Origin of the sequence: Leuconostoc gasicomitatum LMG 18811 (genome assembly GCF_000196855.1) — a bacterium.
Lineage (GTDB): Bacteria > Bacillota > Bacilli > Lactobacillales > Lactobacillaceae > Leuconostoc > Leuconostoc gasicomitatum.
Genome location: NC_014319.1, coordinates 1843418 through 1954080 on the forward strand (window position 1 = coordinate 1843418; position 110663 = coordinate 1954080).

At 36.1% G+C, this 110663-nt stretch carries 97 protein-coding genes, 17 tRNA genes, 3 rRNA genes and 2 pseudogenes (1 of these 119 cut by a window edge); 33 read left to right on the top strand and 86 right to left on the bottom strand.

Annotation, left to right across the window (positions count from 1 at the left end):
- The 3 genes in view from trpX to LEGAS_RS09155 are tightly spaced (each overlapping or abutting the next) and all read left to right on the top strand, a layout consistent with a single transcriptional unit that may run on beyond the window.
- Positions 1 to 916: the 3' portion of a tryptophan ABC transporter substrate-binding protein gene (gene trpX, locus LEGAS_RS09145; RefSeq protein ID WP_013232035.1), read on the top strand. The gene continues 89 nt to the left of window position 1, outside the view; 916 of the gene's 1005 nt are visible here — the last part of the coding sequence; its start codon lies beyond the left edge, outside the window; it ends in the stop codon at positions 914 to 916.
- Positions 913 to 1812 carry an ABC transporter permease gene (locus tag LEGAS_RS09150; RefSeq protein ID WP_010384376.1) on the top strand — a complete coding sequence of 300 codons (900 nt, stop codon included), beginning with the start codon at positions 913 to 915 and terminating at the stop codon, positions 1810 to 1812. The genes trpX and LEGAS_RS09150 overlap by 4 nt, the downstream gene beginning before the upstream one ends.
- Positions 1805 to 2560, top strand: coding sequence for an ABC transporter ATP-binding protein (locus LEGAS_RS09155; RefSeq protein WP_010384373.1), 756 nt, complete (start codon positions 1805 to 1807; stop codon positions 2558 to 2560). Before LEGAS_RS09150 ends, LEGAS_RS09155 begins: the two co-directional genes overlap by 8 nt.
- Before the next feature lie 124 nt (positions 2561 to 2684).
- Here LEGAS_RS09155 and LEGAS_RS09160 read toward each other — a convergent pair whose 3' ends face one another.
- The gene (locus LEGAS_RS09160; protein ID WP_013232036.1) at positions 2685 to 4724 is read right to left on the bottom strand and encodes a KUP/HAK/KT family potassium transporter; all 2040 of its coding nucleotides are present in this window, start codon (positions 4722 to 4724) and stop codon (positions 2685 to 2687) included.
- Positions 4725 to 5059: 335 nt separating this feature from the next.
- Between LEGAS_RS09160 and LEGAS_RS09165 the strand changes: the two genes are divergently transcribed.
- From LEGAS_RS09165 to LEGAS_RS09180, 5 genes are all read left to right on the top strand, one after another.
- Entirely contained in the window at positions 5060 to 5974 is a 915-nt protein-coding gene (locus tag LEGAS_RS09165; RefSeq protein WP_010384371.1) for an L-lactate dehydrogenase, read from the top strand.
- 424 nt (positions 5975 to 6398) lie between these two features.
- The gene (locus tag LEGAS_RS10225) at positions 6399 to 6524 is read left to right on the top strand and encodes a restriction endonuclease (RefSeq protein ID WP_242821471.1); all 126 of its coding nucleotides are present in this window, start codon (positions 6399 to 6401) and stop codon (positions 6522 to 6524) included.
- Positions 6525 to 7116: 592 nt separating this feature from the next.
- Positions 7117 to 7302 (top strand): hypothetical protein, encoded by a 186-nt coding sequence (locus LEGAS_RS09170; RefSeq protein WP_010381893.1) that lies wholly within the window; start codon positions 7117 to 7119, stop codon positions 7300 to 7302.
- Between the two features lie 319 nt (positions 7303 to 7621).
- On the top strand, positions 7622 to 8080 hold the full coding sequence (locus LEGAS_RS09800) for a helix-turn-helix domain-containing protein (protein WP_010381895.1): 459 nt from the start codon (positions 7622 to 7624) through the stop codon (positions 8078 to 8080).
- Complete coding sequence (locus tag LEGAS_RS09180) at positions 8061 to 8993, top strand: IS3 family transposase (RefSeq protein WP_013232037.1); 933 nt, start codon at positions 8061 to 8063, stop codon at positions 8991 to 8993. The genes LEGAS_RS09800 and LEGAS_RS09180 overlap by 20 nt, the downstream gene beginning before the upstream one ends.
- Positions 8994 to 9252: 259 nt before the next feature.
- Here the strand turns inward: LEGAS_RS09180 and LEGAS_RS09185 are convergent, their stop codons facing one another.
- The 15 genes and pseudogenes from LEGAS_RS09185 to LEGAS_RS10125 form a co-directional block, all read right to left on the bottom strand.
- Entirely contained in the window at positions 9253 to 10389 is a 1137-nt protein-coding gene (locus tag LEGAS_RS09185) for an AAA family ATPase (RefSeq protein WP_013232038.1), read from the bottom strand.
- Positions 10374 to 11960, bottom strand: a complete 1587-nt coding sequence (locus LEGAS_RS09190) for an ATP-dependent nuclease (protein ID WP_013232039.1) — start codon at positions 11958 to 11960, stop codon at positions 10374 to 10376. Before LEGAS_RS09190 ends, LEGAS_RS09185 begins: the two co-directional genes overlap by 16 nt.
- Before the next feature lie 699 nt (positions 11961 to 12659).
- Positions 12660 to 14414: a retron Ec67 family RNA-directed DNA polymerase/endonuclease gene (locus LEGAS_RS09195; RefSeq protein WP_013232041.1), complete on the bottom strand. Its 1755-nt coding sequence runs from the start codon at positions 14412 to 14414 to the stop codon at positions 12660 to 12662.
- Between the two features lie 976 nt (positions 14415 to 15390).
- Positions 15391 to 15960, bottom strand: a complete 570-nt coding sequence (locus LEGAS_RS09200; RefSeq protein ID WP_010381906.1) for an NAD(P)H-dependent oxidoreductase — start codon at positions 15958 to 15960, stop codon at positions 15391 to 15393.
- Between the two features lie 27 nt (positions 15961 to 15987).
- Positions 15988 to 16599 (bottom strand): TetR/AcrR family transcriptional regulator, encoded by a 612-nt coding sequence (locus tag LEGAS_RS09205; protein WP_013232042.1) that lies wholly within the window; start codon positions 16597 to 16599, stop codon positions 15988 to 15990.
- Positions 16596 to 17453, bottom strand: coding sequence for an ABC transporter permease (locus tag LEGAS_RS09210; protein WP_013232043.1), 858 nt, complete (start codon positions 17451 to 17453; stop codon positions 16596 to 16598). The genes LEGAS_RS09205 and LEGAS_RS09210 overlap by 4 nt, the downstream gene beginning before the upstream one ends.
- Positions 17450 to 18379: an ABC transporter ATP-binding protein gene (locus tag LEGAS_RS09215; protein WP_242821463.1), complete on the bottom strand. Its 930-nt coding sequence runs from the start codon at positions 18377 to 18379 to the stop codon at positions 17450 to 17452. The genes LEGAS_RS09210 and LEGAS_RS09215 overlap by 4 nt, the downstream gene beginning before the upstream one ends.
- Positions 18376 to 19101 (bottom strand): 4'-phosphopantetheinyl transferase family protein, encoded by a 726-nt coding sequence (locus LEGAS_RS09220; protein WP_041771796.1) that lies wholly within the window; start codon positions 19099 to 19101, stop codon positions 18376 to 18378. Before LEGAS_RS09220 ends, LEGAS_RS09215 begins: the two co-directional genes overlap by 4 nt.
- Positions 19085 to 23857 carry an SDR family NAD(P)-dependent oxidoreductase gene (locus LEGAS_RS09225; RefSeq protein WP_013232046.1) on the bottom strand — a complete coding sequence of 1591 codons (4773 nt, stop codon included), beginning with the start codon at positions 23855 to 23857 and terminating at the stop codon, positions 19085 to 19087. The genes LEGAS_RS09220 and LEGAS_RS09225 overlap by 17 nt, the downstream gene beginning before the upstream one ends.
- Before the next feature lie 11 nt (positions 23858 to 23868).
- Positions 23869 to 25080, bottom strand: coding sequence for an aminotransferase class I/II-fold pyridoxal phosphate-dependent enzyme (locus LEGAS_RS09230; RefSeq protein WP_013232047.1), 1212 nt, complete (start codon positions 25078 to 25080; stop codon positions 23869 to 23871).
- Entirely contained in the window at positions 25080 to 27560 is a 2481-nt protein-coding gene (locus tag LEGAS_RS09235; protein WP_013232048.1) for a beta-ketoacyl synthase N-terminal-like domain-containing protein, read from the bottom strand. The genes LEGAS_RS09230 and LEGAS_RS09235 overlap by 1 nt, the downstream gene beginning before the upstream one ends.
- A 493-nt stretch (positions 27561 to 28053) precedes the next feature.
- A pseudogene (locus tag LEGAS_RS09240) lies at positions 28054 to 28668 on the bottom strand (IS30 family transposase); the annotation flags it as partial.
- Positions 28669 to 29092: 424 nt separating this feature from the next.
- The gene (locus LEGAS_RS09245) at positions 29093 to 29563 is read right to left on the bottom strand and encodes a helix-turn-helix domain-containing protein (protein WP_010381955.1); all 471 of its coding nucleotides are present in this window, start codon (positions 29561 to 29563) and stop codon (positions 29093 to 29095) included.
- An 82-nt stretch (positions 29564 to 29645) separates the two neighbouring features.
- A pseudogene (locus LEGAS_RS09250) lies at positions 29646 to 30202 on the bottom strand (site-specific integrase).
- 159 nt (positions 30203 to 30361) lie between these two features.
- Entirely contained in the window at positions 30362 to 30532 is a 171-nt protein-coding gene (locus LEGAS_RS10125; protein ID WP_010381964.1) for a hypothetical protein, read from the bottom strand.
- 185 nt (positions 30533 to 30717) lie between these two features.
- Here LEGAS_RS10125 and LEGAS_RS09255 point away from each other — a divergent pair, with 185 nt between their 5' ends.
- From LEGAS_RS09255 to LEGAS_RS09265, 3 genes are all read left to right on the top strand, one after another.
- Positions 30718 to 31290, top strand: coding sequence for a TetR/AcrR family transcriptional regulator (locus tag LEGAS_RS09255; protein ID WP_010381967.1), 573 nt, complete (start codon positions 30718 to 30720; stop codon positions 31288 to 31290).
- A 35-nt stretch (positions 31291 to 31325) separates the two neighbouring features.
- Complete coding sequence (locus tag LEGAS_RS10130; protein ID WP_039777435.1) at positions 31326 to 31697, top strand: ABC-2 transporter permease; 372 nt, start codon at positions 31326 to 31328, stop codon at positions 31695 to 31697.
- 428 nt (positions 31698 to 32125) lie between these two features.
- The gene (locus LEGAS_RS09265) at positions 32126 to 32527 is read left to right on the top strand and encodes a hypothetical protein (RefSeq protein ID WP_010381972.1); all 402 of its coding nucleotides are present in this window, start codon (positions 32126 to 32128) and stop codon (positions 32525 to 32527) included.
- A gap of 491 nt (positions 32528 to 33018) precedes the next feature.
- Here the strand turns inward: LEGAS_RS09265 and LEGAS_RS09270 are convergent, their stop codons facing one another.
- The 9 genes from LEGAS_RS09270 to LEGAS_RS09315 form a co-directional block, all read right to left on the bottom strand.
- Positions 33019 to 33498 carry a hypothetical protein gene (locus tag LEGAS_RS09270; protein ID WP_013232051.1) on the bottom strand — a complete coding sequence of 160 codons (480 nt, stop codon included), beginning with the start codon at positions 33496 to 33498 and terminating at the stop codon, positions 33019 to 33021.
- Positions 33495 to 34151 carry an ATP-binding cassette domain-containing protein gene (locus LEGAS_RS09275; protein WP_010385272.1) on the bottom strand — a complete coding sequence of 219 codons (657 nt, stop codon included), beginning with the start codon at positions 34149 to 34151 and terminating at the stop codon, positions 33495 to 33497. Before LEGAS_RS09275 ends, LEGAS_RS09270 begins: the two co-directional genes overlap by 4 nt.
- A 2-nt stretch (positions 34152 to 34153) precedes the next feature.
- Entirely contained in the window at positions 34154 to 34774 is a 621-nt protein-coding gene (locus LEGAS_RS09280; RefSeq protein WP_013232052.1) for a hypothetical protein, read from the bottom strand.
- A gap of 735 nt (positions 34775 to 35509) precedes the next feature.
- The gene (locus LEGAS_RS09290; RefSeq protein WP_013232054.1) at positions 35510 to 36307 is read right to left on the bottom strand and encodes a hypothetical protein; all 798 of its coding nucleotides are present in this window, start codon (positions 36305 to 36307) and stop codon (positions 35510 to 35512) included.
- A 537-nt stretch (positions 36308 to 36844) separates the two neighbouring features.
- A complete protein-coding gene (locus tag LEGAS_RS09295; protein WP_010385283.1) occupies positions 36845 to 37801 on the bottom strand; it encodes an ABC transporter permease in 957 nt (318 codons plus the stop codon).
- A gap of 2 nt (positions 37802 to 37803) precedes the next feature.
- Positions 37804 to 38940, bottom strand: coding sequence for an ABC transporter permease (locus tag LEGAS_RS09300; protein WP_010385285.1), 1137 nt, complete (start codon positions 38938 to 38940; stop codon positions 37804 to 37806).
- Complete coding sequence (locus tag LEGAS_RS09305; RefSeq protein ID WP_010385287.1) at positions 38940 to 40496, bottom strand: ABC transporter ATP-binding protein; 1557 nt, start codon at positions 40494 to 40496, stop codon at positions 38940 to 38942. The genes LEGAS_RS09300 and LEGAS_RS09305 overlap by 1 nt, the downstream gene beginning before the upstream one ends.
- 236 nt (positions 40497 to 40732) lie before the next feature.
- A complete protein-coding gene (locus LEGAS_RS09310; protein ID WP_010385289.1) occupies positions 40733 to 41311 on the bottom strand; it encodes a pentapeptide repeat-containing protein in 579 nt (192 codons plus the stop codon).
- 73 nt (positions 41312 to 41384) lie between these two features.
- Positions 41385 to 41939, bottom strand: coding sequence for a TetR/AcrR family transcriptional regulator (locus LEGAS_RS09315; RefSeq protein ID WP_010385291.1), 555 nt, complete (start codon positions 41937 to 41939; stop codon positions 41385 to 41387).
- Between the two features lie 205 nt (positions 41940 to 42144).
- Between LEGAS_RS09315 and LEGAS_RS09320 the strand changes: the two genes are divergently transcribed.
- The 3 genes from LEGAS_RS09320 to LEGAS_RS09330 all read left to right on the top strand — a co-directional run bounded on the left by LEGAS_RS09320 (position 42145) and on the right by LEGAS_RS09330 (position 45682).
- A complete protein-coding gene (locus LEGAS_RS09320; RefSeq protein ID WP_013232056.1) occupies positions 42145 to 43965 on the top strand; it encodes a DHA2 family efflux MFS transporter permease subunit in 1821 nt (606 codons plus the stop codon).
- Positions 43966 to 44323: 358 nt separating this feature from the next.
- Positions 44324 to 45178, top strand: a complete 855-nt coding sequence (locus LEGAS_RS09325) for an NAD(P)H-binding protein (protein WP_013232057.1) — start codon at positions 44324 to 44326, stop codon at positions 45176 to 45178.
- Between the two features lie 90 nt (positions 45179 to 45268).
- Positions 45269 to 45682, top strand: coding sequence for an RrF2 family transcriptional regulator (locus LEGAS_RS09330; RefSeq protein ID WP_013232058.1), 414 nt, complete (start codon positions 45269 to 45271; stop codon positions 45680 to 45682).
- 96 nt (positions 45683 to 45778) lie between these two features.
- Here LEGAS_RS09330 and LEGAS_RS09335 read toward each other — a convergent pair whose 3' ends face one another.
- On the bottom strand, positions 45779 to 46273 hold the full coding sequence (locus LEGAS_RS09335; RefSeq protein ID WP_010390135.1) for a folate family ECF transporter S component: 495 nt from the start codon (positions 46271 to 46273) through the stop codon (positions 45779 to 45781).
- Between the two features lie 105 nt (positions 46274 to 46378).
- On the opposite strand from LEGAS_RS09335, the gene LEGAS_RS09340 reads away from it, so the two are divergent.
- The 3 genes from LEGAS_RS09340 (at position 46379) to LEGAS_RS09350 (ending at position 49296) form a co-directional block, all read left to right on the top strand.
- Entirely contained in the window at positions 46379 to 46978 is a 600-nt protein-coding gene (locus tag LEGAS_RS09340; protein WP_013232059.1) for a TetR/AcrR family transcriptional regulator, read from the top strand.
- Positions 46979 to 47190: 212 nt separating this feature from the next.
- The gene (locus LEGAS_RS09345) at positions 47191 to 48594 is read left to right on the top strand and encodes a TrkH family potassium uptake protein (RefSeq protein WP_041771798.1); all 1404 of its coding nucleotides are present in this window, start codon (positions 47191 to 47193) and stop codon (positions 48592 to 48594) included.
- A gap of 39 nt (positions 48595 to 48633) precedes the next feature.
- Entirely contained in the window at positions 48634 to 49296 is a 663-nt protein-coding gene (locus LEGAS_RS09350) for a potassium channel family protein (protein ID WP_013232061.1), read from the top strand.
- Positions 49297 to 49350: 54 nt separating this feature from the next.
- Here the strand turns inward: LEGAS_RS09350 and dld are convergent, their stop codons facing one another.
- The 9 genes from dld to LEGAS_RS09395 all read right to left on the bottom strand — a co-directional run bounded on the left by dld (position 49351) and on the right by LEGAS_RS09395 (position 59082).
- The gene (gene dld / locus LEGAS_RS09355; protein WP_010387029.1) at positions 49351 to 51036 is read right to left on the bottom strand and encodes a D-lactate dehydrogenase; all 1686 of its coding nucleotides are present in this window, start codon (positions 51034 to 51036) and stop codon (positions 49351 to 49353) included.
- A 426-nt stretch (positions 51037 to 51462) separates the two neighbouring features.
- Entirely contained in the window at positions 51463 to 51891 is a 429-nt protein-coding gene (locus LEGAS_RS09360; protein WP_010387027.1) for an OsmC family protein, read from the bottom strand.
- Between the two features lie 58 nt (positions 51892 to 51949).
- Entirely contained in the window at positions 51950 to 52474 is a 525-nt protein-coding gene (locus LEGAS_RS09365) for a PadR family transcriptional regulator (protein WP_010387025.1), read from the bottom strand.
- 45 nt (positions 52475 to 52519) lie between these two features.
- Positions 52520 to 54058, bottom strand: coding sequence for a DHA2 family efflux MFS transporter permease subunit (locus LEGAS_RS09370; RefSeq protein ID WP_013232062.1), 1539 nt, complete (start codon positions 54056 to 54058; stop codon positions 52520 to 52522).
- A 129-nt stretch (positions 54059 to 54187) separates the two neighbouring features.
- A complete protein-coding gene (locus LEGAS_RS09375) occupies positions 54188 to 55519 on the bottom strand; it encodes a dihydrolipoyl dehydrogenase family protein (protein ID WP_010387021.1) in 1332 nt (443 codons plus the stop codon).
- Positions 55520 to 55732: 213 nt separating this feature from the next.
- Complete coding sequence (locus LEGAS_RS09380) at positions 55733 to 56047, bottom strand: PTS lactose/cellobiose transporter subunit IIA (RefSeq protein ID WP_013232063.1); 315 nt, start codon at positions 56045 to 56047, stop codon at positions 55733 to 55735.
- 1 nt (position 56048) lies between these two features.
- Positions 56049 to 56372 carry a PTS sugar transporter subunit IIB gene (locus LEGAS_RS09385; protein ID WP_010387018.1) on the bottom strand — a complete coding sequence of 108 codons (324 nt, stop codon included), beginning with the start codon at positions 56370 to 56372 and terminating at the stop codon, positions 56049 to 56051.
- 18 nt (positions 56373 to 56390) lie between these two features.
- A complete protein-coding gene (locus LEGAS_RS09390; RefSeq protein WP_013232064.1) occupies positions 56391 to 57698 on the bottom strand; it encodes a PTS sugar transporter subunit IIC in 1308 nt (435 codons plus the stop codon).
- A 1-nt stretch (position 57699) separates the two neighbouring features.
- Positions 57700 to 59082, bottom strand: coding sequence for a glycoside hydrolase family 1 protein (locus LEGAS_RS09395; RefSeq protein WP_013232065.1), 1383 nt, complete (start codon positions 59080 to 59082; stop codon positions 57700 to 57702).
- Positions 59083 to 59262: 180 nt separating this feature from the next.
- Between LEGAS_RS09395 and LEGAS_RS09400 the strand changes: the two genes are divergently transcribed.
- The gene (locus tag LEGAS_RS09400) at positions 59263 to 59979 is read left to right on the top strand and encodes a GntR family transcriptional regulator (RefSeq protein WP_010387136.1); all 717 of its coding nucleotides are present in this window, start codon (positions 59263 to 59265) and stop codon (positions 59977 to 59979) included.
- A gap of 154 nt (positions 59980 to 60133) precedes the next feature.
- Here the strand turns inward: LEGAS_RS09400 and LEGAS_RS09405 are convergent, their stop codons facing one another.
- Entirely contained in the window at positions 60134 to 60433 is a 300-nt protein-coding gene (locus tag LEGAS_RS09405; RefSeq protein ID WP_010015736.1) for a hypothetical protein, read from the bottom strand.
- Positions 60434 to 60530: 97 nt separating this feature from the next.
- On the opposite strand from LEGAS_RS09405, the gene LEGAS_RS09410 reads away from it, so the two are divergent.
- A complete protein-coding gene (locus tag LEGAS_RS09410) occupies positions 60531 to 60932 on the top strand; it encodes a hypothetical protein (RefSeq protein ID WP_010387133.1) in 402 nt (133 codons plus the stop codon).
- Positions 60922 to 61428, top strand: a complete 507-nt coding sequence (locus LEGAS_RS09415) for a YbhB/YbcL family Raf kinase inhibitor-like protein (protein WP_010387131.1) — start codon at positions 60922 to 60924, stop codon at positions 61426 to 61428. Before LEGAS_RS09410 ends, LEGAS_RS09415 begins: the two co-directional genes overlap by 11 nt.
- 28 nt (positions 61429 to 61456) lie before the next feature.
- On the opposite strand, the gene LEGAS_RS09420 is transcribed toward LEGAS_RS09415, so the two are convergent.
- Both LEGAS_RS09420 and LEGAS_RS09425 read right to left on the bottom strand, forming a co-directional pair.
- Entirely contained in the window at positions 61457 to 62020 is a 564-nt protein-coding gene (locus tag LEGAS_RS09420) for a DUF1129 domain-containing protein (RefSeq protein ID WP_010387129.1), read from the bottom strand.
- Positions 61989 to 62336, bottom strand: coding sequence for a PadR family transcriptional regulator (locus LEGAS_RS09425; RefSeq protein WP_010387127.1), 348 nt, complete (start codon positions 62334 to 62336; stop codon positions 61989 to 61991). Before LEGAS_RS09425 ends, LEGAS_RS09420 begins: the two co-directional genes overlap by 32 nt.
- Positions 62337 to 62531: 195 nt before the next feature.
- Between LEGAS_RS09425 and argC the strand changes: the two genes are divergently transcribed.
- The 5 genes from argC (at position 62532) to LEGAS_RS09450 (ending at position 66848) form a co-directional block, all read left to right on the top strand.
- On the top strand, positions 62532 to 63572 hold the full coding sequence (gene argC / locus LEGAS_RS09430) for an N-acetyl-gamma-glutamyl-phosphate reductase (protein WP_013232066.1): 1041 nt from the start codon (positions 62532 to 62534) through the stop codon (positions 63570 to 63572).
- Between the two features lie 28 nt (positions 63573 to 63600).
- A complete protein-coding gene (gene argJ, locus LEGAS_RS09435) occupies positions 63601 to 64815 on the top strand; it encodes a bifunctional glutamate N-acetyltransferase/amino-acid acetyltransferase ArgJ (protein WP_013232067.1) in 1215 nt (404 codons plus the stop codon).
- A gap of 22 nt (positions 64816 to 64837) precedes the next feature.
- Complete coding sequence (gene argB, locus LEGAS_RS09440; protein WP_010388970.1) at positions 64838 to 65575, top strand: acetylglutamate kinase; 738 nt, start codon at positions 64838 to 64840, stop codon at positions 65573 to 65575.
- 23 nt (positions 65576 to 65598) lie between these two features.
- The gene (locus LEGAS_RS09445; protein ID WP_013232068.1) at positions 65599 to 66720 is read left to right on the top strand and encodes an aspartate aminotransferase family protein; all 1122 of its coding nucleotides are present in this window, start codon (positions 65599 to 65601) and stop codon (positions 66718 to 66720) included.
- A 56-nt stretch (positions 66721 to 66776) separates the two neighbouring features.
- A tRNA-Asn gene (locus tag LEGAS_RS09450) sits at positions 66777 to 66848 on the top strand.
- Between the two features lie 278 nt (positions 66849 to 67126).
- Here the strand turns inward: LEGAS_RS09450 and LEGAS_RS09455 are convergent.
- Positions 67127 to 67720, bottom strand: a complete 594-nt coding sequence (locus LEGAS_RS09455) for a TetR/AcrR family transcriptional regulator (RefSeq protein WP_013232069.1) — start codon at positions 67718 to 67720, stop codon at positions 67127 to 67129.
- Between the two features lie 122 nt (positions 67721 to 67842).
- On the opposite strand from LEGAS_RS09455, the gene LEGAS_RS09460 reads away from it, so the two are divergent.
- Positions 67843 to 69273, top strand: coding sequence for an MDR family MFS transporter (locus LEGAS_RS09460; protein WP_010389505.1), 1431 nt, complete (start codon positions 67843 to 67845; stop codon positions 69271 to 69273).
- A gap of 336 nt (positions 69274 to 69609) precedes the next feature.
- Here LEGAS_RS09460 and ubiE read toward each other — a convergent pair whose 3' ends face one another.
- Both ubiE and LEGAS_RS09470 read right to left on the bottom strand, forming a co-directional pair.
- Positions 69610 to 70320, bottom strand: coding sequence for a bifunctional demethylmenaquinone methyltransferase/2-methoxy-6-polyprenyl-1,4-benzoquinol methylase UbiE (ubiE, locus tag LEGAS_RS09465; protein ID WP_010389502.1), 711 nt, complete (start codon positions 70318 to 70320; stop codon positions 69610 to 69612).
- A 49-nt stretch (positions 70321 to 70369) separates the two neighbouring features.
- Positions 70370 to 71809 carry an o-succinylbenzoate--CoA ligase gene (locus LEGAS_RS09470; protein WP_013232070.1) on the bottom strand — a complete coding sequence of 480 codons (1440 nt, stop codon included), beginning with the start codon at positions 71807 to 71809 and terminating at the stop codon, positions 70370 to 70372.
- 87 nt (positions 71810 to 71896) lie between these two features.
- Between LEGAS_RS09470 and LEGAS_RS09475 the strand changes: the two genes are divergently transcribed.
- The 3 genes from LEGAS_RS09475 to LEGAS_RS09485 all read left to right on the top strand — a co-directional run bounded on the left by LEGAS_RS09475 (position 71897) and on the right by LEGAS_RS09485 (position 75354).
- Positions 71897 to 72331, top strand: coding sequence for a CopY/TcrY family copper transport repressor (locus LEGAS_RS09475; protein ID WP_010389500.1), 435 nt, complete (start codon positions 71897 to 71899; stop codon positions 72329 to 72331).
- A complete protein-coding gene (locus LEGAS_RS09480; protein WP_013232071.1) occupies positions 72328 to 74382 on the top strand; it encodes a copper-translocating P-type ATPase in 2055 nt (684 codons plus the stop codon). Before LEGAS_RS09475 ends, LEGAS_RS09480 begins: the two co-directional genes overlap by 4 nt.
- A 252-nt stretch (positions 74383 to 74634) precedes the next feature.
- Complete coding sequence (locus LEGAS_RS09485; RefSeq protein WP_010383286.1) at positions 74635 to 75354, top strand: MIP/aquaporin family protein; 720 nt, start codon at positions 74635 to 74637, stop codon at positions 75352 to 75354.
- 44 nt (positions 75355 to 75398) lie between these two features.
- Here the strand turns inward: LEGAS_RS09485 and LEGAS_RS09490 are convergent, their stop codons facing one another.
- The 4 genes from LEGAS_RS09490 to LEGAS_RS09505 form a co-directional block, all read right to left on the bottom strand.
- The gene (locus tag LEGAS_RS09490; RefSeq protein ID WP_013232072.1) at positions 75399 to 76319 is read right to left on the bottom strand and encodes an RluA family pseudouridine synthase; all 921 of its coding nucleotides are present in this window, start codon (positions 76317 to 76319) and stop codon (positions 75399 to 75401) included.
- 30 nt (positions 76320 to 76349) lie between these two features.
- Entirely contained in the window at positions 76350 to 76826 is a 477-nt protein-coding gene (locus tag LEGAS_RS09495; RefSeq protein WP_010388617.1) for a MerR family transcriptional regulator, read from the bottom strand.
- Between the two features lie 53 nt (positions 76827 to 76879).
- Positions 76880 to 77932 (bottom strand): glycosyltransferase, encoded by a 1053-nt coding sequence (locus LEGAS_RS09500; RefSeq protein ID WP_010388619.1) that lies wholly within the window; start codon positions 77930 to 77932, stop codon positions 76880 to 76882.
- A 97-nt stretch (positions 77933 to 78029) separates the two neighbouring features.
- Positions 78030 to 80240 (bottom strand): LTA synthase family protein, encoded by a 2211-nt coding sequence (locus LEGAS_RS09505; protein WP_013232073.1) that lies wholly within the window; start codon positions 80238 to 80240, stop codon positions 78030 to 78032.
- Positions 80241 to 80290: 50 nt separating this feature from the next.
- Between LEGAS_RS09505 and LEGAS_RS09510 the strand changes: the two genes are divergently transcribed.
- Positions 80291 to 80734, top strand: a complete 444-nt coding sequence (locus LEGAS_RS09510; RefSeq protein ID WP_010388620.1) for a GNAT family N-acetyltransferase — start codon at positions 80291 to 80293, stop codon at positions 80732 to 80734.
- Between the two features lies 1 nt (position 80735).
- Here LEGAS_RS09510 and LEGAS_RS09515 read toward each other — a convergent pair whose 3' ends face one another.
- Together LEGAS_RS09515 and LEGAS_RS09520 are read right to left on the bottom strand one after the other, a co-directional pair.
- On the bottom strand, positions 80736 to 81527 hold the full coding sequence (locus LEGAS_RS09515) for a DUF6681 family protein (protein WP_013232074.1): 792 nt from the start codon (positions 81525 to 81527) through the stop codon (positions 80736 to 80738).
- Positions 81527 to 81955 (bottom strand): hypothetical protein, encoded by a 429-nt coding sequence (locus LEGAS_RS09520; RefSeq protein ID WP_010387608.1) that lies wholly within the window; start codon positions 81953 to 81955, stop codon positions 81527 to 81529. The genes LEGAS_RS09515 and LEGAS_RS09520 overlap by 1 nt, the downstream gene beginning before the upstream one ends.
- A 271-nt stretch (positions 81956 to 82226) precedes the next feature.
- Here LEGAS_RS09520 and LEGAS_RS09525 point away from each other — a divergent pair, with 271 nt between their 5' ends.
- Entirely contained in the window at positions 82227 to 83000 is a 774-nt protein-coding gene (locus LEGAS_RS09525) for a TIGR01457 family HAD-type hydrolase (RefSeq protein WP_010387609.1), read from the top strand.
- A gap of 39 nt (positions 83001 to 83039) precedes the next feature.
- Here LEGAS_RS09525 and LEGAS_RS09530 read toward each other — a convergent pair whose 3' ends face one another.
- From LEGAS_RS09530 to menB, 23 genes are all read right to left on the bottom strand, one after another.
- Complete coding sequence (locus tag LEGAS_RS09530; protein WP_010387612.1) at positions 83040 to 84233, bottom strand: MFS transporter; 1194 nt, start codon at positions 84231 to 84233, stop codon at positions 83040 to 83042.
- A 403-nt stretch (positions 84234 to 84636) separates the two neighbouring features.
- A tRNA-Ile gene (locus tag LEGAS_RS09535) sits at positions 84637 to 84710 on the bottom strand.
- A gap of 30 nt (positions 84711 to 84740) precedes the next feature.
- Positions 84741 to 84811 (bottom strand) — tRNA-Gly (locus LEGAS_RS09540).
- A gap of 35 nt (positions 84812 to 84846) precedes the next feature.
- Positions 84847 to 84919 (bottom strand) — tRNA-Phe (locus LEGAS_RS09545).
- 25 nt (positions 84920 to 84944) lie between these two features.
- A tRNA-Asp gene (locus LEGAS_RS09550) sits at positions 84945 to 85018 on the bottom strand.
- A 2-nt stretch (positions 85019 to 85020) separates the two neighbouring features.
- Positions 85021 to 85094, bottom strand: a tRNA-Met gene (locus tag LEGAS_RS09555).
- Positions 85095 to 85121: 27 nt separating this feature from the next.
- Positions 85122 to 85211 (bottom strand) — tRNA-Ser (locus LEGAS_RS09560).
- 33 nt (positions 85212 to 85244) lie between these two features.
- Positions 85245 to 85318, bottom strand: a tRNA-Ile gene (locus LEGAS_RS09565).
- Between the two features lie 13 nt (positions 85319 to 85331).
- Positions 85332 to 85405, bottom strand: a tRNA-Met gene (locus LEGAS_RS09570).
- A 25-nt stretch (positions 85406 to 85430) separates the two neighbouring features.
- Positions 85431 to 85504: transfer RNA gene (locus LEGAS_RS09575), tRNA-Pro, on the bottom strand.
- Positions 85505 to 85569: 65 nt separating this feature from the next.
- Positions 85570 to 85643 (bottom strand) — tRNA-Arg (locus LEGAS_RS09580).
- A 5-nt stretch (positions 85644 to 85648) separates the two neighbouring features.
- A tRNA-Leu gene (locus LEGAS_RS09585) sits at positions 85649 to 85732 on the bottom strand.
- A gap of 5 nt (positions 85733 to 85737) precedes the next feature.
- Positions 85738 to 85809: transfer RNA gene (locus LEGAS_RS09590), tRNA-Gly, on the bottom strand.
- Between the two features lie 8 nt (positions 85810 to 85817).
- Positions 85818 to 85890, bottom strand: a tRNA-Thr gene (locus LEGAS_RS09595).
- A gap of 49 nt (positions 85891 to 85939) precedes the next feature.
- Positions 85940 to 86012, bottom strand: a tRNA-Val gene (locus LEGAS_RS09600).
- A gap of 3 nt (positions 86013 to 86015) precedes the next feature.
- Positions 86016 to 86104, bottom strand: a tRNA-Ser gene (locus LEGAS_RS09605).
- A 74-nt stretch (positions 86105 to 86178) separates the two neighbouring features.
- Positions 86179 to 86295 (bottom strand): 5S ribosomal RNA (gene rrf / locus LEGAS_RS09610).
- A gap of 88 nt (positions 86296 to 86383) precedes the next feature.
- A 23S ribosomal RNA gene (locus LEGAS_RS09615) occupies positions 86384 to 89297 on the bottom strand.
- Positions 89298 to 89490: 193 nt separating this feature from the next.
- A tRNA-Ala gene (locus tag LEGAS_RS09620) sits at positions 89491 to 89563 on the bottom strand.
- A gap of 116 nt (positions 89564 to 89679) precedes the next feature.
- Positions 89680 to 91229, bottom strand: a 16S ribosomal RNA gene (locus tag LEGAS_RS09625).
- Together the 16S, 23S and 5S rRNA genes with 16 tRNA genes alongside form the textbook arrangement of a ribosomal RNA operon.
- 436 nt (positions 91230 to 91665) lie before the next feature.
- Positions 91666 to 92850 (bottom strand): pyridoxal phosphate-dependent aminotransferase, encoded by a 1185-nt coding sequence (locus LEGAS_RS09630; RefSeq protein WP_010386792.1) that lies wholly within the window; start codon positions 92848 to 92850, stop codon positions 91666 to 91668.
- A gap of 8 nt (positions 92851 to 92858) precedes the next feature.
- Positions 92859 to 93650 (bottom strand): carbon-nitrogen family hydrolase, encoded by a 792-nt coding sequence (locus tag LEGAS_RS09635; protein WP_013232075.1) that lies wholly within the window; start codon positions 93648 to 93650, stop codon positions 92859 to 92861.
- Positions 93651 to 93754: 104 nt separating this feature from the next.
- A complete protein-coding gene (menB, locus tag LEGAS_RS09640) occupies positions 93755 to 94588 on the bottom strand; it encodes a 1,4-dihydroxy-2-naphthoyl-CoA synthase (protein ID WP_013232076.1) in 834 nt (277 codons plus the stop codon).
- Between the two features lie 36 nt (positions 94589 to 94624).
- Between menB and LEGAS_RS09645 the strand changes: the two genes are divergently transcribed.
- On the top strand, positions 94625 to 94999 hold the full coding sequence (locus LEGAS_RS09645; RefSeq protein WP_010390222.1) for a PaaI family thioesterase: 375 nt from the start codon (positions 94625 to 94627) through the stop codon (positions 94997 to 94999).
- A gap of 4 nt (positions 95000 to 95003) precedes the next feature.
- On the opposite strand, the gene asp3 is transcribed toward LEGAS_RS09645, so the two are convergent.
- The 4 genes from asp3 to LEGAS_RS09665 form a co-directional block, all read right to left on the bottom strand.
- On the bottom strand, positions 95004 to 96047 hold the full coding sequence (asp3, locus tag LEGAS_RS09650; protein WP_013232077.1) for an accessory Sec system protein Asp3: 1044 nt from the start codon (positions 96045 to 96047) through the stop codon (positions 95004 to 95006).
- A 5-nt stretch (positions 96048 to 96052) separates the two neighbouring features.
- Positions 96053 to 97579, bottom strand: coding sequence for an accessory Sec system protein Asp2 (gene asp2, locus LEGAS_RS09655; protein WP_010387486.1), 1527 nt, complete (start codon positions 97577 to 97579; stop codon positions 96053 to 96055).
- On the bottom strand, positions 97580 to 99058 hold the full coding sequence (gene asp1 / locus LEGAS_RS09660; RefSeq protein WP_010387487.1) for an accessory Sec system protein Asp1: 1479 nt from the start codon (positions 99056 to 99058) through the stop codon (positions 97580 to 97582).
- Positions 99059 to 99215: 157 nt separating this feature from the next.
- Positions 99216 to 99851: a GNAT family N-acetyltransferase gene (locus tag LEGAS_RS09665; protein WP_013232078.1), complete on the bottom strand. Its 636-nt coding sequence runs from the start codon at positions 99849 to 99851 to the stop codon at positions 99216 to 99218.
- A 163-nt stretch (positions 99852 to 100014) separates the two neighbouring features.
- Between LEGAS_RS09665 and LEGAS_RS09670 the strand changes: the two genes are divergently transcribed.
- Entirely contained in the window at positions 100015 to 100302 is a 288-nt protein-coding gene (locus LEGAS_RS09670; RefSeq protein WP_224133195.1) for a TetR-like C-terminal domain-containing protein, read from the top strand.
- A gap of 91 nt (positions 100303 to 100393) precedes the next feature.
- Here LEGAS_RS09670 and LEGAS_RS09675 read toward each other — a convergent pair whose 3' ends face one another.
- From LEGAS_RS09675 to LEGAS_RS09730, 12 genes are all read right to left on the bottom strand, one after another.
- Entirely contained in the window at positions 100394 to 100966 is a 573-nt protein-coding gene (locus LEGAS_RS09675; RefSeq protein ID WP_010387491.1) for a xanthine phosphoribosyltransferase, read from the bottom strand.
- 19 nt (positions 100967 to 100985) lie between these two features.
- Positions 100986 to 101909 carry a magnesium transporter CorA family protein gene (locus tag LEGAS_RS09680; protein ID WP_013232080.1) on the bottom strand — a complete coding sequence of 308 codons (924 nt, stop codon included), beginning with the start codon at positions 101907 to 101909 and terminating at the stop codon, positions 100986 to 100988.
- Complete coding sequence (locus tag LEGAS_RS09685) at positions 101893 to 102351, bottom strand: GNAT family N-acetyltransferase (RefSeq protein ID WP_013232081.1); 459 nt, start codon at positions 102349 to 102351, stop codon at positions 101893 to 101895. Before LEGAS_RS09685 ends, LEGAS_RS09680 begins: the two co-directional genes overlap by 17 nt.
- A gap of 133 nt (positions 102352 to 102484) precedes the next feature.
- Positions 102485 to 104161, bottom strand: coding sequence for a glycerophosphodiester phosphodiesterase family protein (locus LEGAS_RS09690; protein ID WP_013232082.1), 1677 nt, complete (start codon positions 104159 to 104161; stop codon positions 102485 to 102487).
- 132 nt (positions 104162 to 104293) lie between these two features.
- The gene (locus LEGAS_RS09695; protein WP_013232083.1) at positions 104294 to 105133 is read right to left on the bottom strand and encodes a YidC/Oxa1 family membrane protein insertase; all 840 of its coding nucleotides are present in this window, start codon (positions 105131 to 105133) and stop codon (positions 104294 to 104296) included.
- Positions 105130 to 105480 (bottom strand): ribonuclease P protein component, encoded by a 351-nt coding sequence (gene rnpA / locus LEGAS_RS09700; RefSeq protein WP_010015461.1) that lies wholly within the window; start codon positions 105478 to 105480, stop codon positions 105130 to 105132. The genes LEGAS_RS09695 and rnpA overlap by 4 nt, the downstream gene beginning before the upstream one ends.
- Positions 105481 to 105623: 143 nt before the next feature.
- The gene (rpmH, locus tag LEGAS_RS09705) at positions 105624 to 105758 is read right to left on the bottom strand and encodes a 50S ribosomal protein L34 (protein WP_002816117.1); all 135 of its coding nucleotides are present in this window, start codon (positions 105756 to 105758) and stop codon (positions 105624 to 105626) included.
- A 201-nt stretch (positions 105759 to 105959) separates the two neighbouring features.
- Positions 105960 to 106142, bottom strand: a complete 183-nt coding sequence (locus tag LEGAS_RS09710; RefSeq protein ID WP_224130989.1) for a hypothetical protein — start codon at positions 106140 to 106142, stop codon at positions 105960 to 105962.
- Between the two features lie 11 nt (positions 106143 to 106153).
- Entirely contained in the window at positions 106154 to 106777 is a 624-nt protein-coding gene (locus LEGAS_RS09715; RefSeq protein WP_010387595.1) for an ATP-binding cassette domain-containing protein, read from the bottom strand.
- 1 nt (position 106778) lies between these two features.
- On the bottom strand, positions 106779 to 108797 hold the full coding sequence (locus LEGAS_RS09720) for a DUF1430 domain-containing protein (protein ID WP_013232084.1): 2019 nt from the start codon (positions 108795 to 108797) through the stop codon (positions 106779 to 106781).
- A gap of 94 nt (positions 108798 to 108891) precedes the next feature.
- Positions 108892 to 109608, bottom strand: a complete 717-nt coding sequence (locus tag LEGAS_RS09725; RefSeq protein WP_010387584.1) for a YebC/PmpR family DNA-binding transcriptional regulator — start codon at positions 109606 to 109608, stop codon at positions 108892 to 108894.
- Positions 109609 to 109683: 75 nt separating this feature from the next.
- Complete coding sequence (locus tag LEGAS_RS09730) at positions 109684 to 110217, bottom strand: rRNA large subunit pseudouridine synthase E (protein ID WP_013232085.1); 534 nt, start codon at positions 110215 to 110217, stop codon at positions 109684 to 109686.
- Between the last annotated feature and the right edge of the window lie 446 nt (positions 110218 to 110663).

A 110663-nucleotide genomic window follows, 5' to 3' on the forward strand; every position in this document is an offset into this window, starting at 1 on the left:
CAAAAAACAAAACTATATTCCAACAGTTGGGATACTCCAACTGGTAACACACCCTGCCCTTGATGAAATACATCGTGGTATCGTGGCTGGTTTAAAAAAACAAGGTTACACTGGCAACAAAATTAAGATCGATTATCAAAATGCCCAAGCTAATCAAGCCAATCTCAAAACAATGTCTCAAAAATTTGCTAACGAGAATGCTGATTTGACACTAGGTATTGCAACCCCGGCTGCCCTATCTTTAGCTAAAACAGCTGATGGCAACAGCCCTGTCATTTTAGCTGGCATTACCGATCCAGTCGGATCGGGGTTGGTTAAAACTGGACAACGTCCTGGTGCCAACGTCACTGGTACATCTGGTGATTCACCATTAGAACAACATCTCAACGTCATTAAACAAGTGGTGCCTAAAGCTAAGAAATTAGGTATCATCTACACCACATCTGATCATGGTGGCGAGTACAATGCTAAAAGAATGGCACAATTGGCCAAATCTGCTGGCTACGATGTACATATGTACACAATTTCTACAACCAATGATATGCAACAGGTTGCCGAAACAATGGCCAGCCAAGTTGATGTCGTTTACGCGCCACAAGATAATGGTGTTGCCAGCGCAATGAAAACACTCATTAACATCACAAATAAAAACAATGTTCCTGTCATTCCAGCTGTTAATACCATGGTAAAAGATGGTGGTGTCGCTACAATTTCAGTCAGCCAATATGACATTGGCTATCAAGCAGGCATTATGGCAGGTCAAGTGTTAAAAGGCAAAGATACGGCAACTTATCCCGTTAAAACAATTACTAAAGGCGACATAGTTATTAACTTAAAACAAGCTAAATTACTTGGTTTGCACTTACCAGAAGACATGATAAAAACAGCAGAGGCTAAAGGCGAGGTATTCAAATGAGTATAATTGTATCTAGTATTGGACAAGGGCTCCTATGGGCCGTACTTGGTGTGGCCTTGTTCCTCACATTTAGAATTTTAAATTTTCCTGACATGACTGTTGAAGGTTCTTTCCCTTTAGGTGCCGCCACGGCAGTTACCATGATTTCTCATGGTATTAATCCCTATTTAGCAACACTAACTGCCCTTATCATCGGTTCGATTGCTGGACTAGTTACTGGGCTGCTCTACACCAAAGGCAAAATTCCAATTTTATTAGCTGGAATTCTTGTTATGACAGCCTCTCTTTCAATTAATCTCCGTATTATGGGCTCAGCTAACATCTCACTATTAAATCAAAAGTCGATTTTTTCTTCTCCAATTCTACAGCACTTACCAAAAAACTTTGATTCTGTTTTTGTTGGCTTTATCATTATTACGATTATCACCTTATCACTCATGTTTTTCTTACAAACTGAAATTGGTCAAGCCTTTATTGCTACCGGTGATAATGCTAATATGGCGCAATCAATTGGGATTAAAACTGATCGTATGACAATCATGGGATTAATGTTATCTAACGGTTTAATTGCATTAGGTGGTGCTGTAATTGCCCAGAATAATGGCTACGCTGACATCAACATGGGTATTGGCATTATTGTCATTGCCTTGGCATCCATTATTATTGGTGAAGTCGCTTTTGGAGATTTATCACTCAATGGCCGTCTGGTTGCGGTGATTGTTGGTTCAATTTTATACCGTCTTGTCTTGTTAGCCGTGCTTAGCCTTGGCTTTTCAACAAATGATTTAAATTTGATTTCGGCAATTGTACTAGCTGTTGCTATGATGCTACCTCAATTACGAAAAGCACTGAAGTTCGATACAGTAATCAAGAAAGGTGTAACTAGACATGACTGAACCTGTTTTCTCACTCAAAGATATTATTGTAACTGTTGGTGACAATGTGCAAATCTTAAAATCACTTAGTCTTGATATTTATGATGGTGATTTTATTACTGTATTGGGTACGAACGGTGCTGGTAAATCAACTTTGTTTAATACGATTGCTGGTAATTTAGCGATTAATTCCGGACAGCTGCTGCATCACGGTCACAATATCGCGCATGAATCAGCTGTGGCACGTACAAATTACATCGCACGTGTTTTCCAAGATCCAAAAATGGGCACCGCACCACGTATGACCGTTGCTGAAAATTTACTGCTTGCTGAAAATCGCGGTCGAAAACGCACCTTAAGAAGTCGTGGCTTAACTAAGGAAAAACTGACCGAATATGCTCAAATCACTCAAGTGATGGGAAATAATTTAGATACTCGTCTAAATACAGCAACTGGTAATTTATCAGGTGGTCAACGTCAAGCACTTAGCTTCTTAATGGCAACCCGTGTAAAACCTGAGCTGCTTCTTTTAGATGAACATACTGCCGCATTAGATCCAAAGACATCTGAACAACTCATGTTAGCTACTAATCAACAAGTGACACAAAATAAATTAACCGCGCTGATGATTACGCATAATTTAACAGACGCATTAAAATATGGTAATCGCCTTCTCATTCTCAATGCCGGTAACATTGTACTTGATGTTCGTGGTGATGACAAAGTTGCATTAGATGAAGCACAAATTCTAAAATATTTTATTGTCTAGTCTAAAAATAAAGCAAGTATCGCGTTCCACGTGGAACGCGATACTTGCTTTATTTTATTTTTAAGATCTGATAGATTATAAAATCAAACCGCACATCAGATATAGTCTTTACTTGCCTTATAATCTAACTTTTCTCTTCAGGTTTAACAATATTCTTAATCTCTATTTGTGTGAGCTTAATTCTACTGCCCTTTCCGCGACTAATAAATAGTGGTACAGTCTCTTCCAACACATCACTGAAATCTAAACCATAAAAACTACTTGGCTTTACTGTATGTGTTTGCAGCCATAATCGGCCCCCAATAATAAACCGATCCCAAGGATGTACATCTGGTAAATTAAGTAAATCTTCATAATTTTGATTTACCATGACATATTTAAAATCACCTATGTTTCCATGCTTTTCAATTGTATATCGTGGAAACTGTGGATTAATAATCCCCTGTTTAACCAAATTATTTAATATTTGTTTCAAATAAAGATGAATTTGTGGTTCAACTTTAAAACCAATATTGAATATAACATGAACAATATTTTTGGTACCAAGCATGTCAATAGAATAACTTTTTTCGTATGGATTAACTGCTTCACGCACTGTTACAAACCAATAAATTTCTGCTTTTTTGGGTTTGGAACCAAACAAGGAATAAATAATTGATCTTTTTAGCTTATAATTTTGATGAATATTAGCAATATAAACTAAATTAGTTGCAAAAACAGGCTCTTCTTTGTCGTTTGATAAATTAATTAGCTGTTTGCGATAATCTCTTAAAGACAGGTAATCATTTTGTTTAGAGATTTTCTCACGACGTTTATTGCCGTAATACCATATCATCATCACGCTTAAGATAACAACCATAATGATTAAAGTTGCATAACCACCATGTATAAATTTACCTAGACTGGCGATCAAAAATACGATTTCAATGGCACCGAAAACGACAGCAAAAACAATAGCTAGTACTTTCTGTTGATTTTGTTTAATAAACTGATATAACAATACTGTTGTCATTAACATTGTAATTGTTATTGAGAGGCCGTAAGCCGCTTCCATATTGTGTGATGTCTGAAATGACCAAACTATAAGCAATCCAATTATGCAAAGAATCCAGTTAACCGTTCCGATGTACATTTGTCCCCTTGCTTCACTAGGATAAAAAGTGTGTAATCTTGGAATCACCTTTAAATGAATTGCTTCACTCACTAACGTATACGCGCCAGAAATTAATGCCTGCGAAGCAATAATAGCAGCTAAAGTAGCTAAAATGACCCCAAACAAACGCCAACTACTAGGCAAAATTTCAAAGAAAGGATTCGATATTTGTTTTAATAAGTTAGATTGCTGTGTATGGGACATAATCCAAGCACCCTGACCCATATAATTCAAAATTAGCATACTATATACAAATGGCCAACTAATATAAATATTTTGCTTTCCCACATGCCCCATATCAGAATATAACGCTTCAGCACCAGTCGTAGCCAAAAAGACACTCCCTAAAATGAAAATACCTGTTTTGTTTTCTGGGCTTACCAAAACTGCGATAGCATAAGTTGGTGACAATGCTTTTAAAATAGACATATCATTAAATATATTGATGAATCCAAAAAAACCAATAAATACAAACCAAACTAACATTATCGGTCCGAAAATGTTCCCAATTTTTTTCGTGCCAACCTTTTGAAACGTAAATATAATCAACAATAGAACTGATACAACAATAATGACCAAGGGTTGATTGTTTGGAAACAATATTGGACCAATCTTTTGATTTTTTAAGCCTTCAATTGCAGTGGTAACAGTAATTGCTGGGGTTAATGTCCCATCAGCTAGCAATGCTGATCCGCCAATCAAAGCAGGAATGAGCAACCATTTTTTATTGGCATTTTTAACACGACTATATAAGGCAAAAATGCCACCTTCACCATGATTATCAGCTCTTAGTGCGACCAATACGTATTTAATCGTCGTGATTAACATCAACGTCCAAAACACAAGTGATACTGAACCAATAACAAAATCATTTAAGTGTTGTGTACTTCGGGCACTGTTTAAAATAGAATTCATTGTATACAGTGGTGACGTACCAATATCACCATAAACAATTCCTAGCGTAATTAAAGCGCCTGCCGAAGACCATTTTTTTTGCTTTTCAATAGTCATGTCAACATTCCCCCATTTTTGATTATCATTTATGAAGTATTATCCCACACTTGAATTAATAAAGCATTACATTCTATCTGTATCAAGTCGATTGCAATTTTAGTGGAGTTTGTCAGTTATTTACGTTGTTAATTTGATATTTCTAATGCCTTTGCAGTAAGCAATAGTAAGAATAGTGAAGTTTAGGTAATATCTCAATGATAGCACGTTCGTGAGATGATAAACTAGAAGACATACACGGCAGAAATTCTCTTTTTTATGTTATGCGTTCGATTTAATTTTATAATATGTGTATAATCTAATTAACAACACATTTTATATTAATGGAGTAAAGTATGCGAAAAATTGGTATTGTAGGTATTGGACACGTTGGGTCTACAGTCGCCCATATTATTATTGCGCAAGGTTTGGCTGACGAATTAATTTTGGTAGATAAAAACACTGCCAAGCTCGCAGCAGATGAATTGGATTTTCGTGATGCTGCGAGTCTATTGCGCAATCATGTCACTGTTTATGCGGGCACTGCTAATGATTTAGCGGATGCAGATCTTGTCATTTCAGCACTTGGACATATTGACTTAATTAAACCGGGTGGTGATCGATTCACTGAATTAAAAGCGAACACACCTGAAGTACAACAAGTTGGCAATGATTTGAAAAAAGTAGGCTTCAATGGCGTGTTAATTGTTATTTCAAACCCCGTTGATGTCATTACAGGTATGTATCAAAAATTTACCGGCTTACCTACAAATCAAGTATTCGGCACAGGTACTTATCTTGATACGGCACGTCTCAAGCGTGTACTTGGTGAAGCTTTAGACGTTGATCCCCGTAGTGTTAAAGGCTATATGCTGGGAGAACACGGTGACTCCCAATTTGCTGCTTGGTCAACTGTACAAATTCTAGGCCAAGATATTCAAACTTTAGTTTCACGGTACAACCTGGACCTTGATAAAATTGCTAATGACGCCAGAGTTGGTGGTTTTACCGTTTTTAATGGCAAAAAATATACAAATTTTGCCATTGCTCATGCTGCCGTATCCTTAGCACAACTCGTTCTATCTGATGCACGAAGTGAAGCGATTGTCTCCCACTACGATGACAAATTTAAGAGTTATATTTCAACACCCGCCATTATTGGTCGTGGTGGTGTTGTTCAAACATTTAATTTACCACTCACGTCAGATGAAGAAACTGCGCTACAACACTCAGCAGATGCCATCTCTGAAAAAACGATAGATTATTTGTAAAGAGCACTTTCATACATTTTGAAAATAAAGAGATTTTCTTATCAATTCCTGATCGTTCGTAGAAAAAAAGTCAAAATAGTACTACCAAACATCCTTAAAACATATGATCTAATTTGTATTCTCTAGATGTATAAACATTGGCAACAGGTTGCACTGTTTCTGAATATTAATTCTCATCGATTGCCCACCCGATTTTGGATGTAGCCAAGTATATTAATTGGTTCAACAACGAAAGAATCAGTCTTGCCAAGCGAAAAATGAAAGTGGCCTAATCAGTTCAGCCCTAGATAAAAAGCAGTCCGAATGATTGACTTATGAGCAATCTAAGAACCCCTGAGTTGATGACATATAAAATTGTGTTGCAAACTAAGCGATTACAAAAGGTCCTGTTACAGAACCAGATATCAGTAATTTTGCCGGTACCATTAGTGGTCATAATGCGGACAGAGGAATATTTGTAACGACTTCTACCTATACAAATGATGCTGTCAGTAGATCACGTCAAGGCGCTAATTTAATTATTTTGGTTGATGGTGGATTTATTATTTGAACATAGAATAGGCATTAGCGAAAAAACAGTCGTTGTTATCAATGCAAAAATGTTTCCAAAAGATTAATATACAATCTTGAAAACACGACTGGGTTACGACTAAAAATAAATATATCAGGTGATAAAGGTAGTTGAATTCCTATGGGTTATACAATTATGACAAACAAAAAGACCCCCTAAGTAAGGAGGATATTTTAACGATCATTAAGATCATCAAAATAACGTTTAATTGCGAACGTCACAACAGTACCACATATCGCGTTGAACAATTGTGTTAGTTCTTGGAAGAAATATATCATGGAGTTTCACCTCCTTGCCATTGCGTATAGTAGGAAACAACAGCTTTTTAAGTATATCATGTTTTGAAATAATACTAATATAATGCTATAATATAGGCAGGAAGAAATACATGGAGATTAACCTCTCTAGTAAAAAGGGCTAGTGCGTAGGAACACCAGCTCTTTTTTATTATTCCTAATGAACTGTTCCTGAATTAACAGTCCGTATTCAACTCATTTCAATCGTTTTGCTGACGAATTATTTTGCTTAATTAGTATAAGGAGCAATTTAAATACAACAAGAGGCTTAAATTATGACTAATAAAAATATTTTTGAACAATTGTTTTTGAAAGCTGAACAAACGAACTTACAAGTATTAATGGATAATGCTTTAAACGAAAAAGGTCCCTATAAGAAAAAAGTCTTACATGCAATTTACACGTATGCGCTGGATAAGAAACAAGACGAACTACTTAAAAATAAAGAATTTGTAATTTAAAAAGAAAGACAGTTTATGTTTTCAATAATAGTTGAAATAGTCCTGTTTATATTAGATCTATTGGCAAACTACTTGTGGAACAGCGCTGCACGCAAAAAAGAGCAATCAAAGAACAAGTAAGTTATTGTTTAGACTCAATTTAATCTAGCTATTTTATACTTAGTCCATAGTCAATCAAATGACTATTCTTTTCTCTCCCTAAATTTTTTCATACCCACATATTCTCTCTCAAATCAAAAAGACACCCTCTCTCCCATGAAGTGAACCCAATAACTTGGACAGAATAAAAAATCTGTTCAGAAAGTTATTGGGTTTTTCTATGTCAAAATATTCAAATGAATTTAAATTAATGGTCGTCAAGGAATGGCTCTCGGGTGCCAAGGGTTCAACTGAATTAGTCCAAAAATATGGCATCGGTAGTGATTATATGATTCGCGAATGGCGAGACGAGTATTTTCTGACGGGTTCAATTGGTTCTACAAACCACAAAACCTATACGCCTGAATTCAAAATGCAGGTCATTAATTATTATCTTTCAGGACACTCATGTTCTGAGACGTCACGTCATTTTGCCGTCTTTCCTGGCACAACGATTGCTAATTGGTTGAGCGCCTACCGCATTTTCGGTTACAATGGGTTAAAACCTAAACCGAAAGGCAGACAACCAACTATGGGACGCAAACGCATTCGTCCACTCACACCAGAACAACAAGAACTCGCTGACTTGAAGCAAGAGAATTATCAGTTAAGCATGGAAAATGCTGTGTTACTGTGGTAGGCAACGCGTACAAAAAATTAAAAGCCTTAGTGGATCAACGAACCGAGAAAAACAAACGGTAGTAACGTCACTAAGGCGGACTAAATCCTTTAAATTAGCTGACTTATTGACGCTGATTGGTTTGAAACGCAGTACCTATTATTATCTAGAAGCTCATCCACTCAATATGTCATCAGACAACAAAATAGCGGACGTAATCCGTCAAATTAAGTCACCACAATTCCAAACCGAATATGGGTATCGTCGCGTGACAACGTTGTTGCACGATCAAGGTTATTTAGTGAACCATAAGCGCGTTCTGCGGATTATGCGCCAAAACGTACTCCTCAGCACCACATATAACACACGTAAACGCCGCTATAATTCCTATCGCAGCACAGTAGGTCGGATTGCCGAACGTGTCATTAAACGCGACTTTCAAGCTGACGCACCTTACCAAAAGATCGTCACAGACGTCACTGAAATGCAATTAAACGATCATAATAAAGCTTATTTGACGGCGTTTGTCGATTTATATGCAGGCGAAGTCCTGTCGTATCATTTAGCCAAAACACCAACCATGACGCTTGTCATGCGGCCATTAAAAGCATTGTCAAAGCATCGTGGGGCTATTATTCATAGTGATCAGGGATTCCATTATCAGACACCGCTGTTTATTAACACGTTAAAGGATTTTGGCATGACGCAAAGCATGAGCCGTAAATCAACACCAGTCGACAATGCACCAATTGAGAATTTTTTCCATATTTTGAAAGCTAATATCGTGCATCATAAACAGTATCAATCGTTTCACGATTTCAAAGTGGTCGTGGATGACTTTATCAATTATTACAACAATCACCGTATCAAACAAAAACTCAATGGTTTGTCGCCGGTTCAATATCGGCAACTCACCACTGAGTCTGTTAGTTAATTAATTCTATTTTGTCCAACTATTGGGGTTCACTTCAAAGAGACATTCTCTGCAATAATATTTAAATCCACACATTTTCGTGTGGATTTGTTAATCTACGTGAAGTAAAATTTATTGATACTGGGCGATTGTCATCGTACTTTTTAAATGTAATAACCTTAACACCTGAGAATAGTAACTACTTGCTTTTTTCCTCAGATGATATCAGATATACCGTTTCAGTTAATTACAAACTTATAATAAAAATTGATTGCATTATTTAGCTAATATTATGATAAATATTCCAAATTTTTTTTGGCACAATGTAAACATTTCCAGAACTTCTCGTAAGCGCCACATAAAGTTGATTTCGTATTTTATCACCCAATATACTTGCACTCCAATCATCATTGCAGATATCTTTTAAATTATCCGTTAATACCACAATAGTTTGTTTGTATGTGTCACCTTTTGAATACGACCAATTAACGATCTGATAATTTTCTATGTTAATCGCCTTTAATGTACTACTTGGATAATAAAGTATTTTTGTATTTGTCAATAAATCATTATTCAGTTGCGCAGGATCTTGAATTATTTTTAAAGTATTACGCTTTTTGGCATTAGGTGATTCCAGATTAGTATTAAAATCAATATCAAATTTTTTTCGTATGAATCTAGAAACGTCAGGAGTCACACGCCAAGATGCCTTTAAAGTAACTGTATCCAATTCAATAGTCTTACCAAATATTGTTTTTAATAAGCCTCTCAGATCTTCTATATTGTGTAAGCTACTTAATTTACTTGTAGATTTCTGAGTTGATTGACTTACACCAGATTGAAGGAAATCCCCGACTAAAACAAAGTGAATATTTTTTTTGGTTAGTTTCATCAAATTAACCAATATATCGAATTCTGGTCCAGTTAAATCTTGGTATTCGTCTACAATGATTATATCAACAAATGTTTTCAGCTGCCTTAATACCAAGTCTTTAAATTCTTTATTTTCTTTCAAATTAATTTTGACTAAAGTTGACATACGACTTAGATACATACGATTATATTTATCAAGATAGTGCCTATAATTATCTTGTTTAAAATATTTTGGATTGTACTTTTTATTAATAAACACTTTTGGTGGCAATGCTGTTGTGAATTCGCCTTTGTATCTAGATATTCCGCTTGGTACCATTTTGGATATAAAAGGTTTTAAACACCAGTCAATCAAAAATTTAGAAAACGTTGATACTGAGCATTTTTCCAATGTTTGTTTTGAATCAATGAGTCCTTTACGAATATTTTCAACATTTCCATTAGTATATGTCAAAAAAAGATATCTTTTCATTGAGTCAAGATCATTGGTAATATGGTATGTTTTTCCAGCTCCAGCCACCGCTTGAATTATTTTATGAACCATTTTAAATCCTCGTGTAAGTACTCTGGAACTGAAATGTTTTTTTCTTCAATTGACTTATCATATTCTAGTGCTGAGTCAACTTTATTATTCAGTAAATATACTAATTCTTTAGGAAGATTTTTGTGCTTGCCCCATTCGGTTTTAGAACTACGATGATTCCAAGATTTTGATTCAAACCATTCTTGGTTAGCATAAAATAATGTCGCCTCAAATGTAAAGTGTTCTTTATTTTCGGGAATTGATACTCTAACATTTTCCGAAGTATTGACCATGCTTGTTAAACTTTCTTGTCGATTGTCATTTCCGTCATTATCAGTTATAATAAGCACTTTGTTGCCCAATTTTTTTGCCACTTCAATAAATCTTTTTGCATGATCTCCGCCCATCGAAAGCAGATGAATCCCTTCCTCCGCAAGTGATTTTCCAGTTGTTACCCTAAACATTGTATCCATTAACACATATTCTGTAGGTCCTTCGACTAAAATAACTTTTTTTGCTAACATAAATTGCAGAATATTTAAATTATCTAATCGTGAGAAATAAAATGCAGTATTTGAATCCAATGAATTTAAAGATAGAAACCTATTTTCTGTTAATAAAAGTACATTTTTCAAGTTCAATCTATTCACAATCAAAGGATTATGTGTTGTCAAAATAACTTGTCTGTTTGCTTTTTCTAAATCTAGTATGAATTGAATTTGTTGTGTAGCAAGATCAAATGTCAGATGATTTTCAGGTTCCTCTAACAAAACTAGCTTAGATTCAGATTTTAATGCAATTTTTGTTTTGATAATATTTTCTACACCACTTCCTTCTTGTCGAAGTGGAATTGGACTATCTTTTGAAAATATTTCTAATGTGTCTCTGACCAAAATACGTGCTGGATCGGCTTGCAAATGTAAATCATCTCCAATTAGATTAGTAATATCATCTTTATAAAAACTCAACTGCTTTTTTAATTTTGTTGCTAACTGGCTTTGCGTTTTAATAGATAAAGAATTATATATCTGATTCTTGTAGCTAGAAAAAGAATCACCATCAGCTTTATCAGTATCAATAACAATTGATTTCAAAGGATTCTTGCGATAGTGATAAGAGCCTATAGCTGTTTCCCAACTTGGTTTATAAAACTCATAAGGAACTAATGAGGTATTATCCTCTGCTATTAAACTTTGAAGTTCTGTATTAAAGTTTTCATCAAATGAGTATTCAAATTTTATGAATAATGACATTTGCCCATCGGGGCCAATACCTGAAAAAATATGATTTGGTGTGTCATTACTCAAATTAAGATACACAATCATTTCCATTTTTGGAAGAGTAGATATTTTCGGATTTTCAATGAAAGCCCTTTCTGCATTTTTGTTCATCAACATACCATACTCATTTCGAAACCGTCTATCGTCAATTCCCTTTTGATTTAGTACAATATCTATTGCTTGAAGAATAGATGACTTACCGGCTGCATTTTCACCTATAATTACATTTAAGTTTGGATTGAATTCAAACTCACTTTCTTTGAATTTTTTAAAATTTTTAAGTGATATTTTACTGATATAATCGTTAGACACAGCGAACCTCCCCAAGGCTTTCAATAGAAGTCTGAAATTAGCATACTTATGAACAAAATATTAATTTGTAAGATATCTTTTGTTTCACATTAAACAGTGATATTTCAAATGATTTGGCACAAAATTTTACCAAATTAAGACATGGTGTGCATAGTGATAATTCAACAAAATTTGATACTATTAAAAATTTTATCACTGAAAACATTTTTTTAATTTCTTATTACGCTATTTAACAAAAAAGTTGTTAAAATTTCTTTATGTGCTTAATTTTTTACGACTGCAGATGGTTTGATGTAGCATAATATGTCACTCTATGCACAACATAATATTAGTAATAGGATTCTTTCTAACATCGAAAAAACTTACTTTGGTTATAGAAGGTGTTTTAAACTATTTTTTAAACTCTTATAAAGATGCCGAGGCAGTTTGTTGAAATAAAAGATTTCTTAATTTAAATAAAAAGCAAAAATATATTTTCCTATTTTTGCTCATATACATATTATTTGTAAAACATACAAACTACTAAAGATTTTTAATTGATAACTCTGGCCACATGGTTATAAGTGTCAATGCAATTTTATAGAAAAAGTGCGTTACTTCTTGTCACGGAATGACAAAAGGAACTTTTTTAAATGTTTAATAATGTAGTGGAAAAAATAGTTGAATCTATTTAATTTTGAAAAAAATTTATTGTATTACTTATTGCTGTCCACTTCTCTTTTCGTAATCAACACAAACCAAATGGATAATATCCAGCATTTTATCAAATCCTTCAAAGATACTATCTTTTTGATGTTTTCTGATTATTAATGAAAAGTCATTTTTTGTTATCTTACGTCCAGAGCCCTTATATTTTTTTTCAAACGTTCCGAGCCCGAAAACTTTATCAAGCACGTAATCAGAAAATAAATTTTCTATTTCAAAAATATTGTCCTTTGTTGTCCCCTTTTTTGAAACTACTGCAATATACAAATTGGATGTTAGATGTATAAATCCATGTTGATGTAGTTCATCATAAAAATTTTGAATTATTGGAAATTTAGAAACATCTTTCCAATAATTCGCCAGAGGCATCAGTGGTGAATCTTTTTGTACTTTTTTATACATTTCGTGATCTAGTAGTAAAATTACAGGTTGATCTGGCTTAATACCATATTTGTACATTTTATTTGATATATTCATTAATGAAGAGTTGTGGTAAAGATTGGAAATATTTTTTAAAGAATCCCCACCCTTTATAAATCCAAAGAAATACTTAGTACTTTTCGATCTTTTTAAAAAATCGACATTTAAATCATTTCTCTGTAAATTTTTAATTGCACTTTTTAAATAAACAATGTCTGTATGGCCTTCTGTAACGATAAGTGGTTTCTTATTTTTAAAAAAGTATTTATAAAATAGAAAATTCCGATAGGCCTTTTCTCTTGATGAAAATGCTTCTGGATATAAATACGGAGTACTTATTTTGCCGTTAAGCAAATGAGATTTATTATTAGGTCTCATAGCTTGGTACTCAAAACTATACCTTTCATAAAGTAAATTATTTTTCCAATCAATGTCATTTATATGTGAAAATCGTCCTTCCAACTTATATAATTTATCTCTATCATATTCCTGACCATCGATCGTAAAATGTCCAGTAGTATAAAGTGATAAAGCCATAGATCTTGTATTTTTGTAGAATTGATATGGGACATTTACTTTCTTGTTCACGCTTAATCCAGTTACAGTTTGACGAACATCTGGTCCACTAAATCGCATTTTGGACCAATTAATATCAAAGCCGTCTCTTTTAATCTGTGTTTCAAGAAGTTTTACAAATTGTTCAAGTCGATTTATAAAATTAAAATCGTTTGTAGAAAAAGTCATATCATCCGCATAACGTGTGTATGTCAATTTATATTCTTTTGATATTTTAAGAATGTGCTGATCAATTGACTGACAAATTAAGTTAGATATAACTGGAGAAAGTGAGGATCCTTGAGCTAACATGCCGTCATGACATGTCAATTGAGCAATAGCAACTGAAACCTCATTAGTTAAAGAAAATTTTTTATTTTTCATAAAAAATCCAACAACTCTACCAAAATGTAAAGAAGGGAAAAAATTTAACAAATCTATATTTAAAACAAGATTTTTATTTCGGTGTATTAAACCATTTGTGTAAATACCATGTTTTTTTTGATAAGCTTGGGATAATGGAGTAAAGGGTGCTTCCCCTTTTTCTTCATGTAGCAAATCATTAATCTTGGTTGCTAATTTTTTTTGTACAAGTTTCAATGACTTTTCAGGGGCATTAATTTTTCTCGTACCACCCGACTTTTTAGTAATTTCGAACTGAAAATATTTATTATTAGCTCCACCATGGGAATATAGAACTTTTTTAAGTTGCCAAGTCTTTATTTCTAAGCACTCTGCTAAGTCGTCAATAGTTTTAGCTTCATTAAGATACATCTATTCATCTTCGCTTCTAAATTTATTATAAAAAAAAAGCCAAGGCAGCTCATTGTTCACAAAGTGTAAACAACATCGGCAACATTACCCTTCGGCAATGAACCCGTAATGAATGTTACTACCATTGTTGTAAAACCCCTCGATTCAAAGGGTGAAAATCCAACCTTGACTATAGATATTGTATCATATCAGTCTAAAACAACCATGATTTCTTTAGTAGACTTTTATTTAGATGACTTTACAACTTTCATCTTATTTGGCACACCCAATCGATTAATAAAATTAATTCACTGTTAATATCTCACTTCTTCGATTTTGATGACATAAGCTTTAGGCGCAACTTATATGCCACTATAAGTGCTCATCTCATCGGTCTTATGATTTTCTTCAACACAGTACCAGACTTTTCTCTCTGTACCTGCGCTTGATTGATAGCTGATAATCATATAAAATTAGGTTATTGAAAATACTTTAAATTCTGATTCTCATTACTAACGTTGTCGAAGGCATTATTTTATCAATCAAGAGTATATTTAGTTTCCAATGTACTGAAACACAGCTAGTAAATTCTAGTTGTGTTTTTTTGTGCTGATTTTTAATGTTAATACTTTCTTAATAAATACTCGTATTTGACAAAAAGAATAGGCACAAGGAATGTTACAGAAGTATTTCAACTCCTGTTTCACACTTTATGCTTATAAGTTTATACTTTAAGTGCAAGTTATTTACCAGATGTTTAATCAATTGGTAAAATTCCGGAAATGTTTTTGTAATTTTACTGGTTGATTTTTTCTTTGTAAGACACTTCTTGTTTTATTGTACCAATAATGTCATACACAAATGTTAAATCACTGTCCACGGTTTCTAAAGCTTATTTTAAGGCTGTTTAACATCTTGATTCCTCAACTAAATGGCTAAAAAAATACAGATACTCAGTTGATTTGCTGCGTATCTGTATTTTTTCTGAAAAGTTTTGTCAGTTATTTAATGACTGCAAAAACTTTTTACGTTTTTCGTTTGTTGAATTATTAATATTTCCTAGGTGTTTCCAGGAAAATTTTTTTACTCCAATTTGTTTTAAAGTAGACCTAACCGATCCGTTAATACAGTTTCCAGAAAAATATTTAATATAAAATTTGGGGGAAGTTGACGTTGTAATAACTTCTGCTGAATAAATATTTGTTAAAAGCCCTTTTACACCTGTTCTTCCAGAAACATAAGCAAAATTCATTTTTAACACTTTATCAAAGAATCCTTTTAAAATAGCTGGTATATCATTCCACCAAATTGGTGTAATGATAATTAATCTTTTAGTTTCTTTCAATTGCCTTTGATATTCTTTTACTAACGGATCCAATGTTTCGCCAGTTTTAAAAAGAGATAATTCTTCAGTAGAATATACTGGATTAAACCCATCTTTGTAAATATTGATGAGGTTGTAATTAATTTTCTTCTGTTTTTTATCTGATATTATAGTATCTAAAACTGCATGATTATAGCTCTTATCATATGGATGTACATAAATAATTGTGGTTTTATTGTTCATAAGTAATTCACTTTCTCTATTATTTATTTAACTTTTAAGGCTTAACGTGTAAATTTTTATCATATCTTGTATATAAGCTTCTAAAATTTTGTTTTTATTGTTGCTGTTTATTCCTTCAGCAACAACAGCTAAACCACTTATATAGGACCATAAATTTATTATATGTTTGTTATAGTTGTTAGTGACTCCGTAATAATTCAGATATTGAATCACTGATTTTTTAAAAAGATTAAAACTATTTTGCTCATCAAAATTATCAATGTGTACACTAGAATCTAATTCAACATGGCGTTCGAATTCGCTATAAAAAAGAAATTCAAAGTAGTATCTGTAGTTTTGGGAATATAGTAAAAAACGGACGCCCATTTGTGTTAATTTTTCTTCTGGATTTGCAATCGATTGTTTAGATTCTGCATTTAAAAAACAGTAAAAGTCATATGAGACCTTTACTAGTAAGGCTCCCATTAAATCATTTTTTCCTTTAAAGTGTCTATATATAGATGGTGAACTAACATTGCAAAGTTTTGCTATTTCCTTCAATTCAACTTCTTGAAAGCCTCTATCATTAATTATTTTTAAACCTTGTTTGATAATTTCATTTTTCAAATTCCCATGATGAAAAAAATTTTTTTCACTCATTTTGACGTCTCCTTTAATTGAATAACAGATAATAGTGTGAACAGTATTGTAGTTCCCAATAATATAATTGTTATATCAATATTTGTCAATAAGTGTCCAAATACTTCAACTTTTATTCCCATATACAATTTTAATTGATTAATTGTGGATATGCTATCTTTTTGAGTAATATTTTTTAAAGGAGAATCTGCCAAAGCACTTCTTATTTGTGCCACTCCATAAGTTGGTGGAAAAAATTTCATTAAAAATTGAACATATTTAGGTAAAGCACCAATTGGTAAATAAATACCTGCAAGAAATCCTGTTAATGTTCCGACAATGGTTGATATTGAGCTAAAAGCAGTAACAGATTTGACAAAATTTACTATAAAAAAAGTCAGACTAGTTGAAGATAGTATATTTATAATTACATACAACAGTAATAATGGTAAAGAAGAAAAACTAATTATTGTATATCCCAATATTTTCATTACTATAGTCCAAAGTATAAATGCAATTAAAGTAATAATAAAACTCATTATCCAAGCAGCAATAATATAGCTAAGAACGATAGATAATTTTGATACGGGACTAACCGCAAAGCTTTTAAATATTTCTGTTTCATCATCCTTGACTTTAACCCCAAATATACCTAATGATACTGTTACTGAACTAACAATAATAATACCTGATAAAACCCACGTATTAACAAAAAGAAAATTCCCAGTATTGACTCCTATTGTATTGTTGATTGTTGACTCCAAATAATTTCCTAAAAACAGTACATATAATGCTATTGTCACCAATATTGCTATTAAAGATGAAATAATTGTTCCCTTATCTCTAAAATAGATTTTTAAATGTCTACTAATCAATGTAACTCCTCCTCAGAACGTTTCAAAATGTTTAAAAAGGCATCATCTAAACTGCCTTTTTGAAACTCAAATGAATCTATTAAATCGCTATTTTTTTTCAGTTCTTTACTAACTTCATCTATACTGGGGTTTTGAATAATTACATGATCCTCAAATTCTTCAAATTTTATATTTGATTTTACCAATGAATTAATGAGATTATCTTTTACATTATTTTGTGGATATATTAAAAATTTATCACAAGAATATTGATTTTTTAGCTCTAAAGAGGACCCCTTCGCAATTATTTTACCATTATTTAATACCATAATTAAGTCAGAATTTTTGGCTTCTTCAAGATAGTGTGTGGTTAAAAAAATGGTCATTCCAAGATTCTTTTTTAGTTCCCATATAATTTCCCAAACTCTCTTTCTTGATTTGGGATCCAATCCAGTAGTTGGCTCATCAAGTAATAATATTTTAGGATTATGGAAAATTGCTCGAGCAATTTCAACTCTTCTTTTCTGCCCTCCTGATAAAGTTATAAAATTTTGATTCAAATACTTTTTAAAATTTAATTTATTTGCAAGTTCATTTAATCTTTTATCAAACTTCCTACCCTTTATTCCATATAAACTGGCTCTAAACTTTAAATTTTCTGATACAGTCAATAAATCATCTAAAACATTTTGTTGATAAACAATACCTATTTCCCTTCTAATTTTATTTTTTTCAGTTTTAACATTTAATCCATCAACATAGGTCTCTCCACTTGAAGCATTTAAAACTGTACAAATAATGTTAATTGTAGTTGATTTTCCAGCGCCATTGGTCCCTAAAAAAGAAAATAGGGCTCCTTTTTCTACATCAAAGCTTATGTTATCTACAACAATAGTATCATTATATTTTTTTGTTAAATTATTTACTGATATAATTGAGTTCATCATTTCTCCTTTTGAGAAAATACTTTTGTATAACAAATACAAAATGTATCGACATACCGAATACTTAGAAATAATTTTTTATTTTTAAAAAATAATTTTGTTTTAAAACTATCATCTCTGAATGATACAGATACTTCCTTTTCACTTATTAAAAAAACTTCAAGTCCTTTAGGATTTCCACTTAATCCTATTCCTAGTAATTTTCCTACTGCCTCTTTTATGCACCATAAAGTCGTATAACCTCTATCTAAAAACTGTTGTGGATAAATTTGAGAAAGATATTCGATTTCTTTAGTAGAAAAACTAAAATGCAAAAATAAATCAGAAGAATTAGAAAAAATATTTTCTATATCAATTCCCACTTTTACGTTGGAATCTGAGAATATAACACCAACCAATGGATAGCAATAAGAAATGCTAACATCTAAGTTAGTAGATACTCCCTGATTGAGGACAAAAGGTTTACCTGTAATATTTTCTTTATTAAGAATTTCAATATCATCACTATTCGTTTTTAAAACATTACTAATTGAATTTTTTAGCAAGTGTCTTGATAATATTATTGAATTTTTTCGTGTTGTAGTATTTTGCCTATCAATTTTTTCTTTTTCACGTTTTGTTAAACTACCTCTCATACCTTTCAACTCTTCAGCAGTATAGTCAGAAACATCTTTCAAAATGTATTCTTTATTGTTGAGAGATACAATATTAAAGTGCAATATCATAATCTGAGACCTGTCCAACTTTCGTTAAATGCATTTTTTTAATGGAAAGGAGTAGCTCTTTATCTCTATAAATATAACCATCATAAATTACTTCATTATTTTCTTCACCTATTTTTTTAACATATACCTTTAGTTGTTCACCGATTTTAAAGTTACCGTATTTGACTGTTTCAGAAATATGTGTGGGCACAACAGTAGAACCATTTTGATGAAACTCATTTAATAACATCAGTCTGCCAAAATTATCAATGAGAATTGGATTTATTTGTGAATTAATGTTCTTCAAGAATGTGAAGACACCACTTTCATCTGTTACAATAATGTTTGCTCCCGTAATATTTTTATTAGAGTCAGTTCTTACATTGTTGATATTCTGAAATTCTGGCCCAAAAAAAATATTTTCTTTTCCTTTATCATAATATTTGTAAATATCTAAACTTTTCTCCATATCAATGTTATTAATTTCAATTAAATCTGTTTCAAAATTAGCTGGAGTTATTGGTATACTATTCTTCTCCATCTCTATAATTCCTGATGAGTTTACAATGTCGTTTTGTAAAACGACACCGTCTATATTTTTAAAATCGGAAGTAATTATCATTTTAATAATTAGTTTATCTTCATTTTGAAATATAATATTCCCAGTAATTTTTAAATCAACCGTTCTGGTTGGATAGACTTTTATAAATCTCATAAAATTAAAATCACGAATTTTTGTAATCCGAAAACCATTTTGTTCATTTAAATTTAGATATAAATCTGCTAATTCTGCAGCAGCTTCAATATGAAATACTCCCGCTAAAACGTTCGTCCCATTAACAATATGTTCTTGTAAATGTCTGTCAGTAGTTATAGACAACTTTCTTGTCGCTGTGATTTTATTTTTATCAAAATATTCAACCTTTTCAATCATTGAGTATTTTTCTCTATCAATAACGATGTTATCATCATTGATTATGTTTTTTTTGGACTGATCTGGCTGTACATCATCAAGTTGACCTAACGGCATATTCTTTTCTCCAAGATGATTAAAAATAAGAACCTCATTTAGATTTTGATATAAGAAAATTTCTTCTAAAAATCTTTGTGTTCCCTCAGATACGGAAATAAAGGATAGTCCTCGTTCATATTTTTGAACTTTTTCAACGTCATCATTCATCGCCATACCAACTTCGTCCCAAGCTGGCCAACCGATTACTATACTTTTAGTATTTGTAAGACTATTAATGTTATTAGAAATCTTCACTAATAGGTCTGCTGCTGCCGAATAATCTACCTGTCCATCCATTCCAAAACGACCACTAATTGAACCCATATGAATAATGAATTTGATTTGGCTTTGTGTAATAAAATACTTAAATAACATAAATATTGAATTTGATTTTACTTTTACGACATTTTGTGCTAAAAGTTCATTCTTAGCATTAATTTTTCCAAATGATGGTAGTCCAGCTCCATTAATTATGCCACTGATACGAATATTTTTATCATCTAAATGTTGCTTTAGTTCTACAACATACTTTTCTTTTGAAAAATCGCACTTGATATAATCAAATTGAATTTTTAAATCTGTTAAAATTTTAAGATTATTAAATAAGACTCTGGCATTTTTAAGCTTTTCATATTCAAATACAATTTCTATAACAGAAAGATTTGGGTCTATTCTCTTTCTCTCAACCATAAATTCTTTCTTGTATTTTTCAAACTCAATTTCTGACATTTGAATATACGGGTTATTTTTTGATGGTAACTCAGTTCTCCCAGTTAAAATAAGTTTTGTACCTGTAGAAATAGCTAATTTTTTAGCGCATTCGTATGTAATACCTCTACCACCACCTGTAACCAGAATTACTTCTTCATTAGATAATTTAAAACTTGTAGTAGAGACGTCATCTTGAACTTTTGAAGTAATAACTCCTTTTCTGACATTATTTTTAATACCTATTTCGATTAATTTTCCATAAGTTGAAAATTCTTTCAATAAAATATTAGCAACTTGCTCATCTGTAAGATTATCTGATTCATTAATATCTACTACCTTCGAAATAAATGGTCTTAATTCTTTTTCCAACGCTTTAATGAAACCAGTAACTAGTCCTCCTAGTGGATTTATTGTTTCATGATTTTTATTTTCTAACCCAAAATAGTCACCAATATTTGTTGCCCCAAAATAAGCTGTATTGCTATTATTACTTAAAAAATCATAGGAAATTTTACTTGTATAAAATAGACCATTATAAATATTTAATGTTCTATTCTCCCATTCATGCATATTTTCAAAGTCATTAATTGATGAAAATTCTGTTATTCCTTGTAAATTGATAATACAATCTACTTTTCCCAGAAGAGTAATGTTATATTCAATAATACGCTTTAGTTCTTTGGTATTTTCAAAATCAACTTCTAGTGGTGAAATTGTCGTAACTTTATTTTTTTCAGAAAGCTTTTCAGAGAGCAGTTTACCAATTACACCTTTCTTGGATTCACTAATGATTAGAATGCTTTTGTCTTCTAATAAATATTGCATCTCATGCTTTTGACTAAAATTAATTGTTTTTGAAGTGTAACGATTCATATCATAGAACTCATCAGGCTGTATTATTACATTCTCATCAGCCTGTATTTCAGTATTAGTAATACTCTTTTTAGCCACTAATGCAACAATTTGCGAAATTGTTCGAGGATTTTCACTATTATCAAATTCTGAGTCACTAATTGTGAATTCATCTTTTACTTTGGCCAAAATTTCTGCTTGTTTTACTGAGTCAATTCCTAAATCTGCTTCAAGATCTGCGTCGTCTTCTAATAATTCTAATGGATATCCTGTCTTTTCACTGATATATCCTTTTACTTTATCACTAATCTGTTCTGCATTTTCTTCTTTAACTGATGTTGCATTTTCTACGTCCGCTAGTGAATCAGCAGTTTTTATGAGTGCAACAATTTGCGAAATTGTTCGAGGATTTTCACTATTATCAAATTCTGAGTCACTAATTGTGAATTCATCTTTTACTTTGGCCAAAATTTCTGCTTGTTTTACTGAGTCAATTCCTAAGTCTGCTTCAAGATCTGCGTCGTCTTCTAATAATTCTAATGGATATCCTGTCTTTTCACTGATATATCCTTTTACTTTATCACTAATCTGTTCTGCATTTTCTTCTTTAACTGATGTTGCATTTTCTACGTCCGCTAGTGAATCAGCAGTTTTTATGAGTGCAACAATTTGCGAAATTGTTCGAGGATTTTCACTATTATCAAATTCTGAGTCACTAATTGTGAATTCATCTTTTACTTTGGCCAAAATTTCTGCTTGTTTTACTGAGTCAATTCCTAAATCTGCTTCAAGATCTGCGTCGTCTTCTAATAATTCTAATGGATATCCTGTCTTTTCACTGATATATCCTTTTACTTTATCACTAATCTGTTCTGCATTTCCTAACTTAATTAGCAATTCATCATTTTTTTTGGAACTGGAGTTTTCATACTCAGGTACTTTATTTAAAATTAGTGCATCAAAACTAGTGTATTGCGACTGACTTTTTCTATTGTATTTTTCAATAATTTGTTCCTGAGTCTCACTAGATAATGCTAGTTGTAAACCATAATTAGATTGAAAATCATTTGTTTCAATTGATTTTTTAATAATGTCAATTGGATAACCTGTGACACTATTAATAATTGCGTATAAACTATGATTACTATCTTGATTGTCAATCATTGATAACTTTACCTCTGCTTTTTTCAATGTTACAAAATCATTTTCTTTTTTTGAATTTAAGTTGATGCATGTATATTCTTTTCCTTTTAATATTTCGTCCACAATATTAGTCATAATTCTATTGGAGCCACATTCAAAAAATTTTTTTACATTATAGTTATTATATAAATCTTCTATTATACTTTTAAAATTAAATGGCTCAATTAATTGATTTCCCAAAATTTCAACAATATTAACAAAATCTTTTTTTAAATACAGACGTGATAAAATAGTTGAATAGATATTAATTGAGGGTATTGTAAAACTAATCTTTTTAATTTCTTGTTGATATTTTCCTTTGATTGACTCTAAAAGCGCGGAATGAAATGGATAAGGAACAGGTAAAATATATGAAACTATTTCAATACTTTCACAATATTTTTCAAGTTGTTTTATGTCTTCCTTTGTTCCGGATATTATTTTTTGAGTTTGTGAATTTACAATAGCTAATTCTAAGTTATCATGTAGAAACAAATAATTATTTATTGCTTTTTCTTCTTCGTTACTTGATAACTTTAATGAAATCATTCGACCCTTAGATTTTTCATCCAAGAATTCTAGACATTTTGCTCTCTGATAAGCAATTTTTATAGCATCTTTAAAACTAATCACACTTGCTGCACATAATGCTGAAATTTCTCCTAAACTATGTCCTAATAAAACGTTTGGACATACTCCATATTTCTTCTTTAAAATTCTAAAGTAGACTTCATTTGCAATTATAATTGCAGGTTGCATTAGAGTTGGAATAGTATTTATTTCATCTGTCTTTAAGCGTTCCCAGAAAGGCATTCCAGCAATTTCTTTATAGTAATCTTCCGACTCTTTAAGAACTTCGTCAACAATTTTATGCTTTCCTTTCAAATCAGAAAGCATGTTAACATACTGAGAGCCATGGCCAGGGAATATTACAGCTTTTTTACCGGATATATTTCTTTTCAAATAAATTCCATTATCTTCTAACAGTTGTATTCTTTCGAGAGCAATTTCTTTTTCCATATTAATTCTCCCTAATTTATTAATTCATGTTTTCTAAAGATTACTTCGATTTTTTGCAAAGCAAAATCAATTTCTTTTCCACTGAGAGAAGCTGTAATTGTTGCACGTAATCTGCTTTCATTTTTTGGAACTGAAGGAAAGACTGCGGTAGCAATATACACTCCTTCTGATAGTAATTCCTTAGTAATTTTCATATTAATATCATCGTTTCCGACATAGATAGGAACAACGGGGGAAGTGCTGCCCATGGTATTCAAACCGATCTTTTGAATTCCACGTCTAAATTGTAGAGTATTCTCCCATAACTTCTCTCTTCTCCAGCGTTCTTCTTTCATAACTTTTAACGCTTGCAAAGTCCCTGCAACGGCTGAGGGTGGCATACTTGCGTTGAAAATGTATTGATGTGCATTATGTTTAATATATAAGGCTGTTTTTTTATCTGTAGCTATACAACCACCGACGTTTGCAAGAGATTTACTAAAAGTAGTCATCCTCATGTGAATTCTGTCTCCAACTCCTTTAAGTTCAGATACCCCTTGTCCTTTCTCACCAATAAATCCAAAGGAGTGGGCTTCATCTACTAGAATGCTTGCGTCATATTTTTCAGCCAATTCAACCACTTTTTCTAAAGGTGCAATATCTCCCTCCATTGAATAAACGCCTTCAACGATAATCAATTTCTTTTTAAATTCTTTATTGTTTTTTAAAATATATTCAAGCTTATTCATATCGTTATGCTTAAATATTCTCACTTGCGCATTAGACATATTGATTCCATCTACTATACTCATATGGTTAAACTGGTCTGTTATTATCACAGTCTCTTCATCTGCTACAGAAGAAATTGCCGCTAGATTTGCAAGGTATCCAGCACTTAAAATAACAGCAGCCTCGGTTCCAAAAAAATTAGCACATGCTTCTTCTAATTCTGTATGTAGATTAGTAGTTCCATTGTGAAGCCTAGCACCACAGGTCCCAGTACCATATTTAGTTATTGCTTTTTTAGAACAATCAACTACATCAGGATGAGTTGCAAGACCAAGATAATTGTTTGAGGTCAGCATAACAACTTTTTGTTTTCCAACAATTGATGTTCCACACTGTGCCGATGAAAAATTAGGCTCGAAAACATACATCCCAGATTCCTTACCTTGAATGACATATTTGACCATATCTTCAATCTTTTGTTCAATTTTTTTACTCTTTATCACTTTATTATCCATTAAAATATTACCTTCTTAGTTAACTTAATCTTTCTTTTCAAATCTTCTATATCTTTATAAACGATAGAAAGTTCGGATTTATCATTTGATAAATATTTTATTTTTTCTTTAGTCAATGTGTCTTCAACAATTGAATATAATGTATTTTTTGTAAGTCGTAATACTGATATTCTTGAACCCTCATCGTTAATAATTTCTTGTAATAAATTATTGGGGTTACATTTTATTCTACTTAGCATCTCAAAAGCTCCGCTAGCACCAAGGTAATTATTTTTCTTTATACTCAATGTAATTGGTTTACTCTTTTTTTTAGTGAACCTTCCTAAAATTTCATCACTTGGGACTACATCGTTGTCTCTCTTTATAACAAAAAAGCATGCTCCATCTTTTATTTTATCTTCTTTCATCGTATCGTGATTCTGCTTTATAAATACTTGTTTATATTCGGGCATTGTATTTCCATTAACGCCCCCAACAACTATGAAATCATTTTCACCATTAATTAAACTTAATACCCCTTGATTTAATGCAGTTGAGAAAGAATTTACCCCAGCATCATAAACCGCGTTACATCCTTGTATATTGTGATAATTTGAAATTCTACTTGCAATGATGTTGTCCATAAATCCAGGTAAACTGTCTTCTTCAATACTTTCAAATTTATTTTTAAAATTTAACTCAGCATTATTTAGAATATTATTTGAAAGGTTACGGCTATTCTTCTTTAAGGCTTCCTTTAAGGCATTAGTATATTCAACACTTCTTATTCTAATATCGGAGTAATAGGCATTTTCAAGTCCCATAGATGCACCAATGTAAACTCCTACTTTATTTTTGTCTATTTCAGCTAAATTATCACCAATTGCTTTTGTTGCTGCAATTAAAGCTATCTGTTGAGAATAATCAATTTTATTCAGTATTTTAGGTGGAATCTTAAATTTAATAAAAGGAAATATAAAGTTTTCATTTGAAATATTATCATGTTTACATTCATCGAAGTTTTTCTGATTTTCGTCGACAATGCCAATACCAACAATAGAAAAATTTGTGTCTCCATCAACTAAAAGATTTGGTTTACAAGTGTGGTAATCAGTAATGTACTCTTCTACTAAGATATTTCCATTAATGCCACCAAAACCAAACGCATTAATTAGAGCTCTTCGTGGCGCTTCATCTCTTGCTTTCCAAGGTAGAAAGTCAACATTTACGGTTAGATAATTTTCAACTATTTTTGAAGACTTTTCAGATAATTGATTGAAATTATATGTAGGTGGATATTGTTTGGATTCCATGCTTTTTAAAACTTTTATAAGATTAGCCATACCAGCAGCGGAAAAAGAATGTCCAATCTGAGATTTAAGCGATCCAACTTTAATTTTATGAGATAAATCAGCCTCCTTGCAAAGTTTCACGATGGATTCTAACTCGACATCATCTCCTACAGGAGTACCCGTAGCATGCATTTCAATATAATCAATATCAGTGATGTCTAAATTAGCTCTTTTGAGAGATTTTTTCATAGCTAAATACTGTCCCGTAGTACTTGGCGCGTAAATTGATTGTCCACTACCATCACTAGCAACACCACTACCACTAATAACCCCTAAAATTGTATCGTTATCTTTAACTGCCTCTTTAAGCAACTTAATAATAATAGTACCTGATCCCTCACCAGGAGTTAATCCATCATTATCCACATCTAATGGTTTTGATTTACTATGTGACAGTCCTCCAATTTTAGAAAATGCTATATTCCCTGTTACACCCATGTTACCTAGGACGCCGGTGACTATACACATATTTGTTTCATTATTTTGTAATAGTTTAATTGCCTCATCGATTGCGATTAAGCTACCTGAGCATGCACCATCAACAATAAAAGAAGTGTTATTTATTCCTAATATTTTTGTAATGTCAGATATTAATGAACTAGGAAACATTCCATCTAAATTCTCAATATCAAGTTTTTTACGCAATTCATCTTCAAATTCACTTTTTAAAGTAGAGAGTTCGTCGCAATTTTCAAAATATTCAGATTTTATTTCATCAAAATATTTTTCTCCATATTTGAATAAAATATAATCACAAATATCTAAGTCTCCTAACATATTACCAATAATCAAAGAAGAGTCTTGTATATCTGTTAACTTAATTTTTGCTTCTACCATAGCCTGTAAGATAGTATACAAAACCATCTTTTTTGTTCTATTTAGACTAGATATTTTGATACTATCTAAATTAAAGATTGAGAAATAGTCACTTAAGTTTCCAGTATTGTCAATATAACCACTATTTTTGCAATAGGTCTTGTCTGAAACTTTTTTATTACTATCATAGTAGTATTTTTTGTCCCATACTTCGTCTGAAACCTCTCTAATGCCTTCAGTCCCAGATTTAATATTTTCCCAGAATTTATCTACGGTGTCTGAGTTTGGTGGATACAGAACCCCATACCCAATAATCGCAATTGGTTCGTACATAGCGAACGTCCTCCTCTAGTATGTTAATCCGATTAACATTATATCACAAAAGGTTTGTTAAATATCAAAACTGTTTTCATAAGAAATATTTTTATGTCTAAAAATCAGAATCGATTGTTTCAAAATTACGGGTTAAACACTGAAATTCAATACAGCCAAACAGTTCTATGACATTTTGATTTTAAATGTAAATGATTGACAGTTATCAAATATTATAAAATGTTGAAAATTAAATATCACAAATTTCCCTCTCTATCACTCTAAAAATTTAAACGACGATGGTTTAGCATTAACAATAAAATCTGGTGAAAATAAATATGCAAGATGAAATAATAAGAATATTCGATCAATTTTCACATATTTTTTAGAGACATTGGCTTTTGGTAATCAATTGAAAACACAATATGATGGTCTAAAAAAATAGATAACTGTGGCATTAATGATAAATGACAGCAATGATAACAATACTTTGTTCATTTGATTTTACAAAGTACTATTTATGATTATGACTTCTTTTTATCATTTTGCGTTTTTCATACGCGCGGCGATACCTTTGCATCGTTTTATATTCTTTATCAAATAGCTCAATTGGACTCTTACCTTGTAACACTATGCGCATCGACATCGCATTCATTTTATCAACCACTGCATCGAGCTGTTGTTGTCTTACTGGTTTAAAACTAATGCCTTTGGGAAACCAATCACGCAGTTTACCATTACGGTTTTCACTGGAGCCACGTTGCTGTGGTGATGACGGTGTGCGATAATACAATTTAATTTTGAGTTCTTTTTGAACATACTCCAAGAAATCCCAGGAAATAAATTCAGATCCATTATCAGCTGTAATTGTCCGGACTGCTTTGCCATAGCGTTCATAAAACAACTTGAATGCTTCAATCATATCTTTAGATTGCTTACTTTTAACTTTGACTAGCGCATAAAATCTAGTTTTGTGTTCAACGACCGTCATAATAGCCGAGTGGTCTTGATATTGGCCATTATTGTGTTTCATCGGTAACACTAAATCAATCTCCCTATGTCCAAATTGTTTACGCTTAGCTAACACTGGTGAACGATCATAGATAGAATGACGAACTAACTCACCACTGAGTCTGTTAGTTAATTAATTCTATTTTGTCCAACTATTGGGGTTCACATCACTCCCAGAGTGGTCTTTTTAATATCTATGAGAGTGAATTATGTATTTATCACAGTTAATGATAAAATAGTGGTAGAGGGAGTCTATTGATGAAAAAATTAAACGCACAGAAACTAATTTTCTTGATCCTGATGATTATGAGCCTTAACGTCTTGTTGACGCCTACTGATCCATTTGTAAATAAAACGTTAGCGCTTTTCGGTATCGTGCTCACCAGTTTGGCTTTTATAAAAACTAAAAAGCACACAAAAGTTTGATTGCGCTCAAAAATTCACAAAGTTACAATGTTAATGTTAATGTTAACAAATAAAGCGCTATCCCTAATTACTGTAGGGATAGCGCTTTTTACTTTTCATAACCCGCATTATGGTGACTACATATGTAAGAGTGCTTTTAATTTTTTTTGCCAAGTGTATTTAAATCCCATAGTGTTAGACACATCAAATTTGCTTAACATTTCAAATGTACGTATACTCAGCACAAATACAACCCAAATTGTCCAGCCAAGCCATCCTACTAATTTAATGACACCAAACACATCTAGCAATTCTATTGCTAATAAGATAACAGAAATTAATAGTACACTACGATAGACTGGCTTTAAATCATGTTTAACATCTTTCTTGTCCAAAAATAAGCGCATTTTTTTGTCCTCCCGTAATATTTCATCTATCGAAAATCCAAAATAATCACTTAGTTTAAGTAATGTCATAATATCTGGATAACTATTGCCGTTCTCCCAGCTGGATACTGTTTGCCTAGTAATAAAGAAATCATCAGCGATTTTTTGTTGCGTTAAGTTCATATTCATACGTGCAGTTTGTAATTTTTGTCCAAAGTTCATAGTTTTCTCCTAAACACATTATTGCAATTGTGCTTAAATAAATAAAGCAAATAATATTTGCCACTGTTTAAAGTCCATTATTTTAGCCAAAATTAATTTGGTCTAATATAGTTTCACGGCTCGCTTGATCTAAATCTAAATAAGCTAAAGTCATCGCTTCACTAGAGTGGTTTAATAATTGCATGACCAATCAAATATTATAGTTGGACTGCATATAGACCCGCTAAGCACCAGTTTTGCGCATTGTATGGGTACCAAGATAGTTAATCCCTAGAGATCTCCCACCTTCGCCATAACCTTATAAAATTGTTTCTCGGTAATATGGCCTTCTGGGTGCTGAATTGAGTGGAAAAGCCAGTCATAATAAGCTAGTAAATCAGCGTGAACTGGTTTGAGGTAGCGGGTGTTAGCTTTCCCTGTTTTTTGATCATGGATAAACGTATTTTGCTTAATCGTGCCATCTGCGTTAAACACATCAGCTTTTTTAAGCTGCATCAGATCACTGACCCGCAATAGGGTCGCTTTACCAAGTTTGAAAATGGTGTAATTACGCCGACCAGCCCGAAAACTATCCAAAAGCGTCTCCTGGACACTTTTTAAAACGTTGGAATCTTTAATCGGTAAAACAAGTTGTTGCACCATAACCTAGTCACCTCTTTTTTTAAGCGTTAAAATCAAGCCATATAGGCGTTATTTGAAGTATAAACTATAAAACAGCCCCTAACAAACCAAGTTGATTTGTTGAGGGCTGTTTTGATAGGTTTTCATAGGGGCTATTTGTTAATTATAGACCCTATCTTATTCTTCAAATTCAAATTTTGGTAATTCGTCAACTAATTCGAGCGTCCGCATACTTACGGTAATAATTGATAGCAACAAGTTAAAAATATACTTAGGATTATCACTAAAGTCGTTAGGATCATCTATAATTTTGGTTTTATCGGAAGGTTTTATTCTGTACTGATCCATATGGCAGATTTACCATTTACAATACAACTATAAGATTTTTCAAGTATATTAGATACAGCTATTTCGTCTACGAGCATATATTCATGTCTTTTTTTGCAGTATCTTTATACTGTACATCACAATTGTTATAATTAAGACAAATCAGGTGAAAAAACTAATATGTCACTAACAAGGAAATCAAATTGATGGCAGGAAATATAAAAGTACAAAAAACAGAGAAAGCTATTCAAATGGCATTTATCGAAATTGCCAGCAAAAAGGGTTTTAATAAAATGTCCGTGAAAGATATAACCGAAGTTGCACATATTAGTAGAGGAACATTTTATCTACACTATTTGGACAAATTTGACTTACTAGATCACTATGAAAATGATTTGTTAAACGGCATTGTTGAACTATTTGGCAAATATTCAAAACCATCATTGAAGAAAGCATTACCCAATAAGGATTATACTAACAATGCATTCTTTCAAATGTTCTCATACTTATACAAACACAAACAATTGACTTCTGTACTTCTTCGAAACCCAGATTCAATAATTAAAACTCGGATGAAAGAAATAATTGACATGGATATAAAATTTGATTTAACAAATCACACAAAAATATCAATCGAACTAACTATTCCGAATGATTATGCTGAAGAAATCATCCTACAAAATGTTCTGTCAATCATTACCTTTTGGTTACAAAAATCTCATCCAGAGAAACCGGACATAGTATATCAAATCTTTTTAAACTGTTTATTTCAATTCTAATTGGATCTATTACTTTCCTCTCTATTATTTTTTGCTTGAGAATTATTTTAGGTGGTTTTGGAACATGGCTAACTACTATTATTCTTGTATTGCAAATTTCAGCTTCATCTGGACTCTATCCTGTAGAACTAACAAGCGGTTTTGCACGTGCTATTAGCCCATATTTACCAATGACATACCTAATCGATGCTCTACGCCATGCTATCTCTTTGGGTGGTGGTATAACAACTGATATGATAATTATATTAATTACCACATTTTTCATGAATATTTTCATTATTTTTAAATTTCATCGTGACAAATGGCTAAAACTTGCCGTGGTAAATTTGATAGGCAGTACACTGATAAATTTGAGTTATTACGTCACTATGCAAATGAAACATTATCGATTATTAGGAAATTTTTAATAATAAAATGGTGAATTGTAAAAGCAACAACGAGGATAGTAACTATATATTTTAGGTGAAAACATTCACGAATGTTCTCTTCATTCATTCTAATGAACAATTTTTTTGACGATTTGATATTAATTTAATCTAGAAGAATTACTATTTTTACATAGTCAATTGATTGACTACTCTCTTCTCTCCCCCGCTTTTTATAATAGAAATCTCCTTAAAGAAGGAAGATCACATCAGCCAATCAATAAATTAGTCTTTATCAGAATGCTATTATGCCACAAAGTTTCACAAGCAATTAAACGCGCGGTTACAACTTTTTAATAGATTTCCCCCTTGTTTTTTAAAAAAATTCACAAAATAAAGTCACATAAAATCTAACACTAGTGGCAAAATTAGCGTTATAATTTTCATAGACTACGAGGAGGATATCACAAATGCAATTAACAAATTTTAAATTAAACCAAGACCCAGAAAAATTGGTTCAATCTCATGATTACAACCTAGACCCAAAAGTGAAATACTTAATTAATATGAGTGATGAAATGCTTGAGCAAAACATGATTATGCAGGCTGTCCCAACTATGGGACTCCCAGCACTGAATGATTACCATGAATGGCTCACTAAAAATGGCTTTGATGTAAACATGCCGAATCCAACAAATAAAGCTGTAGCACCTTATTATGGCGTTAAGCCTCTTTGGAAAACTAGTCTCTCACAAGGAGTTGTTATGAAAAGTTATGATAAGGATGATTTCTTTATTGTTATGGAATGCAGTCCTGAGAATGTAGGCTTCAAATTTACACAGGTAGTTGTTAATCCTGGGGGTTGTCTTTGATTACAAAAGTAGCCTGAAATAAAAATGAATCAGACAAGTTTTATACGAATGCAATCACGATGACTAATATTGTAAACATGAACACAGAAATCAAATGAATTTGTTTTCTGTGTCATAATTTATTTTTTATTCATTCAATACAAAAATTTTCCTAAAATAAAAAATCACGTCATTTGAAGTGAATGACGTGATTTTTTATTTTTGTAGTTTAATCGTATCTGAATTAGCGTTAGCCACCTATTCCTTCCCCTATTGCGATAGTGAGCATAACTAATAGCCACTTAATTAGTGCTTGTTCTAAGTCACCTTGTTTGTTGTCATTCCTGTTTTGCAATCTGCCAACAGTATAAAAACGGCAGTGATCCACAACAAACTAGATTGTTGTGGATCACTCCCATTATGACAAAATAAAAAAACCAAAAACAGATTGTTCTTGGCTTAATGATTACAAACGAACGCAATTAAATTTCAACACAATCTCAAAATATGCATTAATTAACATTAATTAAATCAAATTTTTTCTGACTATGCTGCACAAAAACTAGATAATATTTAGTTGCTTTGTTTAAAATTGGTGTCGTCATTTCGATTTTATTTGTACCTACAATCAATTTTTTACTATCGTCTATACCATTAGTTTTAAACTTAAGAAAACTATTTGGTGCGTATGGTTGCCCATCTTTTTCAGAATATAGACGAAACGACTCAACTGGGAAGGTCATTTCCGGTTTTGTTACATTGACGGTTAAATTAGCCATATATAAGTCAGCATTTTCGTCAACGCCATGCTTAACTATTTTCTGATGATGTTTTAATAAGATAATATTTTTATTTAATGATAAATCTGAATTTGCTAAATTAATACTGGACTGATTAACTTCGAAATCAGAATATTTTTTTTGCATAGGCAACTTAACTGTAAACAACAACACTAATAAAAAAAATATAACTAGTACTAGATATTTTTTCATAGTATTTGCTCACCTACAATAGTGCCCTCGTTAAATTTAAATATGTGGTCAGACACTTGATTCAAAAAATATTTATCGTGGCTGGATATCAAAATAGTCTTACCTTTTAGCTTTAAATCGTTAATCATCGCGACAAGAAAATCTTGTCCTGAATCATCTAACGCATTAGTAGGTTCATCAAAAATAAGAATCTTATTATCATTTAAAAGCGCAACTGCTAATGATAATCTTTGTTTCATACCAAGTGAATAGTGCTTAACCTTATCTTTATTATTAGGATCCAACCCGACATATGATAATAGTTGTTGTATATTCATGTCAGCTGTTTCAACCTGATTATTTAATATGTTGAGTAAGGATAAATTTTCTGTAGCTGTTTTATCTCCTAATACACCATATTCTTGAATTGAAAAACCAATATTTTCAGCAAACATCACTTCTTTTCTGATAAATTTTCCTTCAACTATCACGTCACCATTGTTAGGCTTTATAAAGCCTAATATTGTTTTAAATGTCAGCGTTTTTCCAGCACCATTGGGACCACTAAAACCATAAACATGATTCTCATAAATTTTTAAATTGACATTGTTCAGTATATTTTTTCTCTTAAATTTTTTATTAACATGACGTAACTCAACAACAATTTGTGACATTTTTATTTCCTTATCTGTGTAAATTCTATGTACCGAATGCAACTAAATAATATGATCACAATTAAAATCAAAATAATTGTGTTAAACAGGTTAATTATTAAATTTGAATCAAAACGACTAAGCATAAATTGAGATAGTATTGGTAATTTATTGTTAGCAATTGTCCCCATTGCTAACAATATAGCTATAAAATATGCAATAACTGGCGATAAAAACAAGCTGATCAATGAGAAAATAAATATACTCAGACTACTATTTAAAAATAAAATAACACTAAATAAATAAGATTGATTATTTCCAGGTATTAAAATCCATAAAAGCCAAAACAGAAATAACATTTCAGACATGATTTGAAATATACTGAGAATATAAGTACCTAATCCAACACGATTCAACAATGGATACTCTATCTTAACTAATTGGTTGAAACTGTCGCCAATGACAGCAACGGGCAATAGCATGGTGAAAAACCATTGGATTGGCATGACAAAATCATTTGGTGCTTGTAGCACACCATAGAAGACACCGTAGAATTGTTGCTGCTGTCTTGCTTGTAGCAGAAGCATCACATAAACTAGCGTGACAATTATAAACTTGATTCGTATTTGTTCCCAATACAACATGCGATTCCTTTTTAATAACAAATTATAGTGCTGCTGTGTCATAAATTTATACCAATTTTTAAAAGCAACTTATTTGAGTTGTAGATACAATATAAATATACTGGGAAGATAAGAAGATTGAAAATCAATAAACTATTATAACTTTTGGGGTCAATCCACAACCCACGGGAGAAAAATAACGTTTCATGTAAATTTGTAAATAAAAAATTTTCAAAAAAAAGTAGTATGAATCCGAACATTAATCCAACTAATTTATTGAATATGACGGTCAAGAAATTCAACAATAATATTAAAGTAAACATACTCAGAAAATACAATAATAAAAGTATTAAACTAAAAATCACTGTATTCTGCTTTACAACATAGTGATTGTCTTGAATCAACGCATAAAAAATAAGTAAAGATGTCACTGAACCCCATAAAAAAAATAAAGCAATTTTAAAAGAACAAAGCCACACAAATTTTCCCAAAGACTTATTATTAATTAAAATATAGATCTCATGCGCAGTAGGTTTAATGAAAATTATTAAAGCCATCACAATCATTAGAGGAATGCCATAATGGACTTGATTTCTAAGATTCTGAATTGCAGTAAAAAAAAGTTCGAATAAATTTTGTTCCGATTTTAGGTGATTAGTTGCACCCACAATACCAAAAAGACACAAAACAGTCCATGTCATAAAAATTAGCAATTCTGCTATTCGTTGTATACTCGTTTTTTTTCTTGTAAGATATTTACTGATTAACATAACGTTTAACTCCTAATGTAATTGATATACAAATAAATGACATTATGATCATACAGCTAGAAACAACGCGCAGAAAATTTGGTAAGTAAACTGGACTAGAAGCTATGGAGATTAAGTTTGGCGCATAAAATATATTGGGCAAAATTCCTGATATAACAGATAATACAGATACAAAGAGAAAACTGGCCGTTACACTCAAAAATTTTTTTCTTGTAAAGCAAGCAATCATAGTCGAAAATAAAGCGTATATTCCACCAAAAAAAGACGGTAGTAGCATGTAAAAAACTATAAACAATAATGGATTGGTGTAATATGTATTAGCAAAAAAAGACGTTGTGTTTAACACTGTTAAATTTTCGTTAATAATTAAATTTGGCAATAGGTACGGTAAAAAAAACCACAAAATAGCATAGTTTATTAATAATGGTATAAAAACAGTTACAAATCCACTAAAAAAAGAAATCATCTCAATATTTAATATATATTTTCTTAATGATTTTTTTTGAACAACATGCCAAATAAAACCAGATTCAACATCATCAATATATATTTGACTCCCTGATAAACAACACAATAGTGGCAAACTCAAAAATAAGAGCAGTGTTAATGGCCCGGAATCAATTGAAATCCATTTTGTAAATGGTGTAAATAAAAAAGGTGACTGATCTAAAAATGACCAGTTATTTAAAATTGTTGAACCAGCGTGAAACATAACAATAGCCATGGCAATCATGATACCAATAAAATACTGTTTTAATTTGAATCGATGTACCCAAAAGCTCATCTTATTTCCCCCTTATGTCTTATTATTAGCCATAAAAAGGATCCATGAATAGAATTCACAGATCCTTTTGAATTAATCCGCGTACCAACTGCCATCGGCACTGCCGTTGTTTTGAGACTATACATTAATAACAGTTCCCTTTTCCACTAAAAATATAATATTACAGGTTAATATAAAACCTGTCAATAAAAACTTAATTTTTAATTAAAGCAAAGTATATTATAAAATATGCTATGTAATTTGCAGTCACGTGATCAGTCAAGATTTAATTGTTGTCACACGCAGCAATATTTTAATCCTTCACAATGCAGCATCATAGATGATAAATTTTGATCTTCATATGCATCGACAGCTAATATTCATACTTGCTGTGTATTATCCTTCGGGTATAAAAAATAAGACATGATAGTTTTGACCAATAAATCAAAACTATCATGTCTTATTAAAATTGTTTTTGTAAAAGTATGTTAGACGGCATATAGAAAAATTCACCGTCCCCAAAATCTAACTTTTTTGGTTTGTGTCACACACTACCAGCTAAGCTGCTTTAATATAATTCACACCATCAGCCTTAGGGGCACGTGTCTTACCAAAGAAGAACACAAGCACAACAATTGTTAAGATGTAAGGTGCAATTTGTAACCATATTGATGGTATATTGTTCAATCCTGGTAATTGTGCACCAATCACTGCTAATGATTGTGACAACCCGAAGAAAAGTGATGCAAATAACGCACCAATGGGGTTCCATCGGCCAAAAATCATTGCCGCCATAGCCATAAATCCTTGACCAACAATTGTACTAGCGGAATAATTCAATGAAATAGATTGTGCTACAACCGCACCACCAACACCACCAAGCAGCCCGGAAATCATAACCCCTGAATAACGTAAACGTGCCACATTCAATCCCAGCGTATCAGCTGCTTGTGGATTTTCACCGACCGAACGTAAACGTAGACCGAATTTTGTTTTGAAGATAATATACCATGAAACGATTGCGACAAGTATTGCCAACCATGCTGGTCCAGACGTCTTTTCAAAAAATAATTGTCCCAATAAAGGAATTTTTGACAAACCTGGTACAGACGCATAACCAAAATCTTGTGCAATAGGTGCTGTTTGACCTTTTCCATAGAGTACTTTAATTAAGAACACCCCTAATGCTGGTGCCATCAAATTAATCACTGTCCCTGAAATAATGTGATCTGCACGTAATGTGACTGTCGCAACTGCATGTAACAGGGAAAATAGTAGCCCAACAATAGCCCCAGCTAATAACCCTAACCAAGGTGTTGCAGCACCTAAAGTATCTGCAAATGTGAGATTAAAGACTACTGATGCAAACGCCCCCATCCCCATGATACCTTCCAAACCAACGTTAACAACACCAGCGCGTTCGGAAAATGTACCACCAATTGAAGTAAAAATTAACGGAGCAGAATAAACTAATGTACTAGAAATAATAAGTGCTAACATCGCCATTAATGACATATTTATTCACCACCCTTCTGATTGCTATCGCTGGCCGAATCAACATTTGAAAGCTTTTTCGCTTCAGTTGTTTGGGCGGCTTTGTCATCCATGGCTTTGATGCGTGCCTGCATGAGTTTAATTAAGTAACTGGCTCCCACGAAGAAAATAATCGAAGCAGTCACAATATCAACTAATTCAAATGGGACACCAGAAGACATTGGCATACCCAAACCACCAATTTTTAATACAGATAGGATGGCCGCAGCACCAAGAATCCCGATATATGAACCACCACCTAATAAGGCAACAGCCATACCATCAAATCCAATTGCTGGTGACCCGTTTTGTGTAAAGAAATTTAAATAATTACCGAGCCCTTCAATTGTGCCGGCCAAGCCAGCCAAACCACCAGAAATAGCCATAGCCACAACTGCATTCCGTTTAGCTGACATCCCTGCATATTTTGCTGCATCAGTATTTAAGCCGACTGCACGAATTTCAAAACCAAGTGTCGTCTTTGTCATGATAAACCACACAACAACAATCATAATTAATGAAATGAAGATACCCGCTGAAATACTAGAGCCCTGAGTTAAATCAGTTAACCATTTCATTTGCAAAGAAGCATTTGCGCCAACTTGTTTTGTCGTCTCTGCAGATTCTTTAATGCCTTTAGACATCGTATTTTGTAAAATATTATTACCTAAAAATAATAAAATATAATTCATCATGATAGTAACAATCACTTCGCTGGCACCAAATTGTGCCCGTAACCAACCTGGAATAGCACCTGCTAATGCACCCAATCCAGCGCCTATAATCAATGCGCTAGGAATCATCAGATAGATTGGCATATTTGGAAAACTGAGACTATACCAAACAGCCCCCACCCAGCCTGCTAATGCTTGACCAGATAATCCAATATTGAAGAAGCCAGCTGTTTGGGCCACTGTGAAACCTAACGCTGTTAAAATTAACGGCGTCATTTGGGTCAAAACACCACCAATATCTTGCATTGATCCAAAGGCTGAACCAAGTAATGCCATATAACCAGAAATAGGATTATAACCAAATACCAACATAATGATGGCACCAATAATGAGGCCAAAAAGAACCGAAAATAGGGCAACTGAAAGTGAATTTTTTTGTGTTGTCATTAGGCGTTCACCGTTTCTTTGAGTGCTGCGCGTGCATCTGTTAAACTCATCCCCGTCATCAACAACCCTAATTCTTGTTTATTCGTATCTTTTGCATTAACAATACCTACGATTTGACCGGCATTAATAACAGCAATACGATCTGACAAGTTAAGTATTTCATCTAACTCAAAACTCACAACCAATACCGCTTTACCTGCATGCCGCTGGGCAATCAAACGTTGATGTATATATTCAACGGCACCAACATCTAATCCTCGTGTCGGTTGTGCGGCAATAATAAGGTCATTATCACGATTTAGTTCACGTGCAATGACCGCTTTTTGCTGATTACCACCAGACATTGAGCCCGCAGTCACTTGAATACCGGCTGAACGTACATCGAATTCTTTGACTAATTTATTAGCTAATTCATCCATTGCAACTGGTTGTAGTACGCCAGCTTTTGAAAGAGGCGATTTGTAGTACGTTTGTAGTGCCAAGTTTTCTGATAAAGTCATTTCGACTTCCATACCAAAACGCAATCGATCTTCTGGAATATGCCCGACACCTGTCTCAGTGATTTGACGTGGTGTTTTGTTCGTCATATCTTTACCTTGCAACCACACAGTACCAGATTGCACTTTGGCTAAACCAGTGATTCCTTGAATTAATTCTGTTTGACCGTTGCCATCAATTCCTGCAATGCCGACAATTTCACCAGCTTTAACATCCAACGAAAAATCTTTAACAGCAGCAATGCCACGCGCATTTTGGACTTCAATCTTGTCAATTTTAAGGATTGTTTCCCCGACTTCAACTGTATCCTTGAGCGTCTTGAAATGCACCTCACGACCGACCATGAGATCAGCTAACTCCTGAGATGATACACCCGCAACTGGAAATGTCTCAATAGATTTTCCGGCACGAATCACCGTCACAGTGTCCGCAGCAGCGCGAATTTCGTCAAGTTTATGTGTGATTAGAATGATTGATTTGCCTTCTTTGGCCAAGTTATGGAAAATTGCAATTAACTCATCAATTTCTTGTGGTGTTAGCACAGCAGTAGGTTCATCAAAGATCAAAATATCAGCACCACGATAGAGTGTTTTTAATATTTCAACACGCTGTTGTTGCCCAACCGAAATATCTGATATTTTAGCATAGGGATCAACTTGCAAACCATATTGTTCAGATAATTGTTTGATTTTTTGGGCTGCTGTTTTGGTATCTAACGTCAACCCCTTTGTAATTTCTGAACCTAACATAATATTTTCTGTTACTGTAAAAGCATCAATTAACATAAAATGTTGATGCACCATACCAATACCCAGTGCATCAGACTTTGATGGTGAATCAACCGTAACTTGTTTGCCATTAATCAGGATTTCTCCTGACGTTGGTTGTAACAAGCCTGTTAAAATGTTCATTAATGTTGATTTTCCTGCACCGTTCTCACCAAGTAACGCGTGAATTTCACCTTGTTGGACTTGTAGGTTAATGTCATCATTGGCCGCAAAATTACCAAACTTTTTGATAATATGTCGCATCTCAATGACTGGTGTTAATTCGGTCATTATATTTTACCAAAGCGTCAGTCGTGATCCGACTCACGCAATTCCACTTTCTAAAATATTTTTAAAAAAGCCACGAACACACATTGTTCGTGGCTTTTTCGTTAAAGAATATTATATCATGTTTATTACTGTCCAATTGTTTCAATTAATTTACTGAATAATTGATCGAATAGACAACTATCATCAATATAATAACGACACAGTTCTAATTTTAAAAACACACGGTGCAGCTCATTTTAACGAATAATGACACCAAAATTACTTAAAAGAATATGCGCTTGAAATTGATTGATTATCAAGCCTTTGATGTTCTCTGGCGTAAAAATAATGTCATCAAAATCACTTGATGATAAATCTACAGTTGTTAGCTTAGATTCCAAAAAGTCTGCATGATTGAATGTGCTTTCTTTTGCTACAAAGCCTTTTTGGAAGGCTACTTCTCTAAAATAGGTTTCATTAAAATTAGAATTTCTAATGTGTGTATTTGTCAGTTTAGACGAATTAAATGTTGCGTAATCAGCTCTGGAATTCTCTATTGTGTTATCTTTCCAAGTATTACCGCTAAAATCTGTTCCTAATAAATTACAGTTTTTAAATTCTGTTCTGTACAATACACTATTTTCAAAGTTAAAGTTAGAAAAATTAATCCCTGAAAATGTGCAATCTAGCCATTCGCTATTTTTGAAATTATTTTGATCAAATGTACAGTTTACAAAAGTAACATCTGATACCCGGATTTTATCCCTCATACTTGAAAAATTGATATTTTCATATGTGTTTTCTTCTTCAATGTCATCAAACTCTTTATTTATCACATGATCTCCCTTACTTATCTATCGTATTAAAAAATTAATGGTAGTAAAAATTGAACTATTAATCACGATACCATTATCTACCCTGTGCCGATGTCATTGCGTTCAAAAGAATATGAGATAATTCTGACACACTAATATTTTCTCTATCAACTGCCAACCATTGACTCAATACATTCCAGAAACCGCCAATACCATATCTCGTAGCATACACAATGTCCCGCTGATTTTTTGATGAAATCTGCCAAGGAGCTTCAACAGTAGGATATAAAGCAGGTATCATTTTATTACTGGTCTCGACAATAAGTGAAAATAAGCCTGCCTTTTGTAGAATTGATAATTCGTCAGCATATTGCGTCCAAAAATTGAAGAAAAAAGAGACCAAATCCTCAAATTTTTGTAAACGACTTTGCCTTAATTCCGCAATATAATCATTAATCAAATTGGCTATGTACGTTGTTAAAATCTCTTCCTTAGATGCATAATAGCGATAAAAAGTTCTTCTGGAAATACCTGCTTCATCACTCAATGCTGCTATTGTTATCTTCCCCAAACTCTGTTCTTCTTTTAATAATATCAACATTGCATTCCTAATTCTACCACTAGTTTGTCCCGCTATTCTGTTTTTCATATTATCTTCCTTTGGGTGATAATTTCATGATTCACACATTTTTGAAAATGAGTCACTAGTTAAAATAGTATTCATATCACGTTTCTTTCACTATGTTTAGCGTACACTATACATTGATGTCACACAAGTGACAAAAATTAGGACTACACATTAAGTAGTGCAAAAGGAGGAAATTAACAATGTTATTCAAAGCGGGGGTCCTTTCATGAGTAGAACAGGAAAATTATTTGGTTTTAGCGGTCTGATCATTGCCATGTTTATGGGAACACTAGATAGTACAATCGTTAACATTGCCCTACCTAAACTCATGACAGAATTCAACACTAATTTATCTGGTGCCAGTTGGGTGGCAACGATTTACGCATTGGCACTTGCTGTATTTATGATTTCTGCGACTAAATTAGCTGATAAATTTGGCCGAAAAAAAATCATGTTACTGGGGTTAGCTTGCTTCACCTTATTTTCTGCAGCTTGTATGTATGCTAATTCACTGTCCATGTTACTCGTGTTTAGATTTTTCCAAGGTATTGGCGGTGCGATTATCACACCACTCGTCTTACCAATAGGTACTCATCTTTTAGGGAAACAAAACATATCTAAGATCGCTGCTGTTGTCGGTGCGTTTACGGCCCTTGCCGCGGCTAGTGGTCCTGCAGCCGGTGGTATTATTTTAGAATATACTTCGTGGCATTGGATTTTTGGCTTAAATGTGCCAATTGGCATCATCGCTTTCCTACTTGTACTCATTTTTACAAGTGAATCCTATGACGACACCTTGACTGGTAACTTCGATATACTGGGCATGCTAATGTTAACACTAATGTTAGGTGGTGTAACATTTGGTCTACTGGAAGGCAGAGAATACGGTTGGACCTCAACCTTAATCTTATCAAGTTTTGGTGCTGGTATTATTGGCATAATACTATTTATCTTCGTGGAATTCAAAGCGTCATCTCCTATCGTTGAATTCAACCTTTTCCGTGAAAAAACATTCACAGCTTCAAGCATTGTTTATTTAATCACTGGTTTTGCTTTGGTGGTCCCAAGTGTTATTTTTAATTACTATTTACAAAATGTTTTAAACTACACTGCCTTGCATTCAGCATTAACCATTATTCCAGTTTCTCTAGCAATCGTTGTCGGTATGCCACTAGGCACCAAATTAGCCGACAAAATTGGTACTAACCCTGTTAATTTTATTGGTATATTACTCATATCAGCGAGCTTTTTAACGCTATCATTAATAACCACAGATACTTCTCGAGCAGTAATGATTGTATTCTTAATTATTAGCGGTGCCGGATTTGGATTTTCCACTGTATCCTATGTATCCTCAGTTAAACATTTGCCGCAAGCTAAAACAGGTACCGGATCTGGCATTGCTAATTCTGCTCGTCAAATTGGTATGTGCTTAGGAATTGCTGTTTTAGTAACAATACTCAATGCAAATGTTGCTACTGCTAAAAACAATATCAGAGACACTGCAATTGCAGCTGTTAACAGCAAAAATATATCGGATACTGTTAGAAACGTAGCAACAACAGAAATTAAATCACTATTTTCAAATAATGACAGCAAAAATACTGACTACGCGGCTAAGCAAGCTCAACTGACGAATAAACTTAAAGCAGCTGCCTCAGATAAAAGTAATTTACCTATTCCAGAACCAGGTACAGACTATAGAACGCTCTATGATGCTGCACAAAAACTAAGCACTGGCAATCGTCAATTGACCGAATCACTCAGAAAAACAAGTCATTTAACTGTTTCCAATACCCAACTAACTGCTATCATTGATGCGCTACTAAGTGGCAGCACAACACTTGAAAATGGTCAAAACAAGGTGTCAACAGCTATTCAACTGTTAGCGCAAAAAATTGAACTGCAAAATGTGCTACATCAAATTAAACAACAGAAAAACATACAATTGAGTCAGGCATTTAGTAAAACTTACCTTATTTGTGCTATCATGCTAGTTCTGTGTTCACCTATTGCTTTGTTTTCAGATAGACGTGTGACTGATTAATCTGTTATACAATTTAGTATTTTTAAGTGTTATTAACTTGAAACCTTTTAGATAATCAGATAGTAAACAATCCAAAAGATGGGCATTGACAAGCAGCTAGTATCCAAACTGATTGTCATAGACCCTATACCCATCCAATACGCATTCTAAAATTAATAGTCACATATTTGACAAAAACTCACCCAATTAATGCTTCAATTGCTAAATTGAGTGTCGGACATGACCTGCACTTTATAGAATATATTTTTGATTTGACTTAATTATACAAGCACACTTAATTGTTTTAACAACTTGTTGTTTTATAAACAACAAGTTGTGCTATAATACTTGTATAGATAATAGAAAAGGAAAAAATACCATGAAATACGCAATTACCGCTGCAACAGGTCACTTTGGCCAATTAGCTTACCACTACCTACAAGAATTAGTCGCGGTCAAAGATATTGTTGTCATTGCTAGAAACATTGAAAAAGCGCGCGAATTATTTGCCGGTGCTGATGTACGTGAAGCAGATTATGATGATAAATCTTCAATGACACGTGCATTCTCTGGTGTCGATCGTGTGTTGTTTATTTCGTCTCAACCCGGTGGCCCGGTTCCACGTGAAACACAGCATCAAAATGTTGTTGCTGCTTTAGTAGCTAACAATGTCTCATTTGTAGCTTATACAAGTTTTGCTCAAGCAGACAAGTCAATTAGCGCGCTGGCTAGCGATCATCTTGTAACTGAACACGCATTGGTTGCATCCGGTCTGCCATACTCATTATTGAGAAATAACTGGTATCTTGAAAACGAAATGGGATTTATCACCGCGGGTGCCAGCCAACATGCCACCTCCTACTGGGCATCTGGCCGTGCTGGATGGGCTTTAGAACGCGAATATGCTGAAGCTGCTATTAAAGTACTTGTCAGCGATTCACCAAAGGCAATTTATGAATTTTCCGGACCTGCCAATGATTATGAATCACTTGGTTTAGCCTTAGCGCAAGCAACACAAGAAAAAATTACAGTGACAAAAGAAACACTGGCAGACTATGTTACAACATTGGAAAAAGGCGGTTTGCCACACGATTTGGCAACGATGTTTGCTTCATTTCAATCACCAATTGATGAAGGTTCATTGGCTATAATTTCAACGGATTTAGCCGACATTTTGGGACGCGACTTAACACCACTACCAACAGCACTCAAAGAAATTCTGGCTCGAAACTAAAATCATCAAAAGGCATCGTTAATCAGATGTCTTTTTTGCGCCTCATAACTGTGCTATAATGCTTGAATAACTAACTGATAGGATGAGAATATGCGCGTTTCATATAAATTAAGCGATGCAATACACATTTTAGCTTATATTGAGATATTTAAACAACATGATTTATCTAGCAAAGCCATTGCAGCAAGTATTGGTTCAAATGCCAGCGTTGTGCGTAATTTAATGCTTGACTTACGGGCAGCAAACTTGTTAACAACACATCAAGGTATAGCAGCGCCAGAGCTAGCAAAATCACCAAATGATATAAGTATTTATGCTGTTTATTGCGCTATCAATATGACGCATAAGTTACTACATATTGACCCTAAAACAAACCCCAACTGTTTAGTCGGCGGGCATATTCAAGATACATTAAATCAATTTTATGATGGTATTGAAACTGCTGCTTATGACCATATGAAAACCATTTCACTAGCTCATGTGATTCAAGATATTTTAAAATAGACAAAAGCTGCAGATCCTTTATGATTGTTTTAGACAATGACCATTAAAAGATTTATAGCTTTTTTAACTGGTGCATTGTCTATTATAAAATTTCGATCATCGCTGCTTTTTTAAATTAATCATAGCAGTGTGATTCAATAACATATAAGTTACTATAACTTGCACAATGAGACTCGTAATCATCTTGAATATTCTTGTCGTCAACAATGCCTCATAATTTAAATGGTAAACATAGGCAATTAAACGCGTATTAAATAAAAAACTGACCCCTACAACAACAACTATATTAACGATGAAGATACGAAATAAAGATGGTTTATGTAATAGTCCGTACGTTGCACCTGCAATGGCAGCCGGTATGACAAACCAAAACGAAAACGCCCCACTACCCATAATCGTAAAAGCCAGCAGATTAGCTAAAACAGCAGCTAACATCGTTAATTTAACACCGTATAAGTAACCCGCTAAAACCAATGATATAAAGCCAAAATTGACCGCAGCAAATGCAGGCCCAACACTGATTTTACCCAATATAATGTTAATTGCAATCAGCATCGCAACTCCTGTTACCTTCTGGATAGATAAGTTCATAAATACAAGTCCCCTTTTCTTATAATGACACTTGTGTCATTTTATAAAATGAATTATACTACGTAATGACACTCATGTCATATTAAATTTAGAAAGCGTGTTTTTATGAATGAAATAATGCCAAACAAGCGACGTGAATCTAAAAAAGCAATAATTATTGCTGGTGCTCAAAAAGTTTTTTCGACAAAAGGTTTTTTAAATGTCACCATGCAAGATATTATTGATGCATGTGGTATTAGTCGTGGTGGTATTTATTTATATTTTCGTGCCACTGATGACATTTTTTTTGAAACAATCACACAACGTTCTGTACGCCAATTTGATGATATTCGTGAAGCTGTCAAAAATGAACCATCTTTCGACCAATTAATACGTGTCTATCTTGGCGAACACAAAAATAGATTGATCAACCATATAAACGGTGCACCTTCGCTACTTCGCGCAATGTATGAATATTCATTCACCCATCATGCTGATTGTGATAAAAGGTTAAAACAAAAACAAACAAACGCAACTAAAGCAACTGTGCGCGCCATTTTAGATCTTGGTGTCAAACAAAATAAAGTAACTTGTCATGATACAAAAATAATTGCTGACAATTTTATGTTACTCATTGAGGGAATGAGTATAGTAGCATTAACTGGCACATTAACAGCGCAACAAATTGACGATCAATTTCACATGTTTATGCAACAACTTTCTTAAAAATTGACATTTATTAGACCTTTAATGTGTACTTTCAATTGTATCCTGAAAGCAGCACTATCACCGCCCCAATCATCATCCAAAATCATAAATCGTACAGACTATTTTACTTGGCATCAATCCATAACTTTATAACGTGTATAATGAAATAAAGCATGTTAAAATAGTTAAATCCTCACTTTTAATACAAAGGAAGTTGAATTAAGTAAAATATGTCACGAAAAATAGAGCTCCCAACTGCAGCAGAAATGAAGAAATTTCATAACCAATCCCAACGACGCACATTTCTGTCGCGGCTCTCTATGCCACAACGTTTAACGTTAGGATTTTTATCAGTCATCACTGTCGGTGCTTTGCTACTCATGCTACCTTTTAGCTATAATGGCGACATGGGTCATTCGTTTATGGATGCCTTATTTACCGCAACTTCAGCTGCCTCTGTCACAGGTTTAACTGTCGTTAATACAGCAACACATTGGACAGTTTTTGGGCAAATTGTGATCATGTGTTTAATTGAAATTGGTGCTCTAGGCTTCATGTCTTTTTCGGTTTTACTTTTTACGGCAACTCGCCGAAAAATGAATTTACGTGATAAAATGATGGTTCAAGAAGTTTATAGCTTAGAGAGCCTTTACGATACAAGAGCCGTCTTTGGTTACGTCATTAAGTTATCAGTTATTATTCAAATTGTTGGCGCCATCCTGTTAACCCCTTTTTTCGTCCATGACTTTGGTCTCAAGCGTGGCTTATTCTATGCTGTTTTTCACGCTATTTCAGCCTTTGGTAACGCTGGATTTTCAATTTTACCAGCTGGTGATATGGCCTATGCTAACCAACCTTGGATTCTACTTATTATTGCTGCTCTGATTGTCGCCGGATCCTTAGGGTTCTTAGTCTGGCGTGATGTCCTACTTTATCGCCATTCACACAAACTAACCTTACATTCAAAACTCGCGCTTATGATGACTGGTGCGCTGATTATTGGTTGCTGGCTATTATTTGAATTAACTGAAAGTAATTTAGCTATTGCACCACATTTATCTGAATTTAATCGGGTTACAAATACCCTTTTTATGTCAATTTCTTATCGTACAGCTGGCTTTTCACAATTTAGTTTCAGTCAAATGGCACCTGCTACAATTTTGTTAACAATTATGATGATGTATATCGGTGGTACACCTGGTTCAACGGCTGGTGGTATCAAAACAACAACATTGGGTGTCTTACTACTTAAAACACATGCTGCTTTACGCGGCAAAAAAGATGTTACGTTTGCACATCGTCGGTTGACAAACGAAAATATTTCACGATCGCTCTTACTGATATTTGTATCACTGCTTTTCTTAGGTGTTTTATCATTTTTACTCATGTTAACACAAGGTACTGATTCCAAATACGGGTTAGAATATATCATTTTTGAAGTTGTCAGTGCCTTTGCAACAGCTGGATTAACACTTGGTCTCACACCACACTTAAATATTTTTGGACAATGTGTTATTATGCTAACTATGTTTGTTGGCCGTGTAGGAGTCTACACGGTCATGTTCTCAATTCTAAACGTACATTCAGATCACGCACCATACCAATACCCAGAAGAATCAGTCATTATCGGTTAGTTTAATCGCTATGTTATAGAAATTTAGGAGATGCTCATTATGCGCCAAACTTATGCTATCATTGGACTCGGCCGCTTTGGCGGTGCGTTACTTGAAACCCTTATCGCCAATGGACAAGACGTACTTGGTATTGATATCAGTGAAGAACACGTTAATGAATATCGTGATATTGCGACTCAAGTTGTTATCGCTGACGCACAAGAAGATGACGTTTTACGAAAATTAGATATTGCGAGCTTTGATCATGTGGTCATTGCCATTGGTCATAATATGCAAGCAAGCATTTTAGCTACCATCAATGCAAAAGATCTCGGTGCTAAAAATGTCATCGCAAAAGCCGAAAACCGCACCCATTTACGCGTCTTAACAAAAATCGGTGCTGACTTGGTTGTCCAGCCCGAACGAGAAATGGGTGAACGTATTGGTCGTAAACTCCTAGCGCCAAATATGTTAAATTTTATTGAATTATCTGATGATTATTCAATGGCAGAGGTTCAGATTGTCAATCCAACCTTTACTGGAAAAACCATCTCCGAACTAAATATTCACAAAAAATTCGGTTTGAATGTCATTGCCGTGCGTCATGAAGGCGAAGTGATTGTTGCGCCCGATTCAAAATATAAAATACATCATAAAGATATTTTATCTGTTGTGGGACCAAAAGACATGGTTGATGATTTTGATCAAATGACTAATAATTAAATAAACAATAAAAATACCAAAAATGTTAAAAAACATTTTTGGTATTTTTATTAATTAGTAATTACCCCAGTATTTTTCCATGGTCGTCAAACCAACACCTGGATTGAAACTATTAGTCGGATCATTACGCTTATAATGACTCACTAATGTTGAAGCGGCATGATACAAATGACCAACATTATGTTCGGCAGGATAAATAGCCCCACGCTTATCAAGCAATTTCAACATTTCTAATTTCAATTCATGTGGATCAACACCTGGCTTTAAAATGTAATCCTGATGCATCACATGATCTAGAAAATGGCCATAATACAACTTATGTTCAATTTTATCTTCAATTTCCTTTGGCAAATGTTCAAACCAATCAAACTCATTACGAGGTAAAGCAATATCTAATGGTAAAATATCCAATTTTTTATTTTGGAAGACTTCTTGATATCTAATAGCGACACCAGCTGTGACATAACGATGCGTTGCAGCTCGATCTGCCTCCGAAGGCGTGCATTCCAAATAGTCCCCTGACTCAGTTTTGAAAAATTCTTTCAAATATTGACGTGCTTCATCAATGCCATCACCAACCATTTTTAATTGCAAATAGTGTTCATACTTGTCGCTATAGGCTTCAATTCTTTTTGGCAACTGATTTGGAAATACTTGACCTACATGTTGCAATAAACGATCAGGAAAGTAGGGTTTAAAGGTCGGAATATGACCTAATATACGTTCAGCTGTTGACTTCAAACTAAACAAATACGGCAACATATTCGTCCCTATTGTATCAATCACAAGCAGTGAATCTTTGCCATATTTTTTAGCTAAATCATATGCTTCTTTATGCATATATTCCCCAGATACAGGTAAATTCTTAAATTCAGATAAAATATGGCGCCGCAATTTTTCCAACACTGCAGGCTCATTCGTGCCAATGTAAAACACCTGTGAAGCCCCTTCTTTAGGAAATGTATCCAAGCGAACAGCAAAAGCTGCTAATTTACCAGAGGCACCGGAAACTTCATATAATTCGTTAGGATCAGCATTATAACGCGTTGGTGTATGTGATCCAATATTGCGTACACGGGCTTCATAGTCGCGATTGTGTCCCACACGCTTTTCGTCTTTTTTAACTTTATCAATATCAAAATTACGATTTTCGAGATTATTAATCATTTCCTCAGGCGTCTCTCCTAAGTCAATGCCTAAATGATTCACGAGATGCAATTCGTCATTTGCGTCAATTTGAGCATACAATGATAATTCTGTATACGCTGGCCCACGTTGAATCAATGCACCACCAGAATTATTATTGATACCACCAATGACAGATGCCCCTAAATTGGATGACCCAATAACTGAATGTGGTTCTCGATTAATCGCTTTTAATGCGTTTTCGAGTTTAAATAGCGTTGTACCTGGAAAAGCAAGTGCTTCTTCACCATGGTTAATCAATTGCACACCTTTAATTCGTGTCCCATTAACCACAACACATTCACGATCGTAGCCTGGTGCCGGAATTGATCCTTCAGTTAAGCTGGTATTAGATGCTTGCATAATAATAATTGTATTATGGGCATGTAGTACTTTCAATACTTGCCATAACTCCATCATATTACCAGGCAGTACAACCGCCAACGCATCACCTTGCCCACTACGGTATCCACTTCGATAGCGCAATGATTTTGAAGCTGAAGTGATGATGTGATTGTTACCAACAATTTCTGTCAATTCTTGAACAGTTGTCATAATAAACCCCCATAAAAATTTATGTTTTGAATAACTTTCAAAACATAGTATATTTACACTATACCACTTTGGTTTTAAAAAAGTCGATTTTAAAAGACTTTGGGCACTTTTATGACATTAATTGCAATTTTAAATATACATTTTATCATTTTGTGAATGACAGCACAATTTTTTAATATGTTCAGCGCACACGTATGGTATGTATAATTGGAATAACATTTATTATAATTACTAAGCAAATTAAAACAAGGACACCTCAAACAACGCTTTAGGTTTAGGTTCCCTTGTTTTTAATTATATTTCGACATATGTCATTATTTTTTATTCATCAATGAATTTTACGCCTATGCAACGCTTGCTAGTTACCTATCACTACAGTTAGAAATTTTCACGTCATATTCTCTGCTAATTTAAGCTTTGATCAGTTTATGACATAACATTAAAATCATCAACCAACACAATCTGAACATTCGAACTGCCAGATAACAATTTAGATACAGGACAACGCTGCGCGACAATTGCCAACATGTCTTCCGCCTCTTGACGACTGACATGTGGTAATTTTACTTGTGCTGTAACAAAAAACTGAAATCCTTGTGTATCACGTGCCATGTCTACACCGACACGAACAACACTCTTATGTTCTAGTTGTCTCCGCTTTTCTTCCGCCTCAATTGTTGCGTTCAAGCAAGTGGCTAACGCCGCCCCTAATAGTTGTTCCGGATTAGTACCGGGTTCATCACTCAAAGGGCCACTAGTCTGAACACTGAGATCCTTAGTTATAATCGTTTTGACGCGACCAACTAAGCCAGCTGTATTTTCAATTTCAGTATGATATAAGCTTTTATTTGTCATAATATCTCCTTGCTAACGATGTACTCTTACAAGATTATTGTAGCAGGTTCACATTCTATTAGCTGGCTATTGATTTTGCTGCTTTCTTTAAAACTTCTAGTGTTGCTGTATAATATGCAATACCATAATCAAACGTTATCTGCTGTCGATCTGTCATGCCATTTTCTAACCACGTTGCCAATTGTGCTTGCAGTGTTGCCAATTTAGCTTCTTTACGTGAAATCTCTTCTTTAAAAAATAAAGCCACCTGTTCTGTTGGTAAATCTTGGCTAAAATAAAGATGCATCAAAAAATCAGATTTGAAAATTTCATCCGAAGTCGGTTCGCTAATGGCTTTTGAAAATGCTGCTTGCCCTGCTTTTGTAATCGTATAAATGTTCTTATTTGGTCGATCAGTTTGTGATATTTGTTGTTTAGTCACTAATTTTTCGGCTTCTAACTTTTTTAAAGTCGGATAAATCATGCCAAAAGTCGCATCAAAAAAATGACTTAATCGTGTCTGTAAAATATCATTAATTTCATAACCAGTATGTGATCCCCCCTGCAAAATGCCTAAAATGACTTCTCTGCCCTTCATTGACATAATTTTACCTGCCTTCTGTTCGTTATTAAATATTATACACGACATTTATAACGGTTGTTTTTCTTTCAAAAATAAACTTAACACCGCACACATTAATAAAAACGGCACAGAAATCGCATAAAGCTTCTCAAAAGATGACCGTAACAGTACAGTAGTGTGTATTTCAATGTCCTTAATACTATCCGATATCTCTCGTGGTAACGCAGTAGTATCTGTTTGAATAAAGTGATCATCATGTGATTTATGTGCTATTTTGCCGATCATAGTTATTTTTTGTTCACTCGGTATTGCCAATTTGTTGACACTGCTTTCTGCATAAGATTGTGACTGTTTTTTTGATAGCGCCAAATTGCCATACAAACTCGTTATAAATATAGCAACCGCCAGCATAGCACCAACTTGACGTAAAACACTTGTGACACTTTGTGAAGCCGTTAATAATTTACCATGCAAGCTACCGGCGGCTATCACTAATATTGGTCCAGCTATTAAGCCGTAGCCCATGCCCACCATTGTGCCAGATAGAATGGTTTGTGTTTGATTAACTAGCGCACCGTTTGCCAGCCACAGATAACCGCAAGTCATGATTAAAAATCCCAAAGTGAGCAACCATTTTGGTTGAATAATGGCTTGGGCAAATCCCGAAATTGGTGAAAATATAAAAATAGCCAACGATATTGGTGCGACTAATAAAGATGCATGTAGTGCATCAAACCCAGCAATACTTGTGAAATAAGTTGGTAAAATTACCGTCGTGGCTACTAAAAATAAATTGCTTAAAATAATAATGATAGCCGAAATTGAAAATACGCGATTCTTGAATAATTGCAGTGGTACCATTGGATTAACACTGCGTTGTTCTACAATTAAAAATAATATAAAGCTCATGCTACTCAAACCAAAACATGTGATAGTTAACCAAGCATGCCATCCCCAGACTCGCCCTTGAATGAGACCAATCGATAAGCTGGACAAAAAAATAATACTGAGTATTGCGCCCCAAACGTCTAAACGTTGTTTATGTTGCACTTCATGTTTCAGTGTGAGATAGATCATGCCCAATACAAGCATAATAATAACTAATGGCACATTGATTAAAAAAATCCAACGCCAACCCAAAAATTGTGTCACAATACCGCCAATGGTCGGTCCAAGTGCGCCAACAATTCCTTGTGTAATCCCTAAGATTCCTATCATCCCCGTTCGATGGTCATCATTCACTAAGCTAATAGCCAGTGTCATAGCTAACGGAAATACTATTGCTGCCCCAATGCTTTGAATTGCTCTGCCAATTAATAAGATATTAAGAGCTGGTGCGGCGGCCGACACTATCGATCCCATCCCAAACAAAATGACGCCCAGTAAAAAGCCTTTTTGGATACCGTATACTTCTGCCAAACGTGTCAATGGTATCGTCAACGCTGCAAACAAAATGAGATAAACATTTAATGCCCACGATATGTCGTCCAATCCAACATGCAAAGCGTTACTAATAGTAGGTAAACTGACATTCATAATCGTCGTGTCCAACATGCATATGAATAAACCAAGTACAAATAGAACTGTTAAAAACTTTGTTTTCATCTTTCAATTCCTCGTTTATATTAATATAGTTAATATAAACAACATTAATAAAGATGTCAAGTTTTTTTGAAAATTACATCATAAAAAAAACAGCTCCCGCTGTTCAAAAATGATATAACTACTCTATTTTTATAATTGTCCCCATGTTGCCATACCAATCGAAGGAAATAAATGAATTAATCTGCCAATTTCATCCGGTCCAAATTTAAATTCAATAGCTGGCAATAACGTATTAATCACGTTTTCAGCCTGCTCACTGACTTCAGTAACACCAACTAAATTGTGTTGTTGATCAAAAATCAATGTATTATCAGCAAGTGTTTCGTTGTCAACTTGGCGATACCAATCTGTTGTGAGATCAGTTTGTTGTACCACATAATCTCCTTTTTCAGCATCTTGTACCAACATACCTGCTTGCGCAATTCTTGGTGACGTAAAGACAACTGATGGCACAACAGGATAATGAATTGGTGCCTTTGTTTGACCAGAAAATTGTTTGAAAAGATACGTTGATTCAAAAATGGCTGTTGGTGTCAATTTAGGTTGTGTTTTATCAATCACATCACCCGATGCATAAATATTATCAATATTTGTTTGCAAATAGTCATTTACAGGAATACCTGACTTAGTGTGGGTCAACCCAAGTGTTTCTAAACCAATGTTATCCACATTTGGTACACGACCCGAAGCATCTAATACCCAATCAACTGACAAAGACTTGTTGTCACCATATATCACCTGCATTTGATCACCATTTTGTTCAAATGCAGTAACGGCCGCATTTGAAATAAATGTTACACCACGTTGCTTTAAATCAGTGACAACTTTGTCAACGTAGGGAGCATGAAACTGTCGCAAGGCATGTTCGCCATGCATAAGCACAGTAATGTCAGCGCCAGCTGCATTTGCAATTGTCGCAAATTCCATGCTAATATAGCCCGATCCAATAATGGCTATTTTCTGTGGCAGAGTCTTTAACGACATAAACTCACGACTATCATGCGCTAGTTCAGAACCAGAAATATCAAGACGATGAGGCCTTAAACCAGTTGAAATGACAATTTTATCAGCAGTGACTGATTTACCAGCAACAACAATCGTGTGATTATCTTCAAACACACCACGGCCGTGAATCACATCGATTCCAGAATCAGTTAGCAAACCACCAATCATATCTGGCAAGCCATTAATAACAGTTTCTTTATGCGCCTCATTTTGCGCCCAATCAATGTTCAGGTTGCCCTGAACAATGCCAGACAATCGTTCTGCTGCTCGCGTTAACACTACCGGTGCATCAAGCGTTATTTTAGCGTTACAACCATAATTAGGGCACGTACCACCAATCATATCAGCTTCAATGACGCCAACTTTAACACCTGATTGCGCTAACGGAATCGCACCATCAAATGTGCCATGTCCACTACCAAGATACAAAACATCATAATCATATTGATTTGTCATTCACTAACCTCCTAATGGCATTCTAAGGATCAGCGTTAAACCACTAATTGTTTAACATCCACATTATCTATAGTATAAACCGCATTGAATAAAGTTACATGAATTTGCTTTCAGATAGATTATCGTTGATCGAGTTGATTGGTCAGTTCTTTTAATAACACACTACCTCACCTGACAAAATAAAATGTCATGGCACAACTAGTTAGCGTAGTTCTATTGTGCATTCTTTTTGTATAATGTTATTAATTCTTTTACCAGATCTTGATAGGTTATAGCCGTCATTAAATGATCTTGTGCATGAACCATATATAAATTCATCTCGGTATGCTCACCTTGTGCTTCTTTTGTTAACATCTCGCTTTGAACATTATGAGCCTCTGCCAATGACTGGTTAGATTCTGCCATCAGTTGATTCGCTTTTTCAAAATCGTTTTGTTTTGCAGATTCAAGAGCTTCATGTGCTAATCCCTTTGCATTGCCAGCATTCATGATGATACCCATGATGACGTTGAGATACTGGTCATCCATATTACTCCCCTCCCATCAATTCATATGCCTGCAATAAAACCTTTTCGCCATTCATCATGCCGTAGTCCTGCATATTAATCACACTTAGTGGCGTATTTTTGTCCTTGAGTTTTTCTTTAAAATCTTTTTCCATATAGCTGACTTGGGGTCCTAACATGACACAGTCAACCTCTCGACTAGCCAATTCTTGATCAAACCCAGAAACTGATGTGGCAAATATAACGACATCTTTTTCTAATTCAGTCGCTGCTTTCTTCATTTTATTCACTAGTAAACTAGTGCTCATTCCTGCCACACAACATAACATAATATTTTTTGTAGACATCAGAAGTATTCTCCTTTTTTATGCTTGATTCTGTTTTAACAAAACCTGTTCACTGATTTTCATAAATGGTATGTAGAACAGCACACCAATAATGAAACTTAATAATTGCACAAGAACAGCTCGCCAATCACCGCCAGTTGCTAGGAAGCCATTAATCAATGGTGGTGTGGTCCAAGGTACTAACACAACGGTCTTGTTCATTAACCCCAACACAGTCGCATAGTAAGCAATTAGCAATGATATGATTGGCGTTAATACAAATGGTATAAGTAGCGGAATATTGAATACAATAGGATAGCCATAGATGACGGGTTCATTAATGTTAAAAATTCCGGGAACAATTGACAGTTTTGTCACCTCACGACTAGCCTTTACTCTAGAGAATAAAAACGTTGCGACTAGCAAACAAATGGTACTACCTGTCCCCCCCATCATACCAAACGTGTCTCGAAAAACACTGGTAATAATATAAGGCACATGATCTCCAGCAGCAAAAGCTTGCATATTTTTATTTGTGTTAATAAGCAACACAGGATCTAACAAAGTACCGTTAATAACCGCTTGATGAATACCAAATCCAAACAGGAGATTTCCCACTGAATATATTAATAAAAATCCCGGTAAACTAGTATTTACGCGACGCAATGGTTCTTGGATCAGCGTAGTAATTAGTTTAATTAAATCAGTGTGGAATCCAACAAACAATATTGCAGAAATGATGGCCAAAAGGGAGATGACAGCTATGGTAGGAATTAAGGTTAAAAATGATTCACTAACGGCTGGTGGCACATTTTCCCCTAAGTTAATTTTTATTTTTTCAATTTTAGATAATTTAATAAATAATTCAGCAGCAATTAATCCAATAATAATGCCGGCGAACATGCCAGTAACACCAATATTACTATAAGATAAAAAACCAGAAATATCGACGGCTTTCTTACCATTGATTGGTAATGCTTGCAGTGTTACAGGCATTACCACAATCAATCCTGCTAAGGACACGATGGCTGCGCCAAGCGCATTTTTATAGTTACGATTTCGTGCCAAACAATAACCAACTACTGGGGCAATGATCAAACCTGCAATGTTTAAGGTTCCGTTAACAATCAGATTACCAAATGTTTGAAAATTTGCCAGCGAAGTGCCTTTTAAGAAGAGTGGGAAGAAAACATTATTAATTAATACACCCAAACCTGCAAGAATAAATAGTGGCATAATCATTGCAAAAGCATCCCTTAGAGATCTCAAGTGTATTTGATTGCCTATTTTTATAGAAATACGTGTAAATCTATCTATGAATTTTTGCCAAAGACTTTTATTTGTCATTTCAGTACGCCTTTCTCAATACTGTGTTTTTTTCTTGTATAAATTCTTTAAACCAAAAGTAGCTTTTTTTGGGAATTCTTTTCAGATCTTTAATGTCATGATTACTACGATTAACATACACAAATCCATATCTTTTTTCAACATTCCCTTTGGAACTAGGGATATCTATTAACCCCCAACCTAAGTAGCCCATAACATTAGCACCATCTATTTGTATCGCCTTCATCATTTCATTAATATGGTCCTTATGATACGCAATGCGGTAGTCATCTTCTATTCTGCCGGTACCATGCCATGTCTCAAAAGCGCCGATCCCGTTTTCGGCGGGAAACACCGGTAACATAAATCGATTATGCATTTTTATAATCGTGTTTCTAAAACCAACGGCATCAATCTGCCAACCAAAATCTGATGTTTCTAAATGATGATTCGTAATCTTTCCTTGTGTCATAAAATGATTTGGTTCAGTTTTGTCAATAATTAACTGACTGTCAATAACTAAGCTATAATAATAACTAAAAGCTAGAAAATCGCTAGTCATATTAGGATAATCTAACAAGCATTGGTTGATATCATCATTAAGTGATGACAAATTATTGCGTTTCATGTAATTGATTACTTCCGGAGAACGTTGGCCAGTAGCAAAGAAACTTAAAAAATCTTCATTAACAAACTCCATTGCTTTACGCGTGTACATCACATCCTCTGGCGATTGAGAAGCAGGGTACATTTCTTGGTAAGCAACCATACCGCCAACTTTCATATTAGGGAAACTATGGACAAAATCAGCAATCTTAGCATAAGCAATTAATGAATTGGCAGAAATTTTGTATAAATCTTGGATACTTTTTGATCCAGATAGATAACCAGAGTTTTGAAATCCTTCTTCAAAAGTCATACAATTTTGTTCATTAAAGGGTATCCAATACTGAATTTTTTCAGAAAATCGCTCAATAACAATCTTGGAAAACCGAACAAATGCTTCTCTGACATGATCACTAATTAAACCATTAAATTTTTTTGCCAAGGTCAACGGCATGTCGAAATGATATAGACAAACAACAGGAACAATATCATGTTTGATTAGACTATCGATAAAGCGTTCATAGTACTGCAATCCCGCTTCATTTATTTCACCATCGCCATCAGGGATTACACGTGACCACGAAATTTGAAAGCGGTAACAATTCATTCCAGCATTTGCCATCAATTCAAAATCTTCATCATATCTGTGATACTCATCAATCGCCACCTTCCAATCACTAGATTTCTCATCGGCTGCTTTTACATCATAAACAGACGGGCCCTTTCCGTCTACATTCCAAGCACCCTCAGTTTGCATGCTTGAAACAGAATTACCCCACAAAAAATTTTTTTCACTCATAAACTATCTCACCTCTCTGTAATTAATTTATAATTGGCTTTATACAGGTATTATCTCTCAATTAAATAATTTGTCAATACAAATTATTTAATTATATTTACATATTTAAAATACATGTATATATCCAAAAAATATGTTAATATAGTGTTGATTAATTACTTTTAAAAGGATATCCTAGCAATGAGTTTATACCAAGAAATAGCAAAACATTTACGACAAAAAATAGAAGATGGCAATTATCAACCTGGCGAAGCATTGCCTAGGCAAACTGATCTTGCTAGTGAGTACAACACTTCTCGTGTAACTATCCAAAAAGCTTTAGACATGCTTTTTAACGATAATTTAATTATTAGAAAACAAGGTAGTGGTACCTTTGTATCCCCTACCTATTCTTCTGCATTAGACATCATTTCATCACAATATGGTGGCACAACGCAACTTTTTTCCGGAAAAGCCGACGTGTCCACTCAAGTTTTACATTTTGAAATTCGGCTGCCAACTAATGAAGAAAGCAAACAACTAAACATTTCAACAACAGTGCCTGTTTACGACATTTATCGTTTAAGAAAATTAGATCAAGAGCCATATGAGCTCACTAAATCAATTATGCCGCTATCTGTTATTTCAAACTTAACTCAAGAAGTAGCTGAACACTCAATCTTTTCATTCATTCAAAACGACTTAAAAATGGCGATAGGAAGTGCTGTTCGGCGTATAAGTGCAGATAAAGCAACTGATGATGATATAAAATACCTTGATTGCTTGAAAGAAGATCCTATTCTACAAATTACTCAAACAGTGAGCTTAAAGGACGGGCGTATATTCGAATATTCTCATACACGCCATCGATATGATAAAGGTAGTATTGTTGTTTTCAATAAAGTGCCTTTATCATAAAAATAATTAATTTAGTACATACTTTATATTTCTCATCATTAAAATCAACGCGCTCTTTTTTGGGGTGATTCTACAACAATTATCGAAAATAAAAAACGACCACGTATATGCCATACGTGGTCGTTTCCGATGATTTAAACAACGTGGCAAATAGTCAACGTTCATCCTCATCGATCTGATTAATTTTATCAAAAACACGGAAAAGATTTTCCATCTCGGTTAATTTATATTTTTTCAAATTACGGTCATATACAATTTCTGATTGAACTGACTCACCAACTTGCAAGTCATGCAAAAAAGCACGGATTTCAGAAATATCACGTTGTACGGTTTTTCGACCAATAAAAAACATATCTTCGATTTCTTCAATAGATAAGGCTCGTCGACTAATCAATGCTGAGTAGAGTCTCAGAATGCGTTGTTTGTCATTAAATACCGTTTTACGTGCTGACATAATTTTCCCCAGATTTAAATGTTAAATTTATTGTACCAAATAAAACAAATGTTCGGTACAATAAAGTTATAAATATTTTATATGAAAGGTTTAAACTATGTCATTCTTTAACTTATTTAAAAAGAAAAATTCAGATACAACTACCACTGAACCAGAGTATGCACCAAATGAACCCATTACTTGGGAAAATACAACGGTGGCAGATGATTTTTTCACAGGCTATCTTGATGCCATTTCTCAATTGGAAAGTGATAAACAAACTGCTGCAGCAGAAACGCTTCGCGCTGATGAACCAACACTACAAATGGCTTTTATTGATCGTTTTGCAAAACATGTACAATCTGAAACAGCTACCATTAAAGACGCTGACGAGCGAACTGCAGCAATTATCACAGCCATAAATACCATACGCGTGCATAATAAACAGATGAATATAACAGTTCGGGCACATTTAGCACAAACAAAGAAAAACTTAATTGGAGAACAACATGAAAATTAACGTCACTTTAGAAAATGGTTTGATTCCCGATAAATATGCCAAGCATGCACCGATGCTTTACCGAACAAATGATATGCCAACGGTAAACTTTCCCGTGATCATTCATGATATCCCTGAGGGCACACAATCTCTATCTATTAGCCTGATTGATTATGATGCCGTACCAGTTACTGGATTTCCATGGATTCACTGGCTAGCAGCTAATTTGCCTGTCGATGACATTCCTGAAAATCTCCGTGCTACACACAAAGGCATTTCTGGTACGAATTCAACATGGCATATGGTAAAAAAAGCCAACGAACCAGCTAATCCAGTAATTAATCAAGCTTACATCGGCCCTATGCCACCAGATAAAACACATAACTATACCCTCAGTGTGTTTGCGCTTGACACAACACTTGATATTGAAGACGGCTTTTTCCTCAATGAACTGCGTACAAAAAGCAATGGTCATGTTTTAGCCAGAGCAATTTTAGAATTACCTGCACGTGCCTAACACTTCTTCGGAAGTGTTTTTTTCTGATTTAGAAATGAATTACCCAAAGATTTTGTACTAGGTTTGTTGTCCACGTCATAATAAACATATGGGCAATAAAACCAGCTAACCCAAAATAAACAATGCGTCGATCAACATGTATAACTGCTGTGGCAATGGACTCACGGTAACGATATAATATCGCTAATATAATAGCTGATATCATGAAACTTATAACCATCTTCCCACCATAAAAAACCTGGTCTCTTAATATATTAAAAATAGGTTCACTCAAACTTAATAACATAAAAGCCACTACTGCTAACCAATATTGTTTTAATAAGATGAACAAATTCATATCAGGTATTTCTAATAAGGTATTAACAACCAAATCATGTGCATCCCCAAAAATAGCTTGCGCATCATGGCCATCACGTTGTGCATCCAATATATCTCGTAAAATATCTAATAACATGGCTTCTACCAATTGATCTGACTTTAACGCGCCCTGCATACGTCCATAAATGACAACTTGTTCATAATACGCAGTATTCATCATGTTCAACTGTTTTTGTAACTCATTATTTTCCCCAATAACGTCGTTGATTCTCATCAATTAATCCCTCCATATTTTGTTTTAATTGCGACCATGTTTCAATAAACAACTGCAAATGTGTTCTCCCATCAGCTGTTATTTTAAAATATTTCCGTGCTGGTCCTTCGGGTGATTTTCTCATTTCACCGACAATATATCCTTCGCGTTGTAATTTTTGTAACGCGGGATAGATTGTGCCGTCAGATACTGTGTCAAATCCTGATTCCTGTAGCCTTTGATTTAGAACATACCCATATAACTCCTCACGAGAAATGATGAGCAACATCGCACCTTCTAGTGTGCCTTTTAATAGTTGTGTATTAAGTTTTGACACGTGTCTCTCCTCTAACTTGTAAAACAATGTAGCTGTTTGACATAGTTTAACATTGCCTACCTCGTTTTGCAAGATAGCATTTTAATGGTTTTTTATGCATTAATTCATTTATATCCATGTAAATGTTGCATACTAATTGTATTTAAATACATATAGGTTTATATTTATAACATTAACTACTCAAGGAGGCACAACATGAATAAAAAAATAATCAATGTCGCAATTGTCGGTGTTACCGGTTACGGCGGTCTTGAATTGCTGCGCTTATTACATAATCATCCTACCGTTCATGTTGTGTCAATCCATAATACCTCAAACGATTCAGAAGATATTAGCGTCAGTTACCCACATCTGCAATCTATGTATAAAATAGCGCCAACCCCTTTTGATCCTTTGCATATTATGCAGTCTACTGATTTAGTTTTTTTTGCCACTTCTAGTGGTGTGTCAAAGGATTTGGTACAACAATTTATTGAAGCTAATTTTCCGGTAATTGATTTGTCCGGTGATTTTCGACTTAACGCCCCTGACTATGAAGTTTGGTACAAGAAGACACCTGCGCCGCAATCTTTATTAGATCAAGCTAATTATAGCCTCGCTGATTTTTACCAAAATGATAGTCACTATATTGCAAACCCTGGTTGTTACGCTACAGCAACATTATTAGCCTTAGCACCCCTTGCTCAGCAGCAATTATTAGATCAAGAAAACATCGTTATTGACGCTAAAAGCGGCCTCTCAGGTGCTGGTAAATCGCTCAATTTATCAAGTCACTTTGTCAACGTCAATGAAAATTTCAGCATGTACAAGCCAAACCACCATCAGCACATCCCAGAAATTACACAACAATTAAAACACTGGCAATCAAACATTGATCATATCCAATTCACAACATCATTACTCCCCATCAATCGTGGCATTTTTGTTAGTGCTTATGTTAAATTAACCAAGCAATTATCAGCTGATACCCTACAAAAAATTTTTGAAGACACTTATAAAAATAAACCATTTGTGCGTGTCATGCCTAAAGATCAACTACCAGATATTAAACAGGTCGTTGGTACCAATTTTGCAGATATTGGATTAACCTATAACCCTAATACAAAATATCTCACAATTGTCAGTGTCATTGATAATATGATCAAAGGTGCCGCTGGTCAAGCAATTCAGAATATGAATCATCTTTTTAACCTAGATGAGACAACTGGTTTACAATTAATAGCTCAGTACGCTTAACAGAAACTTTCATGAACAGGAAAACATTATGACAGAATTACTGCAAAAAATCCATCAACTTAATACTGCTGACATTGCTGCACCATTAGGATTTCACGGTGATGGTCAACATGTCGGTTTAAAACACAAATCAAAAGATCTTGGTTGGATTTACAGTGAGACACCTGCTGCTGTGGCGGGTGTCTTTACAACAAATCAAGTACAAGCAGCACCAGTTCAACTCAACAAAGTCACCATTAAAAATGGCGAATTACAAGCTATTATCGTGAACTCCGGCAATGCTAATGCTGTCACTGGCAACATTGGACTCGAACACGCAAAAATCATGCAAGAAACAACTGCAAAAGTTTTGAATATTGACGCTAGTTTAGTTGGTGTTGCTTCCACAGGCATTATCGGCCAAATTTTGCCTATTGATAAAGTTGTTGCCGGTATTCATCAACTCAACATTGATGGCGACACGAACGGCTTTGCTCACGCTATTATGACAACTGACACGCAGGAAAAGTCAATTACTATCCAAAGCAATATTGGTGGTCATCTTGTCACAATGAGTGGCGTTGCCAAAGGTTCTGGTATGATTCATCCAAATATGGCAACTATGCTTGGCTTTATAACAACAGATGTTAGTGTGACATCTGATTTACTACAACAGGCTTTATCTGACGACGTTGAAACCAGCTTTAATCAAATTACGATTGATGGTGACACAAGCACTAATGATATGGTGCTCGTTATGGCAAATGGACTGGCTGGGAATGCAACAATTACAACCGCCTCTGAGGACTACGATCACTTTAAAACCATGTTGCACACTGTAACAACAGCACTTGCCATTGACATTGCTAGTGACGGTGAAGGCGCCACAAAATTATTATCCGTGACAGTTAATAACGGCCACTCCGAATTAGATGCACGTATGGTAGCAAAAAAAGTCGTTGGTTCATCTCTTGTTAAGACAGCGATGTTTGGCAAAGATCCAAACTGGGGTCGTATTATCGCAGCCATTGGTGCCAGTGATGTGACTATTAATCCAAATATAATCGACATTGCGCTTAACGATATACCCGTTATGACAGCCGGCGCACCGGTTGAATTTAATCAGGAAGTGATGTCTCAATCACTAGAACAAAAAAATATTGCTATTGCTATTAATTTACACAATGGTGCAGCTCATGGTCAAGCATGGGGATCTGATTTAACTTATGAATACGTTAAAATCAATGCACTTTACACAACATGATTACCATGTAGGAGGATGACACATGACCAAAAAAATAGTTATTAAAATTGGCGGTACTGCTGCCGCTCAACTCACACCCGCCTTTTTTGAAACAATCAAAAACTGGCAAAAACAGCATGCCAAAATTGTCATAGTTCATGGTGGTGGTAACCATATCTCATCTTTGATGGCACAACTCAACGAACCAATTCAAAAAATTAATGGCATTCGTTTCACCACACAAAATGGTATTAATATCACTAAAATGGCTTTGTTGGGACAAGTGCAACCTGCACTTATTGAAGCGTTTCGTCAAAATGCGGTGTCAGCTATTGGTCTAAACGCCGGTAGCAACCAATTATTAACTGGTCATGTTTTGGATCAAGATGTTTATGGCTACGTTGGCGCTATTCATCAAGTCAATACACAACTCATTCATAATATGTGGCAACAACATCTAGTCCCTATTATTGCGCCATTAGCTATCTCAAATGATGGTCAGTGGCTCAATGTTAACGCTGATCATGCGGCTACTGCTATTGCCAAATACCTACAAGCTGACGAACTTTATTTATTAACTGATGTTTCCGGCGTTAAAGTCAGTGGCAACATTCTACAAGAATTAACACCAGAAAAAGCACTTGAGCTACAAACATCAAATATTATCACTGGTGGTATGATTCCTAAAATAAATAGTGCCCTTGATGCCGTTCAACGTGGTGTGCATAATGTTCATATCACAAATACCGTGACTCATCCCGGCACAATTGTCACACTGTAACGAAATTTTTAAGGAGAATAAAAATGCCTCTATTTCCAAACTATCATCGTGCACCAGTCACATTTGTATCAGCAAAAAACGCTACTTGGTTTGATGACCAAAATCAAGCCTATAGCGACTTATCAAGCGGTATTGGCGTCTATAATGTCGGCGCTAATAATCCTAAAGTTGTCGCTGCACTAACAAAACAAGCAGAAAAAATATGGCACGTACCTAATTTGTACCTGAATCCTTTACAAGAACAAGTTGCAGAAAAGCTTGGCGGTGACAGCTACACTGCTTACTTTGCCAATTCTGGCGCTGAATCCAACGAAGCTGCTATCAAGTTAGCACGCTTAGCAACTGGAAAATCGACCATCATTTCATTTTCAAATTCATTCCATGGCCGTACTTACGCCGCAATGGCTGCTACTGGACAAGATAGTATTCACGCCGGACTACCAATGCTTGCTGGTTTTGAATACGCAGTATTTAATGATATTAATAGTGTCAAAACACTCCTAACAGATGATATTGCTGCTATTATGCTGGAATTAGTTCAAGGTGAGGGTGGTGTCATTCCTGCCGAACCTGAATTTGTTAAAGCACTTGTCAAATTAGCCCATGATAATAATATTCTCATTCTAATTGATGAAGTTCAGACTGGTATGGGTCGTACAGGCACAAAATTCGCTTTTGAACATTACAATTTTGAACCGGATATTTTCACAAGTGCTAAAGGGTTAGCTAACGGTATCCCAGTAGGTGCAATGCTTGCCAAAAATGTATTAGCCCCCGCATTGGCCTATGGTACACATGGATCAACATTTGGTGGCAATCCCTTAGTTATGGCGTCAGCCAACGTGACCCTTGACGTCTTGGACAACCTATTACCTGAATTGCAGACAAAAATCACTATATTATGGCAAAAATTAGCTGAATTCAATCATTTAAATGTCGTAACCGATGTTCGTGGTCTTGGTATGATGGCTGGTATAGCTTTAACTATTCCTGTAAATGAAGTCGTTTCCGATTTATTAAATGAACAAATCATTGTCTTATCAGCTGGTCAGAACACCTTACGCTTATTGCCTCCGCTGACCATTCCAACGGAACAATTGTTAGAATCACTTGATAAAATTAAAAAATATCTTTCTGAAAAATAAGTGTTGACATTTATTTTTAATCTTGATATACTTTAGTAGTTGTTTAAACAACTCATTGCTCCATAGTTCAGCGGTAGAATAGCACACTGTTAATGTGATGGTCCCTGGTTCGATCCCAGGTGGAGCAGTCTCAAAAAGAAACATCATCAAATTGAAGAAAACCCGATAACTTGGACAGCATAAAAATCTGTTCAGAAAGTTATCGGGTTTTCTTATGTCAAAATATTCAAATGAATTTAAACTCATGGTTGTCTAGTCAAAATAAATATGAAATTACTGGTTCTGCTAAATATTTTTGAGATAAACCGTTATACATTTCAGAACTAAATGGTACTTTGATAGCACCAAAAGTTAGAGGTGTTGTTGCATTAACCATAACTCATTTGCCATCACAATCATTACGTACTCACTTAACATCACGACCACCTGCAAAAAATGCTGGTAAAATAATTTCATCAACAATAGCAACAACATCTTGTGAAACTAATTCGTGAATTAAAATGCCATGATAACGTAAAATTTCAAATAACAACAACCTCACACGTTCACTTGGCGTATGCTGTAATTCATCTCGTTGAATAGCATGACTCACAAACCCGTTTACTAAGGCTAAATCCGACCGATAAGCTTGCATCATAATGCGTCGCGCAGTTGGTGAACCTAAGCTGAATTCCGTGGCAGCGGCGTGAATAAATTCGTCATTCATATGTGAACCATGAGACTGAAAAAATTCACCTATAGCAATTAAATCTCCACGTAAACTCCCCGTATCAATCACAACTGTGTCCCAATTATGTTGCATGTTTTGTTGTGCAATGGCATCATGCACTAATTCAAATACTGTATCCCAACGACGATATAAAACACTACGACTTGTTTTAGCTTCGCGCGCGATTTGCGCAAAAGTCGTTTTATCGTAGCCATCACGCTCTAAAATATTAAGTGTCACGTTATAAATTGTTGTCTCGAGGTTGTCCCCGCGTCTTCTAGTTTCTGTCATAACTCTAGTTTAACATATTTAAGATACGCATTGCACCTTGTGGTCCTTAAAAAAGTTGACCAGTTTAGATACACAACGTATCATAATTTAAGTACACGATGTACTTAAAAAAGGAGTTATCTATGTTAGATAAAAAACAAAACAAAGTCCCACAAGATCTTATGACAATGGCATGGATTCTTGTGTTAGGCTCCCTTGCACCTATGCTTGATGGCACAATGGTAAACATTGCTATTCCACACTTCGTCACAACATTTCATAGCACTTTAGCCCACGTTCAGTGGATTGCAAGTGCATATTTACTCACAATGGGTATTGCGATTCCTTTTTCTGGTTGGTTATTAAATCGGTTTGATGGCCGTTTAGCTTATTTTTGGGCCCAAGTCATTTTTCTGGTCGGTTCAATCATTGCATCACTATCACCAAATTTAAATTGGTTAATTGTTGCACGTATTATACAAGGATTCGGTGCAGGATTATTAATTCCAATGCTGACGACTTTGCTAGTACAACAGGCTGGTCCTTATTTTCGGAAACTCATGATTGTTGTTGGGTTACCTATGATGTTAGGTCCAATTTTCGGTCCAATTATTGGTGGCCTTATTATGAACTCTGCTTCTTGGGAATGGATTTTCTTGGTCAACGTACCAGTCAGCCTGTTAGCTATTATTGACATTTTTTGGAAGTTACCACACATGCCAGCTCAAAACACCAGCAAACCATTTGATTTAGTTGGTACCTTATTGATGGGCGGTTTTGTGACAGCTTTAATTTATGCTGTTGTTAAGGCAGATAAGACACTTTGGAATGGCGAAACTAAACCTTTTATTATATTGGGTATTGCTTTGCTCATTTTATATCTGATTTGGGCCTATATTCGTAAAGAAACCGCCGTTTTACCTTTACATTTGTTTAAATTCCATTCATATGTCGGTGCCACAGTTGGCTTGATTTTAGCATCCATCATCATGAACGGTACATCTCTATTGTTGACGACCTACTTTCAATCAGCACGTGGATTTAGTGCCCTAAATGCCTCATATGCATTGATTCCACAGGGTATTGGTATGTTCTTGGCACGTCCTTTAACGGGTAAATTAATGGATAAATTGGGCGTACGCAATTTGGTATTCGGTAGTCTTATCTTAGTTGTTGCAGGATTAGTTGCTTTGACACAAGTTGATGAAACAACCAGCATGTGGCTGATTAGTGTTATTCTCTTTATTAGTGGTGTTGGCATCAACACGGTTTTTGTACCATTGATGACTGACGCCTACACGGGGATGCCTAAACAAGATGTCCCAGAAGCTACCATTGGTACTCGTATTTTCCAAAATGTTGGTGGCGCATATGGCACATCGTTAGTTTCTATGGTTGTTTCTAACAAGTTTACCCAGTTGTTGACACAACAACAAACTGCATTAACTTCGCACCCAAATTTGGCACAACATTTATATTCTACGGCTTTGTCAAACGGTTTTACCTGGTTAGCATGGCTTGCCTTCGCAATTGTGTTACCTTGTTTATTATTAAGTGGTAAGGAAGCTAAGTAACAGGACAGGTCTACTTATAGAAATCTATCGCTAACCACGATTTGACATGGCCTAGTATATCAACAATACTAAGATATTAAACTGTAATAAAAAAGGCCGCAGTATATTTGAAGTGAACCCAATAACTTGGACAGAATAAAATATCCAGAAAATGCAACCCATTTGACCAGAAACCTATCTGCCTAGAATTTAAGACCGGCCATTTACCATTGTTTGTTAATTACTATGCCAAATTGCAGAATTATCGGCGACATATTGATGAGGTTTTCTTTTTTATATTTACTACCAACAAAAAAGTCGATTAAAGTATATCTTAATCGACTTTTTACAACTGACCTACTTGATTGCATAATGTACTGCTGCTGCACCTAGATTAAAACGTGAAATAGTCACTTTTTGAAATCCTATTTTCAGCAATGTTTGCCCTAAAGTCAAGTAATCCATAAAGTTTTCAGTTGTTTCATCCAAGTATTTATACTCTATATATTTTCCTTTAGCAAAGACTTTGCCAAATATTGGCATCACTTTACCAAAATAGAGTTGCCAAAATGGTTTCACAAGTGGATTATCGGGTTGAGAGGTTTCCAAAATAACAAGCTGTCCACCCGATTTTAGTACACGATACATTTCCTGCAATCCGCGCACTGGATCAGGCAAATTACGTAGTCCAAAGCCAATTGTCACAATATCAAACGTATCATCTTCAAATGGTAATGCCATCGCATCCCCTTGAATCAAGGTAATTTTATTAGAGAAATCACTGACATCAACTTTTTTCTGCCCAATTGCAAGCATTTCCTCACTAAAATCAAGCCCTGTAACATCTGCCGTAGTATCACTTTTTTCTGCCAATGCGATTGCCCAATCGGCTGTCCCCGTTGCCAAATCAATGATATGCGCCCCTACAGGAAAAGTCATTTTAGTCATCACCCTTTGGCGCCATAGTTTATGGGTCCCAAAAGAGATAATGTTATTCATTTTGTCATACTCAGGGGCAATTTTATTAAAAAGCGCCTGAACATCAGTATTTTTTGGTGATTGTGTCATAATTTTAGTACGTGAAACGTTAACTCACGTATTTCTCCTATTATTAATATTATTTCAATTCTTTTAATTCAGATAACACAGCTACAAAACGATGACGCTGAGTTTTACCACTCGCTGTATGGTACCATGTTTCAGCGATGTAAAAGTGTTTTGGTACTTTATAATGCGCTAAGTTATCACGTCCATATTGACGTAACTTATCCATCGACAAATTCACACCGGTAACAACAGCAACAGGAATCGATCCCCACAGTTGATCTGGTACCCCAACAACAACCATGTTATCTAATCCAGGCATTTTAGCGTAGGTGGCTTCAATTTCATCCGGAAAAATATTTTCACCACCAGAGCTAATCATATCGCCGGCACGACCTTGAACATATAAAAAACCATCGGCATCAAAATAACCAAAATCTTCGGTGTTAAACCAACCAGATTGCATATTTTTAGTTAACTTAGCTGGCTGATTAAGATACCCAACTGTCAAAGTTGGTGATTTAATCCAAATGTTGCCTTTTTGAGCCGATTTCCCAAATTGATCCCTTATTTCAATAGAAACTGGAAATAATGGTTTCCCAACTGAACCCAACTTATCATGAATATCAGTTGGATCAAGTGCCACTATCTGAGAAGCAGTTTCTGTCATGCCGTAGGATTGAATAATTGGCAAATGATGTGCCTGTGCTTGCTGCAAAGTCAGTTTATCCGTTGGGCCACCGCCTAACAACATTGCCCGAAATTTATCATTATAGTTCACATTTTTTGGCAGTTCCGCTAACAATTGTTTCAACATGACTGGTACAACAGACATTGTCGTAATTGAATCTTGAATTAATAACTTATTAATTTTCGACGCATCAAATTTTTCTACAAGCATGACTCGCATACCGTATATCAGACTGCGCATTAGAATAGAAAAACCACTGATATGAAAAATAGGCACCACAGCCAGCCATGTATCTTCTGCCGTCAAGCCAAGATTTAAAGCATTGCCCACCGCCGACATAAAATGATTATGATAGGTTTGCATGACACCTTTTGGGTTATTTGTAGTACCCGAAGTGTACATGACACTTGTCACAAAATCTTCTGGGTACTCAGCGACCGGTATTGCCGCGCTACTTTCCGGTAACTCAGAAAACTTAATTTGCTGCGTAACCGTCAACTTTTTATCGTAGTTATCATCTGTCAACACTACCGTAACTGATGCATCAGCCAACTGATAATTCACTTCCCTAGCTGATAGTCGTCGATTAATAAATACAATTGTTTTCCCGAGCTGTTGCAATGCCATAATAACAAGGTAACCCTGTATACTATTCCTCATAATCAGTGCCACACGCTCATTTTTATCTCGCAACGCAGCAATTTTCCCAGCAATATTTGCTGCTTCACTTGCTACTTGGTCAAATGTCATTTGCTTTTTGCCGTCGGCAACTGCCACACGGTTTGGCGTTAATCGCGCACGCTTTGTCAACCAATTTTCCATGTCAAAACCTCTTAATAACTATATTACCATATCATTTACAACGAGATAGCGCTTGCTTTTATAAGTCTACAAATGTAAACTATAGATATGATAAAAACAAATAAAAACATGACCACCAGTGAGTGGGAAATTATGCGTGTTATTTGGACACTTGGAGAGGCAACAAGTCGACAAATTATACGTGTTATGCGCCTTAAAACAGACTGGTCACCATCAACGATCAAAACGCTCATCACTCGGTTGACAAATAAAAGTTATTTAATTGATAATGGCGCTGTTCGTGATCGGCTTTATAAACCAACCATCACTGAGCAAGATGCTATGACAAACACCCTTCATCAGACCATTAACTCGATGTGCGCGATGTGTGTGGGAGATGCTATAACAAATGCCATTGCTTCAACACCTTTATCGCGATATGATATTTTGCGCTTACAAGATACTTTATCGCAAAAACTGAGTACTGCACCTGAAACTGTGGCGTGTAATTGCATGCCTAATAACTGGGAGGATGAACAATGAAAATGACTGAACATAGCCATCACAATATGGCCAACATGCCTATGACTGAAAATATGGCTGATCATGATATGTCACAGCACCACATGCATATGGCTGCTGACCCTGGTATGTCTAATATGGATATGACTGACATGAAACGCCGCTTTTGGTGGTCTTTTGGTTTAATGATCCCAATCATTCTCATCACACCTTTCATGGGTTTATCTTTACCATTCACACTAATTTTTCCTGGCAGTAATTGGGTCACAGCTATACTCTCTGTGCTCCTTTATTTTATTGGTTCAAAGCCATTTTTTGATGGTGCCAAAAGTGAAATTAAAGCCAAAAAACCAGCAATGATGAGCCTTGTTAGCATGGGACTACTAGTTACGTTTTGGTATTCAATCTATGCTTTACTAGCCAATCAATTCGTTCATGGTACTCATATCATGGATTTTTTCTGGGAATTTGCTACCTTAACGGTCATTATGCTATTAGGTCATCGTATTGAAATGGCAGCAACCATGAAAGCTGGTGATGCCACAGATAAATTACGAGCATTAATGCCAAATAGTGCCCATGTCAGGCATGGCGATATGATAATGGATATGCCGCTTCATACATTGAAACCTGGCATGATTGTCCAAGTATTAGCAGGAGAAGCATTTCCAGCAGATGGTGTCGTAATCACAGGTCACAGTCAAGTTGATGAATCTCTTATGACTGGTGAAAGTCAACTCATTGATAAGTCTGAAAATAGTCCTGTTGTCGGTGGCACAATTAATGGCAATGGCTCGTTAGATTTGAGATTAACTCAAGTTGGTAACAATTCTTTTGTAGGTCAATTGCAGGGTGTCCTAGCAACATCACAAGATCAAAAATCACGTGTTGAAACACTGGCCGATCGTGTCGCCAGCTACCTTTTCTGGTTAGCTTTAATTTTTGCTTTAGTTGCCTTAATTGTTTGGACCAGTCTACGTGGCTTGAGCGCTGCTATTAATATTGCCGTCACTGTCCTCGTGATTGCCTGTCCACACGCACTTGGCTTAGCTGTGCCATTAGTTATTCAACGTACAAAATCAGTAGCCGCCGCACAGGGCATTTTAATTAAAAATCGTAAGGCATTAACCACCGCAAATCATTTACAATTTGCTTTGATGGACAAAACAGGGACGTTGACAACCGGAAAATTTAGCGTCAATCGTATTATCACTTATGGTTTAGATGAAACACAAGCCGTTGCTATTATGTCAGCGCTAGATTCGCAGTCAACTCATCCACTCGCACAATCAATTACAGCATATAGTCATCAAATTCAGGCCCCTCAGTTACAAGCCGAAGATGTCATAAACCTTGCTGGTTATGGTGTTTCTGGTATGGTCAATAATACACATTATTTGTTAGTATCTGAACGTTTTTTATCTGAAAAGCATATATTATTCACACCATTACATGACGAGGGTTCAATTTCATATTTATTAAAACATGATCAAGTTGTTGCAGCCATTTCACAAGGTGATACTGTTAGAGACACAGCATCTGAATTCGTAAAGCATCTTGTTCAACTAGGTATCACGCCTGTTCTTGTCACTGGTGATAACATAAAAGCGGCACAAGATGTTGCTGCACAATTAGATATCGACGCTATTCACGCCCAAGTCTCGCCTCAAGAGAAAATTGCCCTAGTCATTAAATACCAACAACTAGGTGATGTTATGATGATTGGTGATGGCATAAATGACGCCCCTGCACTTGCGCAAGCAAACTTGTCGATAGCTATCGGAGCTGGCACGCAAGTCGCACAAGCTGCAGCTGATGCTGTACTGATTGCTAATCAGTTACCAAAAATTATTGATTTTCTACAACTCATTAAACGCGCTCATACAAAACAAATTCAAAACTTATGGTGGGGGGCCGGATATAATATTATCGCTATTCCTTTAGCTGCGGGTGTTTTAGCTGCCATGGGTGTAATGCTCAATCCAATGATTGGTGCCATTGTGATGTCACTTTCAACGATTATTGTGACACTTAATGCGATGACGCTTAAAGCGTCACAAAACCAAAAATAATACCTCCCGTAAGTATAACAAAAGAAACCATATAATTAGTTTCCATTTAAAGGCATTCAAATCAACAATGTAAGCGTTTTCTCTAATAATTTTATCATTTTTAATGATAGGAAGTTACTAGCTAAACTCACACTTAATAATATAAAGTATTTAACTTCGCTTAAGTTTCTGTCACAATTTAACTGTTGTTTAATGTAAAAGTGTATAATAGAATGTATTGGTAATTTTACATAACTTAAGGAGAACATACTCATGCGTAAGTATATCGCAGAATTCCTCGGCACTTTCATATTGGTGTTCGTCGGAACTGGTAGCGTTGTTTATTCAGCTGCTACAGCATCTTCACCATTAACAATTGCATTGGCCTTTGGATTAGCCCTCGCAGTTGCAATCTATGCCTTTGGCAATATTTCAGGCGGACACTTCAACCCAGCTGTCTCATTGTCAATGGCTATACAAAAGCGTTTAACATGGATTGAATTCATTGGTTATGTTATCGCCCAGTTACTTGGTGCCATTGTAGCCTCAGCTGCCGTTTACGGCGGTATATCAGCCTACCTAAAATCACCAACAGTCGTACAAGCTTTGTCTGGTCAAAAAATGTCAGTGTCACAATTTGTGAACCTTGCCGGCTTAGGTCAAACAAACTTTGCTGATGGCCAAACGTTAACAGCTTTTGTATTTGAATTAGTTTTGACATTCCTATTCATTTTAGTTATTTCAATTGTTACAAAATTGGCTAACGTACCAGCCCCAATCATTATTGGACTGTGGTTATCAGCTTTGCTTATCGTCGCATTACCAATCACTGGTGGTGCCTTTAACCCTGCTCGTGCCCTATCACCAGCTATCTTTGTTCAAGGAAAAGCCTTAGGTCATGTTTGGGTATATATCGTCGCTAACTTACTTGGTGGCGTTTTGGCAGCATATGCCGCTAACTTTTTCAACAAAGAAGTTAAAGAAGTTGCCTAATTTAATATAATAAAAAATCATCTCATCATATGTGAGATGATTTTTTATTGTATTGAAAGTTGCCGTGGAAAATCTGGTGGTACTGGTACACTAACCATTTTTGTGTCCCCACTAAATGGTATCGTGAGTTCAATTGATGTTGCATGCAACATCATACGTACGGTTCCCATTGCACTGCCATATAATGAATCACCAATGATTGGATGTCCAATAGCTGCAAGATGAACACGAATTTGATGCATACGACCCGTTTCTAATTGTACACGTAACAGCGTTTTTTGAAATACCATATGTATCTGCGTCCAATGTGTTATTGCTAGTTGTTCATCAATGCCATTGACCATACGTTTTCGATCATCATCCAAATCGACACCAATCGGCGCATTAATTGTCCCGGAATTACCAGTCATTTTACCATTAACCCATGCCAAGTAAGTACGTTTAATGTCTTTGTCAGCCAACATTCGGTTTAATATTGGGACAACAACAGGGTTTTTAGCTACAATGACGGCTCCGGATGTCTCCCGGTCAAGACGATGAACCATATACGGCCTTGCCACAACGCCAGCACTGACGAGATGTCTCTCACTGAAATCAGCAGCCAAGTAATTTAATAAGGTATCATTTTCTGTTAGTGTATGTGGATGCATTTTCATACCCGCAGGTTTATTTACAACAACAAAATCTTCTGATTCAAAAACGATTCCAACACGTTGCATACCATTTGGCGGATAATGTGATTCACTCGTTCGAAAATCTTCCTGATCAAACCGTAAAGTTAATTTATCGTTGACTTGCAGTTCATAACTAGTGGGTACTTCGTTACCATTGACTAAATAGTTTTTTTTAATTCGTAACGCACCGCGGATCCGTTGTGGTAACAACCACATTTTCAATGTTTGTTTAACAGACTGCCCCGCGTTTTGGTTAGTTATTGTAAATTGATGGACCCAAGTCGTTGCCATAACTGATGCTCCTTAAATGACATACCATTTTCACTTTTTTGACTGTGCATTTTTATCAGACACACTCACAAGTTTATACTTGACTTTCCCCCCGTCAATAGAAGCATAAAGTAATTGCGTCTCATCCTCGTCAAAAAAACCAAGATTAACAACAAACTCATCTTCATACTTTTCGAAGCCTTGAAAGGCTTTTTTTATAATATGCTGCATAACTGATACAGTTTCAAGTTGATCATTAGCCGATAAAACAGCTTCATGTAATGATTCACCATCGTCAAGATGTTGTTTGATGATTGACACCTTAATGTAAGCTCGAAACCCATATAAGCGTGTTTCTTGACAATCATCCCGTTCAATTGACGTAACATAACCCTGCTTTTCCCAATAACGTAATTGCCGGGTAGACACATTTGTCATACGGGCTAATTCGCCAATTCGAAATTGAAGATTATCAAATGACGGTTTTTTAAATTTTCTAAAGTGTGTAGGGATCGATTCTGAACTCATGCGTACGCGCCTCTATGCATTATTATATTCTTGTTAACTTAGTTGTCAAATTTTTAGTTAAATAATGTTTCCCATTGTGATAATATAGGCGTAATTTTAAAACTTTCTACACGCTGTAGACTCTTCTCAGAATACGCCTGACGTACTTCTTCGTCAAGAAGAACAGGTTCAATTGCTGTATACAAAGCTGCCACATCAGCAGTAGGTGTCAAAATACCGTAATCTCCTTCGCGCAACACTTCAGCTGACCCTGTGTTTCTCATGGCAGCAACTGGTAATCCAAAACTCATAGCTTCAACTAAGACTAATGGTAGCCCTTCCCAGCGCGAAGTTTGTACAAATAGGCTCGCATTTTGATAATGTGCCCTTAAATCATCATCTTTCAACGCTCCGCGGTAAATAATTTTATCTGTCGCTTGGTAGGTTGCCACCAATTGTTTAAATGCTAACATATCTTCAGGTGATCCACTGCCAGCAATTGCTAATTGCCAGTCTTCAGGTAATTTTGAAGCTAGTTGAACGGCAAAATCAATCCCTTTATGTTGAATAGCTATTCGAGCTGTAAAAGCAATAGTATGCTTTGCTAAATTAGCATGTCCATTGGGCGTAATAGTCAATGGATTCCAAATTTTAACTGTTTTATTATATACTGAAAATCCTGCCAAATCAGATTCCGTTAGTGCAACAATCACATCTAACGCACGTAAACCCGCATCAAACTCCTGCCGCATGGCTGCATAATACTGCGTTTGATACGTATGAACATTATTATGCATCCAACCGATTAGCTTTGTATTTGGTAAACTTAACTGTGCCGCAAAGCTGGATAACAATCCGCCAGCTAAAATAACAACATCAAAATGACTAGCAACTGCTTCAAACTCTTTAATTTGTCGATCAAAACGTTGAAATGGCTGCGCATCATTATCAAATATCCGAGGCGTTTTCCCGACGATAAGTGGTGCTTCTAAATCATAAAAAGGTTCAGTATCTGAAAAGCTATAATATGTGACCGAGTGTCGTGTGCTCAATGCATTCCCAACTACTGTTGTGGCGCGTTTCATGCCACCTAATCCAATATTTTCTAACGCAATCAAAATTTCCATCCTAATATACCTCCAAATGACATTTAATCTATTGTAACAAAAAATGCCAACTTGCGGGCAGCTCTGTTAGCAGCAACCCTAAGTTGGCAAATCATCACTATTCTATCTGACTCCAGTCATCTGCATTGCGTGGTAACAAGCGTGTCGAATCAGTTTTTTCGTCATTTGCTTCCGGTGCATCTGTTACATATTTGCTTAATGTTGATTGATTCCCGTTTTTAGCAAATAAACTAGTTGATGCTTTCCCTAAAACAACGTTTTGTTTCTTTAGACGGCTAATTGTTGCACGTTTACTGTAATCAAATTGACTCACTTCAACTTCTTTAAACCCTTTTGGTTTATAAAAACGTAATAAGTTTTTCTGATTAAGGTTATCTGACATTGCTAATTTTTCATTGACACCCGATTGAATACGATCGAATGTTTTCTGTAATTTGGGACTAGGATTTGTAATGATTTCATTTGTCTTCACGTCCCAATAACGATCAGATAAGCTCGCATAATCGCTTGTTATCCAATCTTTATTACGAAATGCAACAACATCTGAGTGCTGTTTACTCAACAAATCTTGCCCAAACTGTATATAACGTTGTGTGCTAACACCTAACAAATGTTCAACTGTTGGCGCAACATCGATTTCACCACCATATTGATGGTCAATATATCCTTTTTTCATACCCGGTATATGCACCATAAAGGGCACACGCTGTAAGTTGGCATTATCTAAGTCATTCCATTCATTCTCGTTTTTTCCTAAAATTGGCGCCAAATACTTGGCATCTGTATTAGAAATACCATAATGATCCCCATATAAAACAACCATCGTCTTATCGTACAAGCCAGAAGCTTTAAGATAATTAAAGAATTCTTTCACCGATTGATCTAAATAATGGTTAGTCACAAAATAATTATCCACTATTTTCGAGCCACTATTAGTCGTAACAAAATTTGGATCACGATCTTCCCTGTCTAACGTATATGGTGTATGGTTAGTCACAGTCAGGTATTTTACGTAAAATGGCTGCTGCAAATTTTCTAAATAGGGCACTGATTCCTTAAATAATAATTTGTCTTTCAGTCCCCACGTTGTTGCCTTTTGACCAGTCACATCAAAATAATCACCAGAAACCCAGTTTTGATAGCCCATATGTTTATAGACATTATTACGATTCCAAAAAGTCCCCAAATTACCATGAAATACCGCACTGGAGTAACCATCTCGTTGGCCTAGAATTGCCGGCATTGCTTGGAATGTTTGATCATTGCCTAGTTTGGAGAATAACGATCCTTGTGGTAACCCAAAAGTAGAGGTTTCCAACATATTTTCAGCATCCGACGTTTTCCCTTGGCCAACCTCATGAAAAAAATTATCAAACGCAATAGTACTATTACTATGATAAATACTATTTAAAAATGGTGTCACCTCTTGACCATTAATCTTACGGTCAATTGACATTTGCTGGAAACTTTCCAGATGGATGACAATCACATTTTTCCCTTTTGCTTTGCCATAAAATTCTGGATTGATATTAGCATAATGTTTCTGAATATAATTCTTAACTTGCGTAAATTCTTCTGGTGTGGCGCTTTTACGTACTTGTCCTGTTTGATACGTGTTAATGCCATCATAAATCATAAATGGCCCAAGTCCGAGATATTTAACCATGTATTCTCGATCAAATTGTCTCGTTAAAAGCTGTGGTCGATCAATGTCTGCCACCAAAAGATTAGTCGTTAAAACAAAAAATCCAATTGTCAAAATTTTAAATGGTTTAAAACGAGGTAATACTTCATTATCAAAACGTATTTTACGTGCTAAAAATAAAGCAATTAGTATGACAATGTCAATCCAAAACAAAAAATCATGCATCCCAAAAGCTATAGCTCCCGCAGCTTTTCCACCCTGATTAACTGTATTATAGCCAAGCATTGTATTAACTGACATGAAATCTGAAAACTCTCTAAAGTAAATAACATTGAGATATAGTAACAATGTCATCACTGCGTCAAGTACAATGAGTGCACCATAATACAATTGCTTAGGTTTGATAAAAAGCGTCAGACTAAACAGCAAAATGGTAAATCCTACCGGATTTAGCAACATGAGTACGACTTGAATTGGATCTTGCACATGTAACCACTCAAAATCAGCACCATAAGCTAAAATTGTCTTCAATGTTAAGGTTACAATGACCCATGTAAAGATTCCCAGCCGTGTGTTTAATTGACGTATCCAATTTTTTGGTGAAAGAACGTTACTGTAGAAACGCTTCAAAGTTTTTTTTACTCGGTTTTCCATAAATTCCATTATACCAATATCCTATACACCTTGTGTTAAATCTTGTTATAATATTTAATATGACAATAGAAATTAAACATCAATTAGGGCTTGGCGTAATCCATGATGATGCCCTCAATATAAGAACCACTGTTTTCGTTGGTGAACAGGGTGTATCACTCGCTGATGAGATGAACAACCCACTAACAGAGAAAAAAGCCCTACATATCGTTGCTTACGTTAATGACCAACCCGCAGCCACTGCACGTGTCATAGAAGAAAACACAGGCGTTTGGCATGTCCAACGTGTCGCAACATTATATGACATGCGTGGTCAAGGATTGGGTTCACAACTATTTGATTACATTGAAAGTCTTGCCCCTATTTACCATATTCATACGCTAGACCTTGGTGCTCAAATACAAGCTAGAAAATTTTACGATCAATTAAATTTCCACACATATGGTTCTGAATTTTTTGAAGCAGGCATAGCTCATATCGGTATGAAAAAAGAATTGAAGTAATTCAATTCTTTTTTTCGTAAGCTACTTCTACTTGAATTTTGTATGCTCTTTCAGTATTAGTTAATTCTGAACGTGTTGCAGTATGACCAACACCGCCAGCAACTAGCACTGCAGATAGCGCCAAACGATAATTATTCAGTGCCTGTTTCGTTGGTGTCATACCTACCATGACTAACGTTCCGAGGTCATGAGCTTGCAGTTGATTGACACCACCTACAATCTTAGTTGCGTCATCTCCAACCACCATATCAAAATATGGTAATAGTGTGCCTGGATGGTTAGCAAACACAACATCTCGTTGCGCAATAATTTGTCGCTGTGCCTGCTCTCCAAGATGGCCATAATCATGACTCATTAGACCTAACTGATCTAACTCTATTGCTAATAATGTGATATTTTCTTGTTGCACTATGTCGCTTTCAACCACACCAGTCATAATATTTTGACGTTGATATATACCATTGGCTGGTACCATCGTGGACTGTTTAGATGTTTCCTCATCCACATGTGGTCCACCAAGTATTTTTTCAATATGTGGTGAAACATCCCATTTAAAAGTAGATTTTGTAAAATAATATATTATATTTAGCACCACAAAATAAAACAAAAAAACAAAAAAAGCAGCTATCAATGATCCCCGTAACCAACGACCGTTTGCAAAAAAGCGATAGGCTAAATAAACTAAGTACCAGACACCGACAGCACTGACTGCGGTATAAATGCGCCCTTTTATCTTGGAGCTGGTTGTAAAATAACCTAAATAATGATTAATTAGATCAAGAATTGTAAACATTATTGGCCTCCCCCCGGAACATTATTTGCACGCGAGCTTGCTTCAGACGTTGATACTGATGGCGTACTAGACTCTGATACCGAACTTGAAGAACTGGCAGGTACGTCACTACTTGTTGCCCTTGGTGCTGTGCTGCTACTATTGGCAGAGGTATTCGCTGTACTACTTGTCGGCTGCTTAGCAGATTCATCTTCTTTTCCAGAAGGTTCATCATTACTACTAGATGTTGTTTTACTAGTGGTCAAATCTGAATTACTACTTGACGTAGACGATGACGGGCTTATACTACTTTGACGTGGTGCAGTTTGTCCACCTTCACTTGTTCCCGTTGCAACATTGACAGCTATATTCCCCGCACTGATAGCAACTATAAGTGATACAATAGCCGATGGTGTTAAAAAAGGTGGCGTTCTATATTTTTTAGACATTGTTTTCCCCAAATGATGTTAGATCTAGTAAAGTTGATACAACTTTCATCACTCTATTCTACCTTTTTCAGTAATGAGTTGCACCAATTTATCCCTATATGCAACGAAAACCCGCAACTGCTTGCGGGCGGACATGTTTTATAAAATATTTTAGGGAGATTTTATGTTTTGGGAGATTGAGATTGGAGAGAAGTCCGTTGATTCGTTGTTTGATATCAACACGAGTTGATGTATATAATATAATTGACTCAAATTAAATGGAGATTAAACGATGACACACTACAAAACTTATTTCATTGACCTCGATGGCACCATATACCAAGGTAAAACTAAGTATCCTTCAGGTAGGCGTTTTATTGAACGTTTACGCGACGCCCAAATCCCTTATCTATTTGTCACAAACAACTCAACCAAGAATCCAATTGATGTGGCGAACAATTTAACAATCAACCATGATATTCCCACATCACCCGATCAAGTGTACACAAGTGCTATGGCAACTGCTGATTATTTGTCACTACACATGCCCTTAAGCACTAAAATTTATGTTATTGGTGAAATTGGCTTAATCGAGGCATTGACTGCTGCGGGCTTCACAATTGTGACCGATACGTCTGCAAACGCTGTAGTCGTTGGTTTAGACCACCATGTCACTTATCAAAAATTAGCAATAGCAACCGAAGCAATTCAATCTGGTGCTAAATTCATTGCGACCAACGTTGATACAAATTTACCAACAGAACATGGTTTAATGCCTGGTGCTGGTGCAATAATAGCTGCTGTCCAAACAGCTACACAGACAGATCCGTTAGTTATTGCAAAGCCCGAATCCCCAATTATGACTGGCGCGCTACAACGTATGTCAGTCAAAAAAGCAGATGTTATTATGGTTGGTGATAATTACAACACGGATATTTTAGCAGGTATCAACAATAATATTGACACATTGCTAGTTTATTCTGGCGTGTCAACACCTGACCAGATTACACAAGTACTTAAAAAACCAACTCACGAAGTCCAGTCTCTAGACGATTGGATAATATAAAAAAATGGCTTGTTTCACGTGAAACAAGCCATTTTTATATTAAGCTAATTGATTAATTTCTTCTATTTTATTCTTATTAGGTCTGTAAAATAACAAATATAAGATAGCAGATACAACTGGAATAACAGCTGCAATATAATACAAATCACGGAATGGTAATTGCCCATGAAGCGCACCAAAGATGTATGGACCAACACCTAATCCTAAATCTAAACCGATAAAATAGGTTGACAAGGCAATACCAATACGATGGCTCGTTACTAACTTCAATGTAACAGCCTGTCCGTTTGACATAAATGTGCCATATCCCAAGCCAATAAATGCACCTGACAATAACAACATCCAAGCACTATTTGTCATACCAAGTATTATCAAACCAATTGTCAAACATATATAACTTGGATACATCACGTAATTCTCACCAAATCGATCAAATATGCGCCCAGACATTGGCCGTGTTAATGTCACTATGCCTGCATACACGACGAAGAAAAACGAGCTAATTGAAACAAGATTCAAAGTTTCTGCATACGATGCCAAAAATGACAATACACTTGAATAAGACAAGCCCATCAAAAATCCAATGAATGCAATCAGCAAAACCTTGTATTCAATAAAACTAGATATTTTCCATGATTTTAATTCATTTTTGTGTTCATCTGTTAACTTAACATTATTAATTTGAATTGCGAACAATGCAAACATAGAAATAGCAATCAAAACAACCGACATAATCACAATGAAATGGAATCCTGTCGCATGAAACAATAACAAACCAATGAACGGTCCAATAGCTGCTGCTAAACTCGTACTCAAGCCGTAGTAATTAATTCCTTCACCTTTACGTCGATCTGGAATAAACTCGGTTACAATGGCATTCAATGCTGTTGAAGTCATGCCATATGCAAATCCGTTTAATAAACGCACAATATCCAGCGCACCGATTGATGGAACGGCTAGATAAGCAATAGTCGTAATAAGGTAAAATATAACACCCCAACGCGCTACACGTTTACGCCCAATTAATTCGAGTTCCTTACCCATAATTAACCTTGCAACCAACGTACCAATAATATAAATACCTGATGCTAATCCTGCTTGACCAAACGACGCATGTAGCTCATTGTGGGCCATGACAGCTATGATTACCATCATCAAATAATAGACAAGATACACAATAAAATTAATAATTGTGATTATAATAAAACCTTTGTTAAATAATTTTTCTTCCATGAGTCATCCTTCGATATTCACCAACACAACAGTTATTGTTGTAAAGCTATGTTGGTGAAGGTGATAATCGAAAAACAGTTTTCGTGCTATCCATTTTCAGAAACCTTCGTTCAATTTTACACCGTACGCTTGCATGAAAACATTGTAAACGGAAATCAGTTATTTTTAGAATACCACTTTTTCACAATCTTCGCAAAATTTTTTTAATCTTCTTAGAAACTTGTCAATTAACTTGACAATATAACCTTTTGTTCAATAATATAAATTGCCTTACTTAGTGAAATGTGATTTTTTCATGAAAGCAATAAGAAATATTTCATTGCTTTAGAAAAATTAAGCTCAGTGACATCAAGTAAAAAAAGCAAAAAAAGTGAATGACTGCTGCCAGTCACTCACTTATCTATGGGCCATCCAGGACTCGAACCTGGGACCTCTGCGTTATCAACACAGCGCTCTAACCAACTGAGCTAATAGCCCTTATCTCTTTTATGCCCAGCTGTGCATAAAAGCGAATGACGGGAATCGAACCCGCATAGCCAGCTTGGAAGGCTGGAATTCTACCATTGAACTACATTCGCATCGCTTTTCCCTGATGCCCCTACTGGCACATCTATGGCGCTGGACGGAGTCGAACCGCCGACACTACGAGCTTCAATCGTATGCTCTACCAACTGAGCTACAGCGCCATCTTAGCATGTCGTCCACACTAAACGGTCACAGCGGGGCTCGAACCCGCGATCTCCTGCGTGACAGGCAGGCGTCCTAACCAACTGGACCATGCGACCAATTGCGGGAGCAGGATTTGAACCTGCGACCTTCGGGTTATGGGCCCGACGAGCTACCAGACTGCTCCATCCCGCGATAATAGTATTCAGGTATCGCTACCTAAGGAGAATGTGGGATTCGAACCCACGCGCCGATTTCTCGACCTGACGGTTTTCAAGACCGTTCCCTTCAGCCAGACTTGGGTAATTCTCCATCATCTGTGTTGCAATACAGTATAGCCCTACATGGACCTTGTTGGACTCGAACCAACGACCGGACGGTTATGAGCCGTCTGCTCTAACCAACTGAGCTAAAGGTCCTATATCGATCCTATCGCGGCAGGGGGGATCGAACCCTCGACCTCCCGGGTATGAACCGGACGCTCTAGCCAGCTGAGCTACACCGCGATCTTCTTTGACAATTCCTTGTCAATCGGGACGACAGGATTCGAACCTGCGACCCCCTGGTCCCAAACCAGGTGCTCTACCAAGCTGAGCTACGTCCCGATAAGTTCTTTGCGGCCTCTGCCCCTTTAAACTTAAAAAAAGAGTTTGAATTACTTCAACCTCTATGCACCTAGCAGGAGTCGAACCTGCAACCTCCTGATTCGTAGTCAGACGCTCTATCCAATTGCGCTATAGGTGCATATATGCCGACGACCGGGATCGAACCGGTACGATATCTCTATCGCAGGATTTTAAGTCCTGTGCGTCTGCCTATTCCGCCACGTCGGCATATAAGCGGAAGACGGGATTCGAACCCGCGACCCCCACCATGGCAAGGTGATGTTCTACCACTGAACTACTTCCGCATGGATCATGCCGACTAAAGGACTCGAACCTTCGACCCCCGCTTTACAAGAGCGGTGCTCTACCAACTGAGCTAAGTCGGCAGCGCTTTATCCCGACGTGCCACGGTTTTGTTTCCTTGGCTTTCGCCAATGGACGCTACAGGGATCGAACCTGTGACCCCCTGCTTGTAAGGCAGGTGCTCTCCCAGCTGAGCTAAGCGTCCCTATGGAGAGGAAGGGATTCGAACCCTCGAAACAATTCCTTGCTTACATAGTTTCCAACCATGCTCCTTCGGCCAGACTCGGACACCTCTCCGATTCTTCCACTCTCTCACTATCTTCTTACTTCATAAACCAAAAGTACCCTTCTCAGAGTACTCTCTATGTACGGCACCGCATCTTCCTATCCTCGCAGCCAGCGATCCGGCAACTACTTTCGGCGTGATAGAGCTTAACTTCTGTGTTCGGAATGGGAACAGGTGTGTCCTCTATGCTATCAATACGACACCTTTGAGTTTTACACTCAAAACTAAATAGTATCAAATTCTTCTTCTAAATTTTGCCACTCATATCTCTTGAACTTCCGTTCTTGACTTTGGTTAAGTCCTCGACCTATTAGTACTAGTCCGCTTCATTGATCACTCAACTCCCACTTCTAGCCTATCTACCTCATCATCTCTAAGGGGTCTTACTTCTTTCGAATGGGAAATCTCATCTCGAGGCGAGTTTCACACTTAGATGCTTTCAGCGTTTATCTCTTCCAAACATAGCTACCCAGCAATGCTCCTGGCGGAACAACTGGTACACCAGCGGTTTGTTCACCCCGGTCCTCTCGTACTAAGGGCAACTCCTCTCAAATTTCCTGCGCCCGCGACGGATAGGGACCGAACTGTCTCACGACGTTCTGAACCCAGCTCGCGTACCGCTTTAATGGGCGAACAGCCCAACCCTTGGGACCGACTACAGCCCCAGGATGCGATGAGCCGACATCGAGGTGCCAAACCTCCCCGTCGATGTGGACTCTTGGGGGAGATGAGCCTGTTATCCCCAGGGTAGCTTTTATCCGTTGAGCGATGGCCCTTCCATGCGGAACCACCGGATCACTAAGTCCTACTTTCGTACCTGCTCGAGTTGTTGCTCTCGCAGTCAAGCTTGCTTATGCCTTTACACGCTACGAATGATTTCCAACCATTCTGAGCAAACCTTTGAGCGCCTCCGTTACCTTTTAGGAGGCGACCGCCCCAGTCAAACTGCCCGCCAGACACTGTCCACGATCACGTTAAGTGACCAGTGTTAGAATGTTCATACAACGAGGGTAGTATCCCACTTTTTGACTCCGACTAGACTGGCGTCCAATCCTCTTCGTCTCCTACCTATTCTGTACAAGCAGCACAAACATTCAATATCAAGCTACAGTAAAGCTCCATGGGGTCTTTCCGTCCTGTCGCGGGTAACCCGCATCTTCACGGGTATTTAAATTTCACCGAGTCCCTCGTTGAGACAGTGCCCAGATCGTTACGCCTTTCGTGCGGGTCGGAACTTACCCGACAAGGAATTTCGCTACCTTAGGACCGTTATAGTTACGGCCGCCGTTTACTGGGGCTTCAATTCGTACCTTCGCCGAAGCTAAGCACTCCTTTTAACCTTCCAGCACCGGGCAGGCGTCAGCCCCTATACTTCATCTTACGATTTTGCAGAAACCTGTGTTTTTGATAAACAGTCGCCTGGGCCTATTCACTGCGGCTCATCTTTTACAATGAGCACCCCTTCTCCCGAAGTTACGGGGTCATTTTGCCGAGTTCCTTAACGAGGGTTCTCTCGCTCACCTTAGTGTTCTCCACTCGACTACCTGTGTCGGTTTGCGGTACGGGCAGTGTAATACTCCCTAGAAGCTTTTCTCGGCAGTGTGACATCACAGACTTCTCTACTTTATTTCGATCCGCATCACAGCTTGTTCTTATCAGAAAAAAGCATTTCACTCTTTCCCAAACTTACTGCTTGCACGCACATTTCCATCAGTGCGCTTCTGTTAGCCTCCTGCGTCCCTCCATTGGTCAAACGCATTACTACTGGTACAGGAATCTCAACCTGTTAGCCATCGACTACGCTTCTCAGCCTCGCCTTAGGTCCCGACTAACCCTGGGAGGACGAGCCTTCCCCAGGAAACCTTAGTCATTCGGTGGACAGGATTCTCACCTGTCTTTCGCTACTCATACCGGCATTCTCACTTGTAAGCGCTCCAGTAGTCCTTACAGTCTACCTTCTTTGCCCTTACAACGCTCTCCTATCGCGTGCTTTACGCACACCCGCAGTTTCGGTAATATGTTTAGCCCCGGTACATTTTCCGCGCAATGGCACTCGACTAGTGAGCTATTACGCACTCTTTAAATGGTGGCTGCTTCTGAGCCAACATCCTAGTTGTCTATGCACTATCACATCGTTTTCCACTTAACATATATTTAGGGACCTTAACTGGCGATCTGGGCTGTTCCCCTTTCGACGGTGGATCTTATCACTCATCGTCTGACTCCCATTCATACATAGCTGGCATTCGGAGTTTATCAAACTTTGGTAACCCGAGATGGGCCCCTAGGCTTAACAGTGCTCTACCTCCAGTATGCTTATAATGAGGCTAGCCCTAAAGCTATTTCGGAGAGAACCAGCTATCTCCAGGTTCGTTTGGAATTTCACCGCTACCCACAGTTCATCCGAGCATTTTTTAACATGCACCGGTTCGGACCTCCAGTAAGTTTTACCTCACCTTCATCCTGACCATGGGTAGGTCACCTGGTTTCGGGTCTACAGCATCGTACTATTCGCGCTATTCACACTCGCTTTCGCTGCGGCTCCGGTCTTTCCACCTTAACCTCGCACGATACCGTAACTCGCCGGTTCATTCTACAAAAGGCACGCCATCACCCATTAACGGGCTCTGACTTCTTGTAGGCGTCGTGGTTTCAGGAACTATTTCACTCCCCTTCCGGGGTGCTTTTCACCTTTCCCTCACGGTACTGGTTCACTATCGGTCACTAGGGAGTATTTAGCCTTACGGGATGGTCCCCGCAGATTCCGACCGGATTTCACGTGTCCGGCCGTACTCAGGATCCTGAAAGAAGTGTGCTTTATTTCGCGTACGGGGCTATCACCCTCTTTAGCCAAGCTTCCCAACTTGTTCTGCTATAAAACACTTTTGTAACTTCTATTTATCAGTCCTACAACCCCAGAATGCAAGCACTCTGGTTTGGGCTCTTCCCGTTTCGCTCGCCGCTACTTGGGGAATCGATTTTTCTTTCTGCTCCTGCTGCTAATGAGATGTTTCAGTTCACAGCGTGTTCCGTCAATAATCTATGTATTCAACTATTGACAACTCTTTGCGAGTTGGGTTTCCCCATTCGGAAATCTCTGGGTCTTAGCGTACTTACCGCTCACCAAAGCTTATCGTAGTTAGTCACGTCCTTCATCGGCTCCTAGTGCCAAGGCATCCACCACGCGCCCTTATTAACTTAACCGTCACAACCAAAGTTGTGCTTTAAGTTTATGAGTTGGTCTTCTTTCAGACCTGCGTTTTTTTCCATTCCTGTTACAGAACTTCTTTATTGCTTTGTTTCTCGGCTTAATTTATTAATAATTTTACTTATCTTTAAAAGAATTTGTTACTATTCAGTTTTCAATGTGCAACTCCGGCAGCTTTGACACTGCCTATGGAGAATAGCGGGATCGAACCGCTGACCCCCTGCTTGCAAAGCAGGTGCTCTCCCAGCTGAGCTAATTCCCCATAGGTGTCATCTTTGACCATGATCCCTATGTCGGTATCACACTCAAAACTAAACAAAACTTTGAACTTCTTGAACTGGCAATCTAATGCCCCTGCTACTTTCCGTTTATCCTTAGAAAGGAGGTGATCCAGCCGCAGGTTCTCCTACGGCTACCTTGTTACGACTTCACCCCAGTCATCTGTCCTGCCTTAGACGGTTCCCTCCTTACGGTTAGGCCACCGGCTTTGGGCATTACAAACTCCCATGGTGTGACGGGCGGTGTGTACAAGACCCGGGAACGTATTCACCGCGGCGTGCTGATCCGCGATTACTAGCGATTCCGACTTCGTGCAGTCGAGTTGCAGACTGCAGTCCGAACTGAGACGTACTTTAAGAGATTAGCTCACCTTCACAGGTTGGCAACTCGTTGTATACGCCATTGTAGCACGTGTGTAGCCCAGGTCATAAGGGGCATGATGATCTGACGTCGTCCCCGCCTTCCTCCGGTTTGTCACCGGCAGTCTCGCTAGAGTGCCCATCTGAATGCTGGCAACTAACAATAAGGGTTGCGCTCGTTGCGGGACTTAACCCAACATCTCACGACACGAGCTGACGACGACCATGCACCACCTGTCACTTTGTCTCCGAAGAGAACACTTCTATCTCTAAAAGCTTCAAAGGATGTCAAGACCTGGTAAGGTTCTTCGCGTTGCTTCGAATTAAACCACATGCTCCACCGCTTGTGCGGGTCCCCGTCAATTCCTTTGAGTTTCAACCTTGCGGTCGTACTCCCCAGGCGGAACACTTAATGCGTTAGCTTCGGCACTAAGAGGCGGAAACCTCCTAACACCTAGTGTTCATCGTTTACGGTGTGGACTACCAGGGTATCTAATCCTGTTTGCTACCCACACTTTCGAGCCTCAACGTCAGTTACAGTCCAGTAAGCCGCCTTCGCCGCTGGTGTTCTTCCATATATCTACGCATTCCACCGCTACACATGGAGTTCCACTTACCTCTACTGCACTCAAGTTAATCAGTTTCCAATGCCTTTCCGGAGTTGAGCTCCGGGCTTTCACATCAGACTTAATTAACCGTCTGCGCTCGCTTTACGCCCAATAAATCCGGATAACGCTCGGGACATACGTATTACCGCGGCTGCTGGCACGTATTTAGCCGTCCCTTTCTGGTATGGTACCGTCAAACTAAAGTCATTCCCTACTCTAGCTGTTCTTCCCATACAACAGTGCTTTACGACCCGAAAGCCTTCATCACACACGCGGCGTTGCTCCATCAGGCTTTCGCCCATTGTGGAAGATTCCCTACTGCAGCCTCCCGTAGGAGTTTGGGCCGTGTCTCAGTCCCAATGTGGCCGATCAGTCTCTCAACTCGGCTATGCATCATTGTCTTGGTAAGCCTTTACCCCACCAACTAACTAATGCACCGCGGATCCATCTCTAGGTGACGCCGTAGCGCCTTTTAACCTGGTATCATGCGATACTAAGTTTTATTCGGTATTAGCATCTGTTTCCAAATGTTATCCCCAACCTTGAGGTAGGTTATCCACGTGTTACTCACCCGTTCGCCACTCACTTGAAAGGTGCAAGCACCTTTCGCTGTGCGTTCGACTTGCATGTATTAGGCACGCCGCCAGCGTTCATCCTGAGCCAGGATCAAACTCTCAATTTAAATGAATTTAAATTCATCGCTTGAAGATGTACTCTTCGATTAAACTGACTAATTGTTATATCTCTATAACGTTGATCCGTTTTATTTGTTTGTTACGAATTGACTTCGCAAATTTGTTTCTTTAGCAATACTTTCGTACCACTAGCAACAGATTCGTTTGTTCAAAGTTTTGTTCAGTTTTCAATGTGCTACGCGCTGTCTCTCGCTTGAGACAACTATATTATCTTACCACGCTTCGCTCGCTCTGTCAACTACTTTCTGAAACTTCTTTTTAAAAGCTCTTCAAGTTCTTGTTTCCTGACACTTCGTCGCGCCTGTCAGACAACTATTATTACTATACGCCCTTTTTTCCCTTTGTCAATACTTTCTTTCTTCTTTTTGCCCTCATTCCTCAAAACGCACAAACGCCCGCGTTTGCACGCTTAACATTCTTTTTTTAAACCTTAAAAACCGCCAATTGTCCAATTCTTTTTGCAGCTTCCACGAGACGCTCTTCTTCAATTGTTAATCCCACACGGATATAACCTTCACCTTCATCCCCAAAGCCAGACGCATCTGCTACGGCAACATTAGCCTCTGTTAACAGTAGATCAGCAAATGAAGCTGAATTATATCCCTCTGGGACCGGCATTAGTACATAAAAAGCACCCTTAGACACATAAGGTTCCCAATTGAATTCGCGTACAGCTGAAATAAAGGCATTTCGTCGCCTTTCGTATGTTTTCTGTAATGACTTAACAGCATTTTGACGTGCCTCTGTATTGCTTAATGCTTCAATTGCTGCATCTTGTATTGCTGGAAATATTGAGACAAAGAGATGGTCTTGAATCAGGTTAATCGCTTCTATCATATCTGCATTCCCGACCGCAAAACCAACACGCCAACCTGCCATGTTAAATGTTTTCGAAAGCGTATAGGTTTCAATACCAACATCTTTGGACCCTGGTGTTTGCAAAAAAGAAAGTGGTTTATGACCATCAAAACCAATCGCGCCATAGGCAAAATCTGACACAATACCAACAGTATTATGGTTCGCAAATGCAACTGTTTGTTCATAAAAATTAGATGTAGCAATGGCACCTGTTGGATTATTAGGATAATTCATGTAAAGAAACTTAGCTTTTTTTGCTGTTGTCACTGGGATTGCTGAATAGTCTATTAGAAAATCATTTTCACGCTTAAGTGGTACTGTTTCGTAATTCACACGACCTAAAGCGGCGCCAGACAAATAATCTGGGTAACCTGGATCTGGTAACAAGAGCGTATCCCCAGGATTCATCAGTGCCCAAGGTAGCTCAACTAAACCAATTTTACTACCTGCTAAAATAGCCACTTCTGTTTTGGGATCAATGGTCACACCATACTCAGTTAAGTAAAACTGAGCAATTGCTTCTTTAAATCGTAATTCGCCTCGGAATAATGAGTATTTATGATCAGCAGCCTTAGCTGTCGCGTTTTGCATAGCTTTGACAATATAATCAGGCGTTGGCAAGTCTGGATTACCCTGTCCTAAATTAATAACATCTGCACCTGCTGCAATTTTAGCATTTACTTTGGCAACGAGTGATGCGAAAAACTGTTTAGGTAATGTTTTTAGTAAATTTGATTCTTCAAATTGCATAACTTCTCCTAATAATATAACTCTGGTCGTCGATCATCAAAAACTGGTATTTGACCGCGAACCATTTTCTCATCATCAGTATCAATAGTACTAATTAACAATGTTTCTTGTGTATCCCCGGCCTGCTGGATAACACGACCCAAAGGATCAATAATCAACGAGCGACCACCAAACACATTATTTTTATCTCGACCAACGCGATTGGCTGCAACAACAAAAGTCTGATTTTCAATTGCACGTGCTTGTAACATGATTTGCCATTGTTCAATGCGCTGAATGGGCCATTCAGCAGCCACATACAAGATTTCTTGGGGCCCAACTGACATCATAGTACGCAACCATTCTGGAAAACGAATATCATAGCAAATTGCCGCTGCAGATTTAATACCTGCTAAGTCAAAAGTATTTATCATGCTGCCAGCCGACACATATTTTTCCTCATTCATTAGCCCAAAAAGATGTAATTTATTATATTCAGAAACCTTTTGGCCTGATGCATCAAAAACAAACATCGTGTTATAAAATTTATGGTTCTGTTGTGTTGCTACAGAACCGCCAACAATATTAAGATGGTATTTCTTAGCTAATTTGCTAAGTAATAGCTGACTGTCTTGGCCATTAGTATCAGCCAAATTAGTTAGCTCTGTCAATGCGTACCCTGTATTCCACATTTCTGGGTATACTAACACGTCAGCATTGACCTCAGCAGCTTTTTCAGCATAATAGGCTACTGTTTTCTGATTATGTTTAGGATCTCCTAAGGCAATATCAATTTGTGCTATCGCAATTTTAAGTTTCATAGCCAATCCTCTTATGTGTTATTGTGCATTTTTTTATTGTTTTTGTCAAATTTATATCATTTTAAACTCATTATTTGATAATAAAAAAACACCTAACTGGTGTTTTAAGGGAATTTAGGAAATTGATCGAAATTAGGATCTCGTTTTTCTTTAAATGAATCACGGCCTTCTTTAGCCTCATCTGATGTGTAATAAAGCATCGTTGCATCACCAGCAAACTGTTGCAAACCGGCCAAACCATCTGTGTCTGCATTCATAGCTGCTTTGATAAATCTTAACGCCGTAGGTGACTTCGTTAATAACTCATCTGACCATTCAATGGTGGCAGCTTCTACGTCAGCCAATGGTACAACTTTATTAATCCAGTTCATTTGATAGGCTTCATCAGCAGTATAGAAATGGTTTAAAAACCACACTTCCTTAGCACGCTTGTGTCCAATAACCCGGGCAAGGTATCCAGAGCCATATCCTGCGTCAAATGAACCAACCATAGGTCCAGTTTGACCAAACTTGGCATTATCAGCAGCTATGGTCAAATCAGCCACCAATTGTAAGACATTCCCCCCACCAACAGACCAACCTTTTACCATTGCAATAATTGGTTTGGGTATAATTCTCATTAATCGTTGTAAATCTAAAACATTTAATCGTGGTATACCATCAACACCAACATAACCACCATTACCACGAACTTTCTGATTACCACCTGATGAAAAGGCTTGATCCCCGGCACCCGTCATAATAATGACCCCAATTTTGGCATCATCACGTGCAATGGTGAACGCATCAATCATTTCAGACACCATGCCAGGTGTAAATGCATTATGTGTTGCAATATCATTCATCGTGATCTTAACAATCTTACCGGGATTTTTACCATCAGTATTTGTTTCAAATAAAATTTCTTTATAGACTTTTACAGTGTTCCAAGTTGTCATATGTTATACTCCATTCAGAAAGGGGATTTTGTTCTTATGAATATTATAGAACTTTTAGGGTTAAAAACCACTTTATTATCGGCAGAAAAAACAATTGTTGAAGTACGCGTCAGTGAAAAGCTCATGCAGCCATATGGTATTGTTCACGGTGGTATTAACGCATTACTTGCTGAAACCGCTGCATCTCTTGGTGCCAACGAATGCCTCCCTGACAATCTTGTGCCAGTTGGTGTGTCTATCCACACCAATCATCTAAAAGCGGTTACGCAAGGTATTTTAGTCGCAACTGCCACACCTGTAAACATCGGCCATTCATTACAAGTTTGGTCTGTGTCTATCCATGAAAAAAGCACAGATATGCTCACAAGTACGAGTACAGTTACAATTAAAAACCAAATTTTAAAAAAATAACACGTTAATGCGTGTTATTTTTATTTTTTGTAAAAAACTTTGACAATGTATTCTTTTTAGGATGGGCAGCATCATATGCCTGTTGCCGCCGTAATTCTTTTGGTGTTGGCGTCTCGTAACTCAACATACTCAAACGCTCATATCTAGGGTGCGGGATGACTAACGCTACCTGATGATTTGCCACAATAGGATTTCCCAGATATTGTACGTTATCAACTGTACGTACAATTTTCAATTCTGAACTTGGCGAAAGAATAACATCCTCACTAATAATTGCCAAACTCCCTTTAATTTGTTGCTGATAATACAATGCTGCATAACTTGATATCGGACCATACCCTACAAATTCAATCTTGTTTGCATGCACCTGTTTACGTGCATTCTTAACAGTCGCTATCAAATCAGGCTCGTGATTACGATAAAAGCCAGCATCAATATCACTACTCGTTAGGTACTGTACAGCTTGTTGCGTCTCATTTATCCAGTCTGTCATGTAATCAGTCATCATTTTTTCAGGTTCCGAAAAAACAACGCGCAAGGTTTTTGTCGTTATTTTTTCTGGTACTTGAAGATAAGCGTATAATTTAGGCGCTACAATCAAATCATTATCTCGCAGCACCCCTTTTTTTTGTTGGCGAATAACAAAGTCATGAAAGACAAAATGCCCATTACCAGCAGACACCAAATCAATGGTATAAAAGGCATAATTTTCTGGCACCGTCACTGTTATTTTATCGGCATTTTGACTATTCGTTACTAATTTCTGATACTGTTCATCATAGAATGTGACAATCAAATAGGCAAACATGCGCTCACTGTTGTCAATGCTTCGTTCAATTGTATAGGTGACACCACGTAATAGTTGCGGTAAATCCGAGACCTTTTTTTCGCGTTGAAAATGCTGATTAGATCGCCAAGTAGCGATCACACGCCCACTTGGCAAAAAATAATGCTCATAATACACATCATTTAATGCTCGAAAATCGATTGTCGCCCCTTGTAATTCAAATAATTGTGTTTGTGGTGTCCAATATATCTGATATTGCATAACGATTACCGATCCTCCCTGCGCATACTATCTTTTAATTTGGCCAGATGTGTTTTCATAAACGTTATCATTTCGGGGATTTTGGCCGTATGTGTCCCCTCTTCTTGTATATGTATTAAATGTGTCTTATTCTCTTCAAAAAACGCTAGTAAACGTGGCAAACTTTGCCCATCATACTCATCTTGTTTGAGTGTAAATAATGCAACCGCTATTTTAGACCAATCAACATTTTCAATATGCTGCCACAAAATATTATCTAACATGTCAGTATCATCTGGGTGCATCCGTCCTGCCAAAAAGCGCCGCACATCTAGCGTCCAATCTTGGTTCACTTCCCTAGGAAACTCAGACTTTCCTGTCAATGTACCCAAACTAATCAGTGGTTTAGCTACAACGATGGCATGTGGTTTAATATCAGCTGCATAGTACATTGCTGGAAAACTGCCCATTGAATAGCCTGTTAAAATGACATCTTTGGGTTCTAAATGGAGTGTCTTCATGGCTTTTTTAATGATTTCAACAACTTTTTGTTCATACATTTCTGATCCAATATGAAACGCCCCGCCTTGCATTCTAACATCTGAAAAAAGTAAATACGGGGTCCCAAGTTCATTGAATGGCCCCCGCATTTCAAAGCCATCTACATGTAACCGAATGCCAGAAAAATTAACAATTAGTGGTGCCTGACGGTCACCAGGGTTAAAATAACTCAACACTTCTTCATGCTCATCAGTCATTTGCCACTCATCCCCTGGTAACAAGGTCCCTAACAAATGTCGCGAGCGTCGTTGATGTAACACATGAAGATCTAACTGCCCTGTCCCTTTGGCAAAAATTAAGATTTGATAATCTTGATAATCCTCTATACCACCAATTGGATGTTGCTGTCTCAACTCATCACCAGTGATCGTCTGAACTGTTTGCATATGATTATCTTTGTAGAAAACAAATTGTAATTGGACAGACACTGTGTCTGTCTGTTCATAATCCAACCAAATCATGTTTTCAACACGTGGCATCAAGTCCCCAACAAATGTATTCAACGTGCCAATTTGTTGCCACGTTGTACCAAAATCACCACTAAATTGTGCCGAAAAACGCCCTTCTCGTTTAAAATGTATGCCTGTATGCGGCATTGGTATAAACTGTTGTTCACTAAAACGTGTTGAAAATCCTATTTGATCAAAATTAAAATCCTCTTGAATACGTTTCTGAACTGCCTCCGGCGTCCTATTTGGTATGCAAAAAGCGCGCCGTTCATCCAAAACCTCTTGAAATTCCGGTGTCATTTTTTTTGCAAAGTAAATTGTTCGTAGTGCAGGCCACGCACTGATTTGACCTGATAACAATGTACTTGACAGCGTAGCATCAGTCAACACAACGTAGGTTTGTTCTAAAATATACGGATCTTTTTGCAACGCTAGCCGTGTGGGTAAATCAAGAATTGTCGTATATTGCCAGTCGATACCTGTAGTATCAATATCTGCTGTCCAATCATCGGCCCCAATTTGAAGCACTGAAATATCTGCCATTTATGCGTTCCTTTGCTTAATCTTATTAAAAATTTGTTGCCATTTAATCCAAACTATGTCGTCGTTAAAATCTGCAACCATTTGGTGGGTCGTTTCTTGTAGCGCCGTCAAATGATGCTTATCATCTAAATAAAAATTCAAAGCGTTAATAAGTTCTGACTGATCTGATAAGATTTGACCATTTTTATTTGGTATCACATAATCTGTCTGTATGATATTAATTTGTGGTACACCAAAACTAAGCGCTTTAGTTTGTAAAAATTGATCTGGCATCTTATTGAGATCTAATAAGACACGTGTATGAGCCATGTAACGTGTGCGCTGCACTTCACTTTGAGGTGTTAAAAATTGGAAACGTGTTTTATAGGCCATTTGACTGTCATTATCCACGATTCCGTGGGCGTTGGCTGCTGTCTGGCTATTTTTGTCAATCAATGCATCAAACGTCGCATGCGATTGCGTCGTTTCAATCAAAACCAAGATATTTGGATGATTTGCTAGCACGGTACTTACTGCATCAAAGGCAGTTGGCGTTATTGTTGCTGCTTGCCAATAAATAGTCGAAAAAGGCTGTATTGCAGGACGATTCACTTGCTGAGTTGCAACGTATGGTGGAATAATAGCCAGCGTTTCTGCATGCTCCAACTGTGTTGCAATTTTGCCATATTGTTCTCCTGTATCCGTCACAGAAAAATTAATTGTATCAGACATTTGTAACAAAAGATTTTTGGCAAGTTGTTCGTTTGTGCGCTCAGTTTGATAGCTTAGAATGGTTGGTTGCTTTGGTGCCACTTTGTCAATGAAAAAAGCAGTTCTCTGACTTTGTGCAAAAATCAGATACTCGTTTTCTGGTACCGTTTGCAAATGATACGTTAATGCTGCTGCAATAAGTTCAGACATATTCGTAAATGTTGTCTGTGTGGTCCATGTTTGTTGCGTTGTCACAATTCCTGTTGTATCGTCTTCTTGGATTGCAACGTTTCCGCTGGGTGTCAAATAGTCTCGACGTAAAACTTTCTCGCTATCATCAAATGTTGTCACGCGAGAAATAAAACCACGATCGTCAATCAAAAGCTCCTGTGTTCGTATATCATCTGTCCACAAATCCACTTTTTCAAAGCGTGTCCATGTTGGATATTCAAGTCTTATCGTGGCAAAACGTTTCCCCGAAACTTGAATATCAATACAATCAGTCATATAAATAAATTGGCTATTTTCAGGCCAAGAAAAATCAGATAAGGCTAATGGTTTGGCCTCTTTTAAGGCAATTTGTTGCAATACGTCATAGACTGACCAAGTTTCAGCACCTTCAATTTCTTTTTCTGATAAAATTTGACGTAATTTAGGTAAGTAATCCACTAGTATAAGTTCAACAGACTGACCTTGTGACAAAAAAAGCTGTGTTTGATGAACCGAATCGTTAAACTCTGGTAAAGTCAAACTGTATGCGTGCCAATCTGGAATAATGTGCAAATTCATATTTTACCTCTTATGTACCGGCACTCTCATGCATGTATTATTGGATTAATAGCATATTATTAATGCCTATTCTAGTTCATTATAATCATTAATTCCATTATACCAATTCTAAGCATCATTTTTGTAGGTATTAACTCAGAAAATCTTATACCTTTGTTTAATCTGTCAACATTTGCACAAGAGACCAATTTTTAACTTGCTGACCTTTAAAATTAAGTATACGTTCATCGGTTATTTTAAAATTGTTTTTTTGATAGAAAGTGACATTACGTTGTGTATTAGTAATAAGGGATAGGCTTTGTGCCCCTTTCGATTTAATATAAGGAATAACAAAATCTGTTAATGTGCGTGACCCAATGTGTCGGCCTTGATTATCAGGACTAACTGCTAATAAGTTCACGTGCCAGTTGGCTTGTGACTGCTGTTGTGGCAATTTTTCTGCTTCATCAAGCATTACCAAAAATTGTGCTAAATTATGATGAAAGAAATAAGGCAACATTTTTAAACCACCATTTTTTAGATATTGCCAAGTGGTCGTTTTTGGTAATGTGTCGGCCTCTAAAATCACAATTGACAAAATTTTATTTCCTTCTTCCAATACGAATACTTTTTGTTGATGCACGTTTGTAGCTAAATGAACATCATGCAATCTTTGAATAAATTGCTGATAAGCAGCCTCATGATGAAAAGTCTGTCTAATTGTTTTTTGATACAATGCGTAATCATTAAATGCTCTAGCAGCAAGTTCTGATAACTGTTTTATTTCTGGTATAACTGCGTGTCTAAAATTCATAAGGGCTCCTTTTATTACTCATATTTAATTACAAGCTTACTATATAGTCTATCGACTGAAAGAAGATGTTACAATCAACACATATGACATATCTGTTGATTAAGCAAAAAATTATCTTTTATTGAGGAAACGGCATTATGAATCGCAGACAAAATAAAACACAATTAGGTATCAACTCGTTTCCTACATTGCAACACATCAAACAACTGTTGATGTGTTGCTAAATCAGCAACAGATTGGCACCATTGTCTTTAAAAAAGTTAAAAAAACATTTATCCAAAAAGTACTAATCCTTGAAACAGATCTATCTAATAATATGCCTGATAAAATTGAAATCAATTTTATTGTTTCAGGCATCATGGGTTTGATTATGGACTTCATTTCACATGACTTACCTATTACCACTGAAGAGCTGTACCAAAATATTTATAACTTATTACTTAAATTCTAGGTATTCAAAAGAGGCACCATTCTCGCAATATGTTTTACTGCTAGAATAGTCCCTCTTTTTGTTTTACGCTGTTCCACGTGGAACATCAATTTTAAGATAAAAAAGATATTTTGCCGTCATCAAACGACTTAATGCGCGCTAAACTTTTAACTTCGACCCCAAGCTCATCTAGCAATTGTCGACCTTTTTGAAACGTCTTTTCAATAACAATGCCAACACCAACAACCTCTGCTTCAGCTTGTTGCGTAATCGATAGTAATCCTTCAATTGCTTGTCCATTAGCCAAAAAATCATCAATCAGTAGAATATGTTCGCCCGCCGCCAAAAAGCGATGATCAATCATGATATGATTAGTGACTTCTTTTGTAAAAGAATAGACATCTGCCATCCACACATCATCTGGCAGCGTCAATGACTTATTTTTCCGTGCAAATACCACTGGTACATGTAATGACAGTCCAGTAAAAACGGCAGGGGCAATACCTGATGACTCGACGGTTACTATTTTATCAATCTTTTTATCAGCAAACAATCGTGCAAATTCTTTACCAATGGCCGCCATCAATTCAGGATCAATTTGATGATTCAAAAAGCTATCAACTTTTAATATTTCTGTCCCCAAGATACGACCATCTTGACGGATACGATTCTCTAATAATTTCATAAACTACCTTTTTATTATTTTATCTTCTGAAAAATCCACTCAATGCTAATACTAAGCTAACTATCGCCATTAAGAGCAGTGTTATAACAATCGATATCCACCAACCATCTTGTGATGTTGCAAATGGTAACCACTTGACATTCTCTCCATAAAAGCCACTGACGATTGTAGGGACTGTTAGTACAATTGAATAAACTGTTAGCACTTTCATTGTCCAGTTCAAATCACGATTACTTAAATTACCGTAGGCATCTGAAACTGAATTGATAACAGCCATCGCTAAATCTGCCATGTGCTCGGCTTGACCAACTTCAACACGTACATCATCAATGTGTTCGACTTCAAAGTGTGCAACTTCTGTTTTAAAATCTTGCTTAAACGCATCAAGCATCACATGGTTGTTCGCTAGCGAATTTTGAATATAGATGGTTTGCGTTTGTAATCGTAATAAATCATTCATTTGCTTTGTGGTGCGTTTATGGCGTCCCAATTGTGTTTGAATCACACGACGCTTACGATTGATTTCTGATACTTGAGCCACATACCGTGTCATTAGTGAATACAACCCCGTCATTACAAAATCAATTGCACTAATTTCATTATCATTCTCACGTTTTTGTCGATTTTTAGGATCTAATAACACAGCTTGAATATAATCTGTCACTGAATGCGAAAACGTATATAAATCGCCATGCGCAAACAAAATACCGATGGGCCGCGTTTCAACAGTACTTTCATGATATGAAATAACATCAATTACCATTAAAGACTCATCAGCTTCATTGTCATATTCCATGCGTACCGCCTCATTGTGATCAACAGCATACCCAATAATTTCATTTGTTAGTTGATGCTCACTCACTAATATTTGATTGTCCTCTGTCGTTAAATTGGACACGTGGTACCAAGTAAAGTTATTATATTTTCTAACTGTTTCGATCATCTCTATACGTCACATTCATTGGATTTGATAAAATTGAATGCGCAACCACTTTAAAACCTTCACGTTCGTAGAAGCGTTGCGCGCTGACATTAGCAGTTACGACTTTCAATTCAAGTGGTTCTTTGACCATCTCACGTGCCTTTTTTAGTAACACAGCACCAATGCCTTGTCGTTGCCAGCCTTCTTTGATAAATAATAAATGTAAAAAACTATCCCATTCTGATAACGATGAAAAGCCGACAATCTCATGATCAAATACAGCAACTGTTATTTTTTCACCCGAACTGGCTAAATCAAAATCAGATAATTTTGGTGATCTAACCCAAGGAAAATTAGTGACACGCGTATCTAAATAAATGCGCGCAAGTGCCTCAGAGTCTTCTGCTTGCATGTCACGCAGAATTAAGTTGTTACTTCGCGCAGCAATTTTCTGCTTAGTCATTAATGGTTTCTTTCCCTCACTCTATTATCATCACACATCATTAAATGTTACTTTTTCAATATAGTGGCATCAACATCACTTCAACATATCAGAGTATATTATACCAGTTTTACTATATGACTAAAAACCAATACTAAACAGCCGTCTTTTGTAGCATCACAATATACCACATTGCATCAGCATAGACTGCGTGTCGTGATAATTTCTGCAAAATTTCACGTGTTTCCTTTGGATAATCTGTAATATATCCTTGAACCCCTAATGCGTAGTTACTATTGATATCTGCCTCCTTATTTAAAGTCCACACATACAGTGTTTTATGTTTTTTTATTACTTGGCGTGCAATATTAGTATTCACGTTGGAATATTCCATAGCATAAAAAGTATTAAACTTTGCATTATTAACACTATTAACAACTGGCGACAGCAAACCTATTGGTCTATCAGAGTATTTTGCCAACCGCTTAATTGCATTTTGATTCATTGACTGCAACTGCGCACGATTTTCTGTTAGATATGCCCCATACTTTTTTTGAAAATGAACGAGCTGTGCTGTTGTAATGGTTGTGTTGATTTTTAGTTCAACAAGCAATTTCTGATTTAATTGATTTGCGCGTTTAATATACGCAATAAATGGCGTTGCAGTAATGATCTTTCCATTCTCTTCGTAACGTAATTTTTTTAAAATATGCCAAGGCGTCTCGTTAATTTGATAAGTTTTACCATTTTTAGCTTTAATTTTAGCATCATGACTTAAAACATAAACACCATCGCTTGTTGCTTGAATATCTATTTCTACATAGTCCGGTTTTGTTTTAGAAACCTTATTTAGACTAATAATCGTATTTGAGGCATCACTTTCTGATGACACACCTTTGTGTGCAATCACAACATAGTTTTTAATGGGATGACTAATAAATTTGCCTGACAGTAAACTACTAGATGCACCAACTAAGCCGATAATAATAACTTGTATTATTCTCAAATATAATTTTTTATCTTGTAATCGCGTATGAGCAATTTGTTGATCTTTAGTGATGAAAAGTAACAATACTTGGCTTGTAACAAAGTAAAAATAACCAATCGCAATGGCAATCAATATATTTACCATGCTGCGATTCAAGCCAGTATTTAGGACTTGATCAAACAATCGTTGTAACCAAAAGAATCCACCGATAACAGCAATTGTCATTAACGCATACTTTCCAATTGTTAAAAGAAACTGTCCGGTCTGAAACTTTGTTTGTTGCCAACTATGTGTCACATTAATCTTCAAATTTTGACGTGTTGTTATCGCAAAATAAGGTACCAATCTTAATCGATACGCCAGCAATAATAACCCAATATTAACCAAACCAATTAAGACCCACATAACCGGCGTCATGATAGGATCAATAAATGTCTTTGGAATTGTCAGATAATAAGCAATTGGAAATTTAAAACCAACTTGATTTAAGGGTATAAATAACAATATCATAACAAAAACAGCGAGATGAATTTGTAACGATTTTAAACCAATCAAAAAATGTTGTCTACTTGCTAGACCCCATGTTAGCAACATGCCCGTAACAACGATTACTATTAGCATCATCCAAACAAAAAAGTAACCAATTAACGTCAGCCCGTAAGTCAGCCAATTATTACTCAGATAGGTTAATAATTTGCCTACACTCCCAGTCGCAATGCTATATGCACTTGGCTGATAAGATTGAATTGTGTCAATAATCTGTGATGACAAGTCATTAAATAAAAATAATACCACAACTAAAATAACTGAGAACCAATGTTTACTTAATCTCTGCTTCCCCATCTCAAAATCTCCATTATCTTTATATTTCTTATTTCAGAATAACATTATACTGCCATTTTTCAATTTTTTTGTTTGGTACTTTTAAACAATAAAAAAGCTGTGTTGCCTGACCGGCAACACAGCACGAATACATTAACGTTTGGTACTACGCTTTGCTTTTTTAATTTTACGCTTCATATCACGCTCTTTTTGCAATTCTAATTCACGTTGACGTCGTATTTTAAAGGGATTTTGTAAGAAAAATGTTTGAATGGTTTGAAACAAGTTTCCGACTACCCAGTACAATGATAACGCACTTGGTACAGCAATTGCAGAGAAAAAAATCACGACGGGGAAAATATACGGCATTGCCTTGGTCATCCCGTTTTGCTCTGGTGTGGCTTGCGTTGATAACCACGATGAAGCAAATGTGAAAAGTGCTGCTAAGATTGGCAAAATATAGTAAGGATCATTATTTCCTAATTGTAGCCATAAAAATTTACCTGATCTCAAAACTTGTGAATTGTAAATTGATTGATACAACGCAATCAATACTGGCATTTGCACAATTAGAGGTAACATTGATGCAAATGGATTTACACCAGCATCCTTATACAGGGCTTGCTGTTCAGCCATCATCAACTGACGACTTTCAGTGTCTTTCCCTGGGTACTTAGACTGCAACGCCTTGAGCGCTGGTTGTACAATTTGCATCTTCATCATTGATTGAATTTGATAAACCATTAATGGCAAAATCAAAAAACGAATTAAAATTGTAAAAACAATGATTCCCATGCCATAGTTATTACCAAACCATGCCGAAGCCCCTAATATAGCAGAGGTAAACGCCGCTACCACGGCACTCCATAAACTATGTGAGGCCACATGACCGCTAAAGCTTGTACCAGCAATAATGATAATAATTAACGCGATGACAGCCAGAATAAGCGGTAACGGACCGATTTTTTTTAAAATGTTTGTAAAACGTTTCATTCTTCTTCCACTTTCAGGATATTAGCTAATTTCAGCACATGCACGATTTGTTCTTTGATGAATTTTTGACTTTGCTTTGCTACTGCTGGTCGTGCAATCACCAATATATCAAGTTCGTTAGGCAATTGTGGTTTTAATTCCAAAATACTTTGGCGAATACGACGCTTTACCCAAACACGATCATGCGCTTTACCAACTTTTTTACTAACAGAAATTCCTAGTCGAAAATGCTTCTGATCGCTTTTACCTAACTGATACACAATAAAATATTTATTGGCAACCGACCGATGTTTATTAAAAACAAGTTGAAAGTCGGTTGGTTTTTTAATTCGAAAAGTTTTTCTCATTTGATTTAGTCTCTCTTGAGGATTTGATATGTTGGTGTTGGTCACCTGTTACTCAGTCACATAATATGCTGCTGCCTTTATAGTAGCTATCTATTATATGGTCTTTTATTAAATAAAAAAGCCACTGCATAGCAGCGACCTTGTTAGGCTGATAGAACCTTGCGGCCCTTTGCACGACGGCGAGCCAAAACTTTACGACCGTTGCTTGTGCTCATGCGCTTACGGAATCCGTGTACGCGTTCACGATGACGCTTCTTTGGTTGGTATGTACGCTTCATGTGTGTTCACCTCCATTCGCGATTTTTTACCTGCAAAAACTTTGCAATTCGATTTTAATCATAACATGAATCAACTATGTAAGCAAGGAAATTCATCTGTTTTTATGTCTAAAAATTTTTTAGTAAATGCAATACTAACATTGTACCCCTTATCATGATGAAGGACAATAGTTAGTCAATGAATGTCGCGGTGCGATCCACTCACACATTCGTTTTTTTCAAATTAACCACATCAATGATAATTGAAGTCACTGCGATAAGTAGAAACAGCCACAAAAATAATTTTACTGGTTGCCGCAAATACGTTTGTGTCATCATAGTAAAAATAGATACCAAAGCTACGAAAACTTGCAATCCAATACTAAATAATCCAAATTTCATCATTTTCTCCTTATTCAATCAAGTTTCACGCGTTGATTTAATTGTTCCCAAACCATTGGGTTATGTGTTGCCACAATTAAAATTGTATCATCTGTAACTAACTGCTTCATCAAGTCAACAACTTCTTGCCCATTCTTTTCATCCAATGCCGCTGTTGGTTCGTCGGCCAAGATAATCATCGGTTTTTTTAAAATAATTTTAGCAATCGCTACACGTTGCGCTTCACCACCTGATAGTGAATACACTTTCCGAGACAGATCTAAGGTCAAATTTACTTGTTTGAGTGCGGCCAGCATCTGCGACTTTTGCTCAGCCTTTTTGATATGTTTACCTACAAATGCCAAAGTTAAATTTTGTTCAATCGTTTCATTATCAATCAGACCATAATTTTGAAACAGATAACCAGCATAGTTTTGAAAATAGACTTGTTCTGGAATCTTGCGCAACTGCTTCTGATCGATCAGCACGTCACCAGTGTCTGGCTTCTCTATCTTGCCAATCATATTAAGTAATGTTGTTTTGCCACTACCTGACATGCCTGTCAATGCATACGACTGGCCATTTTCAAACTGGTATGAAAAATCATCTAAGATCACTTTCTCATCGAATTGTTTATGAATATTTTTTAATTCAATCATTTTACTCCCCTTTCAAATACTGAACTTGTTGTTCTTTAGCTTGATTAGCCTGCCATACAAAAATCAAACCACTAAGTAATAGATAAATGACAGGTACCAAAAAACTAACCAATGGCAAATGCATGAGCCAAACTAAAAGTGCCAATAAACCTGAGCTAGCAACAATGACTTTTAAGTAAGTCGCATGAATTTGTTGTGCTTTCATCCCTGACAGACGTTCAATCACAAATTTACGACGATTTTGATAAAAATAAATCACATTCAAAACATAAGTTAACAGAATTGAACTGATAATAGCAACAATTGTGCTACCAATCAAAAATGTTTGCTTTGTTTGCATCGTATGTAGTCGCTGATTAGCCTCTTCGTAACCATTTGCAAACGCACCAATGCTTAATTCGAGATGATATTTTTTTACTAACTGTTTTGTCCGACTAACATTAGTGATTAAAGTCTGATAAATGTATTGATTCAATCGACCAATATGCTTTTCATCAAATGTCTGACTGCCAAATACCACGATGATTGGATTCTTTGCATAGATTTGGTTAGAAGATATCACCCCCCCAGCACTATAGACCGGATAAGCAAAGATATTAGCGTGAGTAGGATGATAAAGACCAGATAATTGTTGCATTTTGATGCCATTACCCGCCTTAATATCTACTTTTGACGGCTGAAAATAGTTCCCCCAAATGCTAGTTAGCTGATTTTGTTTCTGTTTTTGACTTTCTGGTATCAACAAGCCATATTGACCTTGTTTCAAATCTGCTAGTCGCTGATTCAAAGTTGACGAAATCTGAATATGCGCTTTTTTCAAAAAGCTTTGCGATACAAAGAGCATATTTTCATCAGCAAACGCAGTTGGTAAATAACCATTGGTATTTTTTATGGCCGCTTTCCCATTCGTCCCGTATTCTGATGCATATATAGAATCAAAATTATTCGCAATCAATAGATTATTTGGATCCCGAAGTAACGCTTGATAAAAACCTTGCCAATCTTTCCCGCTTGCTTCACCTTGAATGGCAGTCAGACCATAATATTGACTATTCTTTCGCCATTCTTGTTGCCCTTGCTTCACCTGTGTCACACTTTGCTGTGCAGTAGCGACTGTAGAAACCGCATAGATAGCCGCTAAGATTGTCAGTAGTTGTAGCGTCACAATGACAGCTGTGAACCCACGAATTGGCATTTTTCCTTTAATCAGTAAATTAATTGGTTGCCTTGTCATTAATACCGAGAAGGTACTTGCCACGAAAGCAATCGCTAGAACAATTAAAGCAATAAAGAATCCTACGCTCACTAATAAAATTTCAATAAAAATAGGCATAACTAATGATTGCCAACTCAAATATGCCATCGCGCCAACCATTGTAACGCCTACAGTCATTAATACAGTGACAAGATCATGATATGTATTTTTCCACACAAAGTGGCTTGTGCTCTCCCCTGCTAATCTTAAAATACCAATTTTTTTAAAGGCAGCAATATAATCAGCCAGTAACAAAGCAATAAAGCTAAATATCAGCACAATAATGGCTAGTAGTGTTTGTGGTACAAGTACCAATTGTTTTAAAACAATCAGCTGTTGATTTGTTTTAAAAACTTGGGTATTATTACCTGTTTTGTTGAGTAAATTAACTAATTGTTCTGCTGACAAATTTTTTCCGATAATGACATAAACCACTGTATCCGGACTTTTTTTTATCAACGCCGTATGGGTTTGCTCTGGTAAATTTTTAGGTAATTGACCAGTGCCAATTTTTTGATATGTATTAATTAGTTGACCAGTTTTGTTTTTAGGCGTCACCACAATTTGCTTGGCAATGAGTACCTGTTTTGCTTTAGCAATTTTTTGCAAGTCATCTTGTAAATTCAATGTGGCTTGATTAACTGCAATGACTTCTCGGTTCCCACCGAACATCTCACTCTGGTAAGTTTTGACAAAACGCACGCTAATGATTGTAACCAAAATAATTGCAATCAATATAAATACTTGTTTAAGCTTTTTGTACATAATTTAACCTTCCCCAATCAGGTTTTTTATTGACAGACAGAAATACGTGAGCATCTAAAAAATTAGGTGCTCACGTATTTTGTTTGTCTATTTATTACAATGCAACGTTATGATGTACTGTTTGGACATCTTCATCTGATTCAAGGACATCAATCAATTTTTCAAATGTTGCTAAGTCATCCCCCTCAAGCGCCATTTCTGCTTGTGGTAACATTGATATCTCTGTCGTTGAAAATTCTGACACGCCACTTTGACGTAGCACTTCAATGGTCCTATGTAAGTCACTTGGTTCAGTATACACAACAATTTGGTCATCTTGTTGCTCTGCATCACGAACATCCACGTCAGCATCTAATAGTGTTTCTAAAATGCTATCTGCGTCATTGCCCTCAAAAACAATGACGCCTGTTTCATCAAACAAATAACTCACTGATCCAGCTGCGCCATATGTACCACCGTTTTTATTAAATTCAGTCCGTACGTTTGTCGCTGTACGATTAACGTTTGATGTTAATGTATCAACAATAATTAATGAACCATTGGGACCAAATCCTTCATAACGCCCTTCAATAAATGTCTCATCACCAGAACCACTTACCTTCTCAAGTGCGCGTTCAATAACATGTTTTGGTACTTGTGCTTGCTTGGCACGATCAATGACAAACTTTAAATTTGAATTTGCTTCTGGGTCAATACTACCCCCTTGCTTGGCAGCAACATAAATTTCTATCCCATACTTACTATTAACTTTGGCCGCAGCACCGTCTGTCTGCGCCTTTTTCATTTTAATATTTTCCCACTTACGTCCCATGCTCTCACCTCATTTAATATTTTATTTCTTTTATCATTATAACGGTTTCAAAACACTTTGCACCAAAAAATAAGTTTATTTTATGACGCGATACATACCAGGTTTTAGATCGCCAATATGGTAGGCATCAATATGCGTTCTAATTAATCGTAACGTTGGTATTCCAACTGCTGCAGTCATACGACGAACTTGACGATTTCGCCCCTCTTTAATCTTAATTTGAAGAAAACTGGTAGGTTGATTTTGACGTACGCGAATCGGCTTTTCTCTTTCCCACAACCATTTTGGATACGGGATACGTTTAACTTTTGCTGGCAATGTCATCCCATCTTTTAGTTCAATGCCCTGTTCTAGTGCTTTCAACTGTGCTTTAGTTGGTATGCCCTCAACTTGAACAACATAGGTTTTATAGGCTTTATTTTCAGGATCAGTTAAATCATGATTAAGTTTACCGCTATCTGTTAAAAGCAATAAGCCCTCACTGTCCATGTCTAACCGACCAGCAGCATAGACACGCGGGATATCAATATAATCAGCCAATGTTGGTCTACCATCAGGATCCGTGAATTTAGTTAAAACATTATAAGGTTTGTTAAATAGTATAATCATACCCTTAAGTATAACAAAGATAGGTCTATAAAAGATGGTAAGTATTAAAGCCCTTAACCTTTTCTTTACTATTCACAATCTTATCCAAAACAAGACACAAGGCTGTGCAGTAACTACGTTTATAGAAACATTAGGAACAGGGCTGTTCACAAGTTATCCACATATCCACAGCTTGTTATTGTTAAATTGTGGATAATGTTTATAACAAACCTCAAATATTGTCCTTACCCACTTTTGAATGTTCATAAACTTGTTCGTTTGTGGATAACTCGCACAGATGTTCGTTCTTATATCCACAAACCTTTTTTTATTTTGTCCACAACTGTTGATATTCTCTAAAATTATAACTCTCCTGTGGAAAACTCTATTTCTTACTGTTATAATAATCTTTGCTACTTCTTCTTTATATAGAAAAGTTGATCGGTTCAAGACGTCATTTTTTTAAT

Coding starts and splice junctions, on each gene's coding strand:
- LEGAS_RS09150 (WP_010384376.1), top strand. CDS start 913: ATGAGTATAATTGTATCTAGTATTGGACAAGGGCTCCTATGGGCCGTA.
- LEGAS_RS09155 (WP_010384373.1), top strand. CDS start 1,805: ATGACTGAACCTGTTTTCTCACTCAAAGATATTATTGTAACTGTTGGT.
- LEGAS_RS09160 (WP_013232036.1), bottom strand. CDS start 4,724: ATGACTATTGAAAAGCAAAAAAAATGGTCTTCGGCAGGCGCTTTAATT.
- LEGAS_RS09165 (WP_010384371.1), top strand. CDS start 5,060: ATGCGAAAAATTGGTATTGTAGGTATTGGACACGTTGGGTCTACAGTC.
- LEGAS_RS09170 (WP_010381893.1), top strand. CDS start 7,117: ATGACTAATAAAAATATTTTTGAACAATTGTTTTTGAAAGCTGAACAA.
- LEGAS_RS09800 (WP_010381895.1), top strand. CDS start 7,622: ATGTCAAAATATTCAAATGAATTTAAATTAATGGTCGTCAAGGAATGG.
- LEGAS_RS09180 (WP_013232037.1), top strand. CDS start 8,061: ATGCTGTGTTACTGTGGTAGGCAACGCGTACAAAAAATTAAAAGCCTT.
- LEGAS_RS09185 (WP_013232038.1), bottom strand. CDS start 10,389: ATGGTTCATAAAATAATTCAAGCGGTGGCTGGAGCTGGAAAAACATAC.
- LEGAS_RS09195 (WP_013232041.1), bottom strand. CDS start 14,414: ATGTATCTTAATGAAGCTAAAACTATTGACGACTTAGCAGAGTGCTTA.
- LEGAS_RS09200 (WP_010381906.1), bottom strand. CDS start 15,960: ATGAACAATAAAACCACAATTATTTATGTACATCCATATGATAAGAGC.
- LEGAS_RS09205 (WP_013232042.1), bottom strand. CDS start 16,599: ATGAGTGAAAAAAATTTTTTTCATCATGGGAATTTGAAAAATGAAATT.
- LEGAS_RS09215 (WP_242821463.1), bottom strand. CDS start 18,379: ATGATGAACTCAATTATATCAGTAAATAATTTAACAAAAAAATATAAT.
- LEGAS_RS09220 (WP_041771796.1), bottom strand. CDS start 19,101: ATGATATTGCACTTTAATATTGTATCTCTCAACAATAAAGAATACATT.
- LEGAS_RS09225 (WP_013232046.1), bottom strand. CDS start 23,857: ATGGAAAAAGAAATTGCTCTCGAAAGAATACAACTGTTAGAAGATAAT.
- LEGAS_RS09230 (WP_013232047.1), bottom strand. CDS start 25,080: ATGGATAATAAAGTGATAAAGAGTAAAAAAATTGAACAAAAGATTGAA.
- LEGAS_RS09235 (WP_013232048.1), bottom strand. CDS start 27,560: ATGTACGAACCAATTGCGATTATTGGGTATGGGGTTCTGTATCCACCA.
- LEGAS_RS09245 (WP_010381955.1), bottom strand. CDS start 29,563: ATGAACTTTGGACAAAAATTACAAACTGCACGTATGAATATGAACTTA.
- LEGAS_RS10125 (WP_010381964.1), bottom strand. CDS start 30,532: ATGGATCAGTACAGAATAAAACCTTCCGATAAAACCAAAATTATAGAT.
- LEGAS_RS09255 (WP_010381967.1), top strand. CDS start 30,718: ATGGCAGGAAATATAAAAGTACAAAAAACAGAGAAAGCTATTCAAATG.
- LEGAS_RS09265 (WP_010381972.1), top strand. CDS start 32,126: ATGCAATTAACAAATTTTAAATTAAACCAAGACCCAGAAAAATTGGTT.
- LEGAS_RS09270 (WP_013232051.1), bottom strand. CDS start 33,498: ATGAAAAAATATCTAGTACTAGTTATATTTTTTTTATTAGTGTTGTTG.
- LEGAS_RS09275 (WP_010385272.1), bottom strand. CDS start 34,151: ATGTCACAAATTGTTGTTGAGTTACGTCATGTTAATAAAAAATTTAAG.
- LEGAS_RS09280 (WP_013232052.1), bottom strand. CDS start 34,774: ATGTTGTATTGGGAACAAATACGAATCAAGTTTATAATTGTCACGCTA.
- LEGAS_RS09290 (WP_013232054.1), bottom strand. CDS start 36,307: ATGAGCTTTTGGGTACATCGATTCAAATTAAAACAGTATTTTATTGGT.
- LEGAS_RS09295 (WP_010385283.1), bottom strand. CDS start 37,801: ATGTCATTAATGGCGATGTTAGCACTTATTATTTCTAGTACATTAGTT.
- LEGAS_RS09300 (WP_010385285.1), bottom strand. CDS start 38,940: ATGACAACACAAAAAAATTCACTTTCAGTTGCCCTATTTTCGGTTCTT.
- LEGAS_RS09305 (WP_010385287.1), bottom strand. CDS start 40,496: ATGACCGAATTAACACCAGTCATTGAGATGCGACATATTATCAAAAAG.
- LEGAS_RS09315 (WP_010385291.1), bottom strand. CDS start 41,939: ATGAAAAACAGAATAGCGGGACAAACTAGTGGTAGAATTAGGAATGCA.
- LEGAS_RS09320 (WP_013232056.1), top strand. CDS start 42,145: ATGAGTAGAACAGGAAAATTATTTGGTTTTAGCGGTCTGATCATTGCC.
- LEGAS_RS09325 (WP_013232057.1), top strand. CDS start 44,324: ATGAAATACGCAATTACCGCTGCAACAGGTCACTTTGGCCAATTAGCT.
- LEGAS_RS09330 (WP_013232058.1), top strand. CDS start 45,269: ATGCGCGTTTCATATAAATTAAGCGATGCAATACACATTTTAGCTTAT.
- LEGAS_RS09335 (WP_010390135.1), bottom strand. CDS start 46,273: ATGAACTTATCTATCCAGAAGGTAACAGGAGTTGCGATGCTGATTGCA.
- LEGAS_RS09340 (WP_013232059.1), top strand. CDS start 46,379: ATGAATGAAATAATGCCAAACAAGCGACGTGAATCTAAAAAAGCAATA.
- LEGAS_RS09345 (WP_041771798.1), top strand. CDS start 47,191: ATGTCACGAAAAATAGAGCTCCCAACTGCAGCAGAAATGAAGAAATTT.
- LEGAS_RS09350 (WP_013232061.1), top strand. CDS start 48,634: ATGCGCCAAACTTATGCTATCATTGGACTCGGCCGCTTTGGCGGTGCG.
- dld (WP_010387029.1), bottom strand. CDS start 51,036: ATGACAACTGTTCAAGAATTGACAGAAATTGTTGGTAACAATCACATC.
- LEGAS_RS09360 (WP_010387027.1), bottom strand. CDS start 51,891: ATGACAAATAAAAGCTTATATCATACTGAAATTGAAAATACAGCTGGC.
- LEGAS_RS09365 (WP_010387025.1), bottom strand. CDS start 52,474: ATGTCAATGAAGGGCAGAGAAGTCATTTTAGGCATTTTGCAGGGGGGA.
- LEGAS_RS09370 (WP_013232062.1), bottom strand. CDS start 54,058: ATGAAAACAAAGTTTTTAACAGTTCTATTTGTACTTGGTTTATTCATA.
- LEGAS_RS09375 (WP_010387021.1), bottom strand. CDS start 55,519: ATGACAAATCAATATGATTATGATGTTTTGTATCTTGGTAGTGGACAT.
- LEGAS_RS09380 (WP_013232063.1), bottom strand. CDS start 56,047: ATGGATGACCAGTATCTCAACGTCATCATGGGTATCATCATGAATGCT.
- LEGAS_RS09385 (WP_010387018.1), bottom strand. CDS start 56,372: ATGTCTACAAAAAATATTATGTTATGTTGTGTGGCAGGAATGAGCACT.
- LEGAS_RS09390 (WP_013232064.1), bottom strand. CDS start 57,698: ATGACAAATAAAAGTCTTTGGCAAAAATTCATAGATAGATTTACACGT.
- LEGAS_RS09395 (WP_013232065.1), bottom strand. CDS start 59,082: ATGAGTGAAAAAAATTTTTTGTGGGGTAATTCTGTTTCAAGCATGCAA.
- LEGAS_RS09400 (WP_010387136.1), top strand. CDS start 59,263: ATGAGTTTATACCAAGAAATAGCAAAACATTTACGACAAAAAATAGAA.
- LEGAS_RS09405 (WP_010015736.1), bottom strand. CDS start 60,433: ATGTCAGCACGTAAAACGGTATTTAATGACAAACAACGCATTCTGAGA.
- LEGAS_RS09410 (WP_010387133.1), top strand. CDS start 60,531: ATGTCATTCTTTAACTTATTTAAAAAGAAAAATTCAGATACAACTACC.
- LEGAS_RS09415 (WP_010387131.1), top strand. CDS start 60,922: ATGAAAATTAACGTCACTTTAGAAAATGGTTTGATTCCCGATAAATAT.
- LEGAS_RS09420 (WP_010387129.1), bottom strand. CDS start 62,020: ATGAGAATCAACGACGTTATTGGGGAAAATAATGAGTTACAAAAACAG.
- argC (WP_013232066.1), top strand. CDS start 62,532: ATGAATAAAAAAATAATCAATGTCGCAATTGTCGGTGTTACCGGTTAC.
- argJ (WP_013232067.1), top strand. CDS start 63,601: ATGACAGAATTACTGCAAAAAATCCATCAACTTAATACTGCTGACATT.
- argB (WP_010388970.1), top strand. CDS start 64,838: ATGACCAAAAAAATAGTTATTAAAATTGGCGGTACTGCTGCCGCTCAA.
- LEGAS_RS09445 (WP_013232068.1), top strand. CDS start 65,599: ATGCCTCTATTTCCAAACTATCATCGTGCACCAGTCACATTTGTATCA.
- LEGAS_RS09455 (WP_013232069.1), bottom strand. CDS start 67,720: ATGACAGAAACTAGAAGACGCGGGGACAACCTCGAGACAACAATTTAT.
- LEGAS_RS09460 (WP_010389505.1), top strand. CDS start 67,843: ATGTTAGATAAAAAACAAAACAAAGTCCCACAAGATCTTATGACAATG.
- ubiE (WP_010389502.1), bottom strand. CDS start 70,320: ATGACACAATCACCAAAAAATACTGATGTTCAGGCGCTTTTTAATAAA.
- LEGAS_RS09470 (WP_013232070.1), bottom strand. CDS start 71,809: ATGGAAAATTGGTTGACAAAGCGTGCGCGATTAACGCCAAACCGTGTG.
- LEGAS_RS09475 (WP_010389500.1), top strand. CDS start 71,897: ATGATAAAAACAAATAAAAACATGACCACCAGTGAGTGGGAAATTATG.
- LEGAS_RS09480 (WP_013232071.1), top strand. CDS start 72,328: ATGAAAATGACTGAACATAGCCATCACAATATGGCCAACATGCCTATG.
- LEGAS_RS09485 (WP_010383286.1), top strand. CDS start 74,635: ATGCGTAAGTATATCGCAGAATTCCTCGGCACTTTCATATTGGTGTTC.
- LEGAS_RS09490 (WP_013232072.1), bottom strand. CDS start 76,319: ATGGCAACGACTTGGGTCCATCAATTTACAATAACTAACCAAAACGCG.
- LEGAS_RS09495 (WP_010388617.1), bottom strand. CDS start 76,826: ATGAGTTCAGAATCGATCCCTACACACTTTAGAAAATTTAAAAAACCG.
- LEGAS_RS09500 (WP_010388619.1), bottom strand. CDS start 77,932: ATGGAAATTTTGATTGCGTTAGAAAATATTGGATTAGGTGGCATGAAA.
- LEGAS_RS09505 (WP_013232073.1), bottom strand. CDS start 80,240: ATGGAATTTATGGAAAACCGAGTAAAAAAAACTTTGAAGCGTTTCTAC.
- LEGAS_RS09510 (WP_010388620.1), top strand. CDS start 80,291: ATGACAATAGAAATTAAACATCAATTAGGGCTTGGCGTAATCCATGAT.
- LEGAS_RS09515 (WP_013232074.1), bottom strand. CDS start 81,527: ATGTTTACAATTCTTGATCTAATTAATCATTATTTAGGTTATTTTACA.
- LEGAS_RS09520 (WP_010387608.1), bottom strand. CDS start 81,955: ATGTCTAAAAAATATAGAACGCCACCTTTTTTAACACCATCGGCTATT.
- LEGAS_RS09525 (WP_010387609.1), top strand. CDS start 82,227: ATGACACACTACAAAACTTATTTCATTGACCTCGATGGCACCATATAC.
- LEGAS_RS09530 (WP_010387612.1), bottom strand. CDS start 84,233: ATGGAAGAAAAATTATTTAACAAAGGTTTTATTATAATCACAATTATT.
- LEGAS_RS09630 (WP_010386792.1), bottom strand. CDS start 92,850: ATGCAATTTGAAGAATCAAATTTACTAAAAACATTACCTAAACAGTTT.
- LEGAS_RS09635 (WP_013232075.1), bottom strand. CDS start 93,650: ATGAAACTTAAAATTGCGATAGCACAAATTGATATTGCCTTAGGAGAT.
- menB (WP_013232076.1), bottom strand. CDS start 94,588: ATGACAACTTGGAACACTGTAAAAGTCTATAAAGAAATTTTATTTGAA.
- LEGAS_RS09645 (WP_010390222.1), top strand. CDS start 94,625: ATGAATATTATAGAACTTTTAGGGTTAAAAACCACTTTATTATCGGCA.
- asp3 (WP_013232077.1), bottom strand. CDS start 96,047: ATGCAATATCAGATATATTGGACACCACAAACACAATTATTTGAATTA.
- asp2 (WP_010387486.1), bottom strand. CDS start 97,579: ATGGCAGATATTTCAGTGCTTCAAATTGGGGCCGATGATTGGACAGCA.
- asp1 (WP_010387487.1), bottom strand. CDS start 99,058: ATGAATTTGCACATTATTCCAGATTGGCACGCATACAGTTTGACTTTA.
- LEGAS_RS09665 (WP_013232078.1), bottom strand. CDS start 99,851: ATGAATTTTAGACACGCAGTTATACCAGAAATAAAACAGTTATCAGAA.
- LEGAS_RS09675 (WP_010387491.1), bottom strand. CDS start 100,966: ATGAAATTATTAGAGAATCGTATCCGTCAAGATGGTCGTATCTTGGGG.
- LEGAS_RS09680 (WP_013232080.1), bottom strand. CDS start 101,909: ATGATCGAAACAGTTAGAAAATATAATAACTTTACTTGGTACCACGTG.
- LEGAS_RS09685 (WP_013232081.1), bottom strand. CDS start 102,351: ATGACTAAGCAGAAAATTGCTGCGCGAAGTAACAACTTAATTCTGCGT.
- LEGAS_RS09690 (WP_013232082.1), bottom strand. CDS start 104,161: ATGGGGAAGCAGAGATTAAGTAAACATTGGTTCTCAGTTATTTTAGTT.
- LEGAS_RS09695 (WP_013232083.1), bottom strand. CDS start 105,133: ATGAAACGTTTTACAAACATTTTAAAAAAAATCGGTCCGTTACCGCTT.
- rnpA (WP_010015461.1), bottom strand. CDS start 105,480: ATGAGAAAAACTTTTCGAATTAAAAAACCAACCGACTTTCAACTTGTT.
- rpmH (WP_002816117.1), bottom strand. CDS start 105,758: ATGAAGCGTACATACCAACCAAAGAAGCGTCATCGTGAACGCGTACAC.
- LEGAS_RS09710 (WP_224130989.1), bottom strand. CDS start 106,142: ATGATGAAATTTGGATTATTTAGTATTGGATTGCAAGTTTTCGTAGCT.
- LEGAS_RS09715 (WP_010387595.1), bottom strand. CDS start 106,777: ATGATTGAATTAAAAAATATTCATAAACAATTCGATGAGAAAGTGATC.
- LEGAS_RS09720 (WP_013232084.1), bottom strand. CDS start 108,797: ATGTACAAAAAGCTTAAACAAGTATTTATATTGATTGCAATTATTTTG.
- LEGAS_RS09725 (WP_010387584.1), bottom strand. CDS start 109,608: ATGGGACGTAAGTGGGAAAATATTAAAATGAAAAAGGCGCAGACAGAC.
- LEGAS_RS09730 (WP_013232085.1), bottom strand. CDS start 110,217: ATGATTATACTATTTAACAAACCTTATAATGTTTTAACTAAATTCACG.